General features: G+C 59.9%; 94 protein-coding genes, 1 tRNA gene and 1 pseudogene (1 of these 96 cut by a window edge). 53 read left to right on the forward strand and 43 right to left on the reverse strand.

Annotated features, from left to right (window positions below):
• The 5 genes from CKW30_RS17595 to CKW30_RS17615 form a co-directional block, all read left to right on the forward strand.
• On the forward strand, positions 1 to 1,622 hold a 1,622-nt coding region (locus CKW30_RS17595; protein WP_218192305.1), incomplete at its 5' end, for a hypothetical protein.
• Positions 1,623 to 1,814: 192 nt separating this feature from the next.
• Positions 1,815 to 5,024 (forward strand): hypothetical protein, encoded by a 3,210-nt coding sequence (locus CKW30_RS27605; RefSeq protein ID WP_256584358.1) that lies wholly within the window; start codon positions 1,815 to 1,817, stop codon positions 5,022 to 5,024.
• A 150-nt stretch (positions 5,025 to 5,174) separates the two neighbouring features.
• A complete protein-coding gene (locus CKW30_RS17605) occupies positions 5,175 to 8,819 on the forward strand; it encodes a Tc toxin subunit A (RefSeq protein ID WP_095181456.1) in 3,645 nt (1,214 codons plus the stop codon).
• 65 nt (positions 8,820 to 8,884) lie between these two features.
• Positions 8,885 to 12,982: a neuraminidase-like domain-containing protein gene (locus CKW30_RS17610; protein WP_056787850.1), complete on the forward strand. Its 4,098-nt coding sequence runs from the start codon at positions 8,885 to 8,887 to the stop codon at positions 12,980 to 12,982.
• Positions 12,975 to 17,036 (forward strand): Ig-like domain-containing protein, encoded by a 4,062-nt coding sequence (locus CKW30_RS17615; protein WP_095181457.1) that lies wholly within the window; start codon positions 12,975 to 12,977, stop codon positions 17,034 to 17,036. The genes CKW30_RS17610 and CKW30_RS17615 overlap by 8 nt, the downstream gene beginning before the upstream one ends.
• A 9-nt stretch (positions 17,037 to 17,045) precedes the next feature.
• Here the strand turns inward: CKW30_RS17615 and CKW30_RS17620 are convergent, their stop codons facing one another.
• The 6 genes from CKW30_RS17620 to CKW30_RS17645 are packed head-to-tail and all read right to left on the reverse strand — an operon-like array spanning position 17,046 to position 23,744.
• Entirely contained in the window at positions 17,046 to 18,374 is a 1,329-nt protein-coding gene (locus CKW30_RS17620; RefSeq protein ID WP_095181458.1) for a DUF58 domain-containing protein, read from the reverse strand.
• Positions 18,371 to 19,372, reverse strand: coding sequence for a MoxR family ATPase (locus tag CKW30_RS17625; RefSeq protein ID WP_041479813.1), 1,002 nt, complete (start codon positions 19,370 to 19,372; stop codon positions 18,371 to 18,373). Before CKW30_RS17625 ends, CKW30_RS17620 begins: the two co-directional genes overlap by 4 nt.
• A complete protein-coding gene (locus CKW30_RS17630; RefSeq protein ID WP_095181459.1) occupies positions 19,369 to 20,532 on the reverse strand; it encodes a DUF4350 domain-containing protein in 1,164 nt (387 codons plus the stop codon). The genes CKW30_RS17625 and CKW30_RS17630 overlap by 4 nt, the downstream gene beginning before the upstream one ends.
• Positions 20,529 to 22,067, reverse strand: coding sequence for a DUF4129 domain-containing protein (locus CKW30_RS17635; RefSeq protein ID WP_095181460.1), 1,539 nt, complete (start codon positions 22,065 to 22,067; stop codon positions 20,529 to 20,531). Before CKW30_RS17635 ends, CKW30_RS17630 begins: the two co-directional genes overlap by 4 nt.
• Complete coding sequence (locus tag CKW30_RS17640) at positions 22,054 to 23,031, reverse strand: stage II sporulation protein M (RefSeq protein ID WP_056787866.1); 978 nt, start codon at positions 23,029 to 23,031, stop codon at positions 22,054 to 22,056. Before CKW30_RS17640 ends, CKW30_RS17635 begins: the two co-directional genes overlap by 14 nt.
• Positions 23,028 to 23,744 (reverse strand): RDD family protein, encoded by a 717-nt coding sequence (locus tag CKW30_RS17645; protein WP_041479810.1) that lies wholly within the window; start codon positions 23,742 to 23,744, stop codon positions 23,028 to 23,030. The genes CKW30_RS17640 and CKW30_RS17645 overlap by 4 nt, the downstream gene beginning before the upstream one ends.
• 267 nt (positions 23,745 to 24,011) lie before the next feature.
• Here CKW30_RS17645 and sbcB point away from each other — a divergent pair, with 267 nt between their 5' ends.
• Complete coding sequence (gene sbcB, locus CKW30_RS17650) at positions 24,012 to 25,442, forward strand: exodeoxyribonuclease I (RefSeq protein ID WP_095181461.1); 1,431 nt, start codon at positions 24,012 to 24,014, stop codon at positions 25,440 to 25,442.
• A gap of 98 nt (positions 25,443 to 25,540) precedes the next feature.
• On the opposite strand, the gene mvaT is transcribed toward sbcB, so the two are convergent.
• Positions 25,541 to 25,918 carry a histone-like nucleoid-structuring protein MvaT gene (mvaT, locus tag CKW30_RS17655; RefSeq protein ID WP_016773476.1) on the reverse strand — a complete coding sequence of 126 codons (378 nt, stop codon included), beginning with the start codon at positions 25,916 to 25,918 and terminating at the stop codon, positions 25,541 to 25,543.
• 337 nt (positions 25,919 to 26,255) lie between these two features.
• Between mvaT and purU the strand changes: the two genes are divergently transcribed.
• Positions 26,256 to 27,104, forward strand: a complete 849-nt coding sequence (purU, locus tag CKW30_RS17660; RefSeq protein ID WP_041479808.1) for a formyltetrahydrofolate deformylase — start codon at positions 26,256 to 26,258, stop codon at positions 27,102 to 27,104.
• Between the two features lie 81 nt (positions 27,105 to 27,185).
• Positions 27,186 to 27,362: a hypothetical protein gene (locus CKW30_RS27340; RefSeq protein ID WP_016773478.1), complete on the forward strand. Its 177-nt coding sequence runs from the start codon at positions 27,186 to 27,188 to the stop codon at positions 27,360 to 27,362.
• On the opposite strand, the gene CKW30_RS17665 is transcribed toward CKW30_RS27340, so the two are convergent.
• The 4 genes from CKW30_RS17665 to CKW30_RS17680 all read right to left on the reverse strand — a co-directional run bounded on the left by CKW30_RS17665 (position 27,346) and on the right by CKW30_RS17680 (position 32,301).
• Positions 27,346 to 28,344, reverse strand: coding sequence for a lysylphosphatidylglycerol synthase transmembrane domain-containing protein (locus tag CKW30_RS17665; RefSeq protein ID WP_076563957.1), 999 nt, complete (start codon positions 28,342 to 28,344; stop codon positions 27,346 to 27,348). The two genes, CKW30_RS27340 and CKW30_RS17665, sit on opposite strands and share 17 nt — an antisense overlap.
• Positions 28,341 to 29,111 carry a DUF2334 domain-containing protein gene (locus CKW30_RS17670; RefSeq protein ID WP_095181462.1) on the reverse strand — a complete coding sequence of 257 codons (771 nt, stop codon included), beginning with the start codon at positions 29,109 to 29,111 and terminating at the stop codon, positions 28,341 to 28,343. Before CKW30_RS17670 ends, CKW30_RS17665 begins: the two co-directional genes overlap by 4 nt.
• Positions 29,104 to 30,195 carry a glycosyltransferase family 1 protein gene (locus CKW30_RS17675; protein WP_177434223.1) on the reverse strand — a complete coding sequence of 364 codons (1,092 nt, stop codon included), beginning with the start codon at positions 30,193 to 30,195 and terminating at the stop codon, positions 29,104 to 29,106. The genes CKW30_RS17670 and CKW30_RS17675 overlap by 8 nt, the downstream gene beginning before the upstream one ends.
• A 216-nt stretch (positions 30,196 to 30,411) precedes the next feature.
• Complete coding sequence (locus tag CKW30_RS17680; protein WP_095181463.1) at positions 30,412 to 32,301, reverse strand: methyl-accepting chemotaxis protein; 1,890 nt, start codon at positions 32,299 to 32,301, stop codon at positions 30,412 to 30,414.
• Positions 32,302 to 32,487: 186 nt separating this feature from the next.
• Here CKW30_RS17680 and CKW30_RS17685 point away from each other — a divergent pair, with 186 nt between their 5' ends.
• Positions 32,488 to 33,975: a helicase HerA-like domain-containing protein gene (locus CKW30_RS17685; RefSeq protein ID WP_095181632.1), complete on the forward strand. Its 1,488-nt coding sequence runs from the start codon at positions 32,488 to 32,490 to the stop codon at positions 33,973 to 33,975.
• 90 nt (positions 33,976 to 34,065) lie between these two features.
• On the opposite strand, the gene CKW30_RS17690 is transcribed toward CKW30_RS17685, so the two are convergent.
• Complete coding sequence (locus CKW30_RS17690; protein WP_095181464.1) at positions 34,066 to 34,521, reverse strand: DUF721 domain-containing protein; 456 nt, start codon at positions 34,519 to 34,521, stop codon at positions 34,066 to 34,068.
• 309 nt (positions 34,522 to 34,830) lie between these two features.
• Between CKW30_RS17690 and secA the strand changes: the two genes are divergently transcribed.
• The 4 genes from secA (at position 34,831) to CKW30_RS17710 (ending at position 40,669) form a co-directional block, all read left to right on the forward strand.
• Complete coding sequence (gene secA, locus CKW30_RS17695) at positions 34,831 to 37,572, forward strand: preprotein translocase subunit SecA (protein ID WP_038861039.1); 2,742 nt, start codon at positions 34,831 to 34,833, stop codon at positions 37,570 to 37,572.
• A gap of 122 nt (positions 37,573 to 37,694) precedes the next feature.
• A complete protein-coding gene (argJ, locus tag CKW30_RS17700) occupies positions 37,695 to 38,912 on the forward strand; it encodes a bifunctional glutamate N-acetyltransferase/amino-acid acetyltransferase ArgJ (RefSeq protein ID WP_095181465.1) in 1,218 nt (405 codons plus the stop codon).
• Between the two features lie 180 nt (positions 38,913 to 39,092).
• Entirely contained in the window at positions 39,093 to 39,725 is a 633-nt protein-coding gene (locus CKW30_RS17705; protein WP_024014096.1) for a glutathione S-transferase family protein, read from the forward strand.
• Entirely contained in the window at positions 39,722 to 40,669 is a 948-nt protein-coding gene (locus tag CKW30_RS17710; protein ID WP_095181466.1) for a Nudix family hydrolase, read from the forward strand. The genes CKW30_RS17705 and CKW30_RS17710 overlap by 4 nt, the downstream gene beginning before the upstream one ends.
• A 113-nt stretch (positions 40,670 to 40,782) precedes the next feature.
• Here the strand turns inward: CKW30_RS17710 and CKW30_RS17715 are convergent, their stop codons facing one another.
• From CKW30_RS17715 to CKW30_RS17725, 3 genes are read right to left on the reverse strand one after another with little or no spacing between them, the layout of a single operon-like run.
• Entirely contained in the window at positions 40,783 to 41,367 is a 585-nt protein-coding gene (locus CKW30_RS17715) for a cob(I)yrinic acid a,c-diamide adenosyltransferase (protein WP_095181467.1), read from the reverse strand.
• Positions 41,368 to 41,370: 3 nt separating this feature from the next.
• Entirely contained in the window at positions 41,371 to 43,407 is a 2,037-nt protein-coding gene (locus CKW30_RS17720) for a HAMP domain-containing sensor histidine kinase (protein ID WP_076563949.1), read from the reverse strand.
• 45 nt (positions 43,408 to 43,452) lie between these two features.
• Positions 43,453 to 44,370, reverse strand: a complete 918-nt coding sequence (locus CKW30_RS17725) for a putative 2-dehydropantoate 2-reductase (RefSeq protein ID WP_095181468.1) — start codon at positions 44,368 to 44,370, stop codon at positions 43,453 to 43,455.
• 140 nt (positions 44,371 to 44,510) lie between these two features.
• On the opposite strand from CKW30_RS17725, the gene CKW30_RS17730 reads away from it, so the two are divergent.
• Positions 44,511 to 44,996, forward strand: a complete 486-nt coding sequence (locus CKW30_RS17730) for a YajQ family cyclic di-GMP-binding protein (protein ID WP_016773491.1) — start codon at positions 44,511 to 44,513, stop codon at positions 44,994 to 44,996.
• Positions 44,997 to 45,148: 152 nt separating this feature from the next.
• On the forward strand, positions 45,149 to 45,991 hold the full coding sequence (locus CKW30_RS17735) for a mechanosensitive ion channel family protein (RefSeq protein ID WP_016773492.1): 843 nt from the start codon (positions 45,149 to 45,151) through the stop codon (positions 45,989 to 45,991).
• A gap of 225 nt (positions 45,992 to 46,216) precedes the next feature.
• Here the strand turns inward: CKW30_RS17735 and CKW30_RS17740 are convergent, their stop codons facing one another.
• Positions 46,217 to 47,488, reverse strand: a complete 1,272-nt coding sequence (locus tag CKW30_RS17740; protein ID WP_041479797.1) for an OprD family porin — start codon at positions 47,486 to 47,488, stop codon at positions 46,217 to 46,219.
• A gap of 892 nt (positions 47,489 to 48,380) precedes the next feature.
• Between CKW30_RS17740 and CKW30_RS17745 the strand changes: the two genes are divergently transcribed.
• Positions 48,381 to 48,806 carry an HIT domain-containing protein gene (locus CKW30_RS17745; protein ID WP_095181633.1) on the forward strand — a complete coding sequence of 142 codons (426 nt, stop codon included), beginning with the start codon at positions 48,381 to 48,383 and terminating at the stop codon, positions 48,804 to 48,806.
• A 3-nt stretch (positions 48,807 to 48,809) separates the two neighbouring features.
• The gene (locus CKW30_RS17750; RefSeq protein ID WP_039758193.1) at positions 48,810 to 49,016 is read left to right on the forward strand and encodes a SlyX family protein; all 207 of its coding nucleotides are present in this window, start codon (positions 48,810 to 48,812) and stop codon (positions 49,014 to 49,016) included.
• Positions 49,017 to 49,080: 64 nt separating this feature from the next.
• On the opposite strand, the gene CKW30_RS27770 is transcribed toward CKW30_RS17750, so the two are convergent.
• Positions 49,081 to 49,683, reverse strand: a complete 603-nt coding sequence (locus CKW30_RS27770; protein WP_016773496.1) for a cold-shock protein — start codon at positions 49,681 to 49,683, stop codon at positions 49,081 to 49,083.
• A 311-nt stretch (positions 49,684 to 49,994) separates the two neighbouring features.
• On the opposite strand from CKW30_RS27770, the gene CKW30_RS17760 reads away from it, so the two are divergent.
• From CKW30_RS17760 to nadA, 19 genes are all read left to right on the forward strand, one after another.
• Positions 49,995 to 50,465 (forward strand): Dps family protein, encoded by a 471-nt coding sequence (locus CKW30_RS17760; protein WP_041479794.1) that lies wholly within the window; start codon positions 49,995 to 49,997, stop codon positions 50,463 to 50,465.
• Positions 50,466 to 50,646: 181 nt separating this feature from the next.
• Entirely contained in the window at positions 50,647 to 50,985 is a 339-nt protein-coding gene (locus CKW30_RS17765) for a ribbon-helix-helix domain-containing protein (protein WP_024014091.1), read from the forward strand.
• A gap of 130 nt (positions 50,986 to 51,115) precedes the next feature.
• On the forward strand, positions 51,116 to 51,337 hold the full coding sequence (locus CKW30_RS17770) for an FmdB family zinc ribbon protein (protein WP_056787910.1): 222 nt from the start codon (positions 51,116 to 51,118) through the stop codon (positions 51,335 to 51,337).
• A gap of 98 nt (positions 51,338 to 51,435) precedes the next feature.
• Positions 51,436 to 53,211 (forward strand): aspartate--tRNA ligase, encoded by a 1,776-nt coding sequence (gene aspS, locus CKW30_RS17775; protein ID WP_041479793.1) that lies wholly within the window; start codon positions 51,436 to 51,438, stop codon positions 53,209 to 53,211.
• A 119-nt stretch (positions 53,212 to 53,330) separates the two neighbouring features.
• Complete coding sequence (locus CKW30_RS17780) at positions 53,331 to 54,077, forward strand: YebC/PmpR family DNA-binding transcriptional regulator (RefSeq protein ID WP_024014089.1); 747 nt, start codon at positions 53,331 to 53,333, stop codon at positions 54,075 to 54,077.
• 155 nt (positions 54,078 to 54,232) lie between these two features.
• Entirely contained in the window at positions 54,233 to 54,760 is a 528-nt protein-coding gene (gene ruvC / locus CKW30_RS17785) for a crossover junction endodeoxyribonuclease RuvC (protein WP_095181469.1), read from the forward strand.
• 114 nt (positions 54,761 to 54,874) lie between these two features.
• Positions 54,875 to 55,483, forward strand: a complete 609-nt coding sequence (gene ruvA, locus CKW30_RS17790) for a Holliday junction branch migration protein RuvA (RefSeq protein WP_095181470.1) — start codon at positions 54,875 to 54,877, stop codon at positions 55,481 to 55,483.
• Positions 55,484 to 56,545 carry a Holliday junction branch migration DNA helicase RuvB gene (ruvB, locus tag CKW30_RS17795; RefSeq protein ID WP_024014087.1) on the forward strand — a complete coding sequence of 354 codons (1,062 nt, stop codon included), beginning with the start codon at positions 55,484 to 55,486 and terminating at the stop codon, positions 56,543 to 56,545. It begins immediately after the preceding gene.
• A 127-nt stretch (positions 56,546 to 56,672) separates the two neighbouring features.
• Positions 56,673 to 57,140 carry a tol-pal system-associated acyl-CoA thioesterase gene (gene ybgC / locus CKW30_RS17800; RefSeq protein WP_041479792.1) on the forward strand — a complete coding sequence of 156 codons (468 nt, stop codon included), beginning with the start codon at positions 56,673 to 56,675 and terminating at the stop codon, positions 57,138 to 57,140.
• Complete coding sequence (tolQ, locus tag CKW30_RS17805; protein ID WP_008080223.1) at positions 57,130 to 57,825, forward strand: protein TolQ; 696 nt, start codon at positions 57,130 to 57,132, stop codon at positions 57,823 to 57,825. Before ybgC ends, tolQ begins: the two co-directional genes overlap by 11 nt.
• A 23-nt stretch (positions 57,826 to 57,848) precedes the next feature.
• Complete coding sequence (gene tolR, locus CKW30_RS17810) at positions 57,849 to 58,301, forward strand: protein TolR (RefSeq protein WP_160767866.1); 453 nt, start codon at positions 57,849 to 57,851, stop codon at positions 58,299 to 58,301.
• Positions 58,301 to 59,377 (forward strand): cell envelope integrity protein TolA, encoded by a 1,077-nt coding sequence (gene tolA / locus CKW30_RS17815; protein ID WP_016773505.1) that lies wholly within the window; start codon positions 58,301 to 58,303, stop codon positions 59,375 to 59,377. The genes tolR and tolA overlap by 1 nt, the downstream gene beginning before the upstream one ends.
• Before the next feature lie 17 nt (positions 59,378 to 59,394).
• Positions 59,395 to 60,675 (forward strand): Tol-Pal system beta propeller repeat protein TolB, encoded by a 1,281-nt coding sequence (gene tolB, locus CKW30_RS17820; RefSeq protein ID WP_164488347.1) that lies wholly within the window; start codon positions 59,395 to 59,397, stop codon positions 60,673 to 60,675.
• Positions 60,676 to 60,727: 52 nt separating this feature from the next.
• Positions 60,728 to 61,225, forward strand: a complete 498-nt coding sequence (gene pal / locus CKW30_RS17825) for a peptidoglycan-associated lipoprotein Pal (RefSeq protein WP_003178634.1) — start codon at positions 60,728 to 60,730, stop codon at positions 61,223 to 61,225.
• 6 nt (positions 61,226 to 61,231) lie between these two features.
• On the forward strand, positions 61,232 to 62,071 hold the full coding sequence (gene ybgF, locus CKW30_RS17830) for a tol-pal system protein YbgF (RefSeq protein WP_024014085.1): 840 nt from the start codon (positions 61,232 to 61,234) through the stop codon (positions 62,069 to 62,071).
• A 167-nt stretch (positions 62,072 to 62,238) separates the two neighbouring features.
• A complete protein-coding gene (gene queE / locus CKW30_RS17835; protein WP_041479789.1) occupies positions 62,239 to 62,886 on the forward strand; it encodes a 7-carboxy-7-deazaguanine synthase QueE in 648 nt (215 codons plus the stop codon).
• Position 62,887: 1 nt separating this feature from the next.
• On the forward strand, positions 62,888 to 63,580 hold the full coding sequence (gene queC, locus CKW30_RS17840; protein ID WP_056787919.1) for a 7-cyano-7-deazaguanine synthase QueC: 693 nt from the start codon (positions 62,888 to 62,890) through the stop codon (positions 63,578 to 63,580).
• 63 nt (positions 63,581 to 63,643) lie between these two features.
• Positions 63,644 to 63,719: transfer RNA gene (locus tag CKW30_RS17845), tRNA-Lys, on the forward strand.
• A gap of 270 nt (positions 63,720 to 63,989) precedes the next feature.
• On the forward strand, positions 63,990 to 65,048 hold the full coding sequence (gene nadA / locus CKW30_RS17850; protein ID WP_095181471.1) for a quinolinate synthase NadA: 1,059 nt from the start codon (positions 63,990 to 63,992) through the stop codon (positions 65,046 to 65,048).
• A 178-nt stretch (positions 65,049 to 65,226) separates the two neighbouring features.
• On the opposite strand, the gene CKW30_RS17855 is transcribed toward nadA, so the two are convergent.
• From CKW30_RS17855 to arcD (CKW30_RS17915), 12 genes are all read right to left on the reverse strand, one after another.
• Complete coding sequence (locus CKW30_RS17855; RefSeq protein ID WP_016773510.1) at positions 65,227 to 65,715, reverse strand: RDD family protein; 489 nt, start codon at positions 65,713 to 65,715, stop codon at positions 65,227 to 65,229.
• A 97-nt stretch (positions 65,716 to 65,812) separates the two neighbouring features.
• Positions 65,813 to 66,025, reverse strand: coding sequence for a cold-shock protein (locus CKW30_RS17860; protein ID WP_003227496.1), 213 nt, complete (start codon positions 66,023 to 66,025; stop codon positions 65,813 to 65,815).
• Between the two features lie 403 nt (positions 66,026 to 66,428).
• Complete coding sequence (gene gcvT, locus CKW30_RS17865) at positions 66,429 to 67,553, reverse strand: glycine cleavage system aminomethyltransferase GcvT (RefSeq protein WP_095181472.1); 1,125 nt, start codon at positions 67,551 to 67,553, stop codon at positions 66,429 to 66,431.
• Positions 67,554 to 67,663: 110 nt separating this feature from the next.
• Complete coding sequence (locus CKW30_RS17870) at positions 67,664 to 69,040, reverse strand: L-serine ammonia-lyase (protein WP_016773512.1); 1,377 nt, start codon at positions 69,038 to 69,040, stop codon at positions 67,664 to 67,666.
• A 206-nt stretch (positions 69,041 to 69,246) separates the two neighbouring features.
• Complete coding sequence (gene gcvP / locus CKW30_RS17875) at positions 69,247 to 72,099, reverse strand: aminomethyl-transferring glycine dehydrogenase (RefSeq protein WP_095181473.1); 2,853 nt, start codon at positions 72,097 to 72,099, stop codon at positions 69,247 to 69,249.
• A gap of 11 nt (positions 72,100 to 72,110) precedes the next feature.
• Complete coding sequence (gcvH, locus tag CKW30_RS17880) at positions 72,111 to 72,494, reverse strand: glycine cleavage system protein GcvH (RefSeq protein ID WP_039758162.1); 384 nt, start codon at positions 72,492 to 72,494, stop codon at positions 72,111 to 72,113.
• A gap of 450 nt (positions 72,495 to 72,944) precedes the next feature.
• Positions 72,945 to 74,453 (reverse strand): sigma-54-dependent transcriptional regulator, encoded by a 1,509-nt coding sequence (locus CKW30_RS17885; protein ID WP_095181474.1) that lies wholly within the window; start codon positions 74,451 to 74,453, stop codon positions 72,945 to 72,947.
• A 246-nt stretch (positions 74,454 to 74,699) separates the two neighbouring features.
• The gene (locus CKW30_RS17890) at positions 74,700 to 75,062 is read right to left on the reverse strand and encodes a DUF5064 family protein (RefSeq protein ID WP_041479784.1); all 363 of its coding nucleotides are present in this window, start codon (positions 75,060 to 75,062) and stop codon (positions 74,700 to 74,702) included.
• Between the two features lie 62 nt (positions 75,063 to 75,124).
• A complete protein-coding gene (gene arcC, locus CKW30_RS17895; RefSeq protein ID WP_056787936.1) occupies positions 75,125 to 76,054 on the reverse strand; it encodes a carbamate kinase in 930 nt (309 codons plus the stop codon).
• A gap of 191 nt (positions 76,055 to 76,245) precedes the next feature.
• A complete protein-coding gene (locus tag CKW30_RS17905; RefSeq protein ID WP_095181475.1) occupies positions 76,246 to 77,256 on the reverse strand; it encodes an ornithine carbamoyltransferase in 1,011 nt (336 codons plus the stop codon).
• Positions 77,257 to 77,324: 68 nt separating this feature from the next.
• Positions 77,325 to 78,581: an arginine deiminase gene (arcA, locus tag CKW30_RS17910; RefSeq protein WP_095181476.1), complete on the reverse strand. Its 1,257-nt coding sequence runs from the start codon at positions 78,579 to 78,581 to the stop codon at positions 77,325 to 77,327.
• A gap of 35 nt (positions 78,582 to 78,616) precedes the next feature.
• Positions 78,617 to 80,044, reverse strand: coding sequence for an arginine-ornithine antiporter (gene arcD / locus CKW30_RS17915; RefSeq protein ID WP_041479781.1), 1,428 nt, complete (start codon positions 80,042 to 80,044; stop codon positions 78,617 to 78,619).
• 437 nt (positions 80,045 to 80,481) lie between these two features.
• Here arcD (CKW30_RS17915) and arcD (CKW30_RS17920) point away from each other — a divergent pair, with 437 nt between their 5' ends.
• Complete coding sequence (gene arcD / locus CKW30_RS17920) at positions 80,482 to 81,909, forward strand: arginine-ornithine antiporter (protein ID WP_095181477.1); 1,428 nt, start codon at positions 80,482 to 80,484, stop codon at positions 81,907 to 81,909.
• Positions 81,910 to 82,496: 587 nt separating this feature from the next.
• On the opposite strand, the gene CKW30_RS17925 is transcribed toward arcD (CKW30_RS17920), so the two are convergent.
• The 9 genes and pseudogenes from CKW30_RS17925 to gap all read right to left on the reverse strand — a co-directional run bounded on the left by CKW30_RS17925 (position 82,497) and on the right by gap (position 93,127).
• Positions 82,497 to 83,846, reverse strand: coding sequence for a CoA transferase (locus CKW30_RS17925; RefSeq protein WP_095181478.1), 1,350 nt, complete (start codon positions 83,844 to 83,846; stop codon positions 82,497 to 82,499).
• Between the two features lie 191 nt (positions 83,847 to 84,037).
• Complete coding sequence (locus CKW30_RS27910; protein ID WP_371699605.1) at positions 84,038 to 84,793, reverse strand: methyl-accepting chemotaxis protein; 756 nt, start codon at positions 84,791 to 84,793, stop codon at positions 84,038 to 84,040.
• A gap of 150 nt (positions 84,794 to 84,943) precedes the next feature.
• A pseudogene (locus CKW30_RS27915) lies at positions 84,944 to 86,239 on the reverse strand (chemotaxis protein); the annotation flags it as partial.
• Positions 86,240 to 86,344: 105 nt separating this feature from the next.
• Complete coding sequence (locus CKW30_RS17935; RefSeq protein ID WP_056787946.1) at positions 86,345 to 86,755, reverse strand: YbaN family protein; 411 nt, start codon at positions 86,753 to 86,755, stop codon at positions 86,345 to 86,347.
• A 162-nt stretch (positions 86,756 to 86,917) separates the two neighbouring features.
• On the reverse strand, positions 86,918 to 87,514 hold the full coding sequence (locus tag CKW30_RS17940) for a biliverdin-producing heme oxygenase (RefSeq protein ID WP_095181480.1): 597 nt from the start codon (positions 87,512 to 87,514) through the stop codon (positions 86,918 to 86,920).
• 109 nt (positions 87,515 to 87,623) lie between these two features.
• Entirely contained in the window at positions 87,624 to 90,209 is a 2,586-nt protein-coding gene (locus tag CKW30_RS17945) for a TonB-dependent receptor (RefSeq protein WP_095181481.1), read from the reverse strand.
• Between the two features lie 122 nt (positions 90,210 to 90,331).
• Positions 90,332 to 91,297 carry a FecR domain-containing protein gene (locus CKW30_RS17950; RefSeq protein WP_095181482.1) on the reverse strand — a complete coding sequence of 322 codons (966 nt, stop codon included), beginning with the start codon at positions 91,295 to 91,297 and terminating at the stop codon, positions 90,332 to 90,334.
• 101 nt (positions 91,298 to 91,398) lie between these two features.
• Complete coding sequence (locus tag CKW30_RS17955; RefSeq protein WP_095181483.1) at positions 91,399 to 91,926, reverse strand: RNA polymerase sigma factor; 528 nt, start codon at positions 91,924 to 91,926, stop codon at positions 91,399 to 91,401.
• 199 nt (positions 91,927 to 92,125) lie between these two features.
• The gene (gene gap / locus CKW30_RS17960) at positions 92,126 to 93,127 is read right to left on the reverse strand and encodes a type I glyceraldehyde-3-phosphate dehydrogenase (RefSeq protein WP_016773526.1); all 1,002 of its coding nucleotides are present in this window, start codon (positions 93,125 to 93,127) and stop codon (positions 92,126 to 92,128) included.
• Between the two features lie 220 nt (positions 93,128 to 93,347).
• On the opposite strand from gap, the gene edd reads away from it, so the two are divergent.
• The 11 genes from edd to CKW30_RS18015 all read left to right on the forward strand — a co-directional run bounded on the left by edd (position 93,348) and on the right by CKW30_RS18015 (position 107,121).
• Positions 93,348 to 95,174: a phosphogluconate dehydratase gene (edd, locus tag CKW30_RS17965; RefSeq protein WP_016773527.1), complete on the forward strand. Its 1,827-nt coding sequence runs from the start codon at positions 93,348 to 93,350 to the stop codon at positions 95,172 to 95,174.
• Complete coding sequence (locus tag CKW30_RS17970) at positions 95,171 to 96,130, forward strand: glucokinase (RefSeq protein ID WP_056787957.1); 960 nt, start codon at positions 95,171 to 95,173, stop codon at positions 96,128 to 96,130. Before edd ends, CKW30_RS17970 begins: the two co-directional genes overlap by 4 nt.
• A gap of 180 nt (positions 96,131 to 96,310) precedes the next feature.
• Entirely contained in the window at positions 96,311 to 97,042 is a 732-nt protein-coding gene (locus tag CKW30_RS17975; protein ID WP_095181484.1) for a response regulator, read from the forward strand.
• Positions 97,032 to 98,501, forward strand: coding sequence for an ATP-binding protein (locus tag CKW30_RS17980; protein WP_016773530.1), 1,470 nt, complete (start codon positions 97,032 to 97,034; stop codon positions 98,499 to 98,501). Before CKW30_RS17975 ends, CKW30_RS17980 begins: the two co-directional genes overlap by 11 nt.
• Positions 98,502 to 98,807: 306 nt before the next feature.
• Positions 98,808 to 100,067, forward strand: coding sequence for an AGE family epimerase/isomerase (locus CKW30_RS17985; protein WP_095181485.1), 1,260 nt, complete (start codon positions 98,808 to 98,810; stop codon positions 100,065 to 100,067).
• Between the two features lie 118 nt (positions 100,068 to 100,185).
• The gene (locus tag CKW30_RS17990; RefSeq protein ID WP_095181486.1) at positions 100,186 to 101,487 is read left to right on the forward strand and encodes an ABC transporter substrate-binding protein; all 1,302 of its coding nucleotides are present in this window, start codon (positions 100,186 to 100,188) and stop codon (positions 101,485 to 101,487) included.
• A gap of 214 nt (positions 101,488 to 101,701) precedes the next feature.
• On the forward strand, positions 101,702 to 102,610 hold the full coding sequence (locus CKW30_RS17995; protein ID WP_042607263.1) for a carbohydrate ABC transporter permease: 909 nt from the start codon (positions 101,702 to 101,704) through the stop codon (positions 102,608 to 102,610).
• A complete protein-coding gene (locus CKW30_RS18000) occupies positions 102,603 to 103,448 on the forward strand; it encodes a carbohydrate ABC transporter permease (RefSeq protein WP_039758116.1) in 846 nt (281 codons plus the stop codon). Before CKW30_RS17995 ends, CKW30_RS18000 begins: the two co-directional genes overlap by 8 nt.
• Positions 103,449 to 103,450: 2 nt before the next feature.
• Positions 103,451 to 104,611: an ABC transporter ATP-binding protein gene (locus CKW30_RS18005; RefSeq protein WP_041479770.1), complete on the forward strand. Its 1,161-nt coding sequence runs from the start codon at positions 103,451 to 103,453 to the stop codon at positions 104,609 to 104,611.
• A gap of 193 nt (positions 104,612 to 104,804) precedes the next feature.
• The gene (locus CKW30_RS18010; protein WP_095181487.1) at positions 104,805 to 106,154 is read left to right on the forward strand and encodes a carbohydrate porin; all 1,350 of its coding nucleotides are present in this window, start codon (positions 104,805 to 104,807) and stop codon (positions 106,152 to 106,154) included.
• A 112-nt stretch (positions 106,155 to 106,266) separates the two neighbouring features.
• Positions 106,267 to 107,121 (forward strand): D-hexose-6-phosphate mutarotase, encoded by an 855-nt coding sequence (locus CKW30_RS18015; protein ID WP_095181488.1) that lies wholly within the window; start codon positions 106,267 to 106,269, stop codon positions 107,119 to 107,121.
• Between the two features lie 207 nt (positions 107,122 to 107,328).
• Here the strand turns inward: CKW30_RS18015 and CKW30_RS18020 are convergent, their stop codons facing one another.
• Entirely contained in the window at positions 107,329 to 108,189 is an 861-nt protein-coding gene (locus CKW30_RS18020) for a MurR/RpiR family transcriptional regulator (RefSeq protein ID WP_169842436.1), read from the reverse strand.
• Between the two features lie 226 nt (positions 108,190 to 108,415).
• On the opposite strand from CKW30_RS18020, the gene zwf reads away from it, so the two are divergent.
• The 4 genes from zwf to CKW30_RS18040 all read left to right on the forward strand — a co-directional run bounded on the left by zwf (position 108,416) and on the right by CKW30_RS18040 (position 112,008).
• Positions 108,416 to 109,882, forward strand: a complete 1,467-nt coding sequence (gene zwf, locus CKW30_RS18025; RefSeq protein WP_016773537.1) for a glucose-6-phosphate dehydrogenase — start codon at positions 108,416 to 108,418, stop codon at positions 109,880 to 109,882.
• On the forward strand, positions 109,869 to 110,582 hold the full coding sequence (pgl, locus tag CKW30_RS18030) for a 6-phosphogluconolactonase (RefSeq protein ID WP_095181489.1): 714 nt from the start codon (positions 109,869 to 109,871) through the stop codon (positions 110,580 to 110,582). Before zwf ends, pgl begins: the two co-directional genes overlap by 14 nt.
• A 17-nt stretch (positions 110,583 to 110,599) precedes the next feature.
• Positions 110,600 to 111,265: a bifunctional 4-hydroxy-2-oxoglutarate aldolase/2-dehydro-3-deoxy-phosphogluconate aldolase gene (locus CKW30_RS18035; protein WP_016773539.1), complete on the forward strand. Its 666-nt coding sequence runs from the start codon at positions 110,600 to 110,602 to the stop codon at positions 111,263 to 111,265.
• Between the two features lie 170 nt (positions 111,266 to 111,435).
• Complete coding sequence (locus tag CKW30_RS18040) at positions 111,436 to 112,008, forward strand: hypothetical protein (RefSeq protein ID WP_095181490.1); 573 nt, start codon at positions 111,436 to 111,438, stop codon at positions 112,006 to 112,008.
• On the opposite strand, the gene CKW30_RS18045 is transcribed toward CKW30_RS18040, so the two are convergent.
• Positions 112,005 to 113,186 (reverse strand): aminotransferase class V-fold PLP-dependent enzyme, encoded by a 1,182-nt coding sequence (locus tag CKW30_RS18045; protein WP_095181491.1) that lies wholly within the window; start codon positions 113,184 to 113,186, stop codon positions 112,005 to 112,007. The two genes, CKW30_RS18040 and CKW30_RS18045, sit on opposite strands and share 4 nt — an antisense overlap.
• Positions 113,187 to 113,216: 30 nt before the next feature.
• Positions 113,217 to 113,453, reverse strand: a complete 237-nt coding sequence (locus CKW30_RS18050) for a DUF3820 family protein (protein WP_003227425.1) — start codon at positions 113,451 to 113,453, stop codon at positions 113,217 to 113,219.
• 206 nt (positions 113,454 to 113,659) lie between these two features.
• On the opposite strand from CKW30_RS18050, the gene CKW30_RS18055 reads away from it, so the two are divergent.
• Positions 113,660 to 114,127, forward strand: coding sequence for a PA2169 family four-helix-bundle protein (locus CKW30_RS18055; protein ID WP_095181492.1), 468 nt, complete (start codon positions 113,660 to 113,662; stop codon positions 114,125 to 114,127).
• Positions 114,128 to 114,379: 252 nt separating this feature from the next.
• On the opposite strand, the gene CKW30_RS18060 is transcribed toward CKW30_RS18055, so the two are convergent.
• Both CKW30_RS18060 and CKW30_RS18065 read right to left on the reverse strand, forming a co-directional pair.
• Complete coding sequence (locus CKW30_RS18060; protein WP_003227420.1) at positions 114,380 to 114,850, reverse strand: MaoC family dehydratase; 471 nt, start codon at positions 114,848 to 114,850, stop codon at positions 114,380 to 114,382.
• Between the two features lie 43 nt (positions 114,851 to 114,893).
• Positions 114,894 to 115,343, reverse strand: partial view of an alpha/beta hydrolase gene (locus CKW30_RS18065; RefSeq protein ID WP_095181493.1) — the 3' portion only. Its footprint extends 495 nt past the window's final position; 450 of the gene's 945 nt are visible here — the last part of the coding sequence; the start codon falls outside the window, past its right edge — the gene reads right to left on this strand; it ends in the stop codon at positions 114,894 to 114,896.

A 115,343-nucleotide genomic window follows, 5' to 3' on the forward strand; every position in this document is an offset into this window, starting at 1 on the left:
TTCAGCCACGCAGGCCCAATAGCCCATATCTTGAAGCGCCTGAAGTGGAGGTCGTCGGCGGGCGGTGGTCCACCCAGGCTTCGAGCGTTTGGGGACCCTCGTTCGAACGTGAAGTACACATAAAGCAATTTCTCGACGGGCACCAGTCGCCAAACTGGTTTGTCCTCAAAGTCACCATCCCGCCGCAGGCACCTGGCCTGAACGAGCCTGAGGATGACGGACTTTCACCCAGGTTCAGCGGCACGTGCTGGCCGGGTGCAACCGTGAACATTGAGTACAGCGACGAAACCGGCATTGTGCACAAGGGCATCGTCAGTGCTGACACGTGGCAGTTCAGGCGCGACAAAGAGTTTGCCCTGGATATCACACATACCGTCACGGTAACCCAAGTCGCCGCGCAGCAAACTTCGCAGCCGACGTCCACGACCTTCATAGTCAGGAGAGCGATGGTCACGCCAGTGATTACCCAGCCGCCGGACGGCTCGGAAGTCGGTCGTGCTGTAACGGTCGAGGGCACGATGGGTATGGTGGGCGCCACTTTGCAACTGCGCGACAAGCAGTTTGATCGTCCCTTGGGCGATCCGAAAATATTGAGCCAGGATGGCGACTGGTCGATTGACCTGAGCCTCGAGCAATTCAGGCTCTACACCTTTGACGCCCAGCAGACACTGGACGGTCGACCGTCGCTACACAGTGACGAGCATGAATTGACGGTGGTGCTGCTACCGCCAGAATTTCTCCAGCCGATACAACACGGCAAGTTGCCACGAACCGCGTTGCTCAAGGGTACGGGCATGAGGGGCGGGGTTGTCGACGTCTGTCTGCAAGGGCTTGCCGAACCTCTGCTCAGTGATGTCATTGTGGATTGGACGGGCAATTGGCAAGCCGAAGTGACGTTGCCGGTGGGCAGCAAAACGATCTGGGCCCGGCAGAGGTTCATGGATGAAAGCGGCAAACTGCAGGAGTCGAAAGACAGCGAGCCGCTGCACTTTGACATTGTGCCAGCGGCACCCTTCATTGAAACCCCGATCGAGGGCGATGCCATCGGGCAGCAGGTGGTGGTGTGCGGTTTTGGCGTGCCGGGCGATACGGTTACGGTGACGCTGGTAGGTGCCGCGCGTTCCGAGCCGGCAAGCGCCGTCGTGCAGGAAAATCGCACTTGGTCAGTGATGCTCGATGCAAGTCTGCTCGGCGGGGGGCTTTACCGGCTCGAGGCAGTCGCATCTCTGGACGGGTTCGAATCATTTGAAACCCTGCGCTCGGTCATTCTGGGTACTTTCCGACCTGTGCTCGACGGGCCTGCAGCCGGACGCTGGGTCAGTCATCCAGTGCAGTTCAGCGGCAAGGGCCGTCCGGGCGTGGGCGCCATCGTGAGTTGGTACAACCCGGATATTCAGTGGCTGGCTCAGGTACCCGTGGTCGATGAGCACTGGCGCGGGGCGGCGACAAGGGCACTGCCTCTGGCGGGCAACTGGTACCGATTCCGGCAGACGCTGACTGACGCGGCGGATGACGCAACGATGTCCGATTGGGCCGACAGTGCGCGTTTTGAAGTCGAAGCCGCGCGCCTGATCAGCCATGCCGGGCGGCGTTACTCAGGTGTACAAGCTGGTGGACTCTGAGTGATGTGTGGCAACGACGCAAGCTGATGCAGTCGCGTTTAATGGCTGAAGGACGCAAGGATACTAAGGCGTGGAATAGTTACCGCTGGTCGGGACTGTCAGGTTTTACAGGTGTAGCGATGTGAGGCACCGGTATTCAATGAATTTACCTGTTGCATCAATCAGCCACCTTGCCCTTTCTGAGATCCGGCCATGGAACAAGATGATGGTATTAAAGATCCTTCCGACAGCTTGCCCCCGAAACAAGAGGTAGTCTGCGCTGAGGAGATCGGAACGGATGTGACATTTGTAACCCATGAGCTTCACGCGGAAGAAGACGGTAGGTGGGCGCAGCTTCGAGTGAGCTATGCCTACTCCTACGATGGTTCGACATTTACTTGCATCGTGTCAGCGTACAGAGCAAAAGAGAATCGACGTTATGAAGGGAATGTAAAATTCTATCTTTCTTTGGTTAGCGGTGAAGGTGATGTAAGAGAACTGACGGGCAGTGCTCGCCAGACCGGTGAGTGGATTGATCTTGATGAACCCTATCGAGAAACGATTATCGCCAATCAAAGAAACGTAACAGTGGGGTTTGATTATATTTATGATGTGGGTAACGCAAGTGATCCGGTTCTGAAAACCTACAAGGTTGCCAATTATCGGATGCCCATTCCAACCATCAGTGCAATCCGAAACTTCACATCTTCAACTTTCTCTGTCAAGGGCACGGGAGCAATATACCGTTATACTGTTGTCTTGGATGATGGGCGCGGTACGATTGGGGCAGAAGAGGCTTTCTACGATCCTTGGTCAGTGCCCGTCACCGTGGCAGAAAACAAGAATTCTCTAAGTTTTCAAGCATATCAAATGTACGCCGGTAAGGTTTCCGAGCGGACGGCTTATGTAACAGTCTACCGCGCTCGAATTACTTTCCCGGCAGCTAATGCTTTGGTGTTGGCAAAGGATCTGGTTTGTTTCAGAGGTATGGCTGCGCCGGGTACTGTTATCAGAGTGGTTGGGCATTTGGATCATTATGAAAACTGGAGTGAGGTTATTACTGTCGGAAAGTCCGATACGACTTGGGAGGCTCCGGCAATAAAGGTCTCTGGCAGCGGGACGTTCTCGGTTGTCGCCCAACTTAAATCACCCAATATCAATCATTTTTATACCGATGCCATAACTTTCAGAGTCATGGGGCTGCCGTTAATATCCGAGCCACCTGCGGGAACAGTTTATGAACAAGACTTCCTTCTGACAGGAAGCAACGGCTTGGCTGGGGCGCGATTGAGAGCATTTTTTGATCTGACGAATGATCCTGTTCGTGGTTGGGAAGTCGTTAGCAATGCAGACGGGGCGTGGGAGGGGATGATCAAAGTGCCGCCAGGGCCGATCAGCCTGGTCGTCGAACAGGATCTGGATGACGTGTCGTCCGGACGCAGTGCACCACAAGCCTTCAGGATTCGCCCCCCCACTCTGAAACAGCCCAACGTCACCATCTCCGGGACCACGGTGACCTTTGCCGGTAACGGTTATTACGATCGCGATCTCAAATCTGAAATCCAGTTCACCGTCAGCGGGGGCGCGGTGCAAGTTCCCGCGCCTGCAAATGCTGAAGTGATGCCGGGAGGCATCTGGGAAACCGCAGCGCAGTGGCCTTTGGGTACCTACAACGTCTCTGTCATTCAAAAAATTGCCGACAACGCCAGCGGCTGGATCGACTCGCTGCCGCTGACCTTCGAAGTAAAAAATATTCTCCCCGATGTCAGTGATGTGCAATTCACCAACGACTACCAACCGACCTTCAGCGGCAAAGGTTTCAACAGAGCCTTGGTACAGCCACGCAGGCCCAATAGCCCATATCTTGAAGCGCCTGAAGTGGAGGTCGTCGGCGGGCGGTGGTCCACCCAGGCTTCGAGCGTTTGGGGACCCTCGTTCGAACGTGAAGTACACATAAAGCAATTTCTCGACGGGCACCAGTCGCCAAACTGGTTTGTCCTCAAAGTCACCATCCCGCCGCAGGCCCCTGGCCTGAACGAGCCTGAAGATGACGGACTTTCACCCAGGTTCAGCGGCACGTGCTGGCCGGGTGCAACCGTGAACATTGAGTACAGCGACGAAACCGGCATTGTGCACAAGGGCATCGTCAGTGCTGACACGTGGCAGTTCAGGCGCGACAAAGAATTTGCCCTGGATATCACACATACCGTCACGGTGACCCAAGTCGCCGCGCAGCAAACTTCGCAGCCGACGTCCACGACCTTCATAGTCAGGAGAGCGATGGTCACGCCAGTGATTACCCAGCCGCCGGACGGCTCGGAAGTCGGTCGTGCTGTAACGGTCGAGGGCACGATGGGTATGGTGGGCGCCACTTTGCAACTGCGCGACAAGCAGTTTGATCGTCCCTTGGGCGATCCGAAAATATTGAGCCAGGATGGCGACTGGTCGATTGACCTGAGCCTCGAGCAATTCAGGCTCTACACCTTTGACGCCCAGCAGACACTGGACGGTCGACCGTCGCTACACAGTGACGAGCATGAATTGACGGTGGTGCTGCTGCCGCCAGAATTTCTCCAGCCGATACAACACGGCAAGTTGCCACGAACCGCGTTGCTCAAGGGTACGGGCATGAGGGGCGGGGTTGTCGAAGTCTGTCTGCAAGGGCTTGCCGAACCTCTGCTCAGTGATGTCATTGTGGATTGGGCGGGCAATTGGCAAGCCGAAGTGACGTTGCCGGTGGGCAGCAAAACGATCTGGGCCCGGCAAAGTTTCATGGATGAAAGCGGCAAACTACAAGAGTCGAAAGACAGCGAGCCGCTGCACTTTGACATTGTGCCAGCGGCACCCTTCATTGAAACCCCGATCGAGGGCGATGCCATCGGGCAGCAGGTGGTGGTGTGCGGTTTTGGCGTGCCGGGCGATACGGTTACGGTGACGCTGGTAGGTGCCGCGCGTTCCGAGCCGGCAAGCGCCGTCGTGCAGGAAAATCGCACCTGGTCAGTGATGCTCGATGCAAGTCTGCTCGGCGGGGGGCTTTACCGGCTCGAGGCAGTCGCATCTCTGGACGGGTTCGAATCATTTGAAACCCTGCGCTCGGTCATTCTGGGTACTTTCCGACCTGTGCTCGACGGGCCTGCAGCCGGACGTTGGGTCAGTCATCCAGTGCAGTTCAGCGGCAAGGGCCGTCCGGGCGTGGGCGCCATCGTGAGTTGGTACAACCCGGATGTTCAGTGGCTGGCTCAGGTACCCGTGGTCGATGAGCACTGGCGCGGGGCGGCGACAAGGGCACTGCCTCTGGCGGGCAACTGGTACCGATTCCGGCAGACGCTGACTGACGCGGCGGATGACGCAACGATGTCCGATTGGGCCGATAGCGCGCGTTTTGAAGTCGAAGCTGCGCGCTTGCCCCACGCCGACTCCTGAAATCCGGCTTCCGACGAACGGCTATCAAAACTGTCAGAACTGACAGTGGACTTGACGGCGTTCGAAGCGCTCAATCGTACTCACTGAATGTGCAGCCTGACGAAGGACGTCAGGTTGCGCGGGCCAGTTGTCGCCTAAAGGAATCTGATCATGGTTGATTCGCGCCGTCCCGCCCTGCAACTGTTCGATGAGTTGTTCAGCGAGGAACAACGAGCACAGAACGTCGGACTGCAGAACCTCGAGACATACCTGCAAAACGGTGGATCAATTTATCCACTGGTTGAAAGGGGTGTTCAATACATGGTCCAAGAGCATCAGCTCAGCGTTGAGCAAGCGCAACAATATTGGCGCGGCGCCAATAGCATAGCCACGTCTCAGCGGCGCCAATTTATCGAGCAGACGCTGCGGGGCACCAGGCCCGCGCCAAAGCGCAGCTCCAGCGGTTTGTTATCGATCGTGGACGGTCCCAATTATCACGCTCTGATCGGTACCGATTTTTCCGCGTTGTGCCCGCCAGATGCACTGGAGTCCATCTGGTCGCCAGTGGCGTATCTGATCGACTTGTTGCGCTGGGTTCGTGACCGTCTGGAGGGTATCAGAGAGGAAGACGATTTCTCGCTGCATAACCGGCGCACAGATCTCTTGGCACTGAAGGTCGACTTCAATGCGGTTTATCAATCGATCTCTTCTGTGGACATCATCGTTGAGGTGCTGGAGAAATTCATCGCGGCGCGAACGGATATCGAATCCATCGAAGACGCGCTGATCGCAGCCCGCTACCCCAATGGTCTGCCTTATTACCAGCATTGGGTCACAATTGATGGTATCGCGCAGTTTCATGACTTGTCGGTGGGCGACTTCGAGCACCGGGTCGACCTGGCTTATCCCTATTTTCTGCAAGCCAATGCTCGAGGTGCCAATACTGCACAGGGTTTCGCCCATGCCTCGCGGCTTGGCCCTTATCAGCGCCAGTTGCTGACCGAACCGCGTGCGGATTTCGCCCTTCGCGAAGATTTTTTTGCGCACAACTTTGGTACCTATACCGAGATGTATTCGAATCTCAATCAGGTGGAGTTTTTCGGTCAGCGCACCAAGCTCGACAGCCGACAGATCGAGGCTCTTCTGTCGATTGGCGACTTTGCTCCCGTGCGCTCGGCCAATGTGACCTACCCGGATGAAACGCCCAAGCAGCCTGAAAGCGAGCGCTCGGGTTCGGTTTACATCAATGACGGTACTGCGCCGGCGGTGGGTTTCGATCCTGCAACCATGCCTCGCATTCGAATGACGGCAATCCCCGACGAACTCATCGGGTTCAACCGCTATACCCGGATGAATCAGATGGTGCGTCTGGCCAACTGGACAGGATTGCCGTTCGAACAGCTGGACGCAGTGTTGACATCGGTCATCCGGGCAACAGGGCGCGGCAATTCAACGAAAGGTCACAGCAACGAGATGGACATCTCCAGTGGCGCGGTTCATGCGCTTGGGTTGTTCCAGACGTTGCGCGAGCGCTACGAATGCACCGCCGCGGACTTTGCTGTGTTTGTGGGTGAGCTGTCGGTTTATGGCCGCGGTGAAGCGCTCTCGCAATTCGATCAGGTGTTCAATTTTCAAACCGGTTATCGCGAGCCTTTCAAGCTCGACAACGATGAGTTTGCGGTGGCGCCGATACCGGGCGTGGTGGATCTGACGATCAGCCAGCTCTGCAGTGGTCTGGCGATTGATCCGCAGACTTATTACGTGCTGGCGAACGCTGTGGCCAAGGCTCATGGCTTTACCGACAAATTGAAGCGCAACGCAGCGATCATCTCGAGCTTCTACCGTTTGGTGAGGCTGGCCCGGCTGTTGAACATCACTCCGGTTGAAGGCGTGCTGATGCTATCGATCCTGGGCGGCGATGACTGGGTCAATGGCTTGGCCGGTACTCCTGTCATCCACGATGTACCGGACGGTTCACCGGATGCGCTGGAACTGATCGAGGCTATGCAAAGTTGCGTGCAGTGGTGCGCGCAAAACAATCTGCCGGTGTTGTGGGTGTTGCAGCATGCGGTCGCTGCGCCAGCGGCTCAGGATCCATCCGAACAGGATGAGCAGTTTTTCGAGCAGGTTCGCAATTTGCTGCCGACTGCACAGTTGTCCAATAGTACGTTTCTCATGGCTGGCGTTCCGGCAGCCGGGGCCGCGGACTGGATCGAATTTCTCGCGACATCCGCCGACAGCCTGGGGCCGATAACCGACGGGCATGGTTTGATCCTGCCTCCGGAGGGAAGCGCTGAGATGTATCTGGCCTCCGTCCATAAAAAAATCGCCTGGGCGGTCGACAGCGCCTTGGGTGAGATCGAGCCAGCGTTGCGGCAGAGCATCATCGACAGCATGGTCAGCGCGTTTTTACAGATGCGCGATGCGCAGACTTCGCTGGTCAAGGAGACGCTGGCGGCATACGCCGGCGTTGGCGTGGATCAGGCATTGCCGGTCCTGAACTGGGCAGACGTCACGGTGCATCAGTTACTGCTGCATGTGCTGGAGCAAGCGGATGCGGGGAGCGAAGGGGGCGGCCGAACTCGCCCCCGAGTTGCCGACACATCATTCGATCTACTGGCTGAAGTTCGCCGGCGCAGTGAGGTGGTGTCGACACTGGGGTTAAGCGCGGCGCTGTTGCAGGATTATCTGGATAGCGGCTACAAGGACTGGCTGGTTCAGGACGACAAGCATGCGTTGACGGTGCGCACGCTTTATTACCTGACCATGCTCACTCGCGCTTTTGCCCTCGCCTCAGCCTCGAGCGGCCAACCGCCACAGAAGCTGTTGGACTACCTGCGCCAGGTCAACGCATTGCCGGATGTCACCGGAGATGCGAGATGGCTGGCACAACAGGCGGCGGCGATCAAACTGGCCGATTTTTTTGGCTGGAGCGTTCAGGAAGTGCGCGAATGTGTGAGCCGCATCGATCCCGACCTGAAGGTGTTGAAAAACCTTCCCCAGCTCGATTTGTTGATGCGCGTGCTGGCGCTGTCCACCGAGAGCGGCATGGATGCGTTAACGATTTTTCTCATTGGTAATCTGCCCGAAACCGTCGACAAAAAATCCTATGCCGATGCCGCCGAACATGCCCTGCTCGGCGAGTCCGATACTCGTGCCCCGATCGTGCATGTTCCAGGCGACGTCAAAGGGCTGGTCACAATCACGTGCGAAGTGGTGGATGACAGCACCGTCGTGGCTAACAAGCCAGACGAAAAAGTCACTTATAAAGTGACCCTCAAAGACGCCAATGGAAAGTCGCTGAGTGGCGTCAATGTTTATTGGCGCGCCACATTGGGCACCATTGAATACAAGGCGACGGGAACGGACGGGACACTTTTGGCCGAGTTTATCCCCGGCAAGGTCATGGGCCGCGACACGCCAATGCTTTGGTTGGACTTGTTCGAGCCGCAATACGCCCCTCCCATAGAAATAACTGCCGACTTCACTACGTTGTCGTTCCCTATTGCAGAACTTTCACCTACGCCTTTGGAAACAGTGAAATACGGTCATGAAGTAGAACTGTATGCGGTGCTGGAGGACGACTACGGAAACCGCGGACAAAACTCGCTCGTGGAGTGGTTCGGCAAGAGCGTTCCGCCCGCGAAGATGGATGCCGTCACTATTCGGCCGGCGCAGGGGTTCACTGATCAGCAGGGGCTTACCCGGGTTTTTGTCTCAAGCAAGACGGGCGGCACATTCGTGTTCAGCGTTCGCTCTCAGTCTGGGGAAAGCGAAAGAATATTCCCCCATGCCATTACCTTTGCCAGGGAGTAGCGGCAGGGCGTTGCATACCGCCTGGCGAACGTTTTTCCCCGGGCCATATTCCAAGGAGCAAGATCATGGCACTGAGTAATATTGGCGGGCTGCTGGAAAAACGTCGCTCGGCACTTCTTGAGTACTGCATCGGTCAAGTGGCCAATGATAAATACCCTTTTCTGAAAACACCTGAAGACTTGTTTGAATTGCTGCGCATGGATCCTCTGGATACTTATCAGGTCAAGAGTTCCAGAGTTGCCGAAGCGATAAGTTGTGTGCAGCAGTACATCCATGCGGTGTATCGAAAGCTGGAACCAGGATTCCGGGATCACGAGTTCGACAAGCGTCATCTGCGCGAATGGGAGATTTTCAGCAATTATCCCGACTGGACCGTGCCCCACCAGATTTCATGCTATGCGGAAAACTTCATCGTTCCATCGGTGCGATTGCGCAAAACCAGTCTGTTCAAGAATCTGGAAAACAACCTGAACCAGGCCCGTCTGGACAAAGATACCGTGCAGGCGGCGCTGCAGGATTATTTGCAGGCATTCGAACAAGTCTGCGATCTCGATGTGATCAGCTGTTTCATGGACGGCGTGACACCGGCCAAAGCTGATTACTACTTTCTGGGGCGGCAGCGGGTGCAGCCGTTTCAGTATTTCTGGCGCAAGGCCGAGATCGAACTGGGCGCAACCAGCGTTTCGGTCAATCCGGCGGTCTGGAGTGAATGGCAGGCCGTGGAAATCCCGACCGCCGATCAGGTGCTGGATATCCGCCCGGTGTTCTGGAATGGCCGGTTGTGTGTGGTCTGGGCCGAATGGCGCGACGCGGTAGTCGCGAGTGCAGCGGAGTCGCTCAGCCCGAGCAAACTGGTGATCAATCTGGCATTCATGAAGCAGAACGGGCAGTGGTCTGCGCCGTTGTGTGTGCACAGTTCAGAACACAAGGACGAGGGTTTGGCGAGCTCCAGACTGATTGCGACGGTGCAGGTCGATTATCTGAATCCGAAGGGCAAGTTGGGGATTTTACTGACGGGCAACCTATCTTCGCCATCCGGCAGTCTGCGAGTGCATGGTGTCTACGACGTTCTGATGCGCCCCCTTCTGGACGGTGGCGCATGGCTGGATCTGGCGCTTGAGGAGCGATTTGTCAGCAACGATACGGTTCAGCACCCACTGAACAGTCAGGTGACTGTTGTCACTCGCATACAGACCCATGGTTCCCTGACGCCCTATCTCGACCTGCACGTTATGGCAACGCGCGCGGATGACAAAGATGTGCTGACGGTGCAGGGTTTTTGCAGCCCCACGGGCCTGGACAGCGCTCGGTTGAAAATGGAGCTGCAAATTGCAGGTCTGCCTTCTGATAGTGACCCGCCGCCGATCCTCGAAGAACAGGATGCAGGCGGGGGCTGGGTAACTCAGTCGTGGACTTCCTCGCGGACGAAAGGCACCTGGCCCACGCCAGTCATTTTTTCATTCGCCTCTCCCACTTCCCCGACAGGACAGAAAGAGTTCGACCTGACGATTGTCGATCTCATGGATTTCGTCCCGCCAGCTCTGCACAAGAACAGTACCGACGGGGCACAGTTTCTTTCATTCAATCAAACTGGACTGGCGTTGAAATTCATTCGGCTCAATTCCTTGTTTGGCTCGGAACTGGTGAGATGCTCGAATATTTCCGTGGACGCCGTGCTGGACTGGTCCAACCAGTTCATTCGCGAACCGTCGCCGATCGGCGCAGAGTTCGTTGAACCACCCAATGGTGCCTTCGACGGTGCCAATGGTCTGAACTTCTGGGAGCTGTTTTTTCACCTGCCGCATTTGATTGCCACCCGGTTGCGCGACGAAGAACGCTTTCAGGAAGCGCAGAGCTGGCTGCATTACGTATTCGATCCACAGGCCACCGCAGATCCGGCCAATCCGCCGGTTCCGATCGCGAACCCGAAACCGGCGTATTGGCGTTGCCGGCCTCTGGATATCGCAACAGCGCCGGGCAATCCAGGGTGGGAAATCCAGAATCCCCTCGATCCGGATGCCATTGGCTATGCCGCACCCGCACATTTTCAGATCCTGATGTTCACCGACTACGTAGAAAACCTGATGGCGTGGGGCGATTGGTATTACCGACAATTGACCCGTGACAGTCTGGTGGCCGCCAAGCTTTGCTATGTCCAGGCCGGGTTTCTGATGGGCAAGGCGCCCACCGCCGACACAGCGACTCATTGGCAGACCGACACCGTGGAAAACCTCTTGGACAATTGCGAATCGCGACCCCTGCTTGAAGCGCTTGAAAAAACGCTGGATTTCAACCTGGCAGATTACCCGATCGCTTCCGACACCCCGCCGATCCTGGGTTTGTTGGCCTGCGAACCTTTTAGAATTCCGATCAATCAATCGCTGCTCGACCTGTTCGCAAAGCCGCAGCAACGCCTTGATAACCTGCGCAACAATCTCACGATCGATGGCAAACCGCTGGACGTGTTGCTGTTCAGCCCGATGACCGATCCCAGGCAATTGCTCCGCGATCTGGCCGCTGGTAGCGCGGCCGGGCCCAGACCGATGGGCGGGCGCCTGGTGGTCAATGCGTATCGCTGGCGGGTCACGTTCGAAGTCGCGTTGCGCGGAGTACAGAGCCTGCGGGATTTCGGCAGTCTGGTGCTGCGTCTGCTCGAGCAACGCGACCGTGCCGAGCAGGAAGAATCGCAGCAGAACCATTTGCTTGAGCTGGGTCGCTATGCCGAAACGGTACAGGAACAATCCATCGCCCAATTGGAGGCGAATGTCACAGCGCTGAAGCAGAGTCGGGCAATGGCGCAGGACCGGGCCGACGCCTATGCAATGCGTTACAGCGAAAACGTTTCGCCGATCGAGTATCAGGTCATGGCCAGTCTGCAGCAGTCGAAGACATCAGCACTGCAGGCCAAAGTTGTCAGGGTGGCAGGGGGCGTCATCGCGGCGTTGCCAAAAATCTATGGTACTTCCAACGGTGGCTTCAAACCCGAACACACTTTCGATGCGGTGGCTTTCGGCCTGGAGGTTTCTTCGTCACTGCTGCAAATCGACGCCGATCGACAGGCCACCACTGAAGGTTATCGCCGTCGCCGCAGTGAGTGGGCGCTGCAACGCGATCAGGCGCTGGCGGAGGTGGGCGCAATCGATGCGCAGATCGAAGCGCAAAGCCATGCGGTCAGCGCGGCGAGGTCCAGCCTTGAACAGACGCTCAGGGCTAACAGCCAAGCGTTGACCATGTACAACTTCCTTAAAAAACGCGCGAGCAATGCCGAGCTGTTCGGCTGGATGCTTGGCCAGCTCAAGGCTCTGCACTATCAGGCGTACGACGCAGTCGTCAGCCTGTGCCTCAGTGCTCAGGCTTCACTGGCTGCCGAAACCGGGGATTATGATGCCCCCGTCCCTTTGCCTCAGGCCTGGCTCGATCACCGTTATGGTCTGGGCTCGGGTGAACAACTGCATATGTACCTGCTGGACCAGGAGCGCAGGCGCTTGCAAAGCTACGAGCGGCGGCCGGAACTGATCAAAACCATTTCCTTGCAGCAGTTGTACGACGACAGAATCGAGCCTCAAGAGGGCATAGCCAGCTGGGCAGATGCACACGCGCAATTGATGGCAACAGGTGTGTTGGAGTTCAGACTGACCCAGTTGTTGTTCGACCGTGATCATCCTGGCCATTTCTGCCGGCAGATCAGTTCGGTGGAAGTCGATCTGCCTGTGCTGGCCGGTCCCTACGAGGATGTGCGGGCAACGTTGCAGCAGATCAGTAGCGTGACCGCGACCCGACCGACCACACAGTCTGTGCAGTATTTGCATAACCCCACCGCAATCGCACCTGGCGATCTGCTGTTCAACCTGCGCAGCGGTCAGCAGATCGTTTTGTCGGTCGGGCTTGGCGATAATGGCCAGACCCACCAGAAACCCGACGAAGGATTGCTCAACCCGTTTGAATACACGGGTGCCGTTTCCCATTGGCGGCTGAGTTTTCCTCGCCCGCTTAATCAGCCGCAAGCTGCAATGCTCAAATCCTTGACCAATATCATTCTTCGCGTGCGGTACTCCATCAAGGCCGGCGAGCCGACGTACGTCCAAAAGGTCACAGACCTGGTGACCGAGGCTGAAAACACCTACCTGGCGCGCCAACGTAACGGAGCCAGCGATCATGAATGAGCCCGTTGTGCAAAAAAATGAAAGCCTGCTGCTCAATGGTGACTTCAATGATCGGCTCAAAGAGTGGCGTACCAGCGGTAGGGTTGGCCTGGCGAGCGAGTTTTATGATGGCGAGTTAGTCAATTTCATGGAGGTCGGTGTCGGGGCTTCGGCCACACAGGAAGTCAAAGCTCCCAAAACCCCCGGTGCACAAGCCGGTTACGAACTGACGTTTTTATGTGAACTGCGGCCCGGCGTTTCATGGTCGGGCGAATCGGGCTGGTTGCACATCCGCAAGCGCGGTGAAGTGTTGATGAGCATCGAGCTCACGGCGCAAGAAGGTCGGAATCCGGAGCTCGAAAACGCCCGACCGCTGGCGGGACAGCCGCTTGAATTCAAGCCGCGCGCGTATCAACGGTCGCTGGATCAATTGGAATTCGTGAGCGATGACGCATTGAGCTTCGAGGTCAGCGGTGTCCCTGACAACACGGGCGACAATCGTTCGGCAATCTGCATCACTCGAATCGACCTGCAACTGAAGCTTGAACCGCTGCAACTGCAGACGGTGCGACTGGATAGCGAAGATCTGCCACCAGGCCAGACGTTATACCTTTGCCTGGGCGCTTCCCTTGGCGATGACCCGGACGACTCTCTGTTCATTCCCCACGGCCTGTCTTTTATTCCGGCAGACGGCAGCGCCTGGCTGGATACGAATATCGCATTGATCATTCACGGCAACCCGATGGAGTCAGTCAAGGCGACCCCCGACTGGGGCGCCTATCAACCGCTATTGTCGCAGTGGTCGCTCGATTGCCCGGATATGGGGGAGGAAAAGGCTCATGACTTCACGATAAGTCTGGTGAACCAGTACAACGCCGAGCCTTACACGATTGACGTATCGTTGGGGCATCACCGATTAGCGCTTCGCGAAGTACAGAGCGCGGCTTATTACCCTGTCCTGGATTGTGCGCAAAGCGTCCGTTTGGGTGTGCAGGTTCTCTCGTACTACACCGGCCAGGCGATTGATGGCCGGGAAGTCAGGTGGACGACTGCCGGGCAAGGTGTGCTGGGCACCGGCACTACCGATGAACAAGGCTTGGTCTACTTCGATTTCGTTCCTGAGCAAGCAGGCGATTTCATTCTCACAGCTTCGGTCGACAGTCCTTATTACCCAAGTGGCGAGGTGACTCTCGAGTTTTCGGTCACGGTGCTGGCGACCGATCCCTGGATCGACTTGCGTTGCGTTGTCGAAGGGCAGGTAACCCAGTGGAGCGCGACCGGTTATCCCAATCGCGGCACTGATTACCCCTTCATTGTGCGCTTGCCCGCCGACAGCCCTTTGCTGGCGACTGATCTATCGCTGCACTGGAGCGGCGTCGGGCATGAAGAGCTGAAGGTCACGGTCAACCCGCCACTCCAGCAACCGGTCGCTTTCGATGGGGACGATAGTCTCTGGACGCTGGCCTGCGAGGACTGGCTGGACGGTCGCTTCGAACTGTCATTGGTCTGCTCGAAGCTGTTACTGCCATCGCCGCGTAAACCCATGTCGCTGGCGCGCAACAAGGTCAGGATCGCTGACACGCGCGGCCCGAATATTACACCGGTCGTCGAGGACTCCGAAAAGACGTTGATGCGGGTGCAGGTGGTGCATGTCACTGACAAAGGTGCCGGTGAGCCAGTGATTGATGCAATCGTCGACTGGCAAACCCCCGAGGGCATTGTCGAGTCTCGTACCGGCAGTGGGGGCTGGGCCAGCCTGTATTACCGACCGTTGACGGCTTTGAGCAACGAGACGATTACCGCCAGTGTGAGTGCCTACGAAGGCGGACCGGCAGATGAACACTCATTTTCGGTCACGGCGTTTGCACGAGACGAATGGAAGGACAAGGTCAGCATCACGTTTGATGCCGTTCCGATTGCCCATGACGGAATCGCATGCAAGCGCGGCCAGAGGCATATCCTGACGGTCCGGGCATTAGCGGGCAGCCCGTTGATTGGCGAGGCAATTACGCTCGGATGGCGGAACGAAAATCCAGAGAACGGTCTGGCGGTGAGCGACCTTGACGTACCGAGAATATTGCGCGAAGGGGAAGATTTGAGTTGGTTGTTCAGCTCTGATCGTATCGAAAGTACCAGCAGTATTTTCGAGGTGAGTTTGCGCACCGACATTCTCACGAACAAGGATTTTTCTTGCCGACTGTTATCACCTGACCTCCATGAAGAAATGACCGTGGTCCTGGATCAGATGACCGATCTCAGGGGCCAGCCACTCTTTCCGTGTATCGGCGCTGTACATCGCTATATCTTCCGCACCAATGCGCTAAGCCCTTTAGTGGGTATTGCCATGGATCTGGTATGGAGTGGAAGCCCGGCGGCAGAGCTCGGAATCGAATTGAGTCCACCCCGCGGAAGCGAAAATTTGGTGGATGACAGCGGGTTTATCTGGACGCTGGACTGTTCAAAAAGTACCAAACCCGGTGTCTTCGCACTTCGGTTCGTTATCGATACCCATGGTTTCAGCGACATCAATACGATGACCCTGGGCCACAATAAAATCACTATCGAAGACGCCCGTGCATCTGCGGTGGATCCGGTCATTGGGCACGATCCTGCGTGGATGTGGCTGAAGGTACGCTCCCCTTATCGTCCCGACCTCGCTCTGGATCAAGTGCCTGTTCAATGGACAGGCGACGGCAGCACCGAAGAGCACAGGACGGCTGCCGACGGCTGGAGTGGTTTTCCCTTTGCGCCATCCACCGCAGGTGAGCATGTGGTGACAGCGGCGGTTATCAGCCCTTATGACCGTTTTGAAGAGCGCCGAACCATGAAGGTTCTAGCGCTGGAAGGGGATCCCTGGGCCGGATTTGAATACAGTTTCGACTCCCAACCGTTTCAGCCACTGGGTCAAAGCGCTGAGTTCCCTCGGCGCAAGGGGCAGCACCAATTGCGCGTGAGTGCCCCGGCGGGCAGCGCGTTGTTTGACCAGCACCTGACACTGGGCATGACCGGCACCGGGCCGGCGGAATTGGGCATGCGCTTCGAGGAGCCACGTCTGGGTGACCCCAGGCTTTTCTCGAGCGCTGGAATGACCTATCGGTTCAACGCGGGCGACCTCAAGGACGGGCGTTTCGGCCTGCGCTTTTCCTCGGCGCGGTTGGCCAGGCTTTCTCCGGTTATTGCAATGTCGCTGGGGCAAGGCGCGCAGGTGGTAAAAATTGCGGATCGTTCGCGCAGCAGTCAGACGCTGTTTTGGGGCGAGGCTGTATCTGAGCAGATCACCATTGTGTCGGGCATCAGTGGCAGACCAATGGTGGGGATGAAGGTTGTCTGGTGCAGTCCGGACCTTGGTGAGGTGACCACCACTACCAACTTCTACGGTGAAGCGCGGATACGGTTTGTGCCGACAACACCGGGTGCGGCGCAACTGACCGTTACGGTGGGCGATGCGCTGTATTCGGAATCGATTTCTTTACCGTTTGTTCTGCACGAGCCCCGGGAGATCAAGGAACTGATCAGCGCTGATCCGAGCGGGTATCCGGGGCAGGTGATGACCGCGCAAGTCCTGGTCGTTTCAGCCAGTACCGCGCAACCCTTGGCCAATGTCGAAGTGATGTGGGAGTACGACCGCACCTCGCTGCCGACAACCCTGACGGATGCCGAGGGCAAGGCAACGGCGCGCATTGTCTTGGGAGGAGCAGGCGAGGCTGCATTGCGGGCGTCGGTAAAGGGTGGTTTGGCTGGCTGGGTGGTAAAAACGCTCTGGTTGACCGTCACTGAGTGTCCAGCAGCGGTGGAATCCGTTGTTGCGTCGCCTAATCCGGTTCCCTTGCAGACCTACGTCTCCATGACCGCGCTGATTGTGGCCAAGGAGGGGCGAGAGCCCATGCCCAGACGGAAAATCCTTGTTTCCACTAATGGAGCACCGTTCACTGAGTCGTTTACCGATCACAAAGGGCGATACCAGGCTCACTGGCGGCCGATGAACCTTACGGAGCAGATTTCGCTGGTCGTCAAAGTAGAAAACAGCGACGGCACTTCGGACAGCGGCGCTGTGTATGTTGCAGTCACCAACTGATCGAATCTGTCAGATCGCAGCGGTCTTTTTCCAGCTCATGTAACTTGTCACCAGTCCGGCCCCCAGCTCGGCGGGCCGAACATCCATCACTGCAACGCCATGGGCAGTCAGCCGCTCATGGAGTTGCGAGCGGGCATTGAGAAAATCGATGGTGCCGCAGTAGGCGAGTGCCTCGGGCAACGTTTGCACCGTGGTCTGGCGCAATGTATCCAACGCCTGTTCACGCAGGCTCGCCACCAGCACCCGATGTTGTGCGCTCAGGCGTTTGACTGCGGCCAGCAGTTGCTCGTCTTCATCGCGCAAATTGGTTACCAGCACTACCAGCGCCCGGCGCTTTTGGCGGGCCAATAGCTGGTTGGCGGCAGCCTGATAATCGGCGGGGCGCTGAGTGCTTCCAAGGTCATAAACAGCGTTGAGCAGGACATTCAGTTGGCCGCTGCCTTTAACCGGCGCGACATGGCGCGGCTTATCACCGGCAAAGGTACTCATGCCCACCGCATCCCCTTGGCGCAACGCCACATAACTGAGTAACAGGCAGGCATTGAGCGCGTGATCGAAGTGCGACAGCTCACCGTCCTGGCTGCGCATCTGCCGGCCGCAGTCGAGCATGAAAATGATCTGCTGATCTCTTTCGTCTTCGTACTCGCGGGCAATCGGTGTGCGCTGGCGGGCGGTGGCTTTCCAGTCGATCTGGCGCAGGCTGTCGCCCTCGCGAAATTCGCGCAACTGATGGAATTCCTGACCCTGACCGCGCCGTTGTCGCTGGCGCACGCCGAGCTGGCTGAGCCAGTTGTCGACGGCGCGCAACTCGCCGCCGTAAAGCCGGGCGAAGTCCGGGAAGACGCGGGTCTCGTCGCGGACGCTGAGCAGGCGTTTGCCGGACCATAATCCCAAAGGGCTGGGCAGGTTGACTTCGCACTGTTCGAAGCTGAAATGCCCGCGTTCGAGAGGGCGCAGACGGTAGCTGATCTGGCTGACATGGCCGGGTTGAAGCTCGACAAGCATCGGCAGATGTTCAAACGCCAGGCCGTCGGGAACGTGGTCGAAGAGTCCAATGGCCAGTGGCTCGGCAAATTCATGGGCCACCTCCAGCTTCACCTCCGCCCAGCGCCCCAATGCCAGGCTGCCGGGCATCTGTCGCTTGATGCGCGGCGAGGGCAGGCGTCTGAGGCGCACAGCGTCGATCACCGCCAAGGCCAGCAGCGCCAGGAGCAAACCCCAGTTGATCGAAATCAGGCTGGACGGGAGGTCGATCTGCAACGCCTGCAACGCGCCGAGCACGATACTGATAACCACCAGCAGGGCCAGCCAGATCAGCAGCAGCCGAGACGGTTTCACAGGCGCGGCGCCGGCACTTGATCGAGCAATTGCGTGAGCACCTGATCGACCTGCAGGCCTTCGATATCCAGCTCCGGCGCGATGCGCACGCGATGACGCAACACCGCCAGCGCGCAGCCTTTGATGTCATCCGGGATTACAAACTCGCCGCCGCGCAACAACGCCCGGGCACGGGCACAGCGAACCAATGCAATCGAGGCGCGTGGCCCGGCGCCGAGGGTCAGCCCCGGCCAGGTGCGCGTGCTGCGCGCCAGGCGCACGGCGTAATCGAGGACCTGATCGTCCAGCGGCAAATCACTTGCGATGCGCTGCAAGGCTTGAACATCCTTGGCTTGCAACACCGTGCGCAGCGGTTGCACATCGAGCATGTCGGCGCGGGTCGAACGACAGACCTGACGGACCATGTTCAGCTCCTGATCGGCGTCGGGGTAATCCATGCGCACCTTGAGCATGAAGCGGTCAAGCTCGGCTTCCGGCAGTGGATAGGTGCCTTCCTGTTCGATCGGATTCTGCGTCGCCAGCACCATGAACGGTTGCGCGATGGGCAGGGCGCGACCTTCGAGTGTCACCTGGCGCTCCTGCATGGCTTCGAGCAGCGCTGCCTGGGTTTTCGCCGGCGCGCGGTTGATCTCGTCGGCCAGCAGCAGGTTGGTGAACAGCGGGCCTTTGCGCAGCTTGAACTGCTCGGTCTGCAGGTCATACACGGCGTGACCGGTGACGTCGCTGGGCATCAGATCAGGGGTGAACTGGATGCGCGCGAACTCGCCGCCAAAGCATCGCGCCAGTGCTCGCACCAGCAAGGTTTTGCCCAGGCCGGGCACGCCTTCAAGCAGCACGTGGCCGCCGGCAATCAGCGCGGTCAGGACAGCGTCGACCACCGCATCCTGGCCAATCAGCGCCTTGTTCAATTCGTTGCGCACTGCCTGCGCCAACTGGCTGGCACGCTGGCGCTGCTGGGCGGCGTGCGTCGCGCTGCCGGGCTCGATCTGTTCAGTCATAACGCGTTCCTCAAGGTTTGCAGATGAGCGACCTGACGGCTGAATTCGGCGCTGGACAAACGCTGCTTCGGTCGTGGGCTCAGGGCCTGGCTGATGGCGCGGGTGGGTTGCCGGGTCAGACGCGATAACGCCAGCCATTGCTCGGCCACATTCAATTGATCGAAACCGGGATGGCGGCGGCGGGCGCGGCGCAGGATGTCTTGTTGCAAGGCTTGCAGCAGCGCCTGCTGGCCGTTGTGGCGCAGGAGGAAATCGGCGCTGGCGCGCAGATGCTCCAGCAGTTGACGGCGACCCGCTGGCGCGGGCATTTGCACCGGCCCGTGGCGCACGCTCGCCTGCCACAACCACAGACCGATCAAGGCGAGCAGGGCGACGATAGCCTGCGGGAAGTAGCGCCAGAGCAAGGTCCACAAGCCATCGTGCGGGGTGTTGTAAATCAGCGTGACGTCGGTGTCGGCGCTCAGATACCAGAGCAGCCAGGCGTTGTCGTATTTGCCGATAGCCGGGGTTTTCCACAGCTCGGCATCGGTGACCACGGTGATCGTGCCGAGGCCGTACACCCGTTGCATCATGTGCGTGGCTTTGGCGCTGTTGGCCCAGGCTTGCGCGACATTGTTCGGGTCGTCGAGGTGGACGTCGGTGTCGAAACCGGCGTAGGCCGGCGCGTCTTCATCTTCCAGATACAGTTTGGTCAGTTTCGGGAAGCGGTCCTTTTCCCCGTCCTCGGGAGGATCTTTCAAGTCCTTGCTCAGCGATTGGTGCAGTTGCACCTTATCGAGCAGCAGATCATTACTTTGCCCGGTTTGCGCATCCCACAACGATTCGGCGACGAACACCAGACGTCCTCCGGCGCGAGTCCAGTTCAACACCTGATCGACTTCACGCGGTGTCATCCGGGCGCGCTCGCCGAACAACAACAAGGTGTGGCTGTGCGGATCGATCTGCGGCAGTACCGCCAGGGTCTCGGCGTGACTGACCGTGAGGCCGCGCTCGCGCAGGAACATTTCCGCCGCCAGATAAGGATTGGCTTGCGCGGCAGGCGAGGGGCCGTGATCGATGACTTCCTGATAAGGACGGGCTTTGAGGTAGAGGAACAGACTCAAGCCGCCAAGCAGCAAAAGCGCCAGCGCAGCCAACGACCCGCCAATGCGCCGGTTCAATGCCCGGACCCTTTGCTGAACAATTCACGCCAGCCGTTACACAGCTCTGCTTGCAGGTGCGCGGCTGGAAGTCGGTGCCCGTAGGCCATGTTCTGCCAGTGAACAGTGAGGTTGCGGCTGTAGGCGAGCAGGTCCGGGCGTTGCAATTGCTCGATGCGGGTGAGGATCTGGCTCTCGGTGTCGGCGGCTTTGAGCGTCAGGTCGAAATCATGCAGCAGATGACTGAGCAGGCCGCGATAGAGCAGGCCCAGCGCGGCGCGAGGTTCGCTCAGCCACAATTGTTCGGCACTGGCGGCGATGTCATCGGGAAGGGTTTCACGGTTCAGATCCAGCCCGAAGACGTGTGGCGGCGCCGGTGGTTTGCTGCGCGAGGGCAGGTTCGGGCGACGACTGACGAAGGCCCGGAGAAATTCGCGATAACGCCAGACCAGCCAGCCCAGCGCGGCAATCAGCGCGCCCCACAACAGCACTTCAATCACGTGCGCCAAGGCATCAAGGTGTCGACCGTCGAGCCAACCGAGAAGGGTTTTCAGCCACTGCGGAGCCTCACCCGGTTGCGCGTCCTTGGCCGGGCTTGCCGGGTCGTCTCCGAAGCGATAGCGGGTGACGCTTTCCTTGTTCTTGAACGGCGGTTGTTCGAGCAGCGACTGGATGCTGTCGCGCGAGGCCTGACTGGTCAGCGGCTGATTGAGCAACCGTGGAGCATCCGGCGCATCGCTGGCCCATACCGGTTGCAGGTTCGGCAGCAGCAGACACGCCGCCAGCAACACACCGAGCACGCTGCTGTTCAAACGCTGGCGCAAACGGCGGAAAACCAGCTCGATGTCCCAGGCTTCCAGTTGCGTGCGACGGTTCAGGTACAGGCTGAAGCCGCAGGCGACATAAACCGGTCCCCAGGCCACCAGGATCAGCGCATAAAAAACGTTGGTCAGGTGCTCCAGCCAGCGCCAGTCCTGATCGGCGGCAAGCAGCAGCGATTGCCAGTCCCAGTCGGTTTCGATCTGCTGCGGCAAGAGCATGTAGAACAGCAGCATCAAGCCGATCCACAGTGCGGTTTCCAGATGCACGCCGATAATCGTCAGCCATTGCGCGGCGCCACCGTTGCGTTGCAGCAGCACCAGCAGACGTTGTTGTCTGGCCTCGCCGTCGAGCCCTTCGAGTTGGGTCACTGGCAGCACAAAGCTGCGACTCAGACTCAGCCGTCGCCAGGTCAGACTGGCCAGCAGTTGCGGCTTGAGCAGGCGCGGCCACTCGCGCAAGGCTTGTCTGAGGGTTGGCGTTTCACCGAACAGCGCTTTGGAGAGGATGTACAGCGGCAGGCGTTCGTAGGCCGGTTTCAGCCACCAGAAAATGAACACCGCCAGTGATGGCGAATCCCACAGCAACAGGCTGAGCAGGGCGAACAGCGGCAGGGTGACGATCGCCCAACTGGTCATCAACAACCGGCGATGCTGCTGGCTCATCAACACGCCCAGGTCCATGGCTTCCCAGGTCGTGCGCGGGCGGATCACTACGCTGGCGTCACTCAGGCGCATGACGAATCCTTCCGGCAAATAGCAGATACACCGCGACGGTCAGCCACAGCGCGGCGCCGACGGCGTATTTGGTCAGCGGCGTGACACTGGTTTTCGACGACCAATAAGCCTCGATGAATGCTGCGATCAACAGGAACAACATCGCCCCACACACCAGCAACACGCTTTTGCGTGCGGCCAGACGCAGCGCCTCGCCCCATGTCAGACGTCCGGGGGCGATCAGCGCCCAGCCCAGCTTGAGGCCCGCCGCGCCGGCGAGGGCAATGGCGCTCAGTTCGAACGCACCGTGACCGATCACGAACGACCAGAAGGTCTGGCCGAAACCGATCTCGCTGAGATGCCCGGCCACCGCGCCGATGATCATGCCGTTGTAAAGCAGGAAAAAACCGCTGCCCACGCCCATCAGCAAACCGCTGGCGAACGTCTGAAAGGCGATGCCCGTGTTGTGCATCACGTAATAGCCGAACATTACCCAGTCTTCGCTGGCCGCCCGTTCCGCCGAGCGTCCGAGGTGGCCGGCAACGGGGTCGTACATGCCTTGCATCTCGCGCACCTGTTCGGCCGGGATCAGGTTGTAGATCAGTTCCGGGAACAGATAAACCAGCACGCCAAAACCGATCAGGCTGCCGAAAAACAACAGGCTGGCGGCCGCAACGAAGCGCCATTGTTCGCGCACCAGTCGCGGGAAGTCGGCGAGGATAAAGCTGATGATTTGCGCCCCGAGCCGACTGCGATGCCGATAGAGCTGTTGATGGCCGCGCAGCACTTGTTGTTGCAATGAATCGATCAGAAAACTGCTGTAGCCGCGCGCCTGGGCCAGAGCCAGATGTTGGCAGAGACGCCGATAGGCCTTGGGAAAATCGCTGACTTGCGCTGTCTCCTTGCCTTGTTCTAGGCGTTCGAGCGCCACGGCGAAGCGCTCCCATTCGGCCTTGTGGCGACTTTCGAACAGGCTCTGCTTCATGCGCTCGGCCCCAACAGGCCGCGCGCGATGCCGTTGAGTTCAGACACGGCTTTGGGCGCAGAGATGTGCAGCGGCTGCGCCAGCAATGCCGCCAGCTCGTTGACCCGTGCGGGAGAGAGCTCGGCCTGACGCTCGGCGAAACCGAGTACCGCGCGTTGTTCGCTCAAGGTCAGCGGAACGGGGCTGCGGCGAGGTTCAGCGTCAGGCAGTTGCGGGCGGCTCAGCGGGCGTTCGCTGTAAACCACCAAGGTGCCGGCGGCAATGTCGCCGAGGCGTTTGAAGGTCGGGTGTTGCAGGCAACTGAGCGCACCGAGGAAATAGCCGAAGGGCAGTAGATCGACAAAGCGCAACAGGTTGCGCAATAGCGAGGCCGACCAGCCGATCGGCGTGCCGTCATCGTGCACCACGCGCAAACCCAGCCATTGCTTACCCGGCGAACGGCCCTGACGCAGCACCTCGAACAGCACCATGTACCACCAACTGATGGCAAACAGCAGCAAGGAACCGAGGCCCATACCGAGCTTGCCGAGAAATGCCAGCGCGATAAACAGCACGCCGAGGATCAAGCCGCGAATGCCCAGATCGATGGCAAACGCCACGGCGCGCACCATCAGCCCAGCGGGGCGCAACGGCAGGTCGATGCCTTCCGGCGTTTCGACCTGATGGCGCGTATCCAGCGGTGCTTTCCTTCGCGGTGCTGTGGGCTCGAGCATGGGCTACCTGATGTTCGCCTGTTCGGGGGGCAAGTGCGCCTGATGCTAGCAGCCTCTCGGGTGTGGGAGCGAGCCTGCTCGCGAATGTGGTGGATCAGTCAGCCTATGTGCAACTGACGGAAAGCCTTCGCGAGCAGGCTCGCTCCCACAAGGGCAATGCATTCCAGTTGTAGGAATCTGGAGAAATTGCTGTTCGAGGGCGACCAGGCTGGCCGTGGCAACCCTGAAACGCCTAGACTTCGCCGATCTTCTGTTCAGGATTCGCCCGTGACTTCAATCTTCTGGTACGACTACGAAACCACTGGCATCAATCCGCGCAACGACCGACCGCTGCAGGTGGCCGGGATTCGCACCGACCATGCGCTCAACGAAATCGACGAGCCGGTCAATCTCTATTGCCAGCCCAGCGAGGACATCCTGCCGCACCCGGCGGCGTGCGCGATCACCGGCATCACCCCGGGCCAGCTCGCTGAAAAAGGCCTGAGCGAAGCCGACTTCATGACTCGCGTACATGCGCAACTGGCCGCACCGGGGACCTGTGGCGCCGGTTACAACACCTTGCGTTTCGACGACGAAATGACCCGCTACAGCCTGTATCGCAATTTCTTCGACCCCTATGCCCGTGAATGGCAGGGTGGCAACAGTCGCTGGGATCTGATTGATGTGGTGCGCGCCGCTTACGCATTGCGCCCCGATGGTCTGGTCTGGCCGACCGATGATGAAGGCCGCGTGACCCTCAAGCTCGAACGCCTCACAGCGGCTAACAATATCGATCACGGCCATGCCCACGAGGCGCTGTCGGATGTGCGCGCCACCATCGCGTTGGCGCGGCTGATTCGCGAGAAACAACCCAAGCTCTACGAGTGGCTGTTCCAGTTGCGCAGCAAACAGAAGGTGATGGATCAGATCCGCCTGTTGCAGCCACTGGTGCATGTGTCCGGGCGTTTCTCGGCGGCACGCAGTTATGTCGGCGTGGTGTTGCCGCTGGCCTGGCACCCGAAAAATCGCAACGCCTTGATCGTCTGTGATCTGCATCTTGATCCGCAGGGGTTGCTGGACCTCGATGCGCAAGCCTTGCGTCAGCGTCTTTATACCCGTCGCGATGAGTTGGCCGAAGGTGAGTTACCGGTACCGCTCAAGCTGATTCATATCAATCGTTGCCCGGTAGTGGCGCCGTTGGCGGTATTGCGCGAGCAAGACCAGCAGCGCCTTGGGCTGGACATGGCGCTTTATCATGAGCGGGCAGTGCGACTAACTGACGCACAACAAGTCTGGAAAGATAAAGTCGCGGCGATTTATGCCAGCGAAGACTTCGTTCCCAGCGAAGATCCCGAGCAGCAGTTGTACGATGGATTTATCGGTGATCGTGATCGTCGTTTATGCGAACAAGTTCGAACGGCGGATCCTGCGCAGTTGGCGCAAGAGCAGTGGCCTTTCGATGATGAACGTTTGCCTGAATTACTTTTTCGATATCGAGCACGCAACTTTCCGGACACCCTGGATGTGGCCGAGCAAGAGCGCTGGAAATTATTTTGTCAGCAACGCCTGACGCAACCTGAGGCCGGTGCGCCGAATACCGTGCAGTCATTTATCGAGGCGGCAGAGCAATGGTCGCTTAGTGCGTCACCGATGCAGCGAGAGGTGCTCAATGACTGGCAGAATTATGTCCAGGCATTACGCAAACGTTTGAATCTGTGAAATCGAACATGCCCGGACAATAAATTACGGGCATAAAAAAACGCCAGCGCTAGCTGGCGTTCTTTTGTTCGCGGATCGCTCTGCGAAGGCGTTGCGGCTTAGCCCAGCAGGGTCGCCCAGCCTTCAACCACGTCGCCGCCCCACTTGGCTTTCCACTCTTTCAGAGTCTTGTGGTTGCCACCTTTGGTTTCGATGACTTCACCGTTGTGCGGGTTTTTGTATTGCTTAACTTTGCGTGCACGCTTGGTGCCGGTAGTTTTCACTGCGCCGCCGCGTGGAGCCTTGGATTTGGCTTCTGGATCCAGCAGCGCGATGATGTCACGCAGGGACTTGGAGTATTCACCCATCAGCGTGCGCAGTTTGCCTTCGAATTCCAGTTCGGCTTGCAGTTTGTCGTCTTCGGACAGGTTCTTCAGACGGGCTTGCAGCTCTTTGATGGCTTCTTCGGTGGCGCGATATTCGTTGATCAAGGACATGAGTACTACCTTTTGTAGAATGCTGAATGACAGGGGACAGTGCCGCAATAATAGTCAGGCTGTTTCATCAAGTAAACATTTAGATCGGCTTTTTATTTAAATGAGTTACAGGAATTAGCCGCGCTTTGAATGTTCCGTTAAATAATGTGATGCAGTCAGCACAGATATTTACAGTTGTCTGACAAAAGCCCCGCTAAAGCGTCACTGTCTTGACGGAAGACCTGCGCCAGAAAGCCGTTTGACCATGCTTTGTCCCACCCGGCGCGTATGCGTACTGCAGTTTTCCTGCGCAGTCGCTAGAATGGCGGCCTTTGTGAAGTTCTGGAGTTTCCCCCTCATGCGCACTTTTCGGCTGGTGATCTCTTGCCCGGACCGCGTTGGCATCGTTGCCAAAGTCAGTAATTTTCTGGCCTCTCATAATGGCTGGATCACCGAAGCGAGCCACCACTCTGACAATCAAGTGGGCTGGTTCTTCATGCGTCACGAAATCCGTGCCGATTCGCTGCCGTTCGGTATTGAAGAGTTGCGCGAGAAGTTCGCGCCGATCGCCGAAGAGTTCTCGATGGACTGGCGCATCACCGACACCGAACAGAAAAAACGCGTGGTGCTGATGGCCAGCCGCGAATCCCACTGTCTGGCCGACCTGCTGCACCGCTGGCACAGCGACGAACTGGATTGCGAAATCGCCTGCGTGATCTCCAACCATGACGACCTGCGCAGCATGGTCGAGTGGCACGGCATCCCTTACTACCACGTGCCGGTCAATCCGCAGGACAAGCAGCCGGCATTCGACGAAGTATCGCGGCTGGTCAAACAGCACGACGCCGAAGTGGTGGTGCTGGCGCGCTACATGCAGATCCTGCCGCCGGACATGTGCCGCGAGTACGCGCACAAAGTCATCAACATTCACCACAGCTTCCTGCCATCGTTCGTCGGCGCCAAGCCGTATCATCAGGCGTCGCTGCGTGGTGTGAAGCTGATCGGCGCGACCTGCCACTATGTCACTGAAGAGCTGGACGCCGGCCCGATCATCGAGCAGGACGTGGTGCGTGTCAGCCACAGCGACAGCATCGAAGACATGGTGCGTTTCGGCCGTGACGTCGAGAAGATGGTGCTGGCCCGTGGTCTGCGTTATCACTTGGAAGACCGCGTGCTGGTGCACGGCAACAAGACAGTCGTGTTCTGATCGAGCACGCCACACTTGAAAAACCAAGGGCCTGGGCGTTGAATCGCTCAGGCCCTTGTCATTTGAGCCCGAGAAAAAGTCATGAGCGATCCACTGGACAAAGCCACTTCCAAAGCGCCCGCCACTCTCGGCGAGGGTTGCCTGAGTCGTTACGACCCGGATGACATGAGCCCGGACGACGGCACCGAATTCCCCGGTGCCGCCGAGCTTTGGGAGCAGCTCCAGCAAGAGCAGGACGAACCTAAGAAGCCTGCCTGACGTTCATCAACTTCTTCAGCAACGGCTTGCCCAGCATCAACACGAACACCGGGCCGCCAACCAGCAGATAGAAGTAATACGTCACCACGCGCCAGATCAGGATCGCCGCCGCTGCGGTGGATTTGCCCACCATCGGCGCGAGCAGCGCAGCCGAGGTCAGCTCTGCCGCCCCAGCGCCGCCGGGTAACAGGCTGAATTGGCCGGCGCCCAGCGAAAGCATCTGCACCAGAAAACTCCACGCCCACTGCAAATCCGCGCCGAGCCCGCGCAGGGCCAGATACAACACGCTGTAGCGCAGCAGCCAGTGCACGCAGGTCAGAGCAAAAACCTGAACCAGCGTTTGCCAAGGCAGTTTCAAGGTATCGGTAAATGCCGCGAGAAAGTGCAGCAACTTGCGCGCCCAGCGACGGCGAGTACTTGTCGTGATGTTCATCCCCGCCAACAGCCGCCCGCTCAGGCGAATCAACGCTCGGTGATAACGGGCGATCAATACGCAACTGAACAACCCCCCAAACAGCGAAACGGCGCTGACGGTCAGCAGCCACTCGAGGCGATCGCTCAGGTGCTGGAATAGCGCATAGATCAGAATCCCGCTGAGTGCGCAGAGAAAGAACAGCAGATCGCTGAGCTGATCCATGGCAAACACCGCGCTGCCCCGCGCCGGACGCACGCCGCACCGGGCGAGCAATGCCATGATCGTCAGCGGTCCGCCACTACCGCCGGGCGTGGCGCAGTACGCGAACTCGGCCGCCATCACCACGCCGAGGCTTTTCAAGGGCGCGACTTTTTCTCGCTGGTCGCCGAGCAACAAACGCAAGCGCAGCGTATTGATCCCCCAGCAGAGCAGAATCATGCCGAACATGATCAACAGCCAGTTCAGCGGAAAACTGCGCAGGCGCGACCAGGTCTCGCCGCCGCCGAGCAGTACCGGAATCAGTACCGCCGCCAGCAGGCCGATCAGCAACAACAGGCTGCGCTTCATGCTGCGCGTTCCAGCTGACCGCGCTGTCGGGCCAGCCAGTCGATCTTGGTCAGCGGCACGCGTCCCTCCGCCAGCAGGCGTTGCAGCGTGTGCAACCAGTAATCGCGAGAAAAGCGGTGACGCATGTCCACCGGATGCAGCCCCAGACGAATCACCGATGCCTCGCGCCAGCGCTGTTCACGCTGGTCGCTGACGATTTTCGACAAGCCACGACGCCAGGCACTGCGCGCACTCCACACCAGCCCCGGTGCATCGATGGCGCTGAAGTCGGGCAAGCGATAAAGATGCTGCGGATCGCTGGTGTAACTGAGCGGTAATTCGCGCAAGGCCTGGCGGGTGCCGTCGCTCATCAGCCAGGCCGGGGCGACGAAGCCGTGCACCGGCCAGTCGAAGCGCTGAAACATGTCCAGACCTGCGTGCAGGCGGGCAAGGGCAGCTTCGCGGGACAGGCGGTAAAACTCGCCTTCATGGGTGTAGACCCGGCGCATGAACCAGTCGCGCGGGGTGTTTGGCATGGGTTCCTGATCGTCGTGGTAGTAGCCGTGCAGCGCCAGTTCATCGCCTCGGGCGACCCTGGCATCGAGCACTCGGCGAAACGCCGGGTTGGCGTCAAGGGCATCGTGGCGATGGAAATCCGGCACCACCAGCCACGTCATCGGCACATCACCCAAGGCATCGACGGCCTCGACGAAGGGCTGGTAATCCGCCCAGGTCGAGGGCGCGACATCATGCAATACCAGGCAAACAGCTTTCATTTCTTCAACCATTGGCCACCCGTGGCAGCGTATGGCCGAGCACGGCGTGATAGTGGCTGAGCAGGCTGTCGACCACGGTGTCCCAGGCATAATGCCGTTCGACGTGCTGGCGCGCCTGTTGACCGAGGCGGGCGCAGCCGCGACTGAACAGCTCGCGCACGGCATTGGCCATGGCCTGCGGATTGTTCGGCGCACAGAGCAGGCCGCAGGAATCGTTGACGATCTCTTCAAACGCCCCGGCCGCCACCGCCACCACGGGAATGCCGCAGGCCATCGCCTCAAGGATGACCAGGCCGAAGGTTTCCTGGTCGCCGGCATGCAGCAGCGCATCGGCGCTGGCCATCAGCCGCGCGACTTTCGGCGCCGGGCAGAATTCGTTGATGACGCTGACGTTGTCCGGCACCGCCGCAGGCATCGACGAGCCGACCAACAACAAGTGATAACGCGGACCAAGGCGCTGCATGCACTTGAGCAGCACCGGCAGGTTTTTCTCCTTGGAACCGCGCCCGGCAAAGATCAGCAGGCGCGTGTCTTCGGCAATGCCCAGCTCAGCCCGCAGGCCAGGGTCGCGGGCGTCGGGATGGAAAGTGTGCAGATCCACGCCTAGCGGTTGCACATGGACATTGCGTACACCAAGCCCGATGAGCTTGTCGGCCATGACCTGGCTCGGCGCGAGAACGCGGTCGAAATTGCCGTAGAGACGGGTGACATAAGCTTCGACATTCGGTGTGACCCAATGGCCCATGCGATTGCCCGCCAGCAGCGGCAGATCCGAGTGATAAAAGCCGATCACCGGCACATCCAGCTGCCGCCGCGCATCCAGCGCTGCCCATGCGGTGAGGTAGGGATCGCCGACTTCGATCAGATCCGGCTGCAGATCCTGCAGGACGTTTCGCCATGGCGCCAGCCGCAGCGGGAAGCGATAGCCTTTGCCAAAGGGCAGGGCGGGCGCTGGAACCGTATAAATGCCGTCATGTTCACCCAGTCGCGCGCCGGGGATCAGCAGGCTGTGACGAATGGCGTTGCGCTCGCCAAGGCGACGGTGTTTGGCATCCAGATAAGTCCGCACGCCACCGCTGGCCGGGGCGTAGAACATGGTGATGTCGGCGATATGCACGGTGAGCAACCCTCCGCTGTGTTGTTCTCCCTTGATTGACCTTTATCCAGAATAGATGTTCGGTCGGGATTGCGTGGTGGGGTGTCACTCGGGTTTTGTTGAAAGGTAGATATTCGCGAGCAGGCTCGCTCCCACAATGGAATGCATTTTCCCTGTGGGAGCGAGCCTGCTCGCGAAGCGGCCAGTCGTCGCAGCTTAAATCCTGAAGCTGCCAACCAACTGTTTGAGACGCGAAGCCTGCTGCTCCAGATCCGAACAAGCGCGCAACGTCGCTTGCAGGTTTTCCACGCCTTCCTGGTTCAGCGTGTTGATCTCGGTGATATCGACATTGATCGACTCGACCACAGCGGTTTGTTCTTCGGTCGCGGTCGCCACCGACTGGTTCATCCCGTCAATCTCGCCAATGCGCAGGGTCACGCTGTTCAGGCGTTCGCCAGCGAGGTTGGCGATCTCGACGCTGTCCTGGCTGTGGCGCTGGCTGTCGCTCATGGTGCTCACCGATTCCCGGGCGCCGACTTGCAGCTCCTCGATCATGGTCTGCACCTGTTGGGCCGATTCCTGAGTGCGGTGCGCGAGGTTGCGCACTTCGTCGGCCACCACGGCAAAACCACGACCGGCCTCACCGGCGCGTGCCGCTTCGATCGCCGCGTTCAGCGCCAACAGGTTGGTCTGCTGGGAAATGCTGGTGATCACTTCGAGAATCTGGCCGATGTTGACGGTCTTGCTGTTCAGCGACTCGATGTTGGTGCTCGACGCGCTGAGCATGCTCGACAGCTGGTTCATCGCTTTGATGCTGCGCTCCACCACTTGCTGGCCATCTTCGGCCAGACCCCTGGCATCGCTGGCCTGATTCGACGCTTGCGCGGCGTTGCGGGCGATTTCCTGGGCGGCGGCGCCGAGCTGATTGATCGCGGCAGCAACGCTGCTGGTGCGCGAAGCTTGCTGGTCAGAGTTGTACATCGACGAGTTCGACGCCGCGACCACGCGCAGGGCGACCTCGTTGACCTGGCCGGTGGCCGAGGACACTTCGCGGATCGAACCGTGAATACGCTCGACGAAGCGGTTGAACGCGGTGCCGAGGATGCCGAATTCATCGTTATTGACGATGTTCAGGCGTTTGGTCAGGTCGCCTTCGCCGTCGGCGATGTCTTCCATGGCGCGGGTCATCACGTGCAGCGGCTGGATCAGCAGGCGGATGAGCATGCCGAGCAGGGCAATGATGATTACCACGGCAATGATGGTTGCGATTACCGCTGAGGTGCGGAATTCGCTGAGCATCGCGTAGGCCTGGTCTTTATCGATCGACAGACCGATGTACCAGTTCACCGACGGCAGGCCTTTGATCGGAGCGAAGGTGACGATGCGGGTTTTGCCATCAACTGTCACTTCGCTGAAATCGCTGCTGATGCGCGGCGTGTCCTGCGGGTAGGCTTCTTTGAGCGACTTCATTACCAGGGCCTTGTCCGGGTGGACGAGGATCTTGCCGTCGGCGCTGATCAGAAACGCATAGCCCATGCCGTCGAAATCCCGCGCGGCGAGGGTGTCGATCAGCGATTGCAGGCTGAGGTCGCCGCCGACCACGCCGACGCTCTGCCCGGCCTTTTTCGACGCGGTGGCGATGGAAATGATCAACTGGCCGGTGGCCGCATCGATGTAGGGTTCGGTCAGGGTCGAGGTGCTGCTGCTTTCGGCACCTTTATACCAAGGGCGTACGCGCGGATCGAAACCGTCCGGCATCTTCACGTCCGGGCGGATGGTGAAGTGGCCAGTGGCATCGCCCAGGTAGGTGGCCATGAACGTCGAGGTCAGGCTTTTCTGTTCCAGCAGGCTGGCGACCGTGGCAGGTTCCGGGTTGATGGCGATGTTCTGCGCGGCGTTCTCGATCAGCAGAATGCGCCCGCTGAGCCAGGTCTGGATGTTGCCGGCGGTGACCTCGCCCATTTCATTGAGGTAGTTGTTCAGATCATCGCGGATCGCATTGCGCTGCAGCCAGTCGTTGTACAACGTGAACGAGGCAAAAGCGGCAATGACGATGAGAGCGGCGGCAAGCAAAATCTTATGGCTGAAGCGCAGGTTTTTGTTCATGGCTTGGGGTTCCGCTAAGGTCTTAATGTCCTGGGCGTGCTTTGATAGAGACGCGCACTATGGGCAAGGTTGAAAAATTGATATTTCCGGCTCTCCTTAGGGAAATGTCCGACCCGGTTTTCTGGCGGGTCTGTCCAATTTATGTATCGGCCATGTGTCATCAAAGATTAACCATTGGGTGAGAAAATGCCTGACTCCTCGCAACTCGTTATCGGCGCTGATCCGGCCGCGCAACCCATCGCTCAGGCCATGCGCCTGGCCAACCGCCACGGCCTGATCGCCGGCGCCACCGGCACCGGTAAAACCGTGACGTTGCAGCGCCTGGCCGAAGCGTTCAGCGACGCCGGTGTGGCAGTGTTCGCTGCCGACATCAAGGGCGACCTGTGCGGCCTCGGTGCTGCCGGCAACCCGCAGGGCAAAGTGGCCGAGCGCATCGCCGGCATGCCCTGGCTCGGTCACACGCCGCAGGCTTATCCCGTCACGCTGTGGGACATCCACGGCGAATCCGGACATCCGTTGCGCACCACGCTGAGCGAAATGGGTCCGCTACTGATCGGCAGCCTGCTCGAGCTGACCGACAGTCAGCAGTCGGCGCTGTACGCGGCCTTCAAGGTGGCGGATCGCGAAGGGCTGTTGCTGCTGGATCTCAAGGATCTGAAAGCGCTGCTCAATCACCTCAAGGACAATCCACAGTTGCTCGGCGAAGACGCCGCGCTGATGACCACCGGTTCCAGCCAGGCACTGTTGCGCCGGTTGGCGACGCTAGAACAGCAGGGCGCCGAAGCCCTGTTCGGCGAGCCGGCGCTGCAACTCGAAGACATTCTGCAACCGGGCGCCGATGGCCGTGGACGTATCCATCTGCTCGACGCCAGCCGTCTGGTGCACGAGGCGCCGAAGGTTTACGCAACGTTCCTGCTGTGGCTGCTGGCCGAGTTGTTCGAGCAACTGCCCGAGCGCGGCGACGCCGACAAACCGCTGCTGGCGCTGTTTTTCGACGAGGCGCACTTACTGTTCGGCGACACGCCCAAAGCTCTGCAGGAACGGCTTGAGCAAGTGGTGCGCTTGATTCGTTCCAAAGGCGTTGGCGTGTATTTCGTCACCCAGTCGCCAGCGGACCTGCCGGATGACGTGCTGGCGCAGTTGGGCTTGCGCATTCAACACGGCATGCGTGCGTTCACCGCCAAAGAGCAGAAATCCCTGCGTGCGGTTGCGGATGGCTTTCGGCCGAATCCGGCGTTCGACAGTCTGTCGGTACTGACTGAACTGGGAATCGGCGAGGCGCTGGTGGGAACGCTGACCGAGAAGGGCACGCCGGAAATGGTCCAGCGCGTGCTGGTGGCACCGCCGCAATCGCGGATCGGCCCGCTGACTGAAACCGAGCGCACCGTGCTGATCGCCGGCTCGCCGTTCAAGGGCCGTTATGACAAGCCGATCGATCGCGAGTCGGCCTATGAAATCCTGATGGGACGCAAAGGGCTGGCGCCCGAGGCTGAAACACCAGCGGGCAAAGCTGCGGCCGAAGAGCCGAGCCTGGCTGACCGCGCTGGCGAATTCCTCGGCACGGCGGCAGGGCAGGCGCTGAAATCGGCGATGCGCCAGGCGGCCAATAATCTCGGCAAGCAGTTGGTGCGCGGGTTGATGGGGTCGCTGCTCGGCGGCAGCAAGCGCCGCTAAAAGCAAAGATCGCAGCCTTCGGCAGCTCCTACAGTTGAAATGCATTCATTCTGTAGGAGCTGCCGAAGGCTGCGATCTTTTGATTTTGCTTCAGGCTTTCCCCTTGGCATGCGCCGCCAGCCGCTCCAGCGCCGCGCGCAATCCCGGATCGCTGATCCCGTCGGCCGTCGACTGAATCGTCTCTGCCGCACTGCTGGACAGATCCATCGAGTGCCCAACTGCCCGATGCTGCACGATCGGCGGGCGCACGCTGAATTTGATCCGCGTCAAGTTGGCGAACTCTTCGAACAGTTGCAGTTGCCGTTGCAGGCGTTTCTGTTGATAGCGCAGGCGCGTCGCCCAGTGACCGTCAGTGACCACCAGCGACAGCTCGCCTTCGCGCCATTTGGCCACCCGGCAATGCTCGCGGGCGGCCGGTTGCAGCTGGCTTTCGAGCAGGCGCTGCAAATGCTCCAGGCGCTGGGCATGGCCGAGGATGGCTTTGAGCGGTTTGGCTTCACGTAACAGAACGGCGGGTGCTCTGGCCGTGAGAGGGCGAAACGCCATGATCGAACACCTGAAAGTCACAGAGGCGCCATGGTAGCAGAAAGCTGCGGAACCTCTGGGCCATTGCTTTTGTCCCTGATTTGCTCATTAAATCAACGCCTGACTTCTTTCCCCCGACGGGTTGAAGTTGAGCAAAACGCCCCTATTTTAAGTGAGCCCCGTCAAAGCGCAGTGCCAGCATCGTGGAACATCGCCACTTTCCTCACCACCGTTTCCGGGTAGAATGCTCGTTCGCATGCGGCCATGAGGGCTGCACGGGCGACTCACGGGGCCGCCCTCCATCCCTTTAGTGTGGAAGATCCTGCCGATATGTTTGCGCCTTTGTTAAAGAAACTTTTTGGAAGCAAGAACGAGCGTGAAGTCAAACGCATGCTCAAGACGGTGCAGCTCGTCAATGCCTTCGAAGAGCAAATGGTGGCCCTTTCGGACGATCAATTGCGCGCCAAGACCGCCGAGTTCAAGGCCCGTATCGCCAAAGGGGAAACCCTCGACAAGCTGTTGCCGGAAGCCTTTGCCGTAGCCCGCGAGGCCGGCAAGCGTGTGATGGGCATGCGCCACTTCGACGTGCAACTCGTCGGCGGCATGACCTTGCACGAAGGCAAGATCGCCGAAATGCGCACCGGTGAGGGCAAGACCCTCGTGGCCACCCTGGGTGTTTACCTCAACGCACTGTCCGGCAAGGGCGTGCACGTTGTGACCGTGAACGACTACCTGGCCCGCCGTGACGCCAACTGGATGCGTCCGCTGTATGAATTCCTCGGCCTGACTGTCGGCGTCGTGACGCCGTTCCAGCCGCCGGAAGAAAAGCGTGCCGCCTACGCCGCCGACATCACCTACGGCACCAACAACGAATTCGGTTTCGACTACCTGCGCGACAACATGGCGTTCAGCATGGATGAAAAATTCCAGCGCGAACTCAACTTTGCCGTGATCGACGAAGTCGACTCCATCCTCATCGACGAAGCGCGTACCCCGCTGATCATTTCCGGTCAGGCCGAGGACAGCTCCAAGCTGTACATGGAGATCAACAAACTGATCCCGCAGCTGGAACTGCACGTCGAGGAAGTTGAAGGCCAGGTCACCAAGGCCGGCCACTACACCGTTGACGAAAAGACCCGCCAGGTCGAACTCAACGAAGCCGGTCACCAGTTCATCGAAGAAATGCTCACCCGCGTCGGCCTGCTGGCCGAAGGCGAAAGCCTGTACTCGGCGCACAACCTTGGCCTGCTGACCCACGTCTACGCCGGTCTGCGTGCGCACAAGCTGTTCAATCGCAACATCGAATACATCGTGCAGGACGGTCAGGTCGTACTGGTCGACGAACACACCGGTCGTACCATGCCGGGTCGTCGTCTGTCCGAAGGCCTGCACCAGGCTATCGAAGCCAAGGAAGGTCTGAACATCCAGGCCGAGAGCCAGACCCTGGCCTCGACCACTTTCCAGAACTACTTCCGTCTGTACACCAAGCTTTCCGGCATGACCGGTACCGCCGACACCGAAGCGTTCGAATTCCACCAGATCTATGGTCTGGAAGTCATGGTCATTCCGCCGAACAAACCGTTGGCGCGTAAAGACTACAACGACCTGGTGTTCCTCACCGCCGAAGAGAAATACGCGGCGATCGTCGCGGACATCAAGGAAAGCATGGCCGCCGGTCGTCCGGTGCTGGTGGGTACCGCGACCATCGAGACGTCCGAGCACATGTCCGAATTGCTCGTCAAAGAAGGCATCGAACACAAGGTTCTCAACGCCAAGTTCCACGAAAAAGAAGCTGAGATCATCGCTCAGGCCGGTCGTCCGGGGGCTCTGACCATCGCCACCAACATGGCCGGTCGTGGTACCGACATCCTGTTGGGCGGCAACTGGGAAGTGGAAGTCGCTTCGCTGGAGAACCCGACTCCTGAGCAGATCGCGCAGATCAAGGCCGACTGGCAGAAGCGTCACCAGCAAGTGCTGGAGTCCGGCGGCTTGCAGGTCATTGCTTCCGAGCGTCACGAATCGCGCCGTATCGACAACCAGCTGCGTGGCCGTGCCGGTCGTCAGGGCGATGCCGGTTCGAGCCGCTTCTACCTGTCGCTGGAAGACAGCCTGATGCGCATCTTCGCCTCCGACCGCGTGAAGAACTTCATGAAAGCCCTGGGCATGCAGCCGGGCGAAGCGATCGAGCACCGTATGGTGACCAACGCGATCGAGAAGGCGCAGCGCAAGGTTGAAGGCCGCAACTTCGACATCCGTAAGCAACTGCTCGAGTTCGACGACGTCAACAACGAACAGCGTAAAGTGATCTATCACATGCGTAACACGTTGCTGGCCGCTGACAACATCGGTGAGACCATCGCCGACTTCCGTCAGGACGTGCTCAACGCTACCGTCAGTGCCCACATTCCGCCGCAATCGCTGCCAGAGCAGTGGGACGTGGCCGGTCTGGAAGCGTCGATCGAAAGCGATTTCGGCGTGAAACTGCCGATCCAGCAATGGCTCGACGAAGACGATCACCTGTACGAAGAAACCCTGCGCGAGAAGCTCATGACCGAGCTGATGGCGGCTTACAACGAGAAAGAAGATCAGGCCGGTGCCGAGGCGCTGCGCTCGTTCGAGAAGCAGATCGTCCTGCGCGTACTCGACGACCTGTGGAAAGATCACCTGTCGACCATGGATCACCTGCGTCACGGCATTCACTTGCGTGGCTATGCGCAGAAGAACCCGAAGCAGGAATACAAGCGCGAGTCGTTCACACTGTTCTCCGAGCTGCTGGATTCGATCAAGCGCGACTCGATCCGCGTGCTCTCGCATGTTCAGGTTCGTCGCGAAGATCCGGAAGCCGAAGAGCAACGTCTGCGTCAGGAGGCCGAAGCACTGGCGGCGCGCATGCAGTTCGAGCACGCCGAAGCGCCTGGCCTGGATCAGCCGGAAGCGCTGGGTGAAGAGGTCGATGTGGCACTGGCCACCGCCGCTGCCCCGGTTCGCAACGAGCAGAAGCTGGGCCGCAACGAACTGTGCTACTGCGGTTCGGGCAAGAAATACAAGCATTGCCACGGGCAGATCCAGTAAAACCCGTTTCAATCGCTGAATACCCCGCGCCGCGACCGGCTCCTGCCGTCGCGGCGTCTTGCCATTTATCCCACCGTCCTTTCCCGTGGCGGTGCTGACATCATTGAGTAAGGAGCGCATTCATGGCTGTTGGTCTTGGTCCTTTGCCAACGTTGCACCCGGTTGCCGGTTTTGAACTCGGTATCGCCTCGGCCGGCATCAAGCGCCCGGGGCGCAAGGATGTGGTAGTGATGCGCTGTGCTGAAGGTTCCACCGTGGCTGGCGTGTTCACCCTGAACGCGTTCTGCGCCGCGCCGGTGATCCTGGCGAAAAAGCGCGTGCACAATGCTGTGCGTTACTTGCTGACCAACACCGGCAATGCCAACGCTGGCACCGGCGAACCGGGTCTGGCCGCTGCCGAGCGCACCACTGCCAAACTGGCTGAGCTGACCGGCGTCGACGCCAGCCAGATTCTGCCGTACTCCACCGGTGTGATCGGCGAGCCGCTGCCGGTCGAAAAAATCGAAGGCGCACTGCAAGCCGCGCTGGATGATCTGTCGGAGAACAACTGGGAAGCCGCGGCCACCGGGATCATGACCACCGACACCCTGCCCAAGGGCGCCAGCCGCCAGTTCGAGCATGACGGCGTGACCATCACTGTCACCGGCATCAGCAAAGGCGCCGGCATGATTCGCCCGAACATGGCGACCATGCTGGGTTACATCGCCACCGACGCCAAAGTCTCCCGCGAGGTGCTGCACAACCTGATGCTCGACGGCGCCAACAAGTCGTTCAACCGCATCACCATCGACGGCGACACCTCGACCAACGACTGCTGCATGCTGATCGCCACTGGCAAGGCCGCGCTGCCCGAGATCACCCGCGCTGAAGGCGAGCTGTTCGGCAAGCTGAAACAAGCCGTGTTCGAAGTGTGCATGGACGTCGCCCAGGCCATCGTGCGTGACGGCGAAGGCGCGACCAAATTCGTTACCGTTGAAGTGAATGGCGGCGGCAACCATCAGGAATGCCTGGACGTCGGTTACACCGTGGCCCACTCGCCGCTGATCAAGACCGCGCTGTTCGCCTCTGACCCGAACTGGGGCCGTATCCTCGCTGCCGTGGGCCGTGCCGGCGTGCCGGATCTGGACGTGAGCAAGATCGACGTGTTCCTCGGCGACGTGTGCATCGCCAGCCGTGGCGCCCGCGACGCGACCTACACTGAAGCCCAGGGCTCGGCGGTGATGCAGCAGGAAGAAATCACCATCCGCATCGAACTGGGCCGCGGCGATTGCAGCGAAACCATCTGGACCACCGACCTGTCGCATGAGTACGTGAAGATCAACGCTGAATACCGTACTTGATTCAAGGTGTGGGAGTGGGCTGCCGGCCTCTTCGCGGGCAAGCCCGCTCCCACAGTGATTGCGGTCGTTCACAAATGCCGTGTACACCACCAAAACCTGTGGGAGCGGGCTTGCCCGCGATGACGGACGACCAGACGCCAGACATTCTGGATTGTTTCCCTGACGAAAAGGCGCCACACCATGTCCCTGCACCTGATCATCGGCGACAAACTGCTTTCCTCCTGGTCCCTGCGTGCGGCACTGGCGCTGGACCTGACCGGCGCACCCTACAGCGAAGAGCTGATCAAGCTCGGCAAGCCCGACACCCGCGAGCGCCTGCTCAAGCACTCGCCGACCGGCAAGGTGCCGCTGCTGCAAACCACCCGTGGCACCATCGCCGATTCGCTGGCCATTGCTGAGTACCTCGCTGAGCAGTTTCCGTCCGAGCAACTCTGGCCGAGCGATACCTTTGCCCGCGCGCAGGCCCGCTCGGCCTGCGCACAAATGCACAGCGGCTTCTTCGCCATGCGTAACCACATGCCGTTCAACCTGAGCCAAGACGCACCGCTGAATCCTGTGCCGCCAGAAGTGAAGGTCGATATCGAACGCATGCTCGCGCTGTGGGCCGAATGCCGCGCGGCAGCGACGGAAGAGGGGCCGTACCTGTTCGGTCGTGTCAGCCTTGCCGATGCCTTTTTCGCGCCGATCGCCGTGCGCTTGCGCACCTATCAGGTGAAGCTGCCGGCGGTCGACGAAGCCTATGTTGAAACCATCTACCAATGGCCCGCCTTCAAAGCGTGGCAAAAGGCTGGACTGGAGGAATTGAACCCGTGAAACGCGTCCACGTCGCCGCTGCCGTCATTCGTGACGGCGCCGGCAAAATCCTTATCGCCCGCCGTGCCGACACCCAGCATCAAGGCGGCTTGTGGGAGTTTCCCGGTGGCAAGGTCGAGGCTGACGAGTCTGTCGAATCGGCACTGGCTCGCGAGCTGCACGAAGAGCTGGGCATCATCGTTGATGCTGCGCGGCCGCTGATCAAGGTTCGCCACGATTACCCGGACAAACAGGTCTTGCTGGATGTCTGGGAAGTCTCGACGTTCAGTGGCGAACCCCACGGCGCTGAAGGCCAGCCACTGGCCTGGGTCACTGCCAGGGAATTGATCAACTACGAGTTCCCGGCGGCCAATCAGCCGATCGTCGCGGCGGCGCGCTTGCCTGCCGAATACTTGATCACTCCCGAAGATCTGGAAGGCCCGGCCTTGTTGCGCGGCATCCAGAAAGCGATTGCCGGAGGCATCAAACTGATCCAGCTGCGCGCACCCGACGGCTACGACCCGAAATACCGGGATCTGGCGGTGGATGCGGTGGGCCTGTGCGCCGGCAAGGCGCAGTTGATGATCAAAGGGCCGTTCGAATGGCTCGGCGATTTCCCGTCTGCCGGTTGGCACATCACCGCTGCACAACTGCGTAAATACGCGGCGGCAGGACGTCCGTTGCCGGCGGAGCGCTGGCTCGCGGCGTCCTGCCATGACGCCGAAGAACTGGCGCTGGCCGAGCAGATGGGCGTTGATTTCGTCACTCTGTCGCCGGTGCAGCCGACGTTGACGCACCCGGATGCGCAGCCGTTGGGGTGGGAGCGAGCACAGGCGTTGATTGACGGTTTCAGTAAACCGGTGTTTCTGCTCGGTGGAGTAGGGCCCGCGGAGCGCGAGAAGGCTTGGGGTACTGGGGCTCAGGGTGTCGCGGGGATTCGGGCGTTCTGGCCTGATCCAGTGTAAGGGCTACCGACCTCTTCGCGAGCAGGCTCGCTCCCACAGTGGATTGCATTTCTCCAGTCAGAATGCAGTCAAATGTGGGAGCGAGCCTGCTCGCGAAGGCGCCCTGACAGGCGCTACTTTCCTCCAGGTTTCGCAGCCGGCTGCCACAAAATCTCCGCCACCCCTTGCCGCCGCGCAATCAACCGCGCCACAACAAACAGCAAATCGGACAACCGATTGATATACGCCAGGCCAACCCCGGCCAACGGCTCCAGCGCATTCAAATGCTGACAGCGGCGTTCGGCACTGCGCGCCAGACTGCGGCAGACATGTGCCTGCGCAATCAACATCGAACCACCCGGCAAGATGAAGTTTTCCAGCGGCCCCAGCTCTTCATTCCACACATCAATCGCCGCTTCCAAACGCTCGATTTCAGCCTCGTTCAGTGCCTGATATTCAGGCATCGCCAATTCGCCACCGAGGTCGAACAGGCGATGCTGACAAGGCGCCAACACCTCAATGATCTCGTTGAGCCCCGGATGCACTTCACGCTCGGCGAGCAGACCCGCCAGCAGCACGCCGACCTGACTGTTCAGCGTATCGACCTCGCCGATCGCCTCGATGCGCGGGTGATCCTTGGGGACGCGACGGCCGTCACCGAGGCCGGTTTCGCCTTTGTCGCCGGTGCGGGTGTAGATCTTCGACAAGCGAAAGCCCATGGGTTACCTCGGTAGTGAATTGGTTTCGGTGGTCAATGGCGCAGGCTGCACCAGCGGCAGACGCAGGGTGAAGCAAGTGCCCTGGCCAGGTGCCGACTGCACTTCCATCTGGCCTTTGTGATTGTTGGTGATGATGAAGTACGACACCGACAGGCCAAGGCCGGTGCCCTGGCCGATTTCCTTGGTGGTAAAGAACGGCTCGAAAGTGCGCTTGCGCACGTTCTCGCTCATGCCGATGCCGTTGTCCTCGACCTGAATCTCGGCCCACGGCGGATTGAGCCTGGTGCGCAAAATGATCCGGCCCGGCTCGCTGTCGTCTTCGCGCTGATGAATCGCCTGCGCGGCATTTTTCAGCAGATTGAGCAGCACCTGTTCCAGTTCGTTGGCGGTGCCCGGCACCGGACCCAGTGCCGGGTCGAACTGGCGGATGATCGCCTGGCCCTTGAAGTCGAAGCCGATGGCCAGATCGAAATCGTTGCCGGCGATCTCAACGGCCTGATCGATCAGCGCCGGTAGATCGCACGGCGCCATTTGCCGGGTGCTGCGGCGGCTGAAGCTGAGCATGTGCGTGACGATTTTCGCCGCGCGGGCGCCGGCCTGTTGAATGCCATCGAGCAGTTGCGGGACTTCGCGGCCTTGCAAGTAGCGGTTTACCGTGTCCAGTTCGATGCCCAGTTGCTCGGCGGTCTCGATGTTCTTCGGCAGATCCGCCGACAGACGCCGACGAATGTTCTGCACGTTGTGCAGGATCGCGCCGAGCGGGTTGTTGATTTCATGGGCCATGCCGGCCGCAAGTCCACCGACCGAGAGCATCTTCTCCGACTGCACCATCATTTCTTCCAGCGACAGACGCTGGGTGATGTCATCGATACGGATCACCACGCCACGCCCGGCACCGCCCATCAGCGGATAAAACGTCAGCGCATAATGCTTGGGTTCATCGTCCTTGAACCAGGTCACCCGGTCGACTTTTGCCACGGTGTGCTGTTCGACGGTGGCCTTGAGCTGCGGCAAAAACGGCTTGAGCGGTTCGAAGGCGAGGAAGATCGGCTGGTTCAGCGCCTCGTCCAGGCGCGTGCCGGAGAGCGCGCTCGCCTCTTGGTTCCACTGGGTGACGTAGAGCTGCTCGTCGAGGGCGATCAGCGCCGACGGCATCGAGTCGATGATGCTGTTGAGATAATTCTGGAAGCCGGTGAGTTTCTTCTCGATCTTGCTGCGCACCTGGACTTCCAGCTCCAGTTTGCGGTTGGTGTGGCGGGTTTCCTCGGCCAGCCCCTGCGCCTGATCGTAGGCGGCCTGCGAGTCGTCGCGGGCACGCTTGAGCTGCTGCTCGCGGGCTTCGATGCGCGAGAGCATGGTGTTGAACGCCTCGGCCAGACTGCCGATTTCGTCGTGGTTGCCGCGCGCGGCGCGCAAGGCGTAGTTCTCTTCGCGAGTGACCTGCCGGGACAATTCCTCCAGCTGATGAATCGGCCGGGTGATCAGGCGCTTGATCTGCCGGGCAATCACCAGCCACAGCAGTACGCTGAAGATCAGGATGCCGAGGCTGGCGGTCAGAGTGCCGGTGTAGAACGCCATCGGCAGTTCGCTGCTGGCCACCAGCAACAGATGCCCCGGTGCGGCGCCGGGGCGGGGCAGGGTGATCAGTTGATTGCTGCGAAACTCGGTGAGTTGCCAGGCTTCGACATGGCGGTAGCGCTCAGGGAGACTGAGTTTTTCGCCGCGCTGCACTTGCGCCAGGCGTTCACCCTTGCCGTCATACAGGGCGGCGGCGCGCAGCGGTGAATAACTGTCGAGTTCCTTGAGCAGGCGCTCGGCGCTGCGCGGCGACTCCAGCGCATCGCTGACCAGACTCGGGTTGGCGATCAGCCGGCCGATGGTCTGCAGGGCTTGTGGCGCCATGCTTTCCTGAGAAATGTAGTAGGCGGCGCTGATAAAGGTCAGGTTGGCGACCAGCAGAACCGTGGTCAACAACACCAGCAGGGCGGCCAGCAGTTTCTGGCCGACCGGCAGGTTTTCAAGGCGCTGGCGCAATGGCATCAGGTTTATCGCAGCAGGGGAACAAGTCGTCAGCCTAGCGGCTGCTCAGTCGCTGGGCAATCCACGCTTGTGCAGATGAGCGATCAGGCGTTGCTGCAACTGCTGCAGATGCGGCAGGTTCAACTGATGGCGCTCGGCAACTTTGCAGGCGTGGCCCAACAGATAGCTGATCTCGGTGCGGCGCTGGTTGGCGACGTCCTGATACATCGAAGAGTAATTGGCGGCGGTGGCGTGGATCACGCGTTCGACTTCCGCTTGCAGATTGTCCGCCGCAGCGGGTTGGCCGCAGCGTTCGAGCAGTTCGGTCAATTCGGCACAGAGTGTGGCAACTTCGCAGTGATGCTCGCTCAGCCCGCCGTTGCGGCAATCGTGGAGCACGGTCAGCGGGTTGATCGCGCAGTTCAGCGCCAGTTTGCGCCACAGTCGAGTGAGGATGTCAGCGCTCCATTCATGGGGAATGTTCGCCGCTTGCAGGTCGTCCAGCCAGACCGGCGCCAGCGGATTTGCCGCATCGCCCAGCCAGTTGAAACCGTGACCGGCAAACACCACGCGCCAATCGCCATCACGGAACGCGCCCTCGGTGCTGGAAGCGCTGATGCAGCGCGCCTGTGGCACCCGCGCGGCGACGGCGTCCTGACTGCCAAGGCCGTTTTGCAGGAGGATCAGTTCGGCGTCCGGAGCGAGGCGTGAAGCGAGGCGGGCGACGGCCTCTTCGGCGTCATAGGCCTTGCACGCGACCAGCAATCGGCGAATCGGTTCGGGGCTGTCCGGGGTTTCGCCGGGAACTGCATAGGTATGAGCTTGTCCGTTTTCTACCAGGGTCAAGCCGCCCACTGCCTCGTAGCTGTGCAAGCGCGCCGCATCGCGCAGGATCAGCCGCACTGGCAAGCCAGCGCGGGCCAGACGCGTCGCCCAGAGTGTGCCGAGACTGCCGGCGCCAAGTACATGCCAGGTGGTCGACATCAGTTTTTTGCTCGATTGCTTGCAGGCATGTGAGGCTCGCCGTATCGGTAGGAAAAGACCCGTTATAATGAGCCCGATTTTAACCGCAAGCCAAGCGCGCTCCATCCACATCGAGCGCGCCTTTTTATTGGAGAGATTACATGCCGTCGTTCGACGTGGTATCCGAACTGGACAAACACGAACTCACCAACGCGGTCGAGAACGCCGTGAAGGAACTCGATCGTCGTTATGACCTGAAAGGCAAGGGCAGCTTCGAGTTCAAGGAAAAAGACCTGACCGTCAGCCTCACCGCCGAAGCTGCTTTCCAGCTCGAAGCGATGATCGAAATCCTCAAGCTGGCGCTGACCAAGCGCAAGATCGACGTGCAGTGCCTTGAGGTCAAGGATGCTTACGCTTCGGGCAAACTGATGAAGCAGGACGCCATCCTCAAGGAAGGCATCGACAAAGAGCTGGCAAAGAAAATCGTCGGCCACATCAAGGAAGCCAAGCTCAAGGTCCAGGCCGCCATTCAGGGCGAGCAGGTGCGTGTCACTGGCAAGAAGCGCGACGATTTGCAGGAAGCCATCGCGGCCCTGCGTGCCAAGGAATTCGGCATGCCGCTGCAGTTCAACAACTTCCGCGACTAAGCTTGGTCTGAAGGCTATGTGGGAGCGAGCCTGCTCGCGAATGCGGTGTTTCATTCAGCGAAAAGTTGACTGACACGCCGCATTCGCGAGCAGGCTCGCTCCCACAGTTGTTTTGAATACACCCCGGGAAGCCGGAAATCAGGAGATAGAACATGGATTTGAATGCGGAAGTGGACCACCTGGTCAAGGCGTCCCAGGCGTGGATCCCGATGATCATGGAATACGGCAGCCGCGTGTTGCTGGCAGTGATTACCCTGGCCATCGGCTGGTGGTTGATCAACAAGGTCACGCAGAAACTCGGCGGTCTGCTGGCTCTGCGCAATGCCGATCTGGCGCTGCAAGGCTTTATCAGCAGCCTGGCCAACATCATTCTCAAGGTGCTGCTGATTGTCAGCGTCGCGTCGATGATCGGCGTCGAAACCACCTCGTTCGTCGCGGCTATCGGTGCTGCGGGTCTGGCGATCGGTCTGGCCTTGCAGGGCAGCCTGGCGAACTTCGCTGGCGGCGTGCTGATTCTGCTGTTCCGCCCGTTCCGTATCGGTGACTGGATCGAAGCCCAAGGTGTAGCGGGTACCGTCGACAGCATCCAGATTTTCCACACAGTGCTGCGTACCGGCGACAACAAGACCATCATCCTGCCCAACGGCAACCTGTCGAACGGCATCATCACCAACACCAACCGTCAGCCAACCCGCAAAGTCGTGTTTGATGTCGGCGTGGATTACGAAGCGGATCTGCAGAAGGCCCGTCAGGTATTGCTGGATCTGGCCAAGGATCCCCGCGTCATGCAGGACCCGGAGCCACAGGCGGTGATTTCGACATTGGGTGACAGTTCGATCACGGTTTCCCTGCGTGTCTGGGTTAAAACTGCGGATTATTGGGATGTGATGTTCATGTTCAATGAACAGGCGCGGGATCGTTTGAAGGCTGCCGGGATTGATATTCCGTTTCCGCAGCGGGTTATACGCGTAGTGCAGGAATCTGCCACGCAGTAAGCGTCTTTGAAGTTGGTTTGGCAGTCAGCAACTAATATAAAACCCGAGCAGTGTGTGCACTCTCGGGTTTTTTATCGGCGCGATAAAACTATGCTGGCTAATAAGTAGCTGGCTAATGTTTTTTCTGTTTGATCAGTTATTCATCCATAAAAAAACCGCCCTCCTGATTCAGGAGGGCGGTTTTGTTAGAGCAAAGCTCTACAGTACGTCAGCTTCGCAACCTTATTACAGGATGCTCAGTGGATATTCAACGATCAAACGCAGGTCGTTGTTATCACCACCGTTGTAAGAAGTGTTGGAGCGATACCAGGCGCTACGCAGGCGGAAAGACAAGTCTTTCGCTGGACCGTTTTGCATAACGTATTTGGATTCGAAGTCCAGTTCGTGCTCTTTGCCCTCTTCAGCGCCGGTGCTGATGTTGTCACCTTTGATGTAACGGGTCATGAAGCTCAGACCAGGTACGCCGAAGGTAGCCATGTTCAGGTCATAACGGCCCTGCCACGAACGCTCGTCTGCACCGTTGAAGTCAGAGTACTGCACGGAGTTGGCGAGGAAGATCGTGCCGCCGCCGTCCACGCCGTACACGTAACCGGTGTCACCGCTGGAGCGCTGGTGGGCGAGGGTGAATTTGTGCGCGCCGATGCTGTAAGCAGCGCTAAGGGACCAGATGCGGTTGTCGATGTCGCCGGACAGGTCTTGACCCTGGCTCTTGCTCTTGTACCCGTTGAAATCGAAGTTCAGCGACTGTTCGTCGTTGATCGGCAGGGTGTAGTTCAGATTGACGTATTGCTTCTTGAAGTGGTCTTCCACGTCGGATGCTGCAACACCGGCGACAAAACTGTCGGTGAACTGATAGGTAGCACCGGCGATGTCAGCGGATTTCAGGCCACCTTCAACGATGGAGTCACGACCCATCTGGCTTTGCGCGCTCAGCGCGGTAAAGCGACCTGCGCTCAGTTCCAGGCCCGGGATCTCTTTGGATACGAGCATGGTGCCGGTAGCGGTCTCAGGCAGCAAGCGGCTGTCGTCGGTGGAAAAAACCGGGCTGGCGACAAACTGGTTACCGTATTTCAGGACAGTGTCGGAAAGACGGAACTTGACTGCTCCACCGCTTTTCGACTGAGTGTCTTCAGCTCTGCCGTCGCTATCGGCAGCGAACAGACCGTTGCCAGTGCGGCCGCGTCCAGTGTCCAGCTTGATGGAGCCAAGACCGAAAGCATCTACACCTACACCGATGGTGCCTTGGGTGAAGCCGGACTCGTAAATGGCATGCATGCCAATACCGGTTTCTTCACGATAGCCCTGGCGCTCACCCGACGGGCTGCTTTTCAGGTTTTCGTTCTTGAAATCACGGTTCATATACAGCATGCGAGTCTTGACGCTGAAGCTGCTGTCTTCAACAAAACCTTTCGATTCATCTTGAGAAGACGCCATTGCGAACTGCGAGGTGCCTGCTGCAACAGCCAGGGCGATCATGCTCCACTTCATCACGCGCATCGTGATTTGCTCCTTTGGTTTTTAGAAGAGTACTGCCGTCCCACCTGTTTTATTATCTGGGCGGCTCTTTCTTTTTGTGTCGGCGCAAACTTATATCACGCCGACATTGTTGGCGATACTTGCGAAATCAACCTTTCAGCTTCTTTACGGCGTTGTCGCAAAAGGAGCGCTGGATGTCGCAAATTCACAGTACCGATGCAGCCGGACTGACAACTTTATCGCTGTTTCCGGGCCTTTTTTGCATCGCTAAAAAAGAGTCCCTGGCAAAACACTTGAATCTCCATCGGGCAACCCTGCCACTGTTTTTATTGGCTTCAAGCGACCACTTCCAGTGGTGCGCTTATAGTCCATACGGTTACTAATGCAACAAGCGTGCACAAACCGCGAAAACGCTGCGGTTATTTTTCTATGGGCCGCTCGCAGATGTGAAAACCGTGTGAAAACGGGGCTCCGGAGCCTTTTTTGCTGCGGGCTTGACGAGGTTCTCCCAATGGTGTTGCAGCGTACCCAGGGTGCGCAGGACAGCAAAAAACGTTACCGGTTCACCCCTTACTGAGTATTTAGCGGATGCCCGACCCAGTGAGCGTAGTCGTGTTGTGCAGTTTTGGTGCAAAAAAATCATGAATCCAGCCTTGGCCAATCTGGCGGCGACTGACCTGAGGTACGGCAGATCAAGGATTTTCGTGCAGCTCTTCACGTCAAGGCTCATGTCGGGGCCTGTGTTGGTGCGCGGCCGGGATAAATGTTTCATGTCGGAGCGCCTGACGATTTACTGCCGGCAGCGGCGTGAAGCTCGCTGCATTCGCAGGTATGCTGCCGTTCTGTCGCTTGGCGCGCTGCTTCGAATGGGCCGCCGCTAAGCTGAGTTAGAGGATCAGCGGGAGTGCTCACAGTGTTTGCTTTGGATTCACGACTTCAACAGGACGCCCTGGTCATCGGCGACTTTCCGTTGTGCCGGCTGTTGCTGTCCAACGACAGCAATTACCCTTGGTTCATACTGGTACCTCGTCGCGAGGATATAAGCGAGTTGTTTCAGTTGGATGTCGCCGATCAGCAACAGCTATGGCGAGAAACCACCACCCTTGCCGAGTTGCTCAAGGATTCGTTCGACGCGGACAAGCTGAACGTGGCAACCCTGGGTAACGTTGTCAGCCAGTTACATATGCATGTGATCGTGCGTAAGCGTGACGATGCGGCATGGCCGGCGCCGGTGTGGGGCAAGCATCCGGCCAGGCCGTACAGCGCAGAACAGGTGGCGGCCATTCGCGAGCGCTTGCGTCTGGTGCTGACCGAAGAATTCACCTTTGTGGAGGGCTGAGTCATGAGCCTTGAAGAGCGCGTAACCGATCTGGAAAGCCGTCTGGCCTTTCAGGATGACACCATTCAGGCTTTGAACGATGTGCTGGTGGCCCAGCAGAAAGTCATCGAGCGCCTGCAATTGCAGATGGAAGCGCTGATCAAGCGTCACGAAGAAATGGTCGGGCAGTTCGGTGCTTTTGAGGAAGATGCACCGCCGCCGCATTATTGAGCCATTCGGCAGGCATAAAAAAACCGCGAACAGACAGGCTGTTCGCGGTTTTTTTTGCTTTGGATCAGCGACGCGGCAGGGCGGCGATCACGTCCTCGGCTTGCAGGCCTTTGTCGCGGTTCATCACCGAGAACTCGACGCGCTGGCCTTCGACCAGAACACGGTGGCCTTCGCCACGAATGGCGCGAAAGTGCACGAAAATATCATCGCCGGAGTCCCGGGAGATAAACCCGAAACCCTTGGAAGTGTTGAACCACTTCACGGTGCCGGTATCGCGATTGCTCATGTCATAGGTGGTCGGCGCAGCGGCCGGTGACGATTTGTAGAAGCTGACAGCCAAATGCAGCAGCACGGCAACCAGGGCGATCACCAGGCTGAACAACACCGCCGGCTGGCCAGCGATGACCGGCATTGGTGCGATCAGCGTCAGGGTTTGCAGGACGACAGTCAGCACCAGCAGGGCGCTGACCAGATTTTGCAGATGCTGGCGCGGGCCTTTGTTCCAGTACGGAATCACTGGAGCGATGACCAGGTTCAGCAGGCCGAAAAAGGCCAGGTAAAGTGCATCGGGCTGTTGCAGGTAAGGAACGGCTTCGGCTTTCAGGCTGGGTATGAACGACAGCAGCAAGGCTGCTGCGCCCATTAGCAGGTGGACGATTTTCAACATTTTGATTGGCTCACGTTATGACGGCTCACAAGGAAGAGCTGAAGGCGCACGGTTCGCTTCAGGACAAAATAAGAGGCGGTGGACACGTACACGGCATCAGCCTATGCGCAACACCCCGGAAAATAGGGCATGGCGACACACTGCCTATTTAACAGCAAAGCCTGCGGCTACTCAAATCAGCCCGGCCAGCGGCAGAGAAACGGTCGATTTGTCGCAGTCTGACCACGGATTCATAGCTGCGAGCCGGCTCTTGCCTTGCTACAGTGGGACCGAACCTGCTGGATGAATTCAATCACTGTTAGGGGGCAAGCATGGCAATTGATATCGGTATCAGTGAAGAAGACCGCAAATCCATCGTCGAAGGGCTGTCGCGACTGCTGTCGGACACCTACGTGCTGTATCTGAAAACCCATAACTTTCACTGGAACGTCACCGGCCCGATGTTTCGCACGTTGCACCTGATGTTCGAAGAGCAATACAACGAGCTGGCGCTGGCCGTCGATTTGATCGCCGAGCGTATCCGTGCGTTGGGCTTCCCGGCGCCGGGTGCCTACGCGACCTACGCGCGTCTTTCTTCTATTAAAGAAGAAGTCGGTGTGCCGAGCGCCGAAGACATGATCAAGCAACTGGTCGAAGGCCAGGAAGCGGTGACCCGTACCGCGCGCGGCATTTTCCCGCTGCTGGACAAGGTCAGCGACGAGCCGACCGCTGACCTGCTGACCCAACGCATGCAAGTGCACGAGAAAACTGCGTGGATGCTGCGCGCACTGCTCGAGGAATGATCCAGACGCTGCGGACGGCGTGAGGTCGTCCGCATGCTCTCCAGACTCTTACCGTTGTCGTTGGCTTATCCTACGAGGCTGGTCAACAAGTCGTATGGCGCTAACTTTGTCACTGGGTTTTTATGAAGGCGCAGGATGTTGCCTTATAAATCAGCAGTCATGGCAAAGGAGTGTCAACGCTATGGTAGAAGGAGACAGGCGAAGCGACAGGATGTCGGCTTCGCGGCATGTAATAAAGGTCGATCCGTTTGTCAGCGAGTTCGACATGAACCTGATCCGGCCGCTGTCGCGGTCGATTCGCCTCAATGGTTTTGCGACCTGCCTGCGACTCGAGCAGGTCTACTGGAACATCCTCGGCGGCATGGCCGAGGACAATCATTGCTCGATCAGCACACTGCTATCCCACGTTGATCGTGAGGTGCATCTGCGTTACGGCGGAGTGAAGAATTTCAGTGCGCTGGTGCGGGTGGTTTGCGTCATGAACGGGATCAAAGATCTCGCACCCGCAGTTTCGCGCTGAAACGGCGGTTGCAACGAGGTTGCGGGCCGTGCAGCGTTACGGCTGCACAGCCCGCATTTAATCGATATAATCCCGCGCTTTCGCCGCAAAGCCCTGCGCGCGGCAGCAATCTGATCGCCGAGACACCTCCATGCCAATGTACGATTACCTATGTGCTTCCTGTGGTCATCAGTTGGAAGCCATTCAGAAGATCAGCGACGCACCGTTGGTCGATTGCCCTGCCTGCCAGGCGCCCGAACTGAAGAAGCAGCTGTCCATGCCGGGTTTTCGCCTCAGCGGCAACGGTTGGTACGAGACCGACTTCAAGACCGGAGCCAAGAAGAATCTGGCCGGTGGCGACAAAGCTGACTAGGGTTCAAACCCTGAACGAACGACACGCGTGAGTTTCCGCCCTGCTTGATGGCGGCGGGATCTCCACCGAATTTCGAATTACGAGAAGCGAACCACACCATGATGCGCAGCCACTATTGCGGCCAACTGAACGAAAGCCTGGAAGGCCAGGAAATTACCCTTTGCGGATGGGTTCACCGTCGCCGCGACCACGGCGGGGTGATTTTCCTCGATATCCGTGATCGTGATGGTCTGGCTCAGGTGGTGTTCGATCCGGATCGCGCCGAGAGCTTCGCCGCCGCCGACCGCGTGCGCAGCGAATACGTCGTGAAGATCACCGGCAAGGTGCGTCTGCGTCCGGCCGGCGCGACCAACGCCAACATGGCCTCGGGCATGATCGAAGTGCTGGGTTATGAACTGGAAGTGCTGAACGAGTCGGAAACCCCGCCGTTCCCGCTCAACGAGTTCTCCGACGTCGGCGAAGAAACCCGCCTGCGCTATCGCTTCCTCGACCTGCGTCGTCCGGAAATGGCCGAGAAGCTGCGTCTGCGCTCGCGCATGACCACCAGCATCCGTCGCTTCCTCGACGAGAACGGCTTCCTCGACGTCGAAACGCCGATCCTGACCCGGGCCACTCCGGAAGGTGCGCGTGACTATCTGGTGCCGAGCCGTACCCACGCCGGTTCGTTCTTCGCCCTGCCGCAATCGCCGCAGCTGTTCAAGCAACTGCTGATGGTCGCCGGCTTCGACCGTTACTACCAGATCGCCAAGTGCTTCCGTGACGAAGACCTGCGTGCCGACCGTCAGCCGGAATTCACCCAGATCGACATCGAGACCAGCTTCCTCGATGAAAAAGAGATCATGGGCCTGACCGAGCAGATGATCCGCAACCTGTTCAAGGAAGTGCTGAACCTGGAGTTCGGCGAATTCCCGCACATGACCTTCGAAGAAGCCATGCGCCGCTACGGTTCGGACAAGCCGGACCTGCGTATTCCGCTGGAACTGGTTGACGTTGCCGACCAGTTGAAAGAAGTCGACTTCAAGGTGTTCAGCGGCCCGGCCAACGATCCGAAGTGCCGCATCGCCGCACTGCGTGTTCCAGGCGGGGCGAGCATGCCGCGCAAGCAGATCGACGACTACACCAAGTTCGTCGGCATCTACGGTGCCAAGGGCCTGGCGTACATCAAGGTCAACGAGCGTGCCGCCGGTGTTGAAGGTCTGCAATCGCCGATCGTGAAGAACATCCCGGAAGACAAGCTCAACGTGATCCTCGATCGCGTTGGCGCAGTCGATGGCGATATCGTGTTCTTCGGTGCCGACAAGGCCAAGATCGTCAGCGAAGCCCTGGGCGCGCTGCGTATCAAACTCGGTCACGACCTGAAGCTGCTGACCTGCGAGTGGGCGCCAATGTGGGTCGTCGACTTCCCGATGTTCGAAGAGAACGACGACGGCAGCTTCTCGGCGCTGCACCACCCGTTCACTGCACCGAAGTGCACCCCGCAGGAGCTCGAAGCCAACCCGGCCGGCGCACTGTCCCGTGCGTACGACATGGTCTTGAACGGCACCGAGCTGGGCGGCGGTTCGATCCGTATCCATCGCAAGGAAATGCAGCAAGCGGTATTCCGCCTGCTGGGCATCAACGAAGCGGAACAGGAAGAGAAGTTCGGCTTCCTGCTCGACGCGCTGAAGTACGGCGCACCGCCGCACGGTGGTCTGGCCTTCGGTCTGGACCGTCTGGTGATGCTGATGACCGGCGCCCAGTCGATCCGTGAAGTGATCGCCTTCCCGAAAACCCAGAGTGCTGCCGACGTGATGACGCAGGCTCCGGGCGTAGTGGATGCCAAGGCATTGCGCGAGCTGCACATTCGCCTGCGCGAAACGCCAAAGGCTGAGTAAGACGGGCCTGAAGGCGCATCTTCGGATGCGCCTTTTTTCTTTCTCAGGTCGAATTTTTCAATTGCCGGCCGCTGCCTCGGCGGGGCGGGCAAGGTTTCAAAGAGCATTCGGAGCAAGTTATGGCAGGTCATTCCAAGTGGGCAAACATCAAGCACCGCAAAGAACGTCAGGATGCCAAGAGGGGCAAGATCTTCACCAAGTGGATCCGTGAACTGACCGTTGCGGCCCGTCAGGGTGGCGGTGATCCGGGTTCCAACCCGCGTCTGCGTCTGGCTCTGGACAAGGCGTTGAGCGCCAACATGAGCCGCGACATCATCGACCGTGCCGTTGCGCGCGGTGCCGGCGCCACTGAAGCGGACAACGTTGAAGAACTGACCTACGAAGGTTACGGCCCGGGCGGTGTGGCGGTGATGGTCGAGTGCATGACCGACAATCGCAACCGCACTGCGGCGGCTGTGCGTCACGCGTTCAGCAAGTGTGGCGGCAACCTCGGCACCGATGGTTCGGTGGCGTATCTATTCGAGCGCAAGGGCCAGATCAGTTTCGCCCCGGGTGTCGATGAAGACGCACTGACCGAAGCGGCGCTGGAAGCCGATGCCGATGACGTGGTCACCCACGAAGACGGTTCGATCGACGTGTTCACCTCGTTCACCGGTTTCTATGCGGTGCGCAACGCGCTGGAAGCGGCCGGGTTCAAGGGCGACGACGCGGAAATCGTCATGCAGCCGACCACCAGCGCCGAGCTGGATCTGGAAGGTGCGGAGAAGGTGCTCAAGCTGATCGATATGCTTGAGGACCTGGACGACGTGCAGAACGTCTATTCCAACGCGGATATCCCGGAAGACGTCGCCGCTCAGCTTGGCTGATAAGCGACTAGTCTTCCTTGTGGGAGCGAGCCTGCTCGCGAAAGCGGTGTGTCATTCAGCACCTGTATCTGCTGACATACCGCCTTCGCGAGCAGGCTCGCTCCCACATTTGCTATTGGCTGTCAGGTAAATCGTTTTATGAATCTGCAGGCGTTATGACTTTAATCCTTGGTATCGACCCCGGTTCGCGCATCACCGGTTACGGGATCGTTCGCGATACCGGGCAGGGTGGCTGCATCTATGTGGCCTCGGGCTGCATTCGCACCGGTTCCGGCGAGCTGCATGAGCGTCTGCAGATCGTCTATCGCGGCGTGCGCGAAATCATCAAGACCTACGGCCCGGTGACAATGGGCATCGAAAAGGTGTTCATGGCGAAAAACGCCGACTCGGCGCTGAAGCTCGGGCAGGCGCGCGGGGCTGCGATTGTCGCCGGCGCCGAAGAGTGTCTGGAAATCGCCGAGTACACCGCCACGCAAGTCAAACAGGCGGTGGTCGGCACCGGTGCGGCCAATAAGGAGCAGGTGCAGATGATGGTCATGCACATGCTCAAGTTGACCAGCAAGCCGCAGATCGACGCCTCCGACGCTCTCGCGATTGCCATTTGCCATGCGCACACGCGCTCAAGCCTGCTGCCGCACGGTCTGGGAACCGCACGCAGTCGTGGCGGGCGCCTGCGTCTCTGATAGCATCAGCATCAATTTTCTCGAAAGTGACTTCGCGGTGCCTGTGTTGTCGGCGCGCAAGCCACCTTCAATCGTCGCCAGCCCACGGCTGGCCAGCGCTCAAGGATTCAAAACGTGATTGGACGCTTGCGCGGCACCCTGGCTGAGAAACAGCCGCCGCACCTGATTCTCGATGTGAACGGCCTTGGCTATGAGGTGGAAGTGCCCATGACCACCCTTTATCGTCTGCCGTTGGTCGGCGAACCGCTGACCCTGCACACCCATTTGGTCGTACGCGAAGATGCGCAATTGCTCTATGGTTTTGCCGGCAAGCGTGAGCGAGACTTCTTTCGCGAGCTGATCCGTCTCAATGGCGTCGGACCGAAACTGGCGCTGGCGTTGATGTCGAGCCTGGAAGTCGACGAGCTGGTGCGCTGCGTGCAGTCTCAGGACACTTCGGCGCTGACCAAGGTGCCGGGGGTTGGCAAGAAAACCGCCGAGCGTTTGCTGGTGGAATTGAAAGATCGCTTCAAGGCCTGGGAAACTTCGCCGGCGATGTTCGCGCTGGTGCCGAATCAGCCGGACGGCCCGGCGCCGGTCAACAGTGCCGAGACCGATGCGGTCAGCGCGTTGATCTCGCTGGGCTACAAGCCGCAGGAAGCGAGCAAGGCGATTTCCGCGATCAAAGACAAGAACCTGAGCAGCGAAGACCTGATCCGCCGCGCTCTGAAGGGAATGATTTAAGTGATTGAAGCTGATCGTCTGATCGCCGCCGCGCACAGCCCGCGCGAGCGCGAAGAAGTCCAGGATCGGGCCATCCGCCCGGTCAGCCTGGCCGACTACATTGGCCAGCCGACCGTGCGCGAGCAGATGGAGCTGTTTATCCAGGCTGCCCGTGGCCGCAGCGAGTCCCTCGATCACACCCTGATCTTCGGCCCGCCGGGGCTGGGCAAGACCACGCTGGCGAACATCATTGCCCAGGAAATGGGCGTGTCGATCAAGAGCACCTCCGGGCCAGTGCTGGAACGCCCGGGTGATCTGGCCGCGTTGCTGACCAATCTTGAGCCGCACGATGTGTTGTTCATCGACGAAATTCATCGTCTGTCGCCGATCGTTGAAGAAGTGCTGTACCCGGCGATGGAAGATTTTCAGCTCGACATCATGATTGGCGAGGGGCCGGCGGCGCGTTCGATCAAACTCGATCTGCCGCCTTTCACTCTGGTCGGCGCCACCACCCGCGCCGGCATGCTGACCAATCCGTTGCGTGATCGCTTCGGTATCGTCCAGCGTCTGGAGTTCTACAGCACGGCGGATCTGGCAACGATCGTCAGTCGTTCGGCGGCAATTCTCGGTCTGCCGCTGGACCCGGAAGGTTCGTTCGAGATCGCCCGTCGCGCTCGTGGCACGCCGCGAATTGCCAACCGTCTGCTGCGGCGGGTGCGCGATTTCGCTGAAGTACGCGCCAAGGGACACATCACCAAAGCGGTGGCGGATCTGGCGCTGAACCTGCTGGACGTCGACGAACACGGTTTCGATCACCAGGACCGGCGCCTGCTGTTGACCATGATCGAGAAGTTCGACGGCGGTCCGGTTGGTATCGACAGTCTGGCGGCGGCGATCAGTGAAGAACGCCACACCATTGAAGACGTGCTCGAACCGTATCTGATCCAGCAGGGCTACATCATGCGCACGCCACGGGGCAGGGTAGTGACGCGGCATGCCTATCTGCATTTCGGTTTGAATGTTCCGTCACGCATGGGCGAGATGCCCGTGGCAGACGAGTTTCTCGACGCCGTCGACGATTGATACACATTTGCTGGTGATTTATTCAGGGTTTGTACTGTCAGACGACGGTACTTTTGCGTTAAAGCTTTGAAACCACGAAAAACAGTTGTCTGGCCGGATTGGCAACCTGAGGAGTAAGCACTAGAGTATGCGCGCGCAAAACGGGCTTGAGCCGTTCGCACATCGTTGTCGCGTTTATTACGAGGACACCGATGCGGGCGGCATCGTGTATTACGTTAATTACCTCAAGTTTATGGAACGGGCTCGAACCGAGCGGCTACGGGAACTGGGTTTTGCCCAATCTGTGCTTGCCGGAGAGGACCTGTTGTTCGTCGTGCATTCCAGCGAAGCGCGCTACCACGCGCCGGCGCGACTGGATGACGAACTGCTGGTAAGCGCTGATGTAATCGAATTGAACCGTGCCAGCCTGCGCTTCAAACAGCAGGTCAGGCGGGCCACGGATAATGTGCTGCTCTGCGAAGGGCAGTTTTTGGTGGCCTGCGTGCGCACCGACAGTTTGAAACCCCGGGCCCTTCCCGAAGACCTGCGTGCGGCCTTCGCCGACGCGGTCGGCCCGGGTACACACTCAAAGCAGGAGATAAAGCGTGGAAGCTAACGTCGTCGACCATTCCTCCATGTGGAGCCTGGTCAGCAATGCCAGCATCGTGGTGCAGTTGGTAATGTTGACCCTGGTGGCCGCATCGGTGACCTCATGGATCATGATCTTTCAGCGCAGCAATTTGCTGCGTGCCGGTCGACGTGCCCTGGAGAGCTTCGAAGAGCGCTTCTGGTCGGGTATCGACCTGTCCAAACTGTACCGTCAGGCCGGCAGCAACCCTGATCCGGATTCGGGCGTGGAGCAGATCTTCCGTGCCGGCTTCAAGGAATTCTCCCGTCTGCGTCAGCAGCCAGGTGTCGATCCTGAAGCCGTGATGGAAGGTGTCGCCCGTGCCATGCGCGTGGCCATCTCGCGCGAAGAAGAGAAACTCGAGCAGAGCCTGCCGTTCCTCGCCACCGTCGGTTCGGTCAGCCCGTACATCGGTCTGTTCGGCACCGTGTGGGGGATCATGAACTCCTTCCGTGGTCTGGCCAGCGCCCAGCAAGCGACGCTCGCCACCGTTGCCCCGGGTATCGCCGAAGCCCTCATCGCCACCGCGATCGGCCTGTTCGCTGCGATCCCGGCGGTCATCGCTTACAACCGTTTTGCTGCGCGCAGCGAAACCTTGCTGGGCCGCTACTACACCTTCGCCGATGAATTCCAGGCGATCCTGCACCGCAAAGTGCACACCAGCGAAGAATAAGCAGGTATTTCCCGATGGCTTTAATCGCTCGAGCTCGCAAAAAGCGCAAGCCGGTCGCCGAGATGAACGTGGTGCCCTACATCGACGTGATGTTGGTGCTGCTGGTCATCTTCATGGTGACCGCGCCGATGCTCAATCAGGGCGTGAAAGTTGATCTGCCCAAGGTTTCCAGCGAAGCCTTGCCGCAGGACAACAACACTCAGGTCCTGACCATTTCGATCAAGGCTGACAAGACCTACTACTGGAACCTTGGCAGCGAAGTCGACACCGAGAAGCAACAGGACAGGGCCATGACCCTGCCACAGATGACGGACGCGGTGACCAAGATCATCCGCGCCGGCACCGAGGGCGGCAAACGCACCCAGGTGTTCATTCGTGGTGACAAAACTGTCGACTACGGCGCCGTCATGGGTGCCATGGGCGGGTTGCAGAAAGCCGGGGTCGGTAATGTTGGTCTGATTACCGAGGCCCCCTGATGCAGCAACAGCGAGAGCCGTCCGCCTCGGAAAGCTACTTCTGGCCTAGTGTTCTGGCAATCGTCCTGCACGTGCTGGTGTTCGGCATGCTGTTCGTCAGTTTTGCCTTCACGCCCGAACTGCCGCCGGCCAAGCCGATCGTCCAGGCGACTCTGTACCAGCTGAAATCGAAAAGTCAGGCGACCACCCAGACCAATCAGAAGATTGCGGGTGAGGCGAAGAAATCCGCCGCGCGCCAGACCGAAGTCGAACAGATGGAACAGAAAAAGATCGAGCAGGAAGCGGTGAAGGCGGCGGAACAAAAGAAAGAGGAAGCGGCTCAAAAGGCCGAGGAAGCCAAGAAGGCCGACGAGGCGAAAAAAGCCGACGAGGCGAAAAAGGCTGATGAAGCCAAGAAAGCCGACGACGCGAAGAAAGCCGAAGCGAAAAAGGCCGAAGAGAAACAATTGGCTGATATAGCCAAGAAGAAGGCCGAAGACGAAGCGAAAAAGGCTGCTGAGGAAGAGGCGAAGAAGGCCGCTGCCGAAGAAGCCAAGAAGAAGATCGTCGAAGACGCGAAGAAGAAAGCCGCCGAAGACGCCAAGAAGAAAGCTGAAGCTGAAGAGGCGAAGAAGAAAGTCGCCGAAGACGCGAAGAAGAAAGCTGCTGCCGATGCTGCGAAGAAGAAAGCGCAGGAAGCGGCACGCAAATCCGCCGAAGACAAAAAGGCCCAGGCCCTGGCAGATCTGCTTTCCGACACGCCGCAGCGTCAGCAGGCCCTGGCAGATGAGCAGGGTGACGAAGTTGCCGGCAGTTTCGATGACCTGATTCGCGCTCGTGCAGCGGAAGGCTGGGCTCGTCCTCCTTCGGCGCGCAAAGGCATGACGGTCGTGCTGCAAATCGGCATGTTGCCGGACGGCACGGTGACTTCGGTCAGCGTCGCCAAGTCCAGTGGTGACGGTCCGTTCGATGCATCGGCAGTCGCGGCAGTGAAGAATATTGGACGTTTGACAGAAATGCAGGGAATGAAGCCGAGCGATTTCGCTCCGTATCGTTCATTCAAGATGACATTCACACCTGAGGATCTAGCCTTGTGAGAAACCTTCTTCGAGGAATGCTGGTCGTGATCTGCTGCATGGCAGGGATCGCGACGGCAGATGAAAAGAACATTCTGGTCACCAGCGGCAGCGATCGGGCCACCCCGATCGCCGTCGTACCGTTCGGCATGCAGGGCGGCGCCGTGCTGCCTGATGACATGGCTGAAATCATTGGCAACGATTTGCGCAACTCGGGCTATTACTCGCCGATTCCGAAAGCCAACATGATCAGCCAGCCAAGCCAGCCGAGCGAAATCATCTTCCGTGACTGGAAGGCGGTGGGCGCTCAGTACATGATGGTCGGCAGCATCGCTCCAGCGGGCGGTCGTCTGCAGGTGCAGTGGGCGCTGTTCAACGTCGCCACCGAGCAGAAAGTGGCGGACGGCAGTGTTTCCGGTACGACCGACCAGATCCGTGACATGGCGCACTTCATTTCCGATCAGTCGTTCCAGAAGCTGACCGGCATTGAAGGTGCCTTCTCGACGCGCCTGCTGTACGTGACGGCCGAGCGTTTTTCCGAGAAGAACACGCGTTACACCCTGCAACGTTCCGACTATGACGGTGCCCGCGCAGTGACTCTGCTGCAATCGCGCGAGCCGATCCTGTCGCCGCGTTTTGCACCGGACGGCAAGCGTATCGCCTACGTGTCGTTCGAGCAGAAGCGTCCGCGTATCTTCATGCAGAACATCGACACCGGTCGCCGTGAGCAGATCACCAACTTCGAAGGCCTCAATGGCGCGCCAGCCTGGTCGCCGGATGGCAATCGCCTGGCGTTCGTTCTGTCGAAAGACGGTAACCCGGACATCTACGTGATGAACCTCGGTTCGCGCCAGATCAGCCGCGTAACCAATGGTCAGGGCATCAATACCGAACCGTTCTGGGGCAAGGATGGCTCGACCATCTATTTCACCTCGGACCGTGGCGGCAAACCGCAAATCTATAAAACCAGCGTCGGTGGCGGTGGTGCCGAGCGTGTGACGTTCGTGGGCAACTACAACGCCAACCCGAAACTTTCGGCTGATGAAAAGACTTTGGTGATGATTCATCGTCAGGATGGCTTCACCAATTTCAAGGTGGCAGCTCAGGATCTGCAGCGGGGTAGTGTAAAGATCCTCACTGATAGCACTCTGGACGAGTCACCTACTGTTGCGCCCAACGGCACCATGGTAATCTACGCCACCCGCCAACAGGGCCGGGGAGTCTTGATGCTCGTGTCCATTAATGGACGCGTGAGGCTCCCGCTTCCTACCGCTCAAGGCGAAGTCAGAGAACCGTCCTGGTCCCCTTACCTGAAGTGAGCGGGCGCTACACGTTTTACTTAACACACTGGGGTTCATTAGGAGTTTCACGATGGAAATGCTGAAGTTTGGTAAATTTGCTGCGCTGGCTCTGGCCATGGCTGTAGCTGTAGGTTGCTCGTCCAAAGGCGGCGACAACGCCGGTGAAGGCGCTGTTGATCCAAACGCTGGTTACGGCGCAAACACCGGTGCCGTTGACGGTTCCCTGAGCGAAGAAGCTGCTCTGCGCGCAATCACCACCTTCTACTTCGAATACGACAGCTCGGACCTGAAGCCAGAAGCCATGCGCGCTCTGGACGTTCACGCCAAAGACCTGAAAGCAAACGGCGCTCGCGTTGTTCTGGAAGGCAACACCGACGAACGTGGTACTCGTGAGTACAACATGGCACTGGGCGAGCGTCGTGCGAAAGCCGTTCAGCGCTACCTGGTACTGCAAGGTGTTTCCCCAGCTCAGCTGGAACTGGTTTCCTATGGCGAAGAGCGTCCAGTTGCTACCGGCAACGACGAGCAGTCCTGGGCCCAGAACCGTCGCGTCGAACTGCGTAAGTAATTCGATATGCGAACGTGCCGTCGTGCTGTAACTGTTCTGGCTCTCAGCCTCGCGCCGCTTGCGGCGTGGGCTGCGGTTCCTGTGGTCGATGACAACTCCGGTTATAACAATAGCGGGAGCAGTTATCCGCCTGCGGGTTACGGTACGAACGGCGCCTATGCCGGGGGAGCGGCTTCGGCCCCTGCCTCGGCACAAGGCATGCTGTTCAACCAATTGCAACAGATGCAGGACCAGATCTCGCGCCAACAGGGCGTGATCGAAGAACTGCAGAATCAGGTTTCGCGCATGAAGCAGGAATCCCTGGAGCGATACCAGGATCTTGATCGGCGCATAGGATCCGGCGTTGCACCAGCCGCGACTCCCGAGAATTCTTCTGCCGGTGGCGATGCAAGTGCTGCTGCCGGTGCTGCCGCAGGCGCGGGTGCTGCTGCGGCAGCCCAGGCCCCTGCTGCGGGTAGCGAACCGGCTGATCCGGCCAAGGAAAAGCTGTATTACGATGCCGCTTTCGACCTGATCAAAGCCAAGGATTTCGACAAGGCCAGCCAAGCCTTCGCCGCTTTCCTGCGCAAATACCCCAACAGCCAGTACGCGGGCAACGCTCAATACTGGTTGGGCGAAGTGAACCTGGCCAAGGGTGATCTGCAAGGTGCAGGTCAGGCCTTTGCCAAGGTTTCGCAGCTGTATCCCAAGCACAACAAAGTGCCGGATTCGCTGTACAAGCTGGCTGACGTAGAGCGCCGCCTCGGTCATACCGACAAGGTCAAAGGCATTCTGCAGCAGGTGGTGTCCCAATATCCGGGCACTTCCGCCGCGCAGCTGGCCCAGCGTGATTTGCAGCGCATGTAAGCCTGTTCATCCGTGTTTTGAAGAAACCCGCGCTTGTCGCGGGTTTTTTCGTTAGAATTCACGCCCTTTTTCTGAAACACGCTTCTTGTGGTCTACGCGTTGGCGGGATTGCCTGAAGTGCCTGACGGAGGCGGACAGCCTGTTTAGCTGTTACGCCCGTGGCGACTATGCAAGACACATTGAGAATCACCGAAGTTTTCTACTCGTTGCAGGGGGAAACTCGGACTGCCGGGCTGCCCACGGTTTTCGTGCGCCTGACCGGTTGCCCGTTGCGTTGCCAATACTGCGACAGCGCTTATGCGTTCAGCGGCGGCACCGTCCGCACCCTCGACGACATCCTTGAGCAAGTGGCCGGATATCGTCCGCGCTACGTCTGTGTCACCGGCGGTGAGCCGTTGGCTCAGCCGAACGCCATTCCTTTGCTTGAACGGTTGTGTGATGCCGGTTACGAGGTGTCGCTGGAAACCAGCGGCGCCCTCGACGTGTCCGCCGTCGATCCGCGTGTCAGTCGCGTCGTCGACCTGAAAACGCCGGGCTCGAAAGAAGCCCATCGCAACCGTTACGAGAACATCGAACTGCTGACCCGCAACGATCAGGTGAAGTTTGTCATCTGCTCGCGGGAAGACTATGACTGGGCGGTATCGAAACTGATCCAGTACGGGCTTGATCGACGTGCGGGTGAAGTGCTTTTCTCCCCAAGTCATCATGACCTCAATGCCAGGGATCTGGCGGATTGGGTGGTGGCAGATAACCTGCCAGTGCGGCTGCAACTGCAGTTGCATAAATATCTATGGAATGATGAGCCGGGGCGCTGAGATGATTGAACAACCGAACACTACCGAAAAACGTGCCGTTATCCTGCTTTCGGGCGGCCTCGACTCGGCCACCGTGGTGGCGATGGCACGCGCCGAAGGCTACGCCTGCTATACCATGAGCTTCGATTACGGCCAGCGCTCCCATGCTGAATTGCATGCCGCCGCCCGCGTTGCTCGCGATCTGGGAGTGGTCGAGCACAAGGTCATTGGCCTGAATCTCAACGGCATGGGCGGCTCGGCGCTGACTGACACCAGCATCGATATTCCGGAAGAGCTGGGCGAAGGCATTCCGGTGACTTACGTGCCGGCGCGCAACACGGTGTTCCTGTCGTTGGCATTGGGTTGGGCCGAAGTGCTCGGCGCGCGCGACATCTTCATCGGCGTCAATGCAGTGGATTATTCCGGCTACCCGGATTGCCGTCCCGAGTTCATCGAGTCGTTCGAGCGCATGGCCAACCTGGCCACCAAAGCGGGCGTGGAAGGCAATGGCTTCCGCATTCAGGCGCCACTGCAAAACCTGAGCAAGGCGCAGATCGTCCAGGCTGGCGTGAAGCTGGGCGTGGATTATGGCCTGACGGTTTCCTGCTATCAGGCAGACGATGACGGCCGCGCCTGCGGCAAATGTGACAGCTGCCGCCTGCGTGCTGAAGGCTTCGCGGCGGCGGGTGTGAGCGATCCAACTCCTTATTTTTGATCTTTTTCAAAAAAGGTGTTGAATAGTCCTTAAAAATCAGTATTATACGCGCCACCACACAGCGGGTCGTTAGCTCAGTTGGTAGAGCAGTTGGCTTTTAACCAATTGGTCGTAGGTTCGAATCCCACACGACCCACCATATTTGGCGGTTTAGAAAATCCGGAAGGCCCACGAAAGTGAGGATTTCCGGGTTTTTTTTTGCCTGCAATTCGGGCGTTCGATGTTTCAGCGCGGGCGGCCTGACACAGGTCAGAATCATCTTTTGTATCAACGGGATATTCTGTAGCCTTGCGCAGCTTCAACGCTGTCCGTGCCTGATGATACTCACTCTCCCGGCGGTACCCTCTAACGGTCCGGAGCCGGGTGTATACTCGACTTTCGCGCGAATGCGCCTGCAGGTCTTGCGAACATGACGCAGATTTCCGAACGCCTTCTGGTTCAAGCCCACCTCGACGCCAAGCAGCCCAAACCGCTGACGGCAGAGGAGGAGGCCTACTACCGTTCCGCCATCGCCGCCGAGCTCAAGGCTCAGGACGCGGTGCTGGTTGCCCACTTTTATTGCGATCCGGTGATTCAGGCCCTGGCCGAAGAAACCGGCGGCTGTGTTTCCGACTCCCTGGAAATGGCCCGCTTCGGCAACGCCCATCCGGCCAAGACCGTGGTGGTCGCCGGCGTGAAGTTCATGGGCGAGACTGCAAAGATTCTCAACCCGGAAAAGCGAGTGCTGATGCCGACCCTGGAGGCGACGTGCTCGCTGGACCTGGGATGCCCGGTCGATGAGTTCTCGGCGTTTTGTGATCAGCATCCAGAGCGCACCGTGGTGGTGTATGCCAATACTTCCGCCGCCGTGAAGGCTCGGGCTGACTGGGTGGTGACTTCGAGCTGCGCACTGGAAATCGTCGAAAGCCTGATGGACAACGGCGAGACGATCATCTGGGGCCCGGACAAGCATCTGGGCACCTACATTCAGCGCAAGACCGGCGCCGACATGCTGCTGTGGGACGGTGCTTGCATCGTCCATGAAGAATTCAAGTCCAAGCAGCTCGAAGACATGAAGGCGCTGTACCCGGACGCGGCGATTCTGGTGCATCCCGAGTCGCCGACTTCGGTGATTGAGCTGGCGGATGCCGTCGGTTCCACCAGTCAGTTGATCGCGGCCGCGCAAAGCCTGCCGAACAAGACCCTGATCGTCGCCACCGACCGTGGCATCTTCTACAAGATGCAGCAGCTGTGCCCGGACAAGGTCTTTATCGAGGCGCCTACCGCCGGTAATGGCGCCGCGTGCCGCAGTTGTGCACATTGCCCGTGGATGGCCATGAACACCCTTGAGCGCACGCTCAAGAGCTTGAAAGGAGGCACCAACGAGATCTTTGTCGATCCGGCGCTGATTCCCCAAGCGATCCGCCCGTTGAAGCGCATGCTCGACTTCACCCAGGCAGCGCGGATGAAATTGGCCGGCAACGCCTGAGAGAACCCCTTGTATGAGTGAGCCCTGTGGTGAGGGGATTTATCCCCGTTGGGTGGCGAAGCCGCCCTAAATCAAACACCGCGGCATATCAGGGATACCGCGTGGGCTCCTTTACGACTACTACGCAGCCGGACGGGGATAAATCCCCTCACCACAGGCCGACTCTTGAGCATGGAAATTATTTGCTCTTCTTCGGGATCCGCACCACACGCGTATCCGAATAGATGTCGTGCCAGGTGCGTTTCTGCTTGTCGAACAGCGACCAGAAGAACCCCAGCCCGATACACAACCACGACGCGATCGACACCATAAAGCGCAGCAGCGCCTGCCACAGGCTGATCGCTGTGCCGTTGGCGTTCTGCACGCGGATCCCCCACACCTGCATGCCCAGTGTCTGCCCGCCGTGGGTCCAGAACTTGGCGAAGAAGCCGAACAATACCAACAGCAGCACCGTGGAGTAGAGCGGATCACCATCCAGCTGGCCGGCGTCGGTCATCACTCGCAGACGCTCTTCGCCAATGATCGCCGCCTGGATCAACTTATAGATGAATCCGGTGACGATCAGCAGGGCGGTGCACAGCAGGAAGTCGTAGAACATTGCCGCCAGACGACGACCGAGAGCAACGGGAGGAAAGTCCCCTTGCGGCGTGAGCAGGTGTTTCGACATGGCAGCCTCGGGACGCGAATGGAAGCGCCATTTTACGGATAAGCGCGCACAAAAAAGCCCCTGATATCAATATCAGGGGCTTTTTCGTATCAGAAGATCAGGCCTCTGCTTGTACTTCGTCAGCCTGCATGCCTTTCTGGCCTTGCACAGCAACGAAAGTCACCTTCTGGCCTTCTTTCAGGCTCTTGAAGCCATTGCCCTGAATGGCGCGGAAATGTACGAACAGATCCGGACCGCTTTCTGGAGTGATAAAACCAAAACCTTTCTCGTCGTTAAACCACTTGACGGTACCGCTCTGACGTGTGGACATTTCTTATTTCCTTTGACGCATAAATTGATGACAGCCCCTTTCACATGAAAGAGTACTGGAGCTGGTTGCAAGGAGTAAGAAGACGTCGAGCGGGATGTAGCTAACTTGTAGGCTACTGCCCAGGTCACGATTCCAAGCTGACCCATGCAAACACAGTGGACAAACTCTACGCCAACTACGGGAGAAAAAACAAGCCCTGCGAAGGCCCCGGTTTTACTGCTCTTCGCGGCAATTAGTCAGTTCACTAGAGCAGTCTTTGACGATTGTCTGGTTCAGTTTTTTGCAGTCGTTATAAGCGACGTTCATATTCGAAACAGATGTTAAAAAACGCACTGTTTTATGGCGATTGCGTTACACATTAGTGCACGCATAGCGCAATCGCGTTACTTATAGAAACAGTCGATCAACCGCGATAGTAGCGTTGTGGAACAAATGGCATTTTGCTTACAAGCATTTGCACCTTTTTCCCACGGACGATGGCCCATACGGGCGTATCGAGCGTGACGTAGGCGCTGTCGAGGTAACCCATCGCCAATGGGCCGCCCAAGGTCGGACCGAAGCCACCGCTGCAGACGCTGCCGATGATCTCGCCGGCCTCGTTGACGATCTCTGCGCCTTCACGCACCGGGGTGCGCTCCTGTGGCAGCAGGCCGACGCGTTTGCGTGCGACGCCGTTCTGTTGCTGCGCGAATATCTGCTCGGCGCCCGGGAAACCGCCGGCCCGCGCGCCATCGGCGCGGCGGGGCTTGGAGATCGCCCAAAGCAGGCTGGCTTCGATCGGCGTGGTTTCGGTGTTCATGTCATGGCCGTACAGGCAAAGGCCGGCTTCCAGACGCAGCGAGTCGCGGGCGCCAAGACCGATGGCCTGAACCTCTGGTTCGGCGAGCAGGGCGCGGGCGAGTTTCTCCGCTTCAGCGGCCGGTACCGAGATTTCGAAACCGTCTTCACCGGTGTAGCCCGAACGGCTGACAAAGCACTCAACGCCCAGCAACGACACACGGTTGAACTGCATGAAGGTCATCTTCGCCACGTCCGGCGCAAGACGCGCCAGCACCGTGACGGCTGCCGGACCTTGCAGGGCGAGCAGGGCGCGCTCTTCGAACAGCGCCGTAATGGTGCACTGATCGCCGATGTGTTTTTGCAGATGCGCGAGATCCTGATCCTTGCACGCGGCGTTGACCACCAGGAGCAACTCGTCATTGCCCAGATTGGCAACCATCAGGTCGTCGAGGATGCCGCCGCTTTCGTTGGTGAACATCGCATAACGCTGCATGCCCACCGGCAGGTCGATGATGTCCACCGGCACCAGGGTTTCCAGGGCTTTGGCCGCATTGGCACCGGTCAGACGAATCTGGCCCATGTGCGAGACGTCGAACAGCCCGGCTTGCTCACGGGTGTGCTGATGTTCTTTCATCACTCCGAGCGGGTATTGCACGGGCATGTCGTAGCCGGCGAACGGCACCATGCGCGCGCCGAGTTCGAGGTGCAGTGCGTGCAGCGGGGTTTTCGAGAGTTGTTCGGTGGACATGCGTGGCTCCTTTGAATTTGGGTTGCGGGTGAGAGGCAAGATCAAGAGCCCCTCACCCCAGCCCTCTCCCGGAGGGAGAGGGAGCTAGTTACGTTTGGCTGAGTTGGTAATCAGCATTCGATAATGTTGACCGCCAGGCCGCCGCGGGCGGTTTCCTTGTATTTGCTTTTCATGTCGGCGCCGGTCTGGCGCATGGTGCGAATGACTTTGTCGAGGGAGACGAAATGCTGGCCGTCGCCACGCATGGCCATGCGCACGGCATTGATGGCTTTCACCGAACCCATCGCATTGCGCTCGATGCACGGGACTTGCACCAGGCCGCCGATCGGGTCGCAGGTCAGGCCGAGGTTGTGTTCCATGCCGATTTCCGCGGCGTTTTCGACTTGTTGCACGCTGCCGCCGAGCACTTCGCACAGAGCGCCGGCCGCCATTGAACAGGCCACACCGACCTCACCCTGACAACCGACTTCGGCGCCGGAGATCGAAGCGTTTTCCTTGTAAAGAATGCCGATTGCGGCAGCTGTCAGCAGAAATCGCACGACACCGTCGTCATTCGCCCCGGGGATAAAACGCATGTAGTAATGCAGCACCGCCGGAATGATCCCCGCCGCGCCATTGGTGGGCGCAGTGACCACGCGTCCGCCGTTGGCGTTTTCTTCGTTGACCGCCAGTGCATAAAGATTGACCCAGTCGAGCACCGACAGCGGATCGCGCAGGGCCGATTCCGGGTTCTTGCACAATTGCCGATGCAGCGCCGCCGCCCGGCGTTTGACCTTCAAACCGCCCGGCAAGATACCTTCGTTACGACAGCCAGCAGCGACGCAGTCCTGCATCACTTGCCAGATTTTCAGCAGGCCGGCACGGGTTTCGGCTTCCGGGCGCCAGGCGCTTTCATTGGTCAGCATCACCTGGCTGATCGACAGCCCGTACGTAGCGCAATGGCCAAGCAAATCCTTGGCGCTTTTGAAGGGGAAGGTCAGTGGCGTGGCGTCTTCGACGATGCGATCGGCACCGGCTGCATCTTCATCGACAACAAAACCACCGCCAACCGAGTAGTACTCGCGACTGCGGATCTGAATCCCCGCCGCATCGAAGGCGCGAAAGATCATGCCGTTGGGGTGATAGGCCAACGGTTTGCGGATCATTGCCAGATGTTCTTTCTCGTTGAACGCAATGCTGTGTTCGCCGAGCAGGTTCAAGCGGCCGTTGCCGCGAATTTCCTGCAGGCGCGCGGCGACGGTTTCGGTGTCGACTGTGTCCGGGTGCTCGCCTTCAAGGCCGAGCAGCACGGCTTTATCGCTGCCGTGACCTTTGCCGGTAGCACCGAGCGAACCGTACAGCTCGACACGCACGCTGGCGGTGCTGGTCAGCAGGTTTTCACGGCGTAAGCCCTCGGCAAAGCGCGCAGCCGCGCGCATCGGGCCGACGGTGTGGGAACTGGAGGGACCGATGCCAATCTTGAACAGGTCGAACACGCTTAACGACATGAGTGGTTCTCCGGTTTCTTGTTATGGGGATTGGCGCAGTTTTTGAGATCGGTGCAGATCCCTTGTGGGAGCGAGCCTGCTCGCGAAAGCGTCGGATCAGCCACCATTTACGTTGACTGAAATGGCGCCTTCGCGAGCAGGCTCGCTCCCACAGGGGGATCTAGGGTATTGCTGAAATCGGGGCCGATATTCAGCCCCTCATTCCATTAAGCGTAGCTTTCGATCGACGGGCAGGCACAGACCAGGTTGCGATCGCCGAAGACGTTGTCGACACGGCCGACCGGCGGCCAGTATTTGCCTTCGATCAGCGACGCGACCGGGTAAACGGCTTGCTCACGGCTGTACGGGTGGGTCCATTCGCCGACCAGTTCCGCTGCGGTGTGCGGGGCGTTTTTCAGCGGGTTGTCTTCCTTGTCCAGCGTGCCGTTTTCCACTGCGCGGATTTCTTCGCGGATGCGGATCATGGCGTCGCAGAAGCGGTCCAGTTCTTCCTTGGATTCGCTTTCGGTCGGCTCGATCATCAATGTGCCGGCGACCGGGAACGACATGGTCGGCGCGTGGAAACCGAAGTCGATCAGGCGTTTGGCGACGTCATCGACGCTGATGCCGCTGCTGTCTTTGAGCGGACGCAGATCGAGGATGCACTCGTGCGCCACCAGGCCGTTGCTGCCGGTGTACAGCACTGGGTAATGCTCTTCGAGGCGGCGGGAAATGTAGTTGGCATTGAGGATCGCCAGTTGCGAAGCGCGCTTCAGACCCGCGCCACCCATCATGCGGATGTACATCCAGGTGATCGGCAAAATACTTGCGCTGCCGAACGGTGCCGCGCAGACCGCGCCTTCCTTGCGTTCCATCTGGCCGTGGCCCGGCAGGAACGGGGTCAGGTGCGATTTGACGCCGATCGGGCCAACGCCCGGGCCGCCACCGCCGTGCGGGATGCAGAAGGTTTTGTGCAGGTTGAGGTGCGAAACGTCGCCGCCGAACTTGCCCGGTGCGCAGAGGCCTACCATGGCGTTCATGTTGGCGCCGTCGATGTACACCTGGCCGCCGTTGTCGTGAATGATCGCGCAGATCTCGCGAATGCCTTCTTCGAACACGCCGTGGGTCGACGGGTAGGTGATCATCAGCGCGGCGAGGTGTTCGCGGTGCTCTATGGCTTTGGCGCGCAGGTCTTCGATGTCGACGTTGCCACGGGCATCGCACGCGGTGACGACTACGCGCATGCCAGCCATTTGCGCGGTGGCCGGGTTGGTGCCGTGGGCCGACGACGGGATCAGGCAGATGTCGCGGCGCTCATCGCCACGGCTCTGGTGGTAGGCGCGGATCGCCAGGAGACCTGCGTATTCGCCTTGCGAACCAGCGTTCGGTTGCAGCGAGATCGAGTCGTAACCGGTGGCGGCGCAGAGCATCGCTTCCAGCTCATCGGTCAGTTGCTGGTAACCGGCGCTTTGTGCGGCCGGGGCGAACGGGTGCAGTGCACCGAATTCGGCCCAGGTCACCGGGATCATTTCACTGGCGGCGTTGAGTTTCATGGTGCACGAGCCCAGCGGGATCATGGTGCGATCCAGCGCCAGGTCTTTGTCCGCCAGTTTGCGCAGGTAGCGCATCAGCTCGGTTTCCGAGTGATAACGGTTGAACACCGGGTGGCTGAGAATCGGCGACTGGCGCACCAGCGCAGCAGGGATGGTGCTCTGCACCGAGGCGGCCAGCGCAGCGAAGTCCGGCAGGGTCTTGCCGTCGGCGAACAGGCCCCACAGGGTTTCGATATCAGCCTGAGTGGTGGTTTCGTCGACCGACAGGCCCAGACGTTCGGCGTCGATCACACGCAGGTTGATCTGCGCAGCGTGCGCCTTGTCGTGCAGCGCAGCGGTGTCTGCGCCGGTAGCAATGGTCAGGGTGTCGAAGAAACTGGCTTGTTCGACTTGAGCGCCCAGCGCGGTCAGGCCCTTGGCCAGAATCGCGGTCAGGTGATGCACGCGGTTGGCGATCTGGGTCAGTCCTTTCGGACCGTGGTAGACGGCGTACATGCTGGCGATGTTGGCCAGCAGCACTTGGGCGGTACAGATGTTCGAGGTGGCCTTCTCGCGGCGGATGTGTTGCTCGCGGGTCTGCATCGCCAGACGCAGCGCTGGCTTGCCGAAACGGTCAACCGAGACACCGACCAGACGGCCCGGCATGTCGCGCTTGAACGCATCTTTGGTGGAGAAGTAAGCGGCGTGCGGGCCACCAAAGCCCAGCGGCACGCCGAAGCGTTGCGCCGAACCGATGGCAACGTCGGCACCGAATTCGCCCGGTGCGGTCAGCAGCGTCAGGGCCAGCAAATCAGCGGCGACAGCGACCAAAGCGTTGGCGGCGTGGAAGCGCTCGGTCAGCTCGCGGTAGTCGAACACATCACCGTTGCTCGCCGGGTATTGCAGCAGCGCGCCGAAGAACGGCGTGACGTCAGTCAGTTCGCGCTCATCGCCCACGACCACGTCAATGCCGAGCGGCTCGGCACGGGTGCGCAGCACGTCGAGGGTCTGTGGATGGCTGTGGATCGAGGCGAAGAACTGGTGGCTGCCCTTGTTCTTGCTCAGGCGTTTGCAGAAGGTCATGGCTTCGGCAGCGGCGGTGGCTTCGTCGAGCAGCGAGGCGTTGGCGATCGGCAGGCCGGTGAGGTCGCTGATCATGGTCTGGAAGTTCAGCAGCGCTTCGAGACGGCCCTGGGAAATTTCTGGCTGGTATGGGGTGTAAGCGGTGTACCAGGCCGGATTTTCCAGCAGGTTGCGCAGGATCGGCGACGGCGTGTGGCAGTTGTAGTAGCCCTGGCCGATGTAGGTCTTGAACAGCTGATTCTTGCCGGCGATGGATTTGATCATCGCCAGGGCGTCGGCCTCGCTGAGGCCGTCGTCCATGCCCAGCACGCTGGTGCCCTTGATGCTTTCCGGGATGACGCTGGCGCTCAGCGCTTCGAGGGAATCGAAGCCGAGGCTGTTGAGCATGGCTTGCTCGTCACCGGCGCGCGGGCCGATGTGACGGGCGATGAATTCGTTGGCGGTGCCGAGATTGATGGCGGTCATGGGGTAATTCCTCAGGCTTCGGCTTGGGCTTTGATCAGACGGTCGTAAGCGTCCTGATCGAGCAGTTTGCCGACAGCGGCGGCGTCGCTTGGCTGGAAGCGGAAGAACCAGCCTTCGCCCAGCGGATCTTCGTTGACCAGCTCCGGGGCGTCTTGCAGCGCCGGATTGACTTCCAGCACGTCGCCATCGAGCGGCATGTACACGCCGCTGGCGGCTTTCACCGATTCCACGGTGGCGGCTTCAGCGCCTTTTTCGTAAGCCTGCAGCTCAGGCAGTTGCACGAACACCACGTCGCCCAAGGCGTTCTGCGCGAATGCGGTGATGCCGACAGTGACACTGCCGTCGGCTTCGGTGCGCAGCCATTCGTGATCTTCAGTAAAACGCAACTCGCTCATGGAAACTCCTCAGGGGCCAGACTCGTCTGGTGGACGCGGTGGAAAGCTTGGGGCGGGGAAGCCCTTAATAGATGAGGAGGCAGGTAGCAAGAATGCGGCCAAGGTTGATTTATCTATATAAATCAATGGCTTGGATTTTTTAGGTGGGTGTCGGCAGGTTGCGCCTGTAGCGAAATCGCTACAGCGTGGGGCGGGGAGAAAAGCTTAATCGGATCAAAGCGTTGCGCAGCGCTGGTCACAGGCGGGTGTAGCGATATCGTTCCGCTGTAGCGCTTTCGGTACAGGTGGAGGTCGTTTTTGGACGGATTTCGAATCCGCCATAAATCCTGTGGGAGCGAGCCTGCTCGCGAAGACGGTGTGTCAGGCGCCAGCCATTTTGCTGATAGACCGCCTTCGCGAGCAGGCTCGCTCCCACATGGGGAATTCCCTGCAAAAGGGATGCGCGGTGAGTCAGGGTTTATTGGGAATGCCGTATTTGCGCAGGCGATGGGCGATGGCGGTGTGCGAGGTTTGCAATCGGCTCGCCAGTTGCCGGGTCGAGGGATAGCTGACGTAAAGCTTTTCCAGCAGCGCCCTTTCGAACGATTCGACCGCTTGTTCGAGACTTTCCACCTCAGTGTCGGTCTGGCGCGCGACGGAGGTGCCGGCGATGTCGAGGTCGCCGATATCGACCAGGCTGCTCTCGCAAATCGCTGCCGCGCGGAAAATCACGTTCTGCAGTTGCCGCACGTTGCCTGGCCAGCGATTGCCGAGCAGCGCCGGATAAGTGCCGGGCGCCAGGCGGCAGACCGGGCGCTGGATCTGCGCACAGGCCTGCTGCATGAAGTAGCGCGCCAGCAGCAGGATGTCCTGACCGCGTTCACGCAGCGGCGGCACTTCGACGTTGAGCACATTGAGGCGATAGAACAAGTCTTCGCGGAACAAGCCTTCGCTGACCATTTTTTCCAGATCGCGGTGGGTCGCGCTGAGGATGCGCACATTGACCTTCACTTCACGATCACCGCCCACCCGACGAAAGCTGCCATCGTTGAGAAAGCGCAGCAGTTTGGCCTGCAAGTACGGCGACATCTCGCCGATCTCATCAAGGAACACCGTGCCCTGGTTGGCCAGTTCCATCAGCCCCGGCTTACCGCCACGCGCCGCACCGGTGAAGGCGCCGGGGGCGTAGCCGAACAGTTCGCTCTCGGCGAGGTTCTCCGGCAGCGCCGCGCAGTTGAGGGCGAGAAACGGAGCGCTGTGCCGTGCACTGATGGCATGGCAAGCGCGGGCGACGAGTTCTTTACCGGTACCGGTTTCGCCTTGAATCAACAACGGTGCATCAAGGGCGGCGACGCGTTGCGCGCGGGCCTTGAGTGTGCGGATCGCCGGAGACTCGCCGAGCAGCGCGTCGAAGCCTTCGGCGTGATCGTGGTGCAGTGCCGAGAGTTGTTCGCCGATGCGGTTCGGTTGATACAGGGTCAGCAGGGCGCCGGCGTCGGTGATCGGCGTGGCGTCGAGCAGCAGGGTCTGGCCGTTGACGGTGATCTCGCGCAGCGGCAGGCGAAAGCCGTTTTCCAGCAGGGTATCGAGCAGGCCGGGATCATTGAACAGCGCCGAGACGCTTTCACCGGCCGGTTCGCGACCGTACAGGGCAATCAACGCCGGGTTGGCCAGCAGCACCTTGCCGGCGCTGTCGAGGGCCAGCACCGGGTCGGTCATCGCCGCGAGCAGGGCATCTAGCTGCAAGTGCCGGCGCTGGCCGGGGAGGATATCGACCACGGTCACCGCCTCGACGCCGAGCACACGAAACAGCGCATCTTTCAGTTCTTCGAGCACTTGCGGGCTGAGGGTCGGCGCGTCGATGTAGACGTTCGGCGGGATCATCTCCACCGCATCCAGATTGAGATTGCGCCCACCGAGGATAGCCAGGACTTCCTGGGTGATGCCGACGCGGTCGATGAAGCTGACGTGGATACGCATGGGGGCGGTTCAGTGATCTGCAGAGCGGAGGGGGGCAAGTATGCCTTAAATCAAAAGCCCCCTCACCCCAGCCCTCTCCCGGAGGGAGAGGGAGCCGACCGAGGTGTCTGGGGTTATGCATCGACCTGAAAGTACCGGGCGATTATGGATTCAGTGATGCAGGATCAGGCCGACGCAATGCTGCAGCATCCCCCAATCAGTCCCCTCTCCCTCCGGGAGAGGGCTAGGGTGAGGGGCTTTTGATTTTTATTCGAAATGCTCGAGGTTCACCGGATCCCCCGACTGCATATTCAACTTCTGCCGAATGTCTTCAAACATCAGATCGTAATGCTTGTGCACCGAGCCGATCTGGCTGTGGGTCTTGGGTATGCCGTACTTCTCGGCGATCCGCGTGACATCGCGGGCGAAGTTGTAGGCCTCTTCCTTGGGCAGGAAAAACGCCTCCTTCATGTCCTTGCCCTGCATGCTGCCGTGCAGGGTGAACTGAATCCCCTTGCCTTTCTGCGGGTCGGTGAACACTTCATAGTCCAGATGCACGTTGTAATTGACGTCATCGTCGGTCAACGCGTGCCGCTCGATGTGCAGATGACCAGGTTCGAACTGGGCCATTGAGCTACTCCTTTCAAGGCATGGAAGCGGAGCAGGTCTTGAGCCTGCCCCGGCGTTTATTGTTATCGGTAGCTGATCCCCGGCTTCGCCGTGCTGACCCGCGTACCGGCGGTGCCCTGGACGATGGCTTCGATATCGGCCAGCGAACCGATCACCGCGACCTTGCCAGTATGGCGCGCGAATTCGCAGGCTGCCTGCACCTTCGGCCCCATCGAGCCAGCGGCGAAACCAAGGCGCTCAAGTTCGTCCGGGTGCGCTTCGGCGATGGCTTTCTGGGTGGGTTTGCCATAGTCGATGAACGCCGCGTTGACGTCGGTGGCGATCACCAGCAGATCGGCTTCCAGTTGCTCGGCGAGCAACGACGAGCACAGATCCTTGTCGATCACCGCCTCGATACCCTTGAGGTTACGGTTTTCGTCATACATGGTCGGAATGCCGCCGCCACCAGCGCAAATGACGATGCTGCCCTTGTCCAGCAGCCACTTGATCGGGCGGATTTCGAAGATCCGTTTCGGCCTTGGACTGGCTACGACGCGGCGGAATTTGTCGCCATCCGGGGCAATTGCCCAGCCTTTCTCGGCGGCGAGTTTTTCCGCTTCGGCTTTCTCGTAGACCGGGCCGATCGGCTTGCTCGGCTTCTTGAAGGCCGGGTCGTTGGCGTCGACTTCGACCTGGGTGAGCAGGGTGGCGAACGGCACTTCGAAGTCGAGCAGGTTGCCCAGTTCCTGTTCGATGATGTAGCCGATCATGCCTTCGGTTTCGGCACCGAGCACGTCCAGCGGGTATGGGGTGACAGAGGTGTAGGCCGCCGCTTGCAGCGACAGCAGGCCGACTTGCGGGCCATTGCCGTGGGCGATGACCAGTTGGTTGCCGGGATGGATCTTGGCGATTTGCTCGGTGGCGATGCGGATGTTGGCGCGCTGGTTGTCAGCGGTCATCGGCTCACCACGGCGGAGCAGGGCGTTACCGCCCAGGGCTACGACGATACGCATGGTGCAATCCTTCTAAGCAGAGGAATGACAAACGATTCGATCTCCCTGCTGGAACCGATATCCCTGTGGGAGCGAGCCTGCTCGCGAACGCGTCAGATCAGTCGACATCGCTGTTGAATGACCCACCGCTTTCGCGAGCAGGCTCGCTCCCACATTGGGTTTCCGGTTCCTTCAGTGGGAGCGCTGTGGCGTCAGAGATCAGCCAGGGTCGAGACCAGAATCGCCTTGATCGTGTGCATGCGGTTTTCCGCTTGCTCGAAGGCGATGCAGGCCGGCGACTCGAACACGTCATCGGTCACTTCAATACCGTTTTTCAGGTGCGGATATTGTTCGGCGATCTGTTTGCCGACCTTGGTGTCGCTGTTGTGGAACGCCGGCAGGCAGTGCATGAACTTGGTACGCGGGTTGCCGGTGGCCTTCATCAGCTCGGCGTTGACCTGATACGGCAGCAGTTGCTGAATGCGCTCGGCCCAGGCTTCCACCGGTTCACCCATCGATACCCAGACATCGGTGTGAATGAAGTCCACGCCTTTGACCGCTTCTTTCGGATCCTCGGTGAGGGTGATGCGTGCGCCGCTTTCCTCACCGTATTTTTTGCAGCGCGCCACCAGATCGTCCAGCGGCCACAGTGCTTTTGGCGCGCAGATGCGCACGTCCATGCCGAGCTTGGAGCCGATCAGCAGCAGCGAGTTGCCCATGTTGTTGCGCGCGTCGCCCAAGTAGGCGTAGCTGATTTCGTGGATCGGCTTGTCAGCGTGCTCACGCATGGTCAGCACGTCGGCGATCATCTGGGTCGGGTGATATTCATCGGTCAGGCCGTTGAACACCGGCACGCCGGCGAACTTGGCCAGCTCCTCGACGATTTCCTGTTTGAAGCCACGGTACTCGATGGCGTCATACATGCGCCCGAGCACGCGGGCGGTGTCCTTCATGCTTTCCTTGTGGCCGATTTGCGAGGAGTTCGGGTCGATGTAAGTGACGTTGGCGCCCTGGTCATAGGCCGCCACTTCGAAGGCGCAACGGGTGCGGGTCGAAGTTTTCTCGAAGATCAGGGCGATGTTGTTGCCCTTCAGGTGTTGTTGCTCGGTGCCGGTGTATTTCGCGCGTTTCAGATCACGGGACAGGTCGAGCAGGTAACGCAGCTCACGTGGGGTGTGGTGTTCCAGGCTGAGCAGGTTACGGTTGTGAATGTTAAAAGCCATGATGGATCTCCTTGGGTTTCGGTTATCCCCTTGGCCGCGCTCGATAAGTCGCGGCGAAGGCTCAAAGATTAGTAGTCGATCGGGTCGCGGATGATCGGGCAGGTCATGCAGTGGCCGCCGCCACGGCCTCGGCCGAGTTCGCCGGCGCTGATGGTGATGACCTCCACGCCAGCCTTGCGCAGCAGGGTGTTGGTGTAGGTGTTGCGGTCGTAGCCGATGACCACGCCCGGTTCCATGGCCACCACGTTGTTGCCGTCGTCCCATTGCTCGCGTTCGGCGGCGAAGCTGTTGCCGCCGGTTTCCACCACGCGCAGTTTCGGCAGATTGAGCGCCGCAGCGACGGTGTCGAGGAAGCTGCCTTCTTCGCGGCGGATGTCGATGCCGCCCTGTTTGGTTTCGTCAGGACGCAGGGTGAAGGCGACGATCTGGTTGACCACTTCCGGGAAGATCGTCACCAGGTCGCGGTCGCAGAAGCTGAACACGGTGTCCAGGTGCATTGCCGCGCGGGATTTCGGCAGGCCGGCGACGATGACTTTTTCCACTGCTTTGTTGTTGAACAGGTTCAGCGCCAGTTGGCCGATGGCCTGACGCGATGAACGCTCGCCCATGCCGATCAGTACCACACCGTTGCCGATCGGCATGACGTCGCCGCCCTCAAGGGTGGAGTTGCCGTGGTCCTTGTCCGGGTCGCCGTACCAGATCTCGAATTCGGCGTTGGTGAATTGCGGATGGAATTTGTAGATGGCGGTGGTCAGCAGGGTTTCCTGACGGCGCGCCGGCCAGTACATCGGGTTCAGCGTCACGCCACCGTAGATCCAGCAGGTAGTGTCGCGGGTGAACTGGGTATTGGGCAGCGGCGGCAGGATGAAGCTGGAGTGGCCGAGGAAGTCGCGGAACATCTGGATGGTCTTGCCACCGAAGCTGTCCGGCAGATCATCGGCCGACACGCCGCCAATCAGGAATTCGGCGATGTGGCGTGGCTCGAGGCTTTTCAGCCAGGATTTCACTTCGCTGATCAGGCCCAGGCCCACCGAGTCGGCAGTGACTTTGCGCTCAAGAATCCAGTCCAGCGCTTCGGGGATGGCAACGATGTCGGTCAGCAGGTTGTGCATTTCCACCACGTCGATGCCGCGCTCGCGCATCTTGGTGACGAAGTCGAAATGATCGCGCTTGGCCTGCGCCACCCACAGCACGTCATCGAACAGCAGTTCATCGCAGTTGTTCGGGGTCAGCCGCTGATGGGCCAGACCTGGGGAGCAAACCATGACTTTACGCAGTTTCCCGGCTTCGGAGTGGACGCCGTACTTCACTTTTTCCGTGGTCATTTCTGTGTTCCTCCAGATGACAATTCAATCAGGGGTTACAGCGTCAGGAAGCCATCGTAGAGACCGTAGGCCGCCACCACGGCGCCCACGACCACTGCGGCGAAAATCAGCTTCTCGACGTTGGTGAAAACCGGTTGTTTGAGTTCCAGCTTGGCCTTGGCGAACAGGATCGCGCCGGGCGCGTAGAGCAGGGCCGACAGCAGCAGGTACTTGACCCCGCCGGCATACAACAACCACACCGCGTAGATCAGGGCGATACCGCCGATGATCAGATCCTTGCGCCGCTCGGCGGCGAAGCCTTCGTAGCTCTCACCGCGCACCGCCAGCAGCAGGGCATAGGCCGCTGACCACAGGTACGGCACCAGAATCATCGAGGTGGCGAGGTAGATCAGTGACAGGTAAGTGCTGGCCGAGAACAGGGTGATGATCAGGAACACCTGCACCATCGCGTTGGTCAGCCACAGGGCGTTGACCGGCACATGGTTGGCGTTTTCCTTGCGCAGAAACTCCGGCATGGTGTGGTCTTTGGCGGCGGCGAACATGATCTCCGCACACAGCAGCACCCACGACAGCAGCGCACCGAGCAGCGAGATGATCAAGCCGACGCTGATCAGCACCGCCCCCCAGTGACCGACCACATGCTCAAGCACGGCGGCCATCGACGGGTTCTGCAGTTTGGCCAGTTCCGGCTGGGTCATGATGCCCAGCGACAGCACGTTCACCAGCACCAGAAACAGCAGCACGGTGATGAAGCCGATCACGGTGGCCTTGCCGACATCCGAGCGTTTCTCGGCGCGGGCGGAGAAGATGCTCGCGCCTTCGATACCGATGAACACCCAGACGGTGACCAGCATCATGTTGCGCACCTGGTTCATCACACTGCCCAGATCGGGGTTTTTCACGCCCCAGATGTCGGCGGTGAAGATGTCCAGTTTGAACGCGAAGACCGCAATCAGCACAAACAGCAGCAGCGGTACGACCTTGGCGACGGTGGTCACCAGGTTGATGAACGCCGCTTCCTTGATCCCGCGCAACACCAGGAAATGCACGCCCCACAGCAGCAAGGACGCGCCGATCACCGCCGCCGGCGTGTTGCCTTCGCCGAAGATCGGAAAGAAGTAGCCGAGGGTGCTGAACAGCAGAACGAAGTAGCCGACGTTGCCCAGCCAGGCGCTGATCCAGTAACCCCAGGCGGATGAGAAACCCATGTAGTCGCCGAATCCGGCCTTGGCGTAGGCGTAGACCCCGCCGTCCAGGTCAGGCTTGCGATTGGCGAGGGTTTGAAAAACAAATGCGAGGGTGAGCATGCCGACTGCGGTGATGGCCCAGCCGATCAGCACTGCACCGACGTCGGCGCTGGCGGCCATGTTTTGTGGCAACGAAAATATCCCGCCACCGATCATTGAACCGACTACCAGTGCAACCAGTGCACCGAGTCTTAGTTTTCCGGGCGCTTCAGACATTTGCATGACTCCATTGCAGGAAAGGAGAGCTCACAGCCTAGTACCGTTGTCTGTTCGAATAGCTGACTTGGATCAGTGCATGGCCACATTCCATTGTTAATGAATGACTTATCCACCCGTTGCGGGCATAACACTGTGCTCTGGAAGGCCCGTCCCAGAGCCGTTTCGCTGACGCAATTGGGAATAGCAATTAATGCTTTCGAACTATGACGCTAGTTGCTTTTCCGCGTTTGGCAAATGTCCGTCATCTGTTTTCAGTACAGAATTGAATAATCAGGATTGGCGCACAAAACTGACTTAACGTGCTAAGCGTTATCGTGGTCGGCTATATATAACGGTGCGAAATTGGCCATTACCTGATAAACGTCATCTACCCTTAGGCTTTTAGTCGGCTGTTGTTACAAATAAACAACAACGGCTCTTTCAAGGAGATCTGCATGTCGCAACCGACGCAAAAGCTGCGCCTTGGTGCGTTGATCGCGCTGGTGGTGGGGTCGATGATCGGCGGGGGGATTTTCTCGTTGCCGCAAAACATGGCGGCGCGCGCCGATGCCGGGGCGATCCTGATCGGCTGGGGCATCACCGCAATCGGCATGCTGACGCTGGCCTTCGTCTTTCAGACCCTGGCCAATCGCAAACCGGAGCTGGACTCGGGCGTCTACGCCTACGCCAAGGCCGGGTTCGGCGACTACATGGGCTTTTCGTCGGCGTGGGGTTACTGGATCAGCGCCTGGCTGGGCAACGTCGGCTATTTTGTGTTGCTGTTCAGCACCCTCGGTTATTTCTTCCCGGTGTTCGGTCAGGGCAACACGCCGATCGCCATCGGCTGCGCTTCAGTGCTGTTGTGGGCGGTGCATTTTCTGGTGATGCGCGGGATCAAGGAGGCAGCGCTGATCAACCAGTTGACCACTGTGGCCAAGGTCGTGCCGTTGATCATGTTCATCGTCATCGCTGCCGTAGCATTCAAGGCTGACATCTTCACCCGTGACATCTGGGGCCGCAGCAACCCGAACTTCGGCGGGGTGATGGACCAGGTGCGCAACATGATGCTGGTCACCGTGTTCGTGTTCATCGGCATCGAAGGCGCCAGCGTCTATTCGGCTCGCGCAGAAAAACGCAGCGACGTCGGCCGTGCCACGGTCATCGGTTTTATCGGCGTGCTGGCGCTGCTGGTGCTGGTCAACGTGCTGTCGCTGGGGATCATGAGTCAACCGGAACTGGCCAATCTGCAAAACCCATCACTGGCAGCGGTGCTCGAGCACATCGTCGGGCCGTGGGGTGCGTTGCTGATCAGCATCGGACTGGCGATTTCGCTGTTGGGCGCGTTGTTGTCATGGGCCTTGCTGTGCGCGGAAATCCTCTTCGCCACGGCCAAAGACAAAACCATGCCGGCGTTCCTGAAGAAGGAAAACAAGAACCACGTGCCGGTCAACGCGCTGTGGCTGACCAATGTGATGATCCAGATTTTCCTGCTGATCACACTGTTCTCGGCGGGGACTTACACCAGTCTGATCTATCTGGCGTCGTCGATGATTCTGGTGCCGTATTTGTGGTCGGCGGCCTACGCGGTGCTGCTCAGCGGGCGCGGCGAAACCTACGAACACGCCTCGGCGGAACGTACCAAGGATCTGCTGATCGGCGGCATCGCCCTGGTTTACGCGGTGTGGCTGTTGTATGCCGGGGGAGTGAAATATCTGCTGCTGTCGGCGCTGCTGTATGCGCCGGGGGTGATCCTGTTTGCCAAGGCCAAGCGTGAACAGGAGCAACCGGTTTTCACTACGGTGGAAAAGGGGATTTTTGCTTGCGTGGTGATCGGGGCGGGGCTGGCGGCGTATGGGTTGTATAGCGGGGTGTTGTCGTTGTGATCTGAAAAGCAGCCCCTCACCCTAGCCCTCTCCCAGAGGGAGAGGGGACCGACCGAGGTGTCTGGCGCTATACATCGACCTGAGCGATCGAGTTGATTATGGATTCGACGAAAATCTTTCACGTCGGCGTAACTCTCCAATATCCCCCAATCAGTCCCCTCTCCCTCTGGGAGAGGGGACCGACCGAGGTGTCTGGCGCTATACATCGACCTGAGCGATCGAGTCGATTATGGATTCGACGAAAATCTTTCACGTCGGCGTAACTCTCCAATATCCCCCAATCAGTCCCCTCTCCCTCTGGGAGAGGGGACCGACCGAGGTGTCTGGCGCTATACATCGACCTGAGCGATCGAGTTGATTATGGATTCGACGAAAATCTTTCACGTCGGCGTAACTCTCCAATATCCCCCAATCAGTCCCCTCTCCCTCTGGGAGAGGGGACCGACCGAGGTGTCTGGCGCTATACATCGACCTAAGCGATCGAGTCGATTATGGATTCGACGAAAATCTTGCACGTCGGCGTAACTCTCCAATATCCCCCAATCAGTCCCCTCTCCCTCTGGGAGAGGGCTAGGGTGAGGGGCTTCTCATGGCCAACACGGAGGATGCGAGCCCAACTCCGTCGCCGGCCAATTCCACCGCACCGCCGTCCCGCTGATCTGCAGCGGCACGCGCAACCTCCGCGCCGGCCCCCACGCGGTGTGTTCAATCGCCGGATCCTGATCCAGCGCGTCTTCGGCCCGCAGCGGATCAAGCATCCCCGGCCCATGCTCGACCAACAGTTTCGCCGTCCGCGCCAGCGACAACCGCGCCGAACCCCCGCGACCGCTGGCCAGTCGTTCAGTCAGCAGCCTTATTGCACTCGCCGCCATCAGATACCCGGTCGCATGATCCAGTGCCTGCACCGGCAGTGGCGTCGGTTTATCGCTGTGCTTCCAGCGCTGTCCGGCCTCGGCGATGCCGCTGCTCATCTGCACCAGGCTGTCGAAGCCCCGGCGGTTCTGCCAGGGGCCGCTCCAGCCGTAGGCATTGAGGCAGACGTCGATCAGCCCCGGTGCCAGTTGCCTTCGGCGTTCAATACCAAACCCCAGATGTTCCAGCGCATCGGCGCGATAGCCGTGGAGCAAGATGTCGGCGTCTTGCAATAAACCTTCGAACACTGCGCGATCCGCTGGCACTTGCAGATCCAGCCGCGCACAGCGCTTGCCGACAGTCATTTCCGGAACGACGCCGGGTTCGTTCCAGCTCGGTGGATCGATGCGCAGCACGTTTGCGCCGAGCCCGGCGAGAAAGCGGCTGGCGCTGGGACCGGCGAGCACGCGGGTCAGGTCGAGCACCTTGATCCCGGCCAGAGGTCGTGCGAGCGAGCCTTGCCATGGGCTGCGGTTCTCGTCCGTCTGCTCGCTGAATTGCACCAGCGCTTCGGCATTCACCGCCAGCCCCTGCGGATGCTGCTGCCACTGCGCCCAACTGCGCATCTCGGCGGCGCAGCCGTTGGCGTCGACCACTGCTTGTTCCAGATCCGCACTGTCCCATTGCGCGACTTTTGCCGCCATTGCGGCGCGGTCGGCGCAGGCACCGAGCACGCGTTCAGCGGCGGCGCGGTGATGCGGAGCGTTGGTGTGCAGACGGATCCAGCCGTCCCGGGTCGCATAGTCGCCGGCGATCGCGTCCCATAACGGCGGTACCTGCCAGCCGATCGGGCGAAGCGAGGTGGAGAACCAGAACGAGGCCAGGCGCCGGTCGACTGCAACCGCAGGCAAGTGCCCGGTTTGCTGGTGAAGCAATTCGCTGAGCGCTTGCCCGGCAACGGCGATGCTGGCGCAGGCCAGTTCAGTGACTGCGAACGCCGAGGGCAACGCGCCTTCACCGTTGAAGGGGATGGGCGTGCGAGGCAGGCCGAGTGCGGTTTGGATGGACGTGAGCAGATCAGTCATCGAAGGCCCTCCGGAACGAGAGGGCGATGATAGTGCAAAAGAATCGCGGTTTAGATGAAACCAGGATGTGAACCCGTTTCCCCAGTGGGAGCGAGCCTGCTCGCGAAGGCGTCGTGTCAGTCAACACGGATGTTGGATATGACGACCGCTTCGCGAGCAGGCTCGCTCCCACAGGGATTTATGCTGGGCCGTTACACGCGGAACTGATCCATCAATTTCATCTGCTGGCTCGCCAGGCTGTTGAGCTGGCTGCTGATCGCTGCCGATTCGGTGGCCTGCTCGGTCAGGGTTTCGGTCACGGTGCGAATCGCCGAGACGTTGCGGTTGACCTCTTCGGCCACGGCGCTTTGCTCTTCGGCGGCACTGGCGATCTGCAGGTTCATGTCGCTGATCACCGTCACCGCGTCGCTGATCTTGCCCAGCGCATCAACGGCCTGACGAATCTGCCCGGCGTTGTTGTGCGCCTGGGTCTGGCTCGAGTGCATGGTGGCGACCACGCCACGGGTACCGGTCTGGATGCGCTCAATGACGATGCGGATTTCTTCCACCGAATCCTGCGTGCGCTTGGCCAGGTTGCGCACCTCATCGGCGACCACGGCAAAACCGCGACCGCTTTCGCCGGCCCGGGCGGCTTCGATAGCAGCGTTGAGGGCCAGCAGATTGGTCTGTTCGGCGATGCTGCGAATCACTTCCAGCACCGAGCCGATCTGCTCGCTGTTCACTGCCAGCGCTTCGACCTCGGTAACTGCTTTGCTCACCTCATCGGCCAGTTGATTGATGTCGCGGGTGCTGCGCTCGATGATCGCCATACCGTCCTTCGCCGACTGATCGGCACCCTTGGCCGCATTGGCCGCGTTCGAGGCACTGTTGGCGACGTCGTGGGCGGTGGCGCTCATTTCGTTGGACGCGGTGGCGACCTGATCGATTTCGCGGAACTGCACCTGCATGCCTTCGCTGGTCTGGCGGGCAATTTCCGACGACTGATCGGCCGTGCCGCGCGCTTCGGTGATGCTCTGTTTGATCTGCGCGATGGTCGGTTGCAGCTTGTCGAGGAAGCGGTTGAACCAGTTCACCAGTTCGCCCAGTTCATCTTTCTTGCTGTAGTTCAGGCGCTGGGTCAGATCGCCTTCGCCGCTGGCGATGTTCTTCAGCATCTCAGCAACGCTGTTGATCGGACGGGTGACGCCGGAGGCGGTGAGCCAGATCAGCAGCAGGCCGACCAGACCGGCCACGCCCGCCACCAGCAGGGCAGTGATGACGCCGGTTTGTTGCGCGTCATCCAGCACCGCTTGAAGTTTCACCGAGTCGGCCAGCAGCACGTGCTCGGGCAGGTCGATGACCACGCCCCAGGCGCGCGAATTGCCGATCGGGTCGACCGGGTAAACCGCGCGAATCAGCTCGCCCTGTTGGAGAATTTTCGCCGTACCGCTGCCGACCAGTTGCAATACATCCTTGCCATCGGCGCCGAGGGTGTCGCCGATTTTTTTGCCGACCCGCGTCGCGTCAGCACTGTCGGCCGCCAGCACACCGCTGCCGGAGACGATCAGCATATGCCCGGCGTTGTTGAACAGGCTGCGCTGCGAGTCGACAGCGGCGGCTTGCAGGGCGTCGAGCGCGATGTCGACACCGACCACACCGATCGCTTTGCCGTCGACCATCACTGGCACGGAAATGGTCGTCATGAGCATTTCCTTGCCACCGACGGTGTCGGCATACGGGTCGAGCAGGCAGGTGCGCTTGTTGTCGCGAGGGCAGGTGTACCAACTGTTGTACGGCGTGCCGCTGACGCTGAGGGTGGTCTTGGTCAGGTCGTCCTCGACCATGATCGTATTCAGCGCGGCGCCGGCGGCACGGCTCCAGTACGAGGCGAAGCGCCCGGCTTCGTTGGACTGCCGCGCGGCATCGTTGGCGAATTCGCTGTCCTTGCCGTCGAGGCCGTTGGGTTCGAAGGCCAGCCAGATGCCGAGGACTTTATCGTTGCGCTCGAAGGCGGTTTTCAGGCTCTGGTTCAACTCTTCACGAACAGCGCCGGCTTCGAGCGAACGCTTGGCCGCCATCGTCCGCAGATCCTTGATCTGGTCGGCGAGGGCGGTAACCACCAGCAGGCTTTCACCAAAGGTTTTCTGCACCCGCACCGCTTGCTCGGCGGCCTTGGCCTGCAGCAGGTTCTGCACGCTGGCGGTCAGTAACTGGTTGCTGGATTGACTGACCAGCGCGTCGTTCTGGTTGGTCTGGTAGATGTTCATGCTGACGATCAGCACCACCACTCCGAGCAGGCACAGGCCGGAGAGCAGGACGATTTTCAGGCGAATGGAAAGAGAGTCGAACATGGGGCGATCTCGCGAATGGAATAAACAGGTGGCTGGGCCTGAAGCCCGGTTTGCCAAATCCATTCAGCGCCATTCAATCCTCATCGGCGTTAAGCGAAACGGCATGAGGCGCTTGCCGACGGACGGTCGCCGCTAAACGTTTGCGCAGGGGAAAGTGCTGAAAAGGCTTTAATTACAGGGATGTTTCACTACAGCGATGGGCGTCTCCGGGCGCGACCAGATCCACAGGTTGCCCAGGCCCATGCCGGCAATCGCCAGATAGATCGGCCAGCCGTGATCGAGCATCACCAGCATCAAAGTGGCGCACAGCAGCATGCTGAGGGTGGCACTGACTTTGGCCTTGCGCGCGATGATCCTGCCGTTGCGCCAGTTACTGAGGATCGGCCCGAACAGGCGATGATTTTCCAGCCACGCACTCAGGCGCGGCGAACTGCGGGTCGCGGCCCACGCGGCTAAAAGGATGAACTCGGTGGTCGGCAGACCGGGCACGACGATGGCGACAAGGCCAATGCCGAGGCTGACATAGGCCAGCAGGCCGAACAGCAGACGGGCGAGTTTTGATGGGGCGGGTGCGGGCATGGGCTCAGCGGCGGCTTCTGAAGCGGAACGGGGATCTTACAGATTTGTGGTGAGCTCTGTGGGAGCGAGCCTGCTCGCGAAAGCGGTTGATCAGGCACATTGATGTTGAATGTGCTGCCGTCTTCGCGAGCAGGCTCGCTCCCACAAGTGATAAGAGTTGCTTCAGGCCACTTCGGCTTCTATGGCATAAGCCCGTTCCAGCAGCACGGTGAAGCGGTTGAATGCATCCAGCGCACCTTGCTCAACTTCCGCCTCTTCCTCTGCCGTGAACGGCAACGCATCGAGGGTGCGTACGAAGCTTTTCCAGCCCTCGGCGCGGCCACCTTGCGGTTCAGCCAAATGCCGGGCGCCAAAGGTTTCGCTCAGTTCCAGTGCCACCGCACGCTTGATCAAAAACGCCGCGCCGAGCTTGGAACCCTCCGACACGAAGATCCAGCCCAGCGCCCGTGCCTTGCTCGGGTTTTTCAGCGCGCCGGCCACCGGGGCCGGGACTTCGGTGTCGAGGTCGGCGAGGTCAGCCTTGGCCGCTTCGGCGCGGCAACGGGCCGGTAGATCCGGGACGATCGCGGTCAGTTCGGCATCGTTGTACAGCTCGACCAGTTCCGCCTGGAACAGGTACTGCGCGACGACGAAACGGGCGAAGCTGGCGCGGGTTTCGAATGGTGCGTGGGCTTTGACCAGCGCATCGAGTTTGCTGTGCGGCTCGTGGGTTATCTGGTTCAGGCGTTGCGAACGCAGGGCTTTTTCCGGGGTAGTCATGGGGTGTCCTTGATAAATGAGGCGCTTGATAACAAGACGTACGGGCGGGCGCCGGACAGTAAAAAAACCTCACTGCGCGGCGAGAACTCGCGCAGTGAGGCCGGGCGGATCAGATGTCCCAGATCAGGTTGATCGCGAAGTTGCGTCCCGGTTGGGTCAGCCGATCGAGGTTGGCCGGTTGCGTCACCGAGGCTTCGCCGACGCTGTCGTAACCGCGCACGTCATCCCACAGCCAGTACTTCTTGTCGGTCAGGTTGTAGACGCCGCCGCTGACGGTGACGTCGTCGGTCACCTTGTAATAGCCGGCCAGATCGAGAATGCCGAAGCCCGGGGTCTTGAACTGACTGCTGACGCCGTCCGGCGACTTGAAGTTGCTGTCGTCGACGCGGTCCTTTTTCTTCACCACGGTCCAGCTCAGCAGGCCGCCATAGGTGTCCTGGTCGTAACCGAGACCGAACACGCCGGTGAGCGGATTGACGCTGTTGATCGGCTCGCCGCTGTCGTTGTTGCGACCGTAGGCGTAGGCGATCGAGCCTTGGGTATACAGGCCTAGCGGCGCGCCGAACGCATCCAGGTTCAAGCGACCTTTGACTTCCGCACCCTTGATGGTGGCGCGCTTGATGTTGTTGCTCTGGAAGGTCAACTGATCGTCGCCCGGCTTGACCGCGTCCTCGTTGATGAAGTCGCGGTACTTGTTATAGAACACCGCGACGTCGAACGAGCCCTGCTCGAAATTCCCGCGCAGGCCGGTTTCGAAGCCTTTGCTCTTTTCCGGCTCGAGGTCGGAGTTGGGCGCTACGGTGTAGCCGGTCGTGTTGTTCTCGAAACGCCCGTACAGCGATTTTGCCGTGGGCGTGCGGAAGCCTTCGGCGTACTGGCCGTACCAGGTGTAGTTGTCCGTCAGTGCATAGGTCAGGCCGAATTTCGGCGACACCTTGTGCCAGGTCTTGTTCTTGTCGCTGACCGTGCCCTGGCCGTCGGCGTTCACGGTGTTGAGGAACTCTTCAGTGATGTGCGGCTTGAGCTGGGTGTAGTCGTAGCGCAGGCCCGGCAGGAAGGTCCAGTCGTTCCAGCTGATCTGATCCTGAGCAAACAGGCTGTAGGTGTTGATGGTCGGATCGGGGAAATCAGTGGCCTTGGCCAGCACATCTGCCGGACTCGTCGCGCCAATCGCCGTGCAGCCGCGACCGACGGCCACACACGTGCCGTCGCCGCTGCGCGAGCCGGTGACTTTCTGCTGTTTGATCGTGGTGCCGTAAGTCAGCAGGTGATCGGTGTCACCGATGGCGAAAGCCTTGTCCAGTTGCGCGTCGAACACCCACTGTTTTTCTTCGTAGAGCGTGTCGCGGGTACGCTGCACTTTACGGGTGATCGGGTAGTACAACTCTTCGGTGCTCTGGTCGGTCTTGGCGATCTGGTGATTGAGGCTCCACTTGGCGTTATCGGCCAGCAGGCTGTCGAGGGCGAACGCGTGTTCGATGCCGAAACGCTCGCGGGTGATGGTGTCGTTACCGGTGCGCCACTGGTACATGCCGCCGGGCAGGACGCTGCTCGGAATGGTCGGCGCGCCATTGAAGTACGGGCCGCCGTAGGCACTTTTCTGATCGGTGTCGCGATCGTCCTTGTACTTTTCGTAGGTCAGGCCCAGGCGCGAATCGTCGTTGTAGTTCCAGCCGAGCTTGGCCAGGACGTTGGTTGCGCGCACGTCTTCCGGGTTGGCGGCGGTGCGCGCAAGGCCGGTGCCATTGTTGCCGCCGAACGATTCGCTTTCGTGACCGTCGCGCTGGCTGTAATGCAGCAAGCCGTCGAACTCACCGCTGCGGCCAGCGACGGTGGCGGATTTCAGCCAGCTGTCGTCGGCGGAGCTGTAACCGCTTTTCAGACGCGCGCCGACGTCCTTGCCCGGTTTGATGATGTCGTCGGCGTCCAGCGTGTAGTAGCTGACCGCGCCGCCGATAGCGTTGCTGCCGTACAGCACCGAGGCCGGGCCACGCAGAATTTCCACGCGTTTGACGATTTCCGGGTCGACGTAGTTGCGCTGGCTTTTGGCGTAGGGGCCGTTGAAGAAGCCGTTGGGGATTTCCACGCCATCGACTTGAGTCAGGATGCGGTCGCCGTCGATACCGCGAATGTTGTAGCCACTGATGCCGCCGCGCTGACCGGCACCGCCAACGGAAACGCCCGGTTCGTAGCGCACCAGATCCTTGATGGTGTTGACGTTGTTGCGGTCAAGCGCTTGGCGCTCCTGCACGCTGACGGTCGAGGGCACGCTGTTGACCGACTGTTCCTGGCGAGTGGCGCTGATGGTCACCTGATCGAGATTGAGCGTGCCGCTGCTGTTGCGTTTTTCCAGCACGACATTGTTGTTGCTCAGCTTGCGAAAGCTCAGGTTGGTCCCCACCAACAGGCGCTCGAGGGCTTTCTCCGGCGGCAGCGAACCGCGCACGCCCGGCGACGAAACGTTCTGCCCCAACTCTGCCGGCAAGCCGACCTGCCAACCGGTCACGGCGGTGAAGGCATTCAGTGCCGAAACCAGTGGTTGCTGGCCGATGGCGAACGCGTAATCGCCCATGTTGCGCGTCGGTTGCTCGGTGGCCGCCAGCAGCGGTGCGGTGCCAGCCATCAGGATGGCCGCAGTCAGCAGCGACAGTACGCGGGAAGGGGAAGCAGTCTGGCGGGTAAGGCGTGAGGACATCGATAGCGCTCCGTGTCGCACGAATCTTTATAGGTGCTGATCGGCATGGTTAGATGCGAATCAATTGCATTGGCTATAACGAGACGTACTGTCGCTGGCTATCGAGTAAAAATAATTCTCATTCAGTTAAGGATCACCAGCGCCGGGAATTCCTGCAGGCGCGCCGAGGTGATGTGGGCGAGGGAGCGGACCACGTCGAGCGGCTGGTCGAGACGGTAATTGCCGGTGACGGCGACGTCGGCCAGTTGCTCGTTGTTGTTGATGATCCAGCCCGGGTAGTAGCGGCGCAGCTCGGCCAGCACCTGATTCAGCGGGCAGTTCTCGAACACCAGGCGGCCTTCAACCCAGGCCAGATCGGCATTGGCGTCGAGCTTGGCCGGGCGATCAAAACCGTTGGGGCCGATGCGAATGCTCTCCCCGGCGCGCAGGCGCACCCTGGCATCGTTGTGGGTGGCGCGCAGATCGACATCGCCACGCTGCACATTCACTTGCGCGACCCCGTCGAGGTAGCGCACGGAGAATGCGGTGTCGTGGACGCTGGCCGTTACCGGACCTGCGTCGATCTCCAGCGGCTGATTGCGCCCGCTGGCGATCTCGAAAAACGCCTCGCCCTGAAACAGTCGGGCCACGCGCTGTTGATCGTTGATGGTGCTGGAAAACGCCGAATTGGTATTGAGCAGGACCTTCGAACCGTCCTCCAGTTGCAGCCGCTGACGCTCGCCAACCACGGTGAGGTGATCCGCTTGAATGCGCATCGGCAAATTACTGAAACTGAACAGCCCGAGGATCAGCACCGCAGCGGTGGCCAGCGGTTTCCAGTGCGGGCGCAAGCGTTTGAGGAAGGTGATTTTTACCGGCTTTGTCGCCAGAGCCTCGGCGCACAGTGCGACTTGCGGGCCGTCCCAGATGGCCTGGGCCTTGGCGAACGCCTCGGCATTCAACGAATCAGCCGCCAGCCAGGCATGAAATTGCCGGGTCTGTTCCTCATCCGGGCTGCCGAGCACGATGAGCCAGTCCAGCGCCTGGTCCATTGCAGCTGCAGCGTCCCGCGCCGAATCGGGCGAAGGCGAGCGGTGGGTGTCCGTCACGGTGGTTCCTCAGGGCTTCTGGCGAAGCAGTTTCTAGCTTCAAGCTGCAAGCTGCAAGCCGGATGCGTTACCGCTTTTTGTTTTTACTTGTAGCTTGCAGCTCAAAGCTTGCCGCTGCCGTTATGTCGTTCGGCAACACCGATGCAGATCGACATGATCAGTTTCAGTTCTTTCTGCACGGTGCTCAGCGAAACATTAAGTTCATCAGCGATTTCCTGATAACTGTGCCCGTGCAGGCGGCTGAGGATGAAGATCTGTTGCTGGCGCGGGCTGAGTTGGCTGAGGCTCACGTTCAAACGCTCCAGCAGTTGTTCGGCATGGGCGGCGTCTTCGGCGCTGCTGGCGGGCGCGGCGATGCTCTGCACCACGTCCTGAGGTACGTCATCGACCATGGTCCGCGCATGAATCTTGCGCGCACGCAAATGATCCAGTGCCAGATTGCGCGCGGTCTGGAAGACAAAGGGTTCAAGGTGATCGATGGCCCGTTCGCTCAACGCCCGGGTCACGCGCAGGTAGGTCTCCTGCAACAGGTCTTCAGCGGTGCTGTGATTGTTGACCATCCGTTCCAGCGTGCGCAGCAGGGAAGTGCGCTGGGCGAGGAAGACGTGGTTGAAGCGCGATTGACTCACGGGAGGACCTGATCCATTTCGAGCGAATGATAATGCTTATCATCCAGCTAAATGGTCAAGCGCTGATTTCAAATTGAAATCGGATCTCCTGTGGGAGCGAGCCTGCTCGCGAAGGCGTTGTGTCAGTCAGCTCCATATTGACTGACAGATAGCTTTCGCGAGCAGGCTCGCTCCCACAGGGATTGGGGACCGGCCGGGATTATTCGGCGTTACACAACGCCAGGCAGTTATCCAGCATGCGGTTGGAGAAGCCCCATTCGTTGTCGTACCAGGCCAGCACTTTCAGCAACTTGCCGCTGACTTTGGTGTGGTTGGCGTCGAAGATCGACGACAGCGGGTTGTGGTTGAAGTCGCTGGAAACCAGCGGCAAGGTGTTGTAACCGAGAATCTTCGAGTGCTGGCTGGCCGCTTTTAGCAGGGCGTTGACTTCGTCGGCACTGGCTTCTTTCTTCAGTTGCACGGTGAGGTCGACCAGCGACACATTGATCACCGGTACGCGCACAGCCATGCCGGTCAATTTGCCCGCCAGTTCCGGCAGCACCAGGCCTACCGCTTCGGCTGCGCCGGTCTTGCTCGGGATCATGTTCTGCGTGGCGGAACGGGCGCGGTACGGGTCGCTGTGATAGACGTCGGTGAGGTTCTGGTCGTTGGTGTAGGCGTGGATGGTGGTCATCAGGCCGCTTTCGATCCCCAGCTCGCGATGCAGCACCTGCGCCACTGGCGCCAGGCAGTTGGTGGTGCACGAAGCGTTGGAAATGATCTGGTGCGACTGACGCAGAATGTCGTGGTTGACGCCATAAACGACGGTGGCGTCGGCGCCTTTGGCCGGGGCAGAAATGATCACCTTGCGGGCGCCGGCGCTGATATGCGCGGCGGCTTTGGCACGGTCGGTGAACAGACCGGTGCATTCGAACACTACGTCGATTTTTTCTGCGGCCCACGGCAGGTCGGCCGGGTTGCGAATGGCGCTGACCGCGATGCGGTCGCCATTGACCGTCAGGCTCTCGTTATCGTGCGCCACTTCGGCGTCGAAAGTGCCGTGAACGGTGTCGTATTTGAGCAGATGGGCATTGATCGAACTGTCACCCAGATCGTTGATCGCGACGATCTGCAGGTCTTGACGATAGCCTTGGGTATACAGTGCGCGCAGGACATTACGGCCGATGCGGCCAAAACCATTGATTGCGATTCGAAGAGTCATGGAACAGCGCCGCCGTCGTTTTGTTGTTGGAATTACAAGATTATTCGCATAAAAATAGAAAACAAGCCTTTTTAGTGGCAATATTTTGTTTTATCTACAACGAGTGACCTGAATCAACTGGTCCGAATGGTCAAAAAAGCCGTCTGTCATTCCAACAACAACGGCGTTTGATCAGCATAGACAATCAGGTCGCCACATCCGTTAGCCTGGAGTTCTACACATGCATCCCCGCGTTCTTGAGGTCACCGAACGGCTTATCGCCCGCAGCCGCGCCACGCGTCAGGCTTACCTTGCATTGATTCGCGGCGCCGCCACCGACGGCCCGATGCGCGGCAAGCTGCAATGCGCCAACTTCGCCCACGGCGTGGCCGGTTGCGGCACTGAAGACAAGCACAGCCTGCGGATGATGAACTCGGCGAACATCGCCATTGTGTCTTCGTATAACGACATGCTTTCGGCGCACCAGCCGTACGAAGTTTTCCCCCAACAAATCAAGAACGCCCTGCGCGAGATCGGCTCGGTCGGCCAGTTCGCCGGCGGCACTCCGGCGATGTGCGATGGCGTGACCCAGGGTGAGCCGGGCATGGAACTGAGCCTGCCGAGCCGCGAAGTGATCGCCATGTCCACGGCGGTGGCGCTGTCGCACAACATGTTCGATGGCGCGCTGATGCTCGGCATCTGCGACAAGATCGTTCCGGGCCTGATGATGGGTTCGCTGCGTTTCGGTCATCTGCCGACCATTTTCGTACCGGGCGGGCCGATGGTGTCGGGGATTTCCAACAAGGAAAAAGCCGACGTCCGCCAGAAGTACGCCGAAGGCAAGGCGACCCGCGAAGAGCTGCTGGAATCGGAGATGAAGTCCTACCACAGCCCGGGCACCTGCACCTTCTACGGCACCGCCAACACCAACCAGTTGCTGATGGAAGTCATGGGCCTGCACTTGCCGGGCGCGTCTTTCGTCAACCCGAACACGCCGCTGCGCGACGCGCTCACCCGCGAAGCCGCGCATCAGGTCACGCGCCTGACCAAGCAGAACGGCAACTTCATGCCGATCGGCGAAATCGTCGACGAAAAGGCGCTGGTCAACTCCATCGTTGCCCTGCACGCCACCGGCGGCTCGACCAACCACACTCTGCACATGCCGGCCATCGCCATGGCCGCTGGCATTCAACTGACCTGGCAGGACATGGCCGACCTTTCCGAAGTCGTCCCGACCCTGAGCCACGTCTATCCGAACGGCAAAGCCGACATCAACCACTTCCAGGCAGCGGGCGGCATGTCGTTCCTGATTCGCGAACTGCTCGGCGCCGGCCTGCTGCATGAAGACGTCAACACCGTGCTCGGCCATGGCCTGAGCCAGTACACCAAAGAGCCGTTCCTTGATAACGGTGAGTTGGTCTGGCGTGAAGGCCCGACCGACAGCCTCGACGAAAACATTCTGCGTCCGGTGTCCCGTGCGTTCTCGCAAGAAGGCGGACTGCGGGTGATGGAAGGCAACCTCGGTCGCGGCGTGATGAAGGTTTCCGCCGTTGCGCTGGAGAACCAGATCGTCGAAGCACCGGCGATGGTCTTCCAGGATCAACAAGACCTGGCGGACGCATTCAAGGCCGGTCTGCTGGAGAAGGATTTTGTCGCCGTGATGCGCTTCCAAGGGCCGCGCTCCAACGGCATGCCGGAGCTGCACAAGATGACGCCGTTCCTCGGCGTACTGCAGGATCGCGGCTTCAAAGTCGCGCTGGTGACTGACGGGCGCATGTCCGGCGCGTCGGGGAAAATCCCCGCAGCGATTCACGTCAGCCCGGAAGCTTATGTCGGTGGCGCTTTGGCGCGCGTGCAAGAGGGCGATATCATCCGCGTCGATGGCGTCAAAGGCACCTTGGAACTGAAGGTCGACGCCGCCGAATTTGCAGCGCGCGAACCTGCCAAGGGCCTGTTGGGCAACAACATTGGCAGCGGCCGCGAGCTGTTTGGCTTCATGCGCATGGCCTTCAGCTCGGCGGAGCAGGGCGCCAGCGCCTTCACTTCTGCCCTGGAGACGCTTAATTGAAACTGGCTTTGGTCGGCGACATCGGAGGCACCAACGCGCGGTTCGCGTTGTGGCAAAACCAGCAACTGCAATCGGTTCAGGTGCTGGCCACGGCCGACTTCGCCAGCCCGGAAGAGGCAATCGCTCTGTACCTGAGCGGGCTCGGCCTGGCGCCGGGTTCGATCGGTTCAGTGTGCCTGTCGGTGGCAGGTCCGGTGAGTGGCGATGAATTCAAGTTCACCAACAACCACTGGCGGCTCAGCCGCAGCGCGTTTTGCAAGACCTTGCAGGTCGAGCAGTTGTTGCTGACCAACGACTTCTCGGCGATGGCGCTGGGCATGACCCGCTTGCAGCCGGGCGAATTCCGCGTGGTCTGCGAAGGCACGCCGGAGCCGTTGCGCCCGGCGGTGGTGATCGGCCCCGGCACTGGCCTGGGTGTCGGCACCTTGCTCGATCTCGGCGAAGGGCGCTTTGCCGCGTTGCCGGGCGAGGGCGGCCACGTCGACCTGCCGCTGAGCAGTCCACGCGAAACGCAACTGTGGCAACACATCTACAACGAGATCGGCCATGTCAGCGCGGAAACCGCGTTGAGCGGCGGCGGCCTGCCTCGGCTGTACCGGGCGATCTGCGCGGTGGATGGTCATGAGCCTACGCTTGAAACGCCGGAAGCGATCACCGCCGCTGGCCTTGCCGGTGACCCGATCGCTTTGGAAGTGCTCGAGCAGTTCTGCTGCTGGCTCGGCCGCGTCGCCGGCAACAACGTGCTTACCACTGGCGCGCGCGGCGGGGTGTTTATCGTTGGCGGGGTGATTCCCCGCTTCGCCGATTTCTTCCTCGCCAGCGGCTTCGCCCGCTGCTTCGCCGACAAAGGCTGCATGAGCGATTACTTCAAAGGCATCCCGGTGTGGCTGGTGACGGCGCCGTACTCCGGCCTCGTTGGTGCCGGTGTGGCGCTGGATCAATCAATCCCGACCTGAAATGCAATCCAATTGTGGGAGCGAGCCTGCTCGCGAAAGCGGTGTGTCAGTCAACAGATCTGTTGAATGTTAAAACCGATTCGCGAGCAGGCTCGCTCCCACAAGGGTTTCTGTAGTGTCTGTTAGTTTGATGCTTAAGGCATAATCCGCCCCAACTCCAACAACAAGGATGCCTTCGAAGTGAGCTCAGTCAACAAGTCGATATTGTTGGTCGATGACGACCAGGAAATACGCGAGTTGCTGGAAACCTACCTGACCCGCGCCGGGTTCCAGGTGCGGGCCACCGCCGATGGTGCCGGTTTTCGTCAGGCGCTCAACGAGGCGCCGAGCGATCTGGTGATCCTCGATGTCAGGCTGCCCGACGAAGACGGCTTCAGCCTGTGCCGTTGGGTACGCCAGCACCCGCGTCAGGCACAGGTGCCAATCATCATGCTGACCGCCAGTTCCGACGAAGCCGACCGGGTGATCGGTCTGGAACTCGGCGCCGACGACTACCTCGGCAAACCGTTCAGCCCGCGCGAACTGCAAGCGCGGATCAAGGCCCTGCTGCGTCGCGCGCAATTCGCCCACGAACGCAGCGGCAGCGAAGTGCTGGTCTTCGACGACTGGCGCCTGGACACGGTCAGTCATCGGCTGTTCCACACCGACGGCGAGGAAGTGATTCTTTCCGGCGCCGATTTCGCCCTGCTGAAACTGTTCCTCGATCATCCGCAGCAAATCCTCGACCGCGACACCATCGGCAACGCCACCCGTGGCCGCGATCTGATGCCGCTCGATCGCATCGTCGACATGGCCGTCAGCCGTTTGCGCCAACGCCTGCGCGACACCGAAAAACCGCCACGCTTGATTCGCACCGTGCGTGGCAGCGGTTATCAGTTGGCAGCCAATGTGGTTGCCGGCAATGCTCACTGAGTCGCTACGCAAATTTGCCAACCGCATACCGGTGCCGCGCTCACTGCTCGGGCGGATGCTGCTGCTGACCCTGCTGGCGGTGCTCTTCGCGCAAACGCTGTCGAGCGTGATCTGGGTGTCGCAACTGCGCGCCACCCAGCTCGAAGGCTTGGTCACCAGCGCCCGTAGCCTGGCGCATTCGATGACCGCCAGCGTCAGCTATTTCCGTTCCCTGCCGGTGGCCTATCGACCGCTGGTGCTCGACCAGTTGCGCAGCATGGGCGGTACCCGGTTTGTCGTGACCCTCAACGATAAGCCGCTGGGCATGGACGTGCTGCCGGTGACGCCGCGCAAGGCTGCGGTGATGCAAGCGGTGGACGAAGTGCTGCGCCAGTCTCTGGGCCATGACACGGATATTTCGGTGACCTTCGTCAGCCCTGAAGACCTGCGGATTTTCAACGCCGGGCTGAAACTTGATGAATTGCCGCGCTCCTGGGCGCATTACGCCCTGACCCTGGAGCCGGTGAATCCGCCGGTACTGGTCACGCAGATTCAAATGGCCCCGGGCGAATGGCTGTACATCGCCTCATTGCTGCCCGAGCCGTACACCAGTCTCGAAGAACAAGGCCTGCCGGCGCAGCAGGTGTGGTTTATCGTCCTCACCAGCGGCTTTCTGTTGTTGTTCATCGGCCTGCTGGTGCACTGGCAGAGCCGGCCGCTCAAGCGTCTGGCGCGGGCGGCGCGGGATCTGTCGCTGGGCGCCGACGTCGAGCCGGTGGCGGAGGGCGGTGGCAGTGAAGTGGTCGAAGTCGGCCGCGCGTTCAACACCATGCGCGAACGCATCAGCCGCTACCTGACCGAGCGCAGCCAGTTGTTCAGCGCGATTTCCCACGACCTGCGCACGCCGATCACCCGCCTGCGCTTGCGCGTCGAGCTGCTCGAAGACGAACAGCTGCAAGCCAAGTTCGGCCGCGATCTGGATGAGCTGGAGCTGCTGGTCAAAGGCGCGTTGCAATGCGTGAAAGACACCGACATCCACGAGAACATCGAGCCGGTGGATCTCAACCATGTCCTAGATTGCCTGGTCGAGCCGTATCTGGCGCCGAACGGCAATGGCCGCGTCACCCAGCATGGCCGCGCGCTCTCGGCGTATCCGGGCAAACCGCTGGCGCTCAAGCGCTGCATCGGCAACCTGATCGACAACGCCTTGAAGTACGGGCAGAACGCGCATCTGCACATCGATGACGATGACAGCGCCTTCGTTTTGCACGTCGACGATGAAGGGCCGGGTGTGCCGCAGCAACGGTTGGAGCAAGTGTTCGAACCGCACTTCCGTTTGGCGGGACAGCAGCAGGGCTACGGACTCGGTCTGGGCATTGCGCGCAACATCGCCCATAGCCACGGCGGCGAGGTGACGTTGCAGAACCTGCGTGAGGGTGGGTTGCGGGTGACGTTGCAGTTGCCTCGGTCTGTGGATTAGCCCCGAAAAGCCCCTCACCCTAGCCCTCTCCCAGAGGGAGAGGGGACCGATTGGGGGATGCTGCTGAGGTGCGCTGACCTGTAAATGCGGTGGTGAATCCATAATCGCCAATATTTTTCAGGTCGACGGAGGACGCAAGACACCTCGGTCGGCCCCCTCTCCCTCCGGGAGAGGGTTGGGGTGAGGGTGCTTTTGCTCTTCTCTTTTGTCACGAGCCAGTGACAAACCCCGTCCCCTTCGTTACAAGCCCGCCCCGGCCCGTTGTTTAGACTGCCCGCAGTCCTAACAACAAAAAAGGGTCACGCCATGGACACCTTTCATCCAGACTTCAGCAGTTGGCTGAACGCCCCTGCCCACCAGCAATGGCTAGCCGCCGAAGGCCTGCGTCTGCTGGATTTCGCCAAGGCATCACGACTGCCCGAAGGCTTCGGCAACCTCGACGAACGCGGCCGTTTGCCGGCGCACGCACGAGCCGAAACCATGAACACCGCGCGCATGACCCACAGTTTCGCCATGGCGCACATTCAGGGCCTGCCGGGGTTTGCCGAGCTGGTCGACCACGGTATCGCCGCGTTGCGCGGGCCGCTGCGTGATGCGCTGCATGGCGGCTGGTTTGCGGTTGCCCAGCATCGTGACGACAACACCGGCAAGAACGCCTATCTGCACGCCTTTGTCGCACTCGCCGCCAGCTCTGCCGTGGTCGCGCAACGGCCCGGCGCCCAGGCTTTGCTCGATGACGCAATCGACATCATCGACACTTATTTCTGGAGCGAAGAAGAGGGCGCCATGCGCGAATTCTTCAACCGCGACTGGAGCGAAGAAGAAGCCTATCGCGGCGCCAACAGCAACATGCACGCGACCGAAGCATTCCTCGCGCTGGCCGATGTCACCGAAGATCCGCGCTGGCTGGTGCGCGCCCAGCGCATCGTCGAGCGGGTGATCCATGGCCACGCTGCAGCCAACGATTACATGGTCATCGAACACTTCGATCGCGACTGGCAACCGCTGCGCGAATACAACCACGACAATCCGGCTGACGGTTTCCGTCCTTACGGCACCACGCCGGGCCATGGTTTCGAATGGGCGCGCTTGCTGTTGCACCTCGAGGCCGCACGGGTGAAGGCCGGCATGCTCACGCCGGGCTGGCTGGCCCTGGATGCGCAAAAACTCTTCGAAAACAATTGCCGCCACGGCTGGGATGTCGATGGCGCGCCGGGCATCGTCTACACCCTCGACTGGCACAACAAAGCCGTCGTTCGCCATCGCCTGCACTGGACGCACGCCGAAGCCAGCGCCGCCGCCAGCGCCTTGCTCAAACGCACCGGCGACGGGCAATACGAAACCTGGTACCGGCTGTTCTGGGAGTTCTGCGAGACGAATTTCATCGACCGCTGCAACGGCAGCTGGTACCACGAACTCAATCCGCAGAATGTGCCGAGTGCCGATATCTGGCCGGGCAAGCCCGATCTGTATCACGCCTGGCAGGCTGTGCTGATTCCACGATTGCCGCTGGCGCCAAGCATGGCCACGGCTTTGGCGCAGTCGTCCCGGCCTGTTGCTGTGTAACCATGTCGTGACATTTACGCGTCCCTTCGTTACCTGCGAAGCGAAACGCTCTGTTTAAACTCCGTGCAGCGCAAGCACCAGACTTGCAATGCATAACAACAAGAAAGGTACATCTCGAATGAATGCGATTTCTCGCCTCGCTACTGTCATTTCTGTCGCCTCCCTGTTCCCGCTCGCAATCCTGCCGCTCAGTGTCTCCGCCGCCGATTCCAAAGGTTCGGTCGAAGTCGTGCACTGGTGGACTTCCGGTGGCGAAAAAGCCGCTGTCGATGTGCTCAAGGCCCAAGTCGAAAAAGACGGTTTCACCTGGAAGGACGGCGCTGTCGCCGGTGGTGGCGGTGCGACTGCCATGACCGTGCTGAAAAGCCGTGCCGTTGCCGGCAACCCGCCAGGCGTAGCGCAGATCAAAGGCCCGGACATCCAGGAATGGGCGTCGACCGGTCTGCTCGACACCGACGTTTTGAAAGACGTCGCCAAGTCGGAAAAGTGGGACAGCCTGCTCGACAAGAAAGTCTCCGATACCGTGAAGTACGAAGGTGATTACGTGGCCGTGCCGGTGAACATTCACCGCGTGAACTGGCTGTGGATCAACCCGGAAGTCTTCAAGAAAGCCGGCATCACCAAGAATCCAACCACCCTCGAAGAGTTCTACGCGGCCGGCGACAAGCTGAAAGCGGCGGGCTTCATTCCGCTGGCCCACGGCGGTCAGCCTTGGCAGGACAGCACCGTGTTCGAAGCCGTGGTGCTCTCGGTCATGGGCGTGGATGGCTACAAGAAAGCTCTGGTCGATCTCGACAACAAGGCGCTGACCGGCCCGGAAATGGTCAAGGCGCTCACTGAGCTGAAGAAAGTCGCGACCTACATGGACGCGGACGGCAAAGGCCAGGACTGGAACCTCGAAGCGGCCAAGGTCATCAACGGCAAGGCCGGCATGCAGATCATGGGTGACTGGGCCAAGTCCGAATGGACTGCTGCCAAGAAAGTCGCCGGCAAGGACTACGAGTGCGTAGCGTTCCCGGGCACCGACAAGGCGTTCACCTACAACATCGACTCGCTGGCCGTGTTCAAGCAGAAGGACGCAGGCACTGCGGCCGGTCAGCAGGACATCGCCAAAGTCGTGCTGGGTGAGAACTTCCAGAAAGTCTTCAGCATCAACAAAGGCTCTATCCCGGTGCGCAACGACATGTTGAACAACATGGACAAGCTCGGCTTCGACTCCTGCGCACAGACCGCTGCCAAGGACTTCCTGGCGGACGCCAAGTCCGGTGGCCTGCAACCAAGCATGGCGCACAACATGGCGACCACGCTGGCGGTGCAGGGCGCGTTCTTTGACGTAGTCACCAACTACATCAACGACCCGAAAGCCGACCCGGCCGATGCGGCGAAGAAACTCGGCGCGGCAGTTCAGTCGGCCAAGTAATGCTTGGCCCCTGTAGGAGTGAGCCTTTGTGGTGAGGGGATTCATCCCCGATGGGTTGCGAAGCGACCCCGGAAAGTTGCAGCGGTGCAGTGTCTGAAATACCGCATGTAATGATTTCGCGACTGCTGCGCAGTCGATCGGGGATAAATCCCCTCGCCACAGGGCTCACTCCTGCAAGGGAATGCTTTCGTAAACCCTTATTGTGGATTTCCCCATGAGTTCTGTTGCTGTGTTCAGCAAGGCCTCGCCGTTCGATGCATTGCAGCGCTGGCTACCGAAACTGGTGCTGGCGCCGAGCATGTTCATCGTGCTGGTGGGCTTCTATGGCTACATCCTGTGGACGTTCATTCTGTCGTTCACCACCTCGACCTTCCTGCCCAACTACAAGTGGGCCGGTCTGGCGCAATACGCGCGGTTGTTCGACAACGATCGTTGGTGGGTGGCGAGCAAGAACCTCGCCGTGTTCGGCGGCATGTTCATTGGTATCACCTTGGTGATCGGTGTGTTGCTGGCGGTGTTCCTCGATCAGCGCATCCGTCGCGAAGGCTTTATCCGCACCATTTACCTGTACCCGATGGCGCTCTCGATGATCGTCACCGGTACCGCATGGAAATGGCTGCTCAACCCGGGCATGGGCCTGGACAAATTGTTGCGTGACTGGGGCTGGGAAGGCTTCCGTCTGGACTGGCTGATCGACCCCGATCGCGTGGTCTACTGCCTGGTGATCGCCGCTGTGTGGCAAGCCTCGGGCTTCATCATGGCGATGTTCCTCGCCGGCCTGCGTGGCGTCGATCAATCGATCATCCGTGCCGCGCAGATCGACGGCGCGAGCATGCCGCGCATCTACTGGAAAGTCGTACTGCCAAGCCTGCGGCCGGTGTTCTTCAGTGCCGTGATGATCCTCGCGCACATCGCGATCAAGAGCTTCGACCTGGTTGCGGCAATGACCGCCGGTGGTCCGGGTTATTCCTCCGACCTGCCAGCGATGTTCATGTATTCCTTCACCTTCAGTCGCGGCCAGATGGGCATGGGCTCGGCCAGTGCGATTCTGATGCTCGGTGCGATCCTCGCGATCATCGTGCCTTACCTGTACTCCGAGCTGAGGACCAAGCGTAATGACTAGTCTTGCTGCCAAACCCGCTATCAGCTTGAGCCGCATCGCAATCTACGCGGTGCTGATCCTTGCGGTGTTTCTGTATCTGGTGCCGCTGGTGGTGATGTTGCTGACCAGCTTCAAGACCCCGGAAGACATCAGCACCGGCAACCTGCTGAGCTGGCCGACCGTGGTCAGCGGCATCGGCTGGGTCAAGGCCTGGGCCACGGTTGACGGCTACTTCTGGAACTCGATCAAGATCACCGTACCGGCCGTAATCATCTCCACCGCCATCGGTGCGTTGAACGGTTACGTGCTGTCGATGTGGCGCTTCCGTGGTTCGCAGTTGTTCTTCGGTCTGCTGCTGTTCGGCTGCTTCCTGCCGTTCCAGACCGTGCTGCTGCCGGCCTCGTTCACCCTCGGCAAGATGGGCCTGGCGAGCACCACCACCGGCCTGGTCTTCGTTCACGTGGTTTACGGTCTGGCGTTCACCACACTGTTCTTCCGCAACTACTACGTGAGCATTCCCGATGCGCTGGTCAAGGCTGCGCGTCTGGATGGCGCGGGTTTCTTCACGATTTTCCGCCGGATCATTCTGCCGATGTCGACGCCGATCATCATGGTCTGCCTGATCTGGCAGTTCACCCAGATCTGGAACGACTTCCTGTTCGGTGTGGTGTTCTCCAGCGGTGATTCGCAACCGATCACCGTGGCGCTGAACAACCTGGTCAACACCAGCACCGGCGCCAAGGAATACAACGTGGATATGGCAGCGGCGATGATCGCCGGCCTGCCGACCCTGCTGGTCTATGTGGTCGCAGGCAAGTATTTCGTGCGCGGGCTGACGGCCGGCGCGGTCAAGGGGTAATCATGGCTACGCTTGAACTTCGCAACGTAAACAAGACCTACGGGGCCGGCCTGCCGGACACCCTGAAGAACATCGAACTGTCGATCAAGGACGGTGAATTCCTGATCCTCGTCGGCCCGTCGGGCTGCGGCAAATCGACCTTGATGAACTGCATCGCCGGTCTGGAAACCATCACCGGCGGCGCGATCATGATCGGTGATCAGGACGTCAGCGGCATGAGCCCCAAGGATCGCGACATCGCCATGGTGTTTCAGTCCTACGCGCTGTACCCGACCATGAGCGTGCGCGAGAACATCGAGTTCGGCCTGAAGATCCGCAAGATGCCGCAGGCGGCGATCGACGAAGAAGTCGCCCGCGTGGCCAAGCTGTTGCAGATCGAACACTTGCTCAATCGCAAACCGGGCCAGCTCTCCGGTGGTCAGCAACAGCGCGTGGCGATGGGCCGTGCACTGGCGCGGCGGCCGAAGATCTACCTGTTCGACGAACCGCTGTCGAACCTCGACGCCAAGCTGCGCGTCGAGATGCGTACCGAAATGAAACTGATGCACCAGCGTCTGAAAACCACCACGGTCTACGTGACCCACGACCAGATCGAAGCGATGACCCTGGGCGACAAGGTGGCGGTGATGAAGGACGGCATCATTCAGCAGTTCGGCACGCCGAAAGACATCTACAACGACCCGGCCAACCTGTTCGTCGCAAGCTTCATCGGTTCGCCACCGATGAACTTCATCCCCCTGCGCTTGCAGCGCAAGGACGGTCGCCTGCTGGCGCTGCTCGACAGCGGTCAGGCGCGTTGTGAATTGCCGATGAGCATGCAGGACGCCGGCCTCGAAGATCGCGAAGTAATCCTCGGCCTGCGCCCGGAGCAGATTGTTTTGGCGAATGGCGAGGGCAATGGTCTGCCGAGCATCCGCGCCGAAGTGCAGGTCACCGAACCGACCGGTCCGGACACGTTGGTGTTCGTCAATCTGAATGACACCAAGGTCTGCTGCCGACTGGCGCCGGACGTGGCACCGCAGGTGGGCGAAAGCCTGACGCTGCAGTTCGATCCATCGAAAGTGTTGTTGTTCGACGCCAATACCGGCGAGCGTCTGGGCGTTGCGGGCCAGGTGCAGACAGAGACCCGGTCGGCGAATGTGGCGCAGTTCAAAGGCCGCTGAAGTACAAAATGTGGGAGCGAGCCTGCTCGCGAAAGCGGTCTGACATCCAGCATTGATGTCGCCTGATACACCGCATTCGCGAGCAGGCTCGCTCCCACAGGGGGCAAGCAGTGCCCGGCCTGTCGAGCACTGCACTTTATGTAAACCGCGTTAGATAAAAACAGTTAATAACAATAAAGACGAGGATGTAGGGATGAAAAAGAAACACGTCAATGCCCGGTTGATCTGCCAGGTTTCTGCGGCAGCTGCACTGGTGCTGGCCGGTAATGCGATGGCGGCGGATGCGTTCAGCTCCGACTCCAAGTGGATGACCGGCGACTGGGGCGGCGAGCGCACCAAGCTGATCGAGCAGGGTATCGACATCAAGGCCGACTACGTTGGCGAGATGGGCGCCAACCTGAACGGCGGTTACAACGACGACAAGACTGCGCGTTACGCCGACCAGTTCGGTCTGGGCGTGGCCCTCGACCTGCAGAAGCTGTGGGGCTGGGACAACACCCAGGCGAAGATCCAGCTGACCAATCGTAACGGCTACAACATCTCCAACGACCGCGTTGGCGATCCGCGTGCCGGCACCCTCAGCTCCTCGCAGGAAGTCTACGGCCGTGGCCACATGGTGCGTCTGACCCAGTTGTGGATCCAGCACCAGTTCTTCGACAACAAGCTCGACGTCAAGGCCGGTTACTTCGGCGAAGGCGAAGACTTCAACACCTTCCCGTGCGACTTCCAGAACCTGGCGTTCTGCGGTTCGCAAGTGGGTAACTGGGCGACCAACATCTGGTACAACTGGCCCGTCAGCCAGGCCGCGATCCGTGTGAAGTACAACATCAACGACGAGCTCTACGCGCAGATCGGTGCGTACAACCAGAACCCGTCGCAACTGGAACACGGTAACGGCTTCAAGCTCAGCGGCAGCGGCACCAAAGGTACCGTGCTGCCGGTTGAGTTGGTCTGGTCGCCGAAGGTCAACAGCCTGCCGGGCGAATACCGCGTCGGTTACTACAAGAGCACGGCCGATGCCGACGACGTTCGCGAAGACGTCAACGGTCTCGATGCGGGAACCACCGGTGATGACTACAAGTCGCACAACAGCAAAAGCGGTTACTGGTTCGTTGCGCAACAGCAACTCACCAGCCACAACGGTGATGCGACTCGCGGTCTGAACATCGCTGCCAACGCGACTTTCCACGACAAGGACACCAACTTCATCGACAACTACCAGTCGGTGATGTTTGTCTACAAAGGCCCGTTCGATGCGCGTCCGAAAGATGACATCGGTATCGGCGCGGCGCGTATCCACGTCAACAAGGATGTCAAGCGCAACGCTGAACTGCTGAACGCTGCCAACGGTGTGTCCGACTACGACAACGCCGCGTTCTCGCCGATTCGTGAGACCGAGTACAACTACGAGCTCAACTACGGCATCCATGTCACCAACTGGCTGACCGTGCGTCCCAACCTGCAATACATCACCCATCCGGGCGGTGTGGATGAAGTCGATAACGCTTTGGTCGCTGGCCTGAAAATTCAGTCAACGTTCTAACGCGTCTGCGATAAGCTCCTCTCTATGTGCGCATTTTGCGGACAGCCCAGGCTGTCCGCTTTTTTTTGGAGGGTTCGCGCCGCCCATGAAAGTTGATTCGGAACCGTAGCCAATGCCTGAGCATCCGCTGCAACGCTTCTTCAAATCCCTGCGCGAGCGACCGGTGTTCGCCTGGGAGCGCTATCAGATGCGCGACGTGTTGGTGATCGATCATCCGCTGTGTCAGGCGGTGTTCAGTCGGCAGGGTGCGCAGTTGCTGCACTTTCAGCCGCGTGGGCAGAAGCCGTGGTTGTGGTGCGCGGCGAAGTGGCCGCATGTCGGCGCGATTCGCGGTGGCGTGCCGGTGTGCTGGCCGTGGTATGGCCGTCATCCGAGCGAAAACGCCTGGCCGTCCCATGGTTGGGCGCGACTGCTCGACTGGAAACTGCTCGACAGCAGCAGCGCCGAAGACGGCGTGCGCCTGCACTGGCAATTGCAGTTGTGCGATTGGCAGGTCGACCTGCACGCGCACCTGGGCGAACGCATGGAATTACGCCTGAGCACCGAGCATCAGGACGACATGCCGTGCCAGTTGAGCCAGGCTTTGCACGCTTACTGGCGTATAGGCGATGTTGGTGAGATAGCGCTGTCTGGGCTCGAAGGCGCTCAGGGTTATGACCAGTTGAATCGTCAGGTTTGCCAGCAGGAAGGCGAGTTGCGGGTCGATGGCGGCTGTCAGCGGGTGTTCCAGCATGACGGCGAATTGCAGCTCAAGGATCACGCTTGGCAGCGCGAGTTGTGCATCGATACCGGTGACAGCGGCGACACCGTCGTCTGGCATCCCGGCGCGCGGCCGTTACTGGGGGTAAGTTGGGACGAGATTTCCGAATTCGTCTGCGTGGAAGCAGCGGCGGGCGGCACGGACAGCCTGCACCTGGCGCCGGGGGAGAAGGCGCATTTGAGTTTGCAGGCGTGGGCGGCGGCTTAGTGCGTCAAGTACACCGATACCCTCACCCTAGCCCTCTCCCAGAGGAAGAGGGGACCGAATGGGGGATGCTCAAGAATTACGCCGACGTGAAAGTGCAGTTCTGAATCCATAATCGACTGGATATTTCAGGTCGATGTACCGCGCAAGACACCTCGGTCGGCTCCCTCTCCCTCCGGGAGAGGGCTGGGGTGAGGGGGCTTTTGATCTTTAGTTGAATTCATCCCCAACCGGATACCGGCTCGCATTCAAGCTCTCTTTGATCTTGCGCAGATGCGGCTGGAAATCCACGCCACGGCGCAAGGTCATTCCCGTTGCCAGCACATCCAGCACGGTCAACTGAATGATCCGCGAGGTCATCGGCATATAAATGTCGGTGTCTTCCGGCAGCGGAATGTTCAGGCTCAAAGTACTGGCCTTGGCCAGCGGTGAATTCTCCGCTGTCAGGCCCAAAACCGAAGCGCCGTTCTCCCGGGCGATTCGCGCCACTTCCACCAGTTCGCGGGTACGCCCGGTGTAGGAAATGATCACGAACAGCTCGCCGGTGTGCGCCACCGAGGCAATCATCCGCTGCATCAGCACATCGGCGTGAGCAGTGACAGCGAGGTTGAAGCGGAAGAACTTGTGCTGCGCATCCAGCGCCACCGGGGCCGAAGCGCCGAGGCCGAAGAAGTGGATCTGCCGAGCCTGGATCAACAGGTCGACGGCGCGGCTGATCAGGTTCGGGTCGAGCGCCTGGCAAGCGCTGTCCAGGGAGGCGATGGCGCTGCCGAAAATCTTCTGCGTGTACGCCTCGGGATTGTCATCGGCCTCGACCGCGCGGCTGACATACGCCGCACCACTGGCCAGGCTCTGGGCCAATTGCAGCTTGAGTTCGGGGTAGCCGCTGACACCGAACGAACGGCAGAAACGGTTGACCGTCGGTTCGCTTACCGAGGCGGCCTGGGCGAGGGCGGCGATGCTGAAGCGGGTGGCCTGCTGCGGATTGAGCAGAATCACCTCGGCGACCTTACGTTCGGCCTTGTTCAGCTCTTCAAGGCGACTCTGGATCTGTTCCAGTAAATTTCGCACGCGGTCCATATGGAATTCCTGATTCACCGACGCAGAGTTGCGTCGGGCTATGCAAATTGGGCCTTTGATATGGCCCGTGACGGTGGCCTATCCTACTGATGCGTCCGGGCGACCACCACTCGGATTGAGTATTCTGCGAAAATGTTGTGGTTATTACTACATTTTCCCTTGAGTGATGCCTTGAAAAAAGGTATTTGTAGCTTAACTTGATAAAAGAACAAACATCATGCCTTCCATTACGGTTGAACCGTGCACCTTTGCCTTGTTCGGCGCGCTTGGCGATCTGGCCCTGCGCAAGCTGTTTCCTGCCCTGTATCACCTTGACGGTGCCGACCTGCTGCACGAGGACACGCGCATCATCGCGCTGGCCCGTGAGCCCGGCAGCGAGCAGCAGCACATGGCGTTCATCGCCGCCGAATTGCGCCGTTATGTCGGCAAAGAGCTGAACGAAACCGTGGCCGAGCGCTTCCTCGCGCGCCTGACCTATCTGCACGTCGACTTCCTCAAGGCTGAGGATTACGTGGCGCTGGCGGAACTGGCCGGCAGCAGCCAGCGCATGATTGCCTACTTCGCCACCCCGGCGGCGGTGTACGGCGCTATCTGCGAGAACCTCGAGAAAGTCGGTCTGGCCGAAAACACCCGAGTGGTGCTGGAAAAACCGATCGGCTCTGACCTGGAGTCGTCGCGCAAGGTCAACGACGCCGTCGCGCAGTTTTTCCCGGAAGACCGCACCTACCGCATCGACCACTACCTGGGCAAAGAGACCGTTCAGAACCTGATCGCCCTGCGTTTCGCCAACAGCCTGTTCGAAACCCAGTGGAACCAGAATTACATCTCCCACGTGGAAATCACCGTGGCCGAGAAGGTCGGCATCGAAGGCCGTTGGGGCTATTTCGACAAGGCCGGCCAGCTGCGCGACATGATCCAGAATCACCTGTTGCAGCTGCTCTGCCTGATCGCCATGGACCCGCCGGCCGACCTGTCCGCCGACAGCATCCGTGACGAAAAGGTAAAAGTGCTCAAGGCTCTGGCGCCGATCAGTCCGGAAGGCCTGACCACACAAGTGGTGCGCGGTCAGTACATTGCTGGCCACAGCGAAGGCAAATCCGTTCCGGGTTACCTCGAAGAACCGAATTCCAATACCCAGAGTGACACCGAAACCTTCGTCGCCCTGCGTGCCGACATCCGCAACTGGCGCTGGGCCGGCGTGCCGTTCTACCTGCGTACCGGCAAGCGCATGCCGCAGAAGCTGTCGCAGATCGTCATCCACTTCAAGGAACCGTCGCACTACATCTTCGCCCCGGAGCAGCGTCTGCAGATCAGCAACAAACTGATCATCCGCCTGCAACCGGACGAAGGCATTTCCTTACGCGTGATGACCAAAGAGCAGGGCCTGGACAAGGGCATGCAACTGCGCAGCGGCCCGCTGCAACTGAATTTCTCCGACACCTGGCGTAGCGCGCGGATCCCCGATGCCTACGAGCGGTTGTTGCTGGAAGTGATGAACGGCAATCAGAACCTGTTTGTCCGTAAAGATGAAATCGAAGCCGCGTGGAAGTGGTGTGACCAACTGATCGCCGGGTGGAAAAAGTCCGGTGACGCGCCCAAGCCTTATGCGGCCGGGTCGTGGGGGCCGATGAGCTCCATTGCTTTGATCACGCGGGACGGGAGGTCGTGGTATGGCGATATCTGATGTGCAACTGCCGACGGGTGTGACTGCCCGCGAATTCAACAGCCCGGTGCTGCTGGCTGAAGGCCTGGCGCTGAACGTTGCCAATCAACTGAGCGACGCCATTGCGGCACGCGGCAACGCGGTGCTGGTGGTGTCCGGCGGGCGCAGCCCGGTCGCGTTTTTCCAGCACTTGGCCAAGCAGGAGCTGGACTGGTCGAAGGTCGTTGTGACCCTGGCCGACGAACGCTGGGTGCCGGTGGAACATGCCGACAGCAATGCCGGCCTGCTCAAGCAGTATCTGCTCAAAGGCCCGGCAGGCAAGGCGCAGTTCCTCAGCCTCTACAGCGCGGCGGCCAACGTCGAGCAGGCTGCTGAACAGGCTGATCGTCTGCTCGGCGAACTGCCGCCGATCGACGTGCTGGTATTGGGCATGGGCGATGACGGCCACACCGCATCGCTGTTCCCCGACAGCCCGCACCTCGCCGAAGCCCTGCAAGCCGATGGCACGCGCCGTTGCTGGCCGATGCTGGCGCCAAGCGTGCCACGTCAGCGCTTGACCATGAGCCGCGCGCTGCTGGCCTCGGCGCGGCACAAGATTCTGTCGATTTCCGGTCAATCGAAACTGACCACCCTGAATGCCGCGCTGGCATCCGATGACGTCGCGGCCATGCCGGTGCGCGCGTTTCTGCAACCTACGTTAGAGATTTACTGGTGCCCATGAGCCAAGGAACAGCCGCTATGACAACCCCATCCCCGACCGTTTCCATGGCGGACAAAGTTGCCCTGATCGACAGTCTCTGCGCCAAGGCGCGGATCCTGCCGGTGATCACCATCGCTCGCGAACAGGACGTGCTGCCGCTGGCCGACGCCCTCGCCGCCGGTGGCCTGACTGCGCTGGAAGTGACCCTGCGTTCGCAGTTCGGCCTCAAGGCCATTCAGATCCTGCGCGAACAGCGCCCGGAACTGATGACCGGTGCCGGCACCGTGCTTGACCGCAACATGCTAGCGGCGGCGGAAGCGGCAGGCTCGCAGTTCATCGTCACCCCGGGCATCACCCGCGACCTGCTCGAAGCCAGCGTCGACAGCCCGATTCCGCTGTTGCCGGGCATCAGCAACGCCTCGGGGATCATGGAAGGCTACGGTCTGGGCTATCGCCGCTTCAAGCTGTTCCCGGCGGAAGTCAGCGGTGGCGTGGCGGCAATCAAGGCGCTCGGCGGGCCGTTCGGCGAAGTGAAATTCTGCCCGACTGGCGGCGTCGGCCCGGCCAATATCAAGAGCTACATGGCGCTGAAAAACGTCATGTGCGTGGGCGGTAGCTGGATGCTTGATCCGGAGTGGATCAAGAACGGCGACTGGGCCCGCATTCAGGAATGCACCGCCGAGGCCCTGGCGCTGCTGGACTGATTGTTACCCGACACTTCGTTGTGTGCTTTACGGCTTTATGGTGCGCTTGGTCGGCGCACCTTTTTTTTGCGCTGAAAAAACTGCCGATACATGCGGCGATACATAGTTACTGCACGCTGACTTTTTCACGGGGTTAATCTGCGTCCATCTTATGGAAGAGAGAACGCCTCATGGACGACCGTCAGTCTCTGACCCTTACGCCACAATCCCGTTATCAACCGAAGCAACTTCCCCTCGGCCGCCCCGCAGCTGAATCTCAAGTGCGCAATATCAGCCAAGGTGTCCAAGGCTTGCCGCTGGTCCTGCGTCTGTCGCTGGTCGATGCGATGACCAGCGAGCCGGTCATCGGCGCGCTGGTGCGCATTCAACAGCGTGTCGATGGCGACACCAGCCTGGGCGGCAGTCAATCGACCGACAGCCATGGCATCGTCCGTTTCACCAGTATCTATCCGGATCGGCCGGCGCACGGCGCTGCTTGCCTGAAGCTGAACGTATTCATCCCCGGCGACGAAGCAGGAGCGCAAGCTCACCACGAGGCCTGGGCCGGCACCTTGCACGTCCCAGGGCGCTGCGGCTGTGAAGGTGCCGCCGAGGAGGCCTTGCAGTTGGTATTGCAGCCGATCGCCGGCGCCGATCTTGAAGACGGTGCTTTCGCCTGCCAGACCCTCGGCATCGACACCTTCGCCGTGTCGTCGCAGCTTGGCCTTGAAGGCTACGAAAAAAACTCCGGAGCGCCGTTCTAGCGCAGTTGGTCCAGCGCCCGAACCAGCTGCTCCATCTCGCCAGCCGTGGTGGTCAGCCCCGGGGTAATGCGAATACACGGCCCGCACGCGGCGCCGGTGCGCACCACGGTGAACAGGTTGAACTCTCTGAGCAGACGCTCGGCCATGGCCTGCTGATCGGCATGCCGGGTGAAGCGCAGCGCGGTGATCCCGCAATACAGTTGCGGGTCGTCCGGCGTCAGCACCTCGATGCCCGGCAGGTGCCGGACCCGGCTGACCCACAGGTTGCGCAGGTAACTCAGGCGTGGGCTTTTGGCTGCGGCGCCGCCGAGCGCGTCGTGCTCTTCGAACACCAGCGGCAAGGTCATCAGTGCCGGGATGTTCGGCGTGCTGTACGAGGTCCGCGCGCGAATATCGCTGACCGGGTAATGCATCTCGCCCATGTCCGGATCGATGTCGGCCAGACGCTGCGGGGCGATATAGATAAAGCCGAGGGTCAGCGGTGCGCCGATCCATTTGTGCAGGTTGTAACCGGCGAAAGCGATGCCCAACGCTTGCAGGTCGAATTCAATCTGGCCGAGGGCGTGGGCACCGTCGAGGATGATGTCGACGCCATGCTCTTTGGCCAATGCGGCGATGGCCTGCACCGGCATGACCAGACCGGTGCGATGGGTGACGTGGGTCAGGGCCATCAGTTTGAGTTTTGGATGGCGGACGAACGCCTCGCGGTAGGTTTCGAGCAGGCTGTCGAAACTGGCCGGATGGTGGTGGGCAATTTCGATGACCTCCACGCCACGGTATTTCGCCAGCCAGCGCATGGCGCCTTTGACCGTGTCGTACTCGAGGTCGCAGATCAGTACCTGATCACCCGGTTGCAGACGATTGTAATTGCGGATCAGCGATTGCAGGCCTTCGGTGGCATTGCGGGTCAGGGCCACGCTTTGCGCGCGGACGCCAATCAGTTCGGCCAGTTGCGCGCGGATCTCAAGGTTGTCGTGCTGTTCAAAGCGCTGGCGTGCATAAATCGAGTTGCTGGCGTTGATCAGCTCGATGTTGCGCTGGTATTCCTCGATCACTGTGCGCGACATGCGCCCGAAGTAACCGTTTTCCAGGTTGACCGGGCCGGGCTGCACATCGTATCGGTCGGCGAATGTCTGCCAGAAGGCTTCGTCACGGGCGCGGCGGGTGTTGTCAGGCATTGTCGGCAAGGCTCAAGAGGGAAGGGCGCGTCAGTGGCGCGGGGCGGGTTTGCCGTGTTTGGCGCGCAGCGGCTCGAGCAGGTCGGACAGGCCGTTGTGGTCGATCTCCTGCATCAGCGCCAGCAGGCCACCGAGTTCACCGTGGGGAAAGCCTTCACGGGCGAACCAGTTCAGATAGGGGCCGGGCAGGTCGGCAATGATTCGGCCTTTGTACTTGCCGAAGGGCATTTCGCGGGTAATCAGCAGTTCGAGTTTTTCCGGATTCATCAGCACGCTTCATCGATTCACATCACAGCCTGGAAAATACAGGCATTCTGCATGCAGGCCAAATGACAGATCATGCAAAAAACCAGCATACAGATGGTTCAATCTTTCGTAATTTGTTGAAAATAAAGGATTTTTGTCCGATCAAAAAGCTGGCACGCACACTGCAATATCCCTTGCATCTTCAACCCATCGCAAGGAATTGAAAAATGACCGATATGAAAAAAGAAGCCATTTCTGTACTCAACGACCTGATTGAAACCTGCAAGGACGGTCAGGAAGGGTTCAAGACTTGCGCTGAAGACATCAAGCACCCAGAACTGAAAACCCTGTTCGTGACTCGCTCCGCTGATTGCGCCACCGCAGCAGCCGAGCTGCAGGCTCAGGTACGTTCGCTGGGCGGCGATCCGGAAACCTCGACCAGCGTTGCCGGTGATCTGCACCGTCGCTGGGTCGACGTCAAATCCATGTTCACCGGTAAAGACGAAGAGGCTGTGCTGAACGAAGCAGAGCGCGGTGAAGACCACGCACTGAAGGCCTACAAAGAAGCCCTCGAGAAAATCACCAAGCACAATCTGGTTGGCATCCGTGACTTGGTTGAGCGTCAGTACCACGGCGTACAGCGCAACCACGACCAGGTCAAAGCCCTGCGTAACCAGGCTCGTGCCAAATCGTAAGAGTTAGTCGGCTGATAAAAAACGCCAGCTTGTCTGGCGTTTTTTTGTGCCCGCAGGAAAAGCCCCTCACCCTAGCCCTCTCCCGGAGGGAGAGGGGACTGACCGAGGTGTCTTTCGCTAAACATCGACCTGAATGATCGAGTCGAACTCAGGATTTGAATCCGGCGCAGATCGGCTCCCTTTCCCCCTCGCCCCCGTGGGGGAGAGGGTTGGGGTGAGGGGGCAGCAATCTACCTGACACCCTGCAATCCATCAGCCGATACTGATCGCCGGCAATGTCGGCAACGTCACCGTCTGCTGTTTGCGCGGCGCGAGAATTTCCGCTTCACCATCCACCACCAACTCATCACGCTGATTGAACACGCGAGTGGCAATGCGCACGCGGAATTTCGGCAGTTTCTCCAGAATCTCCAGGCGCACTGTCAGCGTGTCGCCGATCTTCACCGGCTTCTGAAAGCTCATCTGCTGACCGATATAAATGGTGCCCGGCCCAGGCAATTCGCATGCAACGGCGGCGCTGATCAGCGCACCGCTGAACATGCCGTGGGCGATGCGTTCCTTGAACATGCTGGCGGCGGCAAACTCGGCGTCCAGATGCACCGGGTTGTGGTCGCCTGACATCGCGGCGAACAGCTGAATGTCGCGCTCTTCGACAGTCTTGCTGTAGCTGGCGGTCTGGCCGACTTCGAGGGCTTCGTAAGGGATGTTGGTAACCTGGGTCATCGGTTTCGATTCCTGTGACGGATTTCAGTCAATCCACAAAAAATTATTCGCTGCGCTGCGGGCGCCGGTGGCTCAGGGCTTGGTCGATCCAGGCGAGCACATCGGTGGTCACTTCGTCGCGATTGCTTTCATTGAACAATTCGTGCCGGGCCTGCGGGTAGATCTTCAGTTGCAGATGCTGGCTGCCGGCCCTGCGCAAGGCATTGGCCAGATCTGTCAGACGCTTGCCCTCGCTCACCGGATCACATTCGCCACCAATCACCAGCAGCGGCAGGCCCGGATCGATCTGCGCGAGATTGGACGCTTTGCTGATTTGCTGCAAGCCGCCGAGCAGGTCGACCCACAGCTGATTGGTGCAGCGAAAGCCGCATAACGGGTCGGCGGCGTATTTGTCGACCTCGGCCGGATCGCGGCTCAGCCAGTCGAAACGGGTGCGCACCGGTTTGAATTTATTGTTGAACGAGCCGAACGACAGCCACTCGATCAACGCACT

Source organism: Pseudomonas sp. Irchel 3F6, assembly GCF_900187595.1.
Classification (GTDB): domain Bacteria; phylum Pseudomonadota; class Gammaproteobacteria; order Pseudomonadales; family Pseudomonadaceae; genus Aquipseudomonas; species Aquipseudomonas siliginis.

Coding starts and splice junctions, on each gene's coding strand:
- CKW30_RS27605 (WP_256584358.1), top strand. CDS start 1,815: ATGGAACAAGATGATGGTATTAAAGATCCTTCCGACAGCTTGCCCCCG.
- CKW30_RS17605 (WP_095181456.1), top strand. CDS start 5,175: ATGGTTGATTCGCGCCGTCCCGCCCTGCAACTGTTCGATGAGTTGTTC.
- CKW30_RS17610 (WP_056787850.1), top strand. CDS start 8,885: ATGGCACTGAGTAATATTGGCGGGCTGCTGGAAAAACGTCGCTCGGCA.
- CKW30_RS17615 (WP_095181457.1), top strand. CDS start 12,975: ATGAATGAGCCCGTTGTGCAAAAAAATGAAAGCCTGCTGCTCAATGGT.
- CKW30_RS17625 (WP_041479813.1), bottom strand. CDS start 19,372: ATGACTGAACAGATCGAGCCCGGCAGCGCGACGCACGCCGCCCAGCAG.
- CKW30_RS17635 (WP_095181460.1), bottom strand. CDS start 22,067: ATGCGCCTGAGTGACGCCAGCGTAGTGATCCGCCCGCGCACGACCTGG.
- CKW30_RS17640 (WP_056787866.1), bottom strand. CDS start 23,031: ATGAAGCAGAGCCTGTTCGAAAGTCGCCACAAGGCCGAATGGGAGCGC.
- CKW30_RS17645 (WP_041479810.1), bottom strand. CDS start 23,744: ATGCTCGAGCCCACAGCACCGCGAAGGAAAGCACCGCTGGATACGCGC.
- mvaT (WP_016773476.1), bottom strand. CDS start 25,918: ATGTCCTTGATCAACGAATATCGCGCCACCGAAGAAGCCATCAAAGAG.
- purU (WP_041479808.1), top strand. CDS start 26,256: ATGCGCACTTTTCGGCTGGTGATCTCTTGCCCGGACCGCGTTGGCATC.
- CKW30_RS27340 (WP_016773478.1), top strand. CDS start 27,186: ATGAGCGATCCACTGGACAAAGCCACTTCCAAAGCGCCCGCCACTCTC.
- CKW30_RS17665 (WP_076563957.1), bottom strand. CDS start 28,344: ATGAAGCGCAGCCTGTTGTTGCTGATCGGCCTGCTGGCGGCGGTACTG.
- CKW30_RS17670 (WP_095181462.1), bottom strand. CDS start 29,111: ATGGTTGAAGAAATGAAAGCTGTTTGCCTGGTATTGCATGATGTCGCG.
- CKW30_RS17675 (WP_177434223.1), bottom strand. CDS start 30,195: ATGTTCTACGCCCCGGCCAGCGGTGGCGTGCGGACTTATCTGGATGCC.
- CKW30_RS17680 (WP_095181463.1), bottom strand. CDS start 32,301: ATGAACAAAAACCTGCGCTTCAGCCATAAGATTTTGCTTGCCGCCGCT.
- CKW30_RS17685 (WP_095181632.1), top strand. CDS start 32,488: ATGCCTGACTCCTCGCAACTCGTTATCGGCGCTGATCCGGCCGCGCAA.
- CKW30_RS17690 (WP_095181464.1), bottom strand. CDS start 34,521: ATGGCGTTTCGCCCTCTCACGGCCAGAGCACCCGCCGTTCTGTTACGT.
- secA (WP_038861039.1), top strand. CDS start 34,831: ATGTTTGCGCCTTTGTTAAAGAAACTTTTTGGAAGCAAGAACGAGCGT.
- argJ (WP_095181465.1), top strand. CDS start 37,695: ATGGCTGTTGGTCTTGGTCCTTTGCCAACGTTGCACCCGGTTGCCGGT.
- CKW30_RS17705 (WP_024014096.1), top strand. CDS start 39,093: ATGTCCCTGCACCTGATCATCGGCGACAAACTGCTTTCCTCCTGGTCC.
- CKW30_RS17715 (WP_095181467.1), bottom strand. CDS start 41,367: ATGGGCTTTCGCTTGTCGAAGATCTACACCCGCACCGGCGACAAAGGC.
- CKW30_RS17720 (WP_076563949.1), bottom strand. CDS start 43,407: ATGCCATTGCGCCAGCGCCTTGAAAACCTGCCGGTCGGCCAGAAACTG.
- CKW30_RS17725 (WP_095181468.1), bottom strand. CDS start 44,370: ATGTCGACCACCTGGCATGTACTTGGCGCCGGCAGTCTCGGCACACTC.
- CKW30_RS17730 (WP_016773491.1), top strand. CDS start 44,511: ATGCCGTCGTTCGACGTGGTATCCGAACTGGACAAACACGAACTCACC.
- CKW30_RS17735 (WP_016773492.1), top strand. CDS start 45,149: ATGGATTTGAATGCGGAAGTGGACCACCTGGTCAAGGCGTCCCAGGCG.
- CKW30_RS17740 (WP_041479797.1), bottom strand. CDS start 47,488: ATGCGCGTGATGAAGTGGAGCATGATCGCCCTGGCTGTTGCAGCAGGC.
- CKW30_RS17750 (WP_039758193.1), top strand. CDS start 48,810: ATGAGCCTTGAAGAGCGCGTAACCGATCTGGAAAGCCGTCTGGCCTTT.
- CKW30_RS27770 (WP_016773496.1), bottom strand. CDS start 49,683: ATGTTGAAAATCGTCCACCTGCTAATGGGCGCAGCAGCCTTGCTGCTG.
- CKW30_RS17760 (WP_041479794.1), top strand. CDS start 49,995: ATGGCAATTGATATCGGTATCAGTGAAGAAGACCGCAAATCCATCGTC.
- CKW30_RS17765 (WP_024014091.1), top strand. CDS start 50,647: ATGGTAGAAGGAGACAGGCGAAGCGACAGGATGTCGGCTTCGCGGCAT.
- CKW30_RS17770 (WP_056787910.1), top strand. CDS start 51,116: ATGCCAATGTACGATTACCTATGTGCTTCCTGTGGTCATCAGTTGGAA.
- aspS (WP_041479793.1), top strand. CDS start 51,436: ATGATGCGCAGCCACTATTGCGGCCAACTGAACGAAAGCCTGGAAGGC.
- CKW30_RS17780 (WP_024014089.1), top strand. CDS start 53,331: ATGGCAGGTCATTCCAAGTGGGCAAACATCAAGCACCGCAAAGAACGT.
- ruvC (WP_095181469.1), top strand. CDS start 54,233: ATGACTTTAATCCTTGGTATCGACCCCGGTTCGCGCATCACCGGTTAC.
- ybgC (WP_041479792.1), top strand. CDS start 56,673: ATGCGCGCGCAAAACGGGCTTGAGCCGTTCGCACATCGTTGTCGCGTT.
- tolA (WP_016773505.1), top strand. CDS start 58,301: ATGCAGCAACAGCGAGAGCCGTCCGCCTCGGAAAGCTACTTCTGGCCT.
- tolB (WP_164488347.1), top strand. CDS start 59,395: ATGCTGGTCGTGATCTGCTGCATGGCAGGGATCGCGACGGCAGATGAA.
- pal (WP_003178634.1), top strand. CDS start 60,728: ATGGAAATGCTGAAGTTTGGTAAATTTGCTGCGCTGGCTCTGGCCATG.
- ybgF (WP_024014085.1), top strand. CDS start 61,232: ATGCGAACGTGCCGTCGTGCTGTAACTGTTCTGGCTCTCAGCCTCGCG.
- queE (WP_041479789.1), top strand. CDS start 62,239: ATGCAAGACACATTGAGAATCACCGAAGTTTTCTACTCGTTGCAGGGG.
- queC (WP_056787919.1), top strand. CDS start 62,888: ATGATTGAACAACCGAACACTACCGAAAAACGTGCCGTTATCCTGCTT.
- nadA (WP_095181471.1), top strand. CDS start 63,990: ATGACGCAGATTTCCGAACGCCTTCTGGTTCAAGCCCACCTCGACGCC.
- CKW30_RS17855 (WP_016773510.1), bottom strand. CDS start 65,715: ATGTCGAAACACCTGCTCACGCCGCAAGGGGACTTTCCTCCCGTTGCT.
- CKW30_RS17860 (WP_003227496.1), bottom strand. CDS start 66,025: ATGTCCACACGTCAGAGCGGTACCGTCAAGTGGTTTAACGACGAGAAA.
- gcvT (WP_095181472.1), bottom strand. CDS start 67,553: ATGTCCACCGAACAACTCTCGAAAACCCCGCTGCACGCACTGCACCTC.
- CKW30_RS17870 (WP_016773512.1), bottom strand. CDS start 69,040: ATGTCGTTAAGCGTGTTCGACCTGTTCAAGATTGGCATCGGTCCCTCC.
- gcvP (WP_095181473.1), bottom strand. CDS start 72,099: ATGACCGCCATCAATCTCGGCACCGCCAACGAATTCATCGCCCGTCAC.
- gcvH (WP_039758162.1), bottom strand. CDS start 72,494: ATGAGCGAGTTGCGTTTTACTGAAGATCACGAATGGCTGCGCACCGAA.
- CKW30_RS17885 (WP_095181474.1), bottom strand. CDS start 74,453: ATGCGTATCCACGTCAGCTTCATCGACCGCGTCGGCATCACCCAGGAA.
- CKW30_RS17890 (WP_041479784.1), bottom strand. CDS start 75,062: ATGGCCCAGTTCGAACCTGGTCATCTGCACATCGAGCGGCACGCGTTG.
- arcC (WP_056787936.1), bottom strand. CDS start 76,054: ATGCGTATCGTCGTAGCCCTGGGCGGTAACGCCCTGCTCCGCCGTGGT.
- CKW30_RS17905 (WP_095181475.1), bottom strand. CDS start 77,256: ATGGCTTTTAACATTCACAACCGTAACCTGCTCAGCCTGGAACACCAC.
- arcA (WP_095181476.1), bottom strand. CDS start 78,581: ATGACCACGGAAAAAGTGAAGTACGGCGTCCACTCCGAAGCCGGGAAA.
- arcD (WP_041479781.1), bottom strand. CDS start 80,044: ATGTCTGAAGCGCCCGGAAAACTAAGACTCGGTGCACTGGTTGCACTG.
- arcD (WP_095181477.1), top strand. CDS start 80,482: ATGTCGCAACCGACGCAAAAGCTGCGCCTTGGTGCGTTGATCGCGCTG.
- CKW30_RS17925 (WP_095181478.1), bottom strand. CDS start 83,846: ATGACTGATCTGCTCACGTCCATCCAAACCGCACTCGGCCTGCCTCGC.
- CKW30_RS27910 (WP_371699605.1), bottom strand. CDS start 84,793: ATGCAGGTGCAGTTCCGCGAAATCGATCAGGTCGCCACCGCGTCCAAC.
- CKW30_RS17935 (WP_056787946.1), bottom strand. CDS start 86,755: ATGCCCGCACCCGCCCCATCAAAACTCGCCCGTCTGCTGTTCGGCCTG.
- CKW30_RS17940 (WP_095181480.1), bottom strand. CDS start 87,514: ATGACTACCCCGGAAAAAGCCCTGCGTTCGCAACGCCTGAACCAGATA.
- CKW30_RS17945 (WP_095181481.1), bottom strand. CDS start 90,209: ATGTCCTCACGCCTTACCCGCCAGACTGCTTCCCCTTCCCGCGTACTG.
- gap (WP_016773526.1), bottom strand. CDS start 93,127: ATGACTCTTCGAATCGCAATCAATGGTTTTGGCCGCATCGGCCGTAAT.
- edd (WP_016773527.1), top strand. CDS start 93,348: ATGCATCCCCGCGTTCTTGAGGTCACCGAACGGCTTATCGCCCGCAGC.
- CKW30_RS17980 (WP_016773530.1), top strand. CDS start 97,032: ATGCTCACTGAGTCGCTACGCAAATTTGCCAACCGCATACCGGTGCCG.
- CKW30_RS17985 (WP_095181485.1), top strand. CDS start 98,808: ATGGACACCTTTCATCCAGACTTCAGCAGTTGGCTGAACGCCCCTGCC.
- CKW30_RS17990 (WP_095181486.1), top strand. CDS start 100,186: ATGAATGCGATTTCTCGCCTCGCTACTGTCATTTCTGTCGCCTCCCTG.
- CKW30_RS17995 (WP_042607263.1), top strand. CDS start 101,702: ATGAGTTCTGTTGCTGTGTTCAGCAAGGCCTCGCCGTTCGATGCATTG.
- CKW30_RS18000 (WP_039758116.1), top strand. CDS start 102,603: ATGACTAGTCTTGCTGCCAAACCCGCTATCAGCTTGAGCCGCATCGCA.
- CKW30_RS18005 (WP_041479770.1), top strand. CDS start 103,451: ATGGCTACGCTTGAACTTCGCAACGTAAACAAGACCTACGGGGCCGGC.
- CKW30_RS18010 (WP_095181487.1), top strand. CDS start 104,805: ATGAAAAAGAAACACGTCAATGCCCGGTTGATCTGCCAGGTTTCTGCG.
- CKW30_RS18015 (WP_095181488.1), top strand. CDS start 106,267: ATGCCTGAGCATCCGCTGCAACGCTTCTTCAAATCCCTGCGCGAGCGA.
- zwf (WP_016773537.1), top strand. CDS start 108,416: ATGCCTTCCATTACGGTTGAACCGTGCACCTTTGCCTTGTTCGGCGCG.
- pgl (WP_095181489.1), top strand. CDS start 109,869: ATGGCGATATCTGATGTGCAACTGCCGACGGGTGTGACTGCCCGCGAA.
- CKW30_RS18035 (WP_016773539.1), top strand. CDS start 110,600: ATGACAACCCCATCCCCGACCGTTTCCATGGCGGACAAAGTTGCCCTG.
- CKW30_RS18040 (WP_095181490.1), top strand. CDS start 111,436: ATGGACGACCGTCAGTCTCTGACCCTTACGCCACAATCCCGTTATCAA.
- CKW30_RS18045 (WP_095181491.1), bottom strand. CDS start 113,186: ATGCCTGACAACACCCGCCGCGCCCGTGACGAAGCCTTCTGGCAGACA.
- CKW30_RS18050 (WP_003227425.1), bottom strand. CDS start 113,453: ATGAATCCGGAAAAACTCGAACTGCTGATTACCCGCGAAATGCCCTTC.
- CKW30_RS18055 (WP_095181492.1), top strand. CDS start 113,660: ATGACCGATATGAAAAAAGAAGCCATTTCTGTACTCAACGACCTGATT.
- CKW30_RS18060 (WP_003227420.1), bottom strand. CDS start 114,850: ATGACCCAGGTTACCAACATCCCTTACGAAGCCCTCGAAGTCGGCCAG.